Annotated in this window: 111 protein-coding genes, 1 tRNA gene, 14 pseudogenes and 5 riboswitches (1 of these 131 running past the window's edge); of the genes and pseudogenes, 85 read left to right on the forward strand and 41 right to left on the reverse strand. The window is 51.5% G+C overall.

What is annotated here, in order from left to right; translation table 11 throughout:
• Position 1 precedes the first annotated feature (1 nt).
• On the forward strand, positions 2-1,180 hold the full coding sequence (locus tag NSQ51_RS04215) for an RNA-guided endonuclease TnpB family protein (RefSeq protein WP_011231306.1): 1,179 nt from the start codon (positions 2-4) through the stop codon (positions 1,178-1,180).
• Positions 1,181-1,685: 505 nt separating this feature from the next.
• Entirely contained in the window at positions 1,686-2,036 is a 351-nt protein-coding gene (locus NSQ51_RS04220; RefSeq protein WP_033015715.1) for a DUF1360 domain-containing protein, read from the forward strand.
• A gap of 473 nt (positions 2,037-2,509) precedes the next feature.
• On the opposite strand, the gene NSQ51_RS04225 is transcribed toward NSQ51_RS04220, so the two are convergent.
• Both NSQ51_RS04225 and NSQ51_RS04230 read right to left on the reverse strand, forming a co-directional pair.
• A complete protein-coding gene (locus NSQ51_RS04225; protein ID WP_033015674.1) occupies positions 2,510-3,277 on the reverse strand; it encodes a hypothetical protein in 768 nt (255 codons plus the stop codon).
• A gap of 102 nt (positions 3,278-3,379) precedes the next feature.
• Positions 3,380-4,096, reverse strand: coding sequence for a hypothetical protein (locus NSQ51_RS04230; protein ID WP_033015676.1), 717 nt, complete (start codon positions 4,094-4,096; stop codon positions 3,380-3,382).
• A gap of 154 nt (positions 4,097-4,250) precedes the next feature.
• Between NSQ51_RS04230 and NSQ51_RS04235 the strand changes: the two genes are divergently transcribed.
• The 11 genes and pseudogenes from NSQ51_RS04235 to NSQ51_RS04285 all read left to right on the forward strand — a co-directional run bounded on the left by NSQ51_RS04235 (position 4,251) and on the right by NSQ51_RS04285 (position 9,399).
• A complete protein-coding gene (locus NSQ51_RS04235; RefSeq protein ID WP_033015677.1) occupies positions 4,251-4,580 on the forward strand; it encodes a spore coat protein regulator YlbO in 330 nt (109 codons plus the stop codon).
• A gap of 273 nt (positions 4,581-4,853) precedes the next feature.
• Positions 4,854-5,084: a hypothetical protein gene (locus tag NSQ51_RS04240; RefSeq protein WP_049624147.1), complete on the forward strand. Its 231-nt coding sequence runs from the start codon at positions 4,854-4,856 to the stop codon at positions 5,082-5,084.
• A gap of 27 nt (positions 5,085-5,111) precedes the next feature.
• Positions 5,112-5,314 (forward strand): annotated as a pseudogene (locus tag NSQ51_RS04245) (holin).
• 159 nt (positions 5,315-5,473) lie between these two features.
• Positions 5,474-5,680, forward strand: a complete 207-nt coding sequence (locus tag NSQ51_RS04250; protein ID WP_033015681.1) for a DUF1657 domain-containing protein — start codon at positions 5,474-5,476, stop codon at positions 5,678-5,680.
• 97 nt (positions 5,681-5,777) lie between these two features.
• On the forward strand, positions 5,778-6,254 hold the full coding sequence (locus tag NSQ51_RS04255; protein ID WP_049624146.1) for a YhcN/YlaJ family sporulation lipoprotein: 477 nt from the start codon (positions 5,778-5,780) through the stop codon (positions 6,252-6,254).
• An 11-nt stretch (positions 6,255-6,265) separates the two neighbouring features.
• On the forward strand, positions 6,266-6,745 hold the full coding sequence (gene spoVAC, locus NSQ51_RS04260; RefSeq protein ID WP_049624145.1) for a stage V sporulation protein AC: 480 nt from the start codon (positions 6,266-6,268) through the stop codon (positions 6,743-6,745).
• On the forward strand, positions 6,745-7,758 hold the full coding sequence (spoVAD, locus tag NSQ51_RS04265; protein ID WP_049624144.1) for a stage V sporulation protein AD: 1,014 nt from the start codon (positions 6,745-6,747) through the stop codon (positions 7,756-7,758). The genes spoVAC and spoVAD overlap by 1 nt, the downstream gene beginning before the upstream one ends.
• A 1-nt stretch (position 7,759) precedes the next feature.
• Entirely contained in the window at positions 7,760-8,116 is a 357-nt protein-coding gene (spoVAE, locus tag NSQ51_RS04270; RefSeq protein ID WP_053532180.1) for a stage V sporulation protein AE, read from the forward strand.
• A gap of 12 nt (positions 8,117-8,128) precedes the next feature.
• Entirely contained in the window at positions 8,129-8,335 is a 207-nt protein-coding gene (locus NSQ51_RS04275) for a DUF1657 domain-containing protein (RefSeq protein ID WP_011230357.1), read from the forward strand.
• A gap of 12 nt (positions 8,336-8,347) precedes the next feature.
• Positions 8,348-9,208 (forward strand): DUF421 domain-containing protein, encoded by an 861-nt coding sequence (locus NSQ51_RS04280; protein ID WP_049626174.1) that lies wholly within the window; start codon positions 8,348-8,350, stop codon positions 9,206-9,208.
• Positions 9,209-9,228: 20 nt separating this feature from the next.
• Positions 9,229-9,399, forward strand: coding sequence for a hypothetical protein (locus tag NSQ51_RS04285; protein WP_183084369.1), 171 nt, complete (start codon positions 9,229-9,231; stop codon positions 9,397-9,399).
• 139 nt (positions 9,400-9,538) lie between these two features.
• On the opposite strand, the gene NSQ51_RS04290 is transcribed toward NSQ51_RS04285, so the two are convergent.
• Positions 9,539-9,859, reverse strand: a complete 321-nt coding sequence (locus tag NSQ51_RS04290; protein WP_049624141.1) for a thioredoxin family protein — start codon at positions 9,857-9,859, stop codon at positions 9,539-9,541.
• Between the two features lie 128 nt (positions 9,860-9,987).
• Here NSQ51_RS04290 and NSQ51_RS04295 point away from each other — a divergent pair, with 128 nt between their 5' ends.
• The 3 genes from NSQ51_RS04295 (at position 9,988) to NSQ51_RS04305 (ending at position 10,825) form a co-directional block, all read left to right on the forward strand.
• Positions 9,988-10,224 (forward strand): hypothetical protein, encoded by a 237-nt coding sequence (locus tag NSQ51_RS04295; protein WP_015374185.1) that lies wholly within the window; start codon positions 9,988-9,990, stop codon positions 10,222-10,224.
• A 79-nt stretch (positions 10,225-10,303) separates the two neighbouring features.
• On the forward strand, positions 10,304-10,441 hold the full coding sequence (locus tag NSQ51_RS04300) for a YjcZ family sporulation protein (protein WP_080985672.1): 138 nt from the start codon (positions 10,304-10,306) through the stop codon (positions 10,439-10,441).
• Positions 10,442-10,567: 126 nt separating this feature from the next.
• Positions 10,568-10,825, forward strand: coding sequence for a stage VI sporulation protein F (locus tag NSQ51_RS04305; RefSeq protein ID WP_033015693.1), 258 nt, complete (start codon positions 10,568-10,570; stop codon positions 10,823-10,825).
• A gap of 117 nt (positions 10,826-10,942) precedes the next feature.
• On the opposite strand, the gene NSQ51_RS04310 is transcribed toward NSQ51_RS04305, so the two are convergent.
• From NSQ51_RS04310 to NSQ51_RS04320, 3 genes are read right to left on the reverse strand one after another with little or no spacing between them, the layout of a single operon-like run.
• Positions 10,943-11,377, reverse strand: a complete 435-nt coding sequence (locus tag NSQ51_RS04310) for a GNAT family N-acetyltransferase (RefSeq protein WP_033015695.1) — start codon at positions 11,375-11,377, stop codon at positions 10,943-10,945.
• Positions 11,374-11,898 (reverse strand): YjcG family protein, encoded by a 525-nt coding sequence (locus NSQ51_RS04315; protein WP_049624140.1) that lies wholly within the window; start codon positions 11,896-11,898, stop codon positions 11,374-11,376. The genes NSQ51_RS04310 and NSQ51_RS04315 overlap by 4 nt, the downstream gene beginning before the upstream one ends.
• A 38-nt stretch (positions 11,899-11,936) precedes the next feature.
• Positions 11,937-12,665: an alpha/beta hydrolase-fold protein gene (locus NSQ51_RS04320; RefSeq protein WP_049624139.1), complete on the reverse strand. Its 729-nt coding sequence runs from the start codon at positions 12,663-12,665 to the stop codon at positions 11,937-11,939.
• A gap of 193 nt (positions 12,666-12,858) precedes the next feature.
• Positions 12,859-12,969, forward strand: a riboswitch (SAM riboswitch).
• A gap of 199 nt (positions 12,970-13,168) precedes the next feature.
• Between NSQ51_RS04320 and NSQ51_RS04325 the strand changes: the two genes are divergently transcribed.
• Positions 13,169-14,272: a methionine biosynthesis PLP-dependent protein gene (locus NSQ51_RS04325; RefSeq protein ID WP_049624138.1), complete on the forward strand. Its 1,104-nt coding sequence runs from the start codon at positions 13,169-13,171 to the stop codon at positions 14,270-14,272.
• A gap of 3 nt (positions 14,273-14,275) precedes the next feature.
• Positions 14,276-15,454: a cystathionine beta-lyase gene (gene metC / locus NSQ51_RS04330; RefSeq protein ID WP_121650154.1), complete on the forward strand. Its 1,179-nt coding sequence runs from the start codon at positions 14,276-14,278 to the stop codon at positions 15,452-15,454.
• 251 nt (positions 15,455-15,705) lie between these two features.
• On the opposite strand, the gene NSQ51_RS04335 is transcribed toward metC, so the two are convergent.
• Complete coding sequence (locus NSQ51_RS04335; RefSeq protein ID WP_233434087.1) at positions 15,706-16,329, reverse strand: HD domain-containing protein; 624 nt, start codon at positions 16,327-16,329, stop codon at positions 15,706-15,708.
• A 252-nt stretch (positions 16,330-16,581) separates the two neighbouring features.
• On the opposite strand from NSQ51_RS04335, the gene NSQ51_RS04340 reads away from it, so the two are divergent.
• Positions 16,582-16,654 (forward strand) — tRNA-Val (locus tag NSQ51_RS04340).
• Between the two features lie 130 nt (positions 16,655-16,784).
• Here the strand turns inward: NSQ51_RS04340 and NSQ51_RS04345 are convergent.
• Positions 16,785-17,096: a site-specific integrase gene (locus tag NSQ51_RS04345; protein WP_233434086.1), complete on the reverse strand. Its 312-nt coding sequence runs from the start codon at positions 17,094-17,096 to the stop codon at positions 16,785-16,787.
• A gap of 61 nt (positions 17,097-17,157) precedes the next feature.
• On the opposite strand from NSQ51_RS04345, the gene NSQ51_RS04350 reads away from it, so the two are divergent.
• The 3 genes from NSQ51_RS04350 to NSQ51_RS04360 all read left to right on the forward strand — a co-directional run bounded on the left by NSQ51_RS04350 (position 17,158) and on the right by NSQ51_RS04360 (position 19,564).
• Positions 17,158-17,895 (forward strand): IS3 family transposase, encoded by a 738-nt coding sequence (locus NSQ51_RS04350; protein ID WP_121650199.1) that lies wholly within the window; start codon positions 17,158-17,160, stop codon positions 17,893-17,895.
• Positions 17,896-18,533: 638 nt separating this feature from the next.
• Positions 18,534-18,767: a cation transporter gene (locus NSQ51_RS04355; protein WP_055357891.1), complete on the forward strand. Its 234-nt coding sequence runs from the start codon at positions 18,534-18,536 to the stop codon at positions 18,765-18,767.
• A gap of 110 nt (positions 18,768-18,877) precedes the next feature.
• Complete coding sequence (locus tag NSQ51_RS04360) at positions 18,878-19,564, forward strand: Crp/Fnr family transcriptional regulator (RefSeq protein ID WP_082432183.1); 687 nt, start codon at positions 18,878-18,880, stop codon at positions 19,562-19,564.
• A 352-nt stretch (positions 19,565-19,916) separates the two neighbouring features.
• On the opposite strand, the gene NSQ51_RS04365 is transcribed toward NSQ51_RS04360, so the two are convergent.
• Complete coding sequence (locus NSQ51_RS04365; RefSeq protein WP_342462736.1) at positions 19,917-21,365, reverse strand: IS66-like element ISBst12 family transposase; 1,449 nt, start codon at positions 21,363-21,365, stop codon at positions 19,917-19,919.
• A 249-nt stretch (positions 21,366-21,614) separates the two neighbouring features.
• Between NSQ51_RS04365 and NSQ51_RS04370 the strand changes: the two genes are divergently transcribed.
• The 4 genes from NSQ51_RS04370 to copZ all read left to right on the forward strand — a co-directional run bounded on the left by NSQ51_RS04370 (position 21,615) and on the right by copZ (position 25,670).
• On the forward strand, positions 21,615-22,343 hold the full coding sequence (locus NSQ51_RS04370) for a sulfite exporter TauE/SafE family protein (protein ID WP_021321436.1): 729 nt from the start codon (positions 21,615-21,617) through the stop codon (positions 22,341-22,343).
• 378 nt (positions 22,344-22,721) lie between these two features.
• Positions 22,722-23,033 (forward strand): metal-sensing transcriptional repressor, encoded by a 312-nt coding sequence (locus NSQ51_RS04375; protein ID WP_013523213.1) that lies wholly within the window; start codon positions 22,722-22,724, stop codon positions 23,031-23,033.
• Positions 23,034-23,048: 15 nt separating this feature from the next.
• Positions 23,049-25,445 carry a heavy metal translocating P-type ATPase gene (locus NSQ51_RS04380; RefSeq protein WP_064213583.1) on the forward strand — a complete coding sequence of 799 codons (2,397 nt, stop codon included), beginning with the start codon at positions 23,049-23,051 and terminating at the stop codon, positions 25,443-25,445.
• A 21-nt stretch (positions 25,446-25,466) separates the two neighbouring features.
• Positions 25,467-25,670: a copper chaperone CopZ gene (copZ, locus tag NSQ51_RS04385; RefSeq protein WP_033015735.1), complete on the forward strand. Its 204-nt coding sequence runs from the start codon at positions 25,467-25,469 to the stop codon at positions 25,668-25,670.
• Positions 25,671-25,865: 195 nt separating this feature from the next.
• On the opposite strand, the gene NSQ51_RS04390 is transcribed toward copZ, so the two are convergent.
• On the reverse strand, positions 25,866-27,452 hold the full coding sequence (locus tag NSQ51_RS04390) for a multicopper oxidase family protein (protein WP_121650123.1): 1,587 nt from the start codon (positions 27,450-27,452) through the stop codon (positions 25,866-25,868).
• Positions 27,453-27,580: 128 nt separating this feature from the next.
• On the reverse strand, positions 27,581-28,471 hold the full coding sequence (locus NSQ51_RS04395) for a C39 family peptidase (RefSeq protein ID WP_049625051.1): 891 nt from the start codon (positions 28,469-28,471) through the stop codon (positions 27,581-27,583).
• Between the two features lie 286 nt (positions 28,472-28,757).
• Here NSQ51_RS04395 and asnB point away from each other — a divergent pair, with 286 nt between their 5' ends.
• The 6 genes and pseudogenes from asnB to NSQ51_RS04425 all read left to right on the forward strand — a co-directional run bounded on the left by asnB (position 28,758) and on the right by NSQ51_RS04425 (position 35,637).
• Positions 28,758-30,665, forward strand: a complete 1,908-nt coding sequence (asnB, locus tag NSQ51_RS04400; protein WP_049625525.1) for an asparagine synthase (glutamine-hydrolyzing) — start codon at positions 28,758-28,760, stop codon at positions 30,663-30,665.
• A gap of 202 nt (positions 30,666-30,867) precedes the next feature.
• Positions 30,868-31,063, forward strand: a riboswitch (cobalamin riboswitch).
• A 129-nt stretch (positions 31,064-31,192) separates the two neighbouring features.
• Entirely contained in the window at positions 31,193-33,475 is a 2,283-nt protein-coding gene (locus NSQ51_RS04405; protein WP_049625526.1) for a ribonucleoside-diphosphate reductase subunit alpha, read from the forward strand.
• A 74-nt stretch (positions 33,476-33,549) separates the two neighbouring features.
• Complete coding sequence (locus tag NSQ51_RS04410; protein WP_049625527.1) at positions 33,550-34,590, forward strand: ribonucleotide-diphosphate reductase subunit beta; 1,041 nt, start codon at positions 33,550-33,552, stop codon at positions 34,588-34,590.
• A 200-nt stretch (positions 34,591-34,790) separates the two neighbouring features.
• On the forward strand, positions 34,791-34,943 hold the full coding sequence (locus NSQ51_RS04415) for a hypothetical protein (RefSeq protein WP_231107640.1): 153 nt from the start codon (positions 34,791-34,793) through the stop codon (positions 34,941-34,943).
• Between the two features lie 31 nt (positions 34,944-34,974).
• A pseudogene (locus NSQ51_RS04420) lies at positions 34,975-35,091 on the forward strand (gamma-glutamylcyclotransferase family protein); the annotation flags it as partial.
• Positions 35,092-35,151: 60 nt separating this feature from the next.
• Positions 35,152-35,637, forward strand: coding sequence for a gamma-glutamylcyclotransferase family protein (locus NSQ51_RS04425; RefSeq protein ID WP_223813623.1), 486 nt, complete (start codon positions 35,152-35,154; stop codon positions 35,635-35,637).
• 282 nt (positions 35,638-35,919) lie between these two features.
• Here the strand turns inward: NSQ51_RS04425 and NSQ51_RS04430 are convergent, their stop codons facing one another.
• A complete protein-coding gene (locus NSQ51_RS04430; protein ID WP_013146000.1) occupies positions 35,920-36,456 on the reverse strand; it encodes an HD domain-containing protein in 537 nt (178 codons plus the stop codon).
• Between the two features lie 129 nt (positions 36,457-36,585).
• Positions 36,586-36,840, reverse strand: coding sequence for a 2Fe-2S iron-sulfur cluster-binding protein (locus NSQ51_RS04435; protein WP_020279516.1), 255 nt, complete (start codon positions 36,838-36,840; stop codon positions 36,586-36,588).
• Between the two features lie 234 nt (positions 36,841-37,074).
• Between NSQ51_RS04435 and NSQ51_RS04440 the strand changes: the two genes are divergently transcribed.
• On the forward strand, positions 37,075-37,539 hold the full coding sequence (locus tag NSQ51_RS04440; RefSeq protein WP_049625529.1) for a hypothetical protein: 465 nt from the start codon (positions 37,075-37,077) through the stop codon (positions 37,537-37,539).
• A 155-nt stretch (positions 37,540-37,694) separates the two neighbouring features.
• On the opposite strand, the gene NSQ51_RS04445 is transcribed toward NSQ51_RS04440, so the two are convergent.
• Both NSQ51_RS04445 and NSQ51_RS04450 read right to left on the reverse strand, forming a co-directional pair.
• Positions 37,695-38,549, reverse strand: a complete 855-nt coding sequence (locus tag NSQ51_RS04445; RefSeq protein WP_033015758.1) for a family 1 encapsulin nanocompartment shell protein — start codon at positions 38,547-38,549, stop codon at positions 37,695-37,697.
• Positions 38,550-38,564: 15 nt separating this feature from the next.
• A complete protein-coding gene (locus NSQ51_RS04450) occupies positions 38,565-39,167 on the reverse strand; it encodes an IMEF encapsulin system ferritin-like cargo protein (protein ID WP_230581350.1) in 603 nt (200 codons plus the stop codon).
• A 228-nt stretch (positions 39,168-39,395) separates the two neighbouring features.
• Here NSQ51_RS04450 and NSQ51_RS04455 point away from each other — a divergent pair.
• The 7 genes and pseudogenes from NSQ51_RS04455 to NSQ51_RS04485 form a co-directional block, all read left to right on the forward strand.
• Positions 39,396-39,712 (forward strand): annotated as a pseudogene (locus NSQ51_RS04455) (zinc ribbon domain-containing protein); the annotation flags it as partial.
• Positions 39,672-39,932 (forward strand): annotated as a pseudogene (locus tag NSQ51_RS04460) (MFS transporter); the annotation flags it as partial. The pseudogenes NSQ51_RS04455 and NSQ51_RS04460, both read left to right, overlap by 41 nt.
• A gap of 135 nt (positions 39,933-40,067) precedes the next feature.
• Complete coding sequence (locus tag NSQ51_RS04465) at positions 40,068-41,348, forward strand: IS110 family transposase (RefSeq protein ID WP_033013870.1); 1,281 nt, start codon at positions 40,068-40,070, stop codon at positions 41,346-41,348.
• A gap of 394 nt (positions 41,349-41,742) precedes the next feature.
• Positions 41,743-42,725 (forward strand): annotated as a pseudogene (locus NSQ51_RS04470) (ornithine cyclodeaminase family protein).
• 251 nt (positions 42,726-42,976) lie between these two features.
• The gene (gene murB, locus NSQ51_RS04475; RefSeq protein WP_015374224.1) at positions 42,977-43,891 is read left to right on the forward strand and encodes a UDP-N-acetylmuramate dehydrogenase; all 915 of its coding nucleotides are present in this window, start codon (positions 42,977-42,979) and stop codon (positions 43,889-43,891) included.
• A gap of 97 nt (positions 43,892-43,988) precedes the next feature.
• Positions 43,989-44,096 (forward strand): annotated as a pseudogene (locus NSQ51_RS04480) (diacylglycerol kinase family lipid kinase); the annotation flags it as partial.
• 26 nt (positions 44,097-44,122) lie between these two features.
• Positions 44,123-44,359: a hypothetical protein gene (locus tag NSQ51_RS04485; RefSeq protein ID WP_230581351.1), complete on the forward strand. Its 237-nt coding sequence runs from the start codon at positions 44,123-44,125 to the stop codon at positions 44,357-44,359.
• A 397-nt stretch (positions 44,360-44,756) separates the two neighbouring features.
• Here the strand turns inward: NSQ51_RS04485 and NSQ51_RS04490 are convergent, their stop codons facing one another.
• Positions 44,757-45,008: a zinc ribbon domain-containing protein gene (locus NSQ51_RS04490; RefSeq protein WP_328064917.1), complete on the reverse strand. Its 252-nt coding sequence runs from the start codon at positions 45,006-45,008 to the stop codon at positions 44,757-44,759.
• Between NSQ51_RS04490 and NSQ51_RS04495 the strand changes: the two genes are divergently transcribed.
• The 6 genes from NSQ51_RS04495 to NSQ51_RS04520 all read left to right on the forward strand — a co-directional run bounded on the left by NSQ51_RS04495 (position 44,988) and on the right by NSQ51_RS04520 (position 49,907).
• On the forward strand, positions 44,988-45,731 hold the full coding sequence (locus tag NSQ51_RS04495; RefSeq protein ID WP_033005157.1) for a threonine/serine exporter family protein: 744 nt from the start codon (positions 44,988-44,990) through the stop codon (positions 45,729-45,731). The two genes, NSQ51_RS04490 and NSQ51_RS04495, sit on opposite strands and share 21 nt — an antisense overlap.
• Before the next feature lie 15 nt (positions 45,732-45,746).
• Positions 45,747-46,172: a threonine/serine exporter family protein gene (locus NSQ51_RS04500; protein WP_020754483.1), complete on the forward strand. Its 426-nt coding sequence runs from the start codon at positions 45,747-45,749 to the stop codon at positions 46,170-46,172.
• A gap of 116 nt (positions 46,173-46,288) precedes the next feature.
• On the forward strand, positions 46,289-47,449 hold the full coding sequence (locus NSQ51_RS04505) for a M20 peptidase aminoacylase family protein (protein WP_033015763.1): 1,161 nt from the start codon (positions 46,289-46,291) through the stop codon (positions 47,447-47,449).
• Positions 47,424-48,263, forward strand: a complete 840-nt coding sequence (locus NSQ51_RS04510) for a GNAT family N-acetyltransferase (protein ID WP_033015765.1) — start codon at positions 47,424-47,426, stop codon at positions 48,261-48,263. The genes NSQ51_RS04505 and NSQ51_RS04510 overlap by 26 nt, the downstream gene beginning before the upstream one ends.
• Positions 48,260-49,387, forward strand: coding sequence for an o-succinylbenzoate synthase (menC, locus tag NSQ51_RS04515; protein ID WP_033015768.1), 1,128 nt, complete (start codon positions 48,260-48,262; stop codon positions 49,385-49,387). Before NSQ51_RS04510 ends, menC begins: the two co-directional genes overlap by 4 nt.
• A 25-nt stretch (positions 49,388-49,412) precedes the next feature.
• Positions 49,413-49,907, forward strand: a complete 495-nt coding sequence (locus tag NSQ51_RS04520; RefSeq protein WP_015374232.1) for a GNAT family N-acetyltransferase — start codon at positions 49,413-49,415, stop codon at positions 49,905-49,907.
• Between the two features lie 59 nt (positions 49,908-49,966).
• Here NSQ51_RS04520 and NSQ51_RS04525 read toward each other — a convergent pair.
• Positions 49,967-50,711: pseudogene (locus tag NSQ51_RS04525) on the reverse strand (hypothetical protein); the annotation flags it as partial.
• A pseudogene (locus tag NSQ51_RS04530) lies at positions 50,698-50,902 on the reverse strand (DUF485 domain-containing protein); the annotation flags it as partial. The pseudogenes NSQ51_RS04525 and NSQ51_RS04530, both read right to left, overlap by 14 nt.
• Positions 50,903-51,222: 320 nt before the next feature.
• Between NSQ51_RS04530 and NSQ51_RS04535 the strand changes: the two are divergent.
• Complete coding sequence (locus NSQ51_RS04535) at positions 51,223-52,638, forward strand: amino acid permease (protein WP_049625387.1); 1,416 nt, start codon at positions 51,223-51,225, stop codon at positions 52,636-52,638.
• A 332-nt stretch (positions 52,639-52,970) separates the two neighbouring features.
• Here NSQ51_RS04535 and NSQ51_RS04540 read toward each other — a convergent pair whose 3' ends face one another.
• Complete coding sequence (locus NSQ51_RS04540; protein ID WP_025948410.1) at positions 52,971-53,171, reverse strand: alpha/beta-type small acid-soluble spore protein; 201 nt, start codon at positions 53,169-53,171, stop codon at positions 52,971-52,973.
• A gap of 229 nt (positions 53,172-53,400) precedes the next feature.
• On the opposite strand from NSQ51_RS04540, the gene NSQ51_RS04545 reads away from it, so the two are divergent.
• The 5 genes and pseudogenes from NSQ51_RS04545 (at position 53,401) to NSQ51_RS04565 (ending at position 55,692) form a co-directional block, all read left to right on the forward strand.
• Positions 53,401-54,645, forward strand: coding sequence for an MFS transporter (locus NSQ51_RS04545; protein WP_049625736.1), 1,245 nt, complete (start codon positions 53,401-53,403; stop codon positions 54,643-54,645).
• An 88-nt stretch (positions 54,646-54,733) separates the two neighbouring features.
• A pseudogene (locus NSQ51_RS04550) lies at positions 54,734-54,982 on the forward strand (hypothetical protein); the annotation flags it as partial.
• A 248-nt stretch (positions 54,983-55,230) separates the two neighbouring features.
• Positions 55,231-55,386: a hypothetical protein gene (locus NSQ51_RS04555; protein ID WP_162839643.1), complete on the forward strand. Its 156-nt coding sequence runs from the start codon at positions 55,231-55,233 to the stop codon at positions 55,384-55,386.
• Positions 55,383-55,550: a hypothetical protein gene (locus NSQ51_RS04560; RefSeq protein ID WP_011230441.1), complete on the forward strand. Its 168-nt coding sequence runs from the start codon at positions 55,383-55,385 to the stop codon at positions 55,548-55,550. The genes NSQ51_RS04555 and NSQ51_RS04560 overlap by 4 nt, the downstream gene beginning before the upstream one ends.
• Complete coding sequence (locus NSQ51_RS04565) at positions 55,543-55,692, forward strand: hypothetical protein (RefSeq protein WP_162839644.1); 150 nt, start codon at positions 55,543-55,545, stop codon at positions 55,690-55,692. Before NSQ51_RS04560 ends, NSQ51_RS04565 begins: the two co-directional genes overlap by 8 nt.
• 56 nt (positions 55,693-55,748) lie before the next feature.
• Here the strand turns inward: NSQ51_RS04565 and NSQ51_RS04570 are convergent, their stop codons facing one another.
• Positions 55,749-57,518, reverse strand: a complete 1,770-nt coding sequence (locus NSQ51_RS04570) for a B12-binding domain-containing radical SAM protein (RefSeq protein ID WP_049624197.1) — start codon at positions 57,516-57,518, stop codon at positions 55,749-55,751.
• 221 nt (positions 57,519-57,739) lie between these two features.
• Between NSQ51_RS04570 and NSQ51_RS04575 the strand changes: the two genes are divergently transcribed.
• Positions 57,740-59,956 carry a PAS domain-containing sensor histidine kinase gene (locus NSQ51_RS04575; protein WP_049624196.1) on the forward strand — a complete coding sequence of 739 codons (2,217 nt, stop codon included), beginning with the start codon at positions 57,740-57,742 and terminating at the stop codon, positions 59,954-59,956.
• Positions 59,946-60,449 carry a methylated-DNA--[protein]-cysteine S-methyltransferase gene (locus NSQ51_RS04580; protein WP_033015805.1) on the forward strand — a complete coding sequence of 168 codons (504 nt, stop codon included), beginning with the start codon at positions 59,946-59,948 and terminating at the stop codon, positions 60,447-60,449. Before NSQ51_RS04575 ends, NSQ51_RS04580 begins: the two co-directional genes overlap by 11 nt.
• Positions 60,450-60,523: 74 nt before the next feature.
• Here NSQ51_RS04580 and NSQ51_RS04585 read toward each other — a convergent pair whose 3' ends face one another.
• The 7 genes from NSQ51_RS04585 to NSQ51_RS04615 form a co-directional block, all read right to left on the reverse strand.
• Positions 60,524-61,537, reverse strand: a complete 1,014-nt coding sequence (locus NSQ51_RS04585; protein ID WP_033015807.1) for an ABC transporter permease — start codon at positions 61,535-61,537, stop codon at positions 60,524-60,526.
• Positions 61,479-63,029, reverse strand: a complete 1,551-nt coding sequence (locus NSQ51_RS04590) for a sugar ABC transporter ATP-binding protein (RefSeq protein WP_033015808.1) — start codon at positions 63,027-63,029, stop codon at positions 61,479-61,481. Before NSQ51_RS04590 ends, NSQ51_RS04585 begins: the two co-directional genes overlap by 59 nt.
• Positions 63,026-64,189 (reverse strand): sugar ABC transporter substrate-binding protein, encoded by a 1,164-nt coding sequence (locus NSQ51_RS04595; RefSeq protein WP_033015810.1) that lies wholly within the window; start codon positions 64,187-64,189, stop codon positions 63,026-63,028. Before NSQ51_RS04595 ends, NSQ51_RS04590 begins: the two co-directional genes overlap by 4 nt.
• On the reverse strand, positions 64,176-65,243 hold the full coding sequence (gene mtnA, locus NSQ51_RS04600) for an S-methyl-5-thioribose-1-phosphate isomerase (protein WP_033015812.1): 1,068 nt from the start codon (positions 65,241-65,243) through the stop codon (positions 64,176-64,178). Before mtnA ends, NSQ51_RS04595 begins: the two co-directional genes overlap by 14 nt.
• A 69-nt stretch (positions 65,244-65,312) precedes the next feature.
• Entirely contained in the window at positions 65,313-66,500 is a 1,188-nt protein-coding gene (mtnK, locus tag NSQ51_RS04605) for an S-methyl-5-thioribose kinase (RefSeq protein WP_049624195.1), read from the reverse strand.
• 146 nt (positions 66,501-66,646) lie between these two features.
• A complete protein-coding gene (locus NSQ51_RS04610) occupies positions 66,647-68,197 on the reverse strand; it encodes an IS1182 family transposase (RefSeq protein WP_183084396.1) in 1,551 nt (516 codons plus the stop codon).
• Between the two features lie 184 nt (positions 68,198-68,381).
• Positions 68,382-68,550: riboswitch (SAM riboswitch) on the reverse strand.
• Between the two features lie 93 nt (positions 68,551-68,643).
• Positions 68,644-69,459, reverse strand: a complete 816-nt coding sequence (locus tag NSQ51_RS04615; RefSeq protein ID WP_033015815.1) for a carbon-nitrogen family hydrolase — start codon at positions 69,457-69,459, stop codon at positions 68,644-68,646.
• A 96-nt stretch (positions 69,460-69,555) separates the two neighbouring features.
• Here NSQ51_RS04615 and NSQ51_RS04620 point away from each other — a divergent pair, with 96 nt between their 5' ends.
• The 5 genes from NSQ51_RS04620 to NSQ51_RS04640 all read left to right on the forward strand — a co-directional run bounded on the left by NSQ51_RS04620 (position 69,556) and on the right by NSQ51_RS04640 (position 74,158).
• Positions 69,556-70,731: a pyridoxal phosphate-dependent aminotransferase gene (locus NSQ51_RS04620; RefSeq protein WP_033015817.1), complete on the forward strand. Its 1,176-nt coding sequence runs from the start codon at positions 69,556-69,558 to the stop codon at positions 70,729-70,731.
• Between the two features lie 139 nt (positions 70,732-70,870).
• A riboswitch (SAM riboswitch) is annotated at positions 70,871-70,979 on the forward strand.
• A 77-nt stretch (positions 70,980-71,056) separates the two neighbouring features.
• Positions 71,057-72,298: a 2,3-diketo-5-methylthiopentyl-1-phosphate enolase gene (mtnW, locus tag NSQ51_RS04625; RefSeq protein ID WP_033015834.1), complete on the forward strand. Its 1,242-nt coding sequence runs from the start codon at positions 71,057-71,059 to the stop codon at positions 72,296-72,298.
• Positions 72,295-72,957, forward strand: a complete 663-nt coding sequence (gene mtnX / locus NSQ51_RS04630) for a 2-hydroxy-3-keto-5-methylthiopentenyl-1-phosphate phosphatase (protein ID WP_049625077.1) — start codon at positions 72,295-72,297, stop codon at positions 72,955-72,957. The genes mtnW and mtnX overlap by 4 nt, the downstream gene beginning before the upstream one ends.
• Positions 72,954-73,586 (forward strand): methylthioribulose 1-phosphate dehydratase, encoded by a 633-nt coding sequence (locus NSQ51_RS04635; protein WP_015374252.1) that lies wholly within the window; start codon positions 72,954-72,956, stop codon positions 73,584-73,586. Before mtnX ends, NSQ51_RS04635 begins: the two co-directional genes overlap by 4 nt.
• A gap of 29 nt (positions 73,587-73,615) precedes the next feature.
• On the forward strand, positions 73,616-74,158 hold the full coding sequence (locus tag NSQ51_RS04640) for a cupin domain-containing protein (protein ID WP_033015827.1): 543 nt from the start codon (positions 73,616-73,618) through the stop codon (positions 74,156-74,158).
• Positions 74,159-74,246: 88 nt separating this feature from the next.
• On the opposite strand, the pseudogene NSQ51_RS04645 reads toward NSQ51_RS04640, so the two are convergent.
• Positions 74,247-74,980: pseudogene (locus NSQ51_RS04645) on the reverse strand (ZIP family metal transporter).
• A gap of 216 nt (positions 74,981-75,196) precedes the next feature.
• Here NSQ51_RS04645 and NSQ51_RS04650 point away from each other — a divergent pair.
• The 3 genes from NSQ51_RS04650 (at position 75,197) to NSQ51_RS04660 (ending at position 78,073) form a co-directional block, all read left to right on the forward strand.
• Positions 75,197-75,646 (forward strand): MarR family transcriptional regulator, encoded by a 450-nt coding sequence (locus tag NSQ51_RS04650; protein WP_049625078.1) that lies wholly within the window; start codon positions 75,197-75,199, stop codon positions 75,644-75,646.
• 180 nt (positions 75,647-75,826) lie between these two features.
• On the forward strand, positions 75,827-77,107 hold the full coding sequence (locus NSQ51_RS04655) for an IS110 family transposase (RefSeq protein WP_033013870.1): 1,281 nt from the start codon (positions 75,827-75,829) through the stop codon (positions 77,105-77,107).
• 399 nt (positions 77,108-77,506) lie between these two features.
• The gene (locus NSQ51_RS04660) at positions 77,507-78,073 is read left to right on the forward strand and encodes a phosphate propanoyltransferase (protein ID WP_033006192.1); all 567 of its coding nucleotides are present in this window, start codon (positions 77,507-77,509) and stop codon (positions 78,071-78,073) included.
• A gap of 61 nt (positions 78,074-78,134) precedes the next feature.
• On the opposite strand, the gene NSQ51_RS04665 is transcribed toward NSQ51_RS04660, so the two are convergent.
• The 4 genes from NSQ51_RS04665 to NSQ51_RS04680 form a co-directional block, all read right to left on the reverse strand.
• Positions 78,135-78,527: a short-chain dehydrogenase gene (locus NSQ51_RS04665; protein WP_259463352.1), complete on the reverse strand. Its 393-nt coding sequence runs from the start codon at positions 78,525-78,527 to the stop codon at positions 78,135-78,137.
• A gap of 15 nt (positions 78,528-78,542) precedes the next feature.
• Positions 78,543-78,683 (reverse strand): hypothetical protein, encoded by a 141-nt coding sequence (locus tag NSQ51_RS04670; protein ID WP_230847097.1) that lies wholly within the window; start codon positions 78,681-78,683, stop codon positions 78,543-78,545.
• An 18-nt stretch (positions 78,684-78,701) separates the two neighbouring features.
• Positions 78,702-80,723 (reverse strand): S9 family peptidase, encoded by a 2,022-nt coding sequence (locus tag NSQ51_RS04675; protein ID WP_049625504.1) that lies wholly within the window; start codon positions 80,721-80,723, stop codon positions 78,702-78,704.
• Between the two features lie 123 nt (positions 80,724-80,846).
• Positions 80,847-82,271, reverse strand: a complete 1,425-nt coding sequence (locus NSQ51_RS04680) for an amino acid permease (protein WP_049625503.1) — start codon at positions 82,269-82,271, stop codon at positions 80,847-80,849.
• Positions 82,272-82,346: 75 nt separating this feature from the next.
• Positions 82,347-82,527: riboswitch (Lysine riboswitch) on the reverse strand.
• A gap of 248 nt (positions 82,528-82,775) precedes the next feature.
• Here NSQ51_RS04680 and NSQ51_RS04685 point away from each other — a divergent pair.
• The 6 genes from NSQ51_RS04685 to NSQ51_RS04710 all read left to right on the forward strand — a co-directional run bounded on the left by NSQ51_RS04685 (position 82,776) and on the right by NSQ51_RS04710 (position 89,033).
• Positions 82,776-83,909 carry an IS4 family transposase gene (locus NSQ51_RS04685; protein ID WP_121678437.1) on the forward strand — a complete coding sequence of 378 codons (1,134 nt, stop codon included), beginning with the start codon at positions 82,776-82,778 and terminating at the stop codon, positions 83,907-83,909.
• A gap of 145 nt (positions 83,910-84,054) precedes the next feature.
• Positions 84,055-85,749 carry a M3 family oligoendopeptidase gene (locus NSQ51_RS04690; RefSeq protein ID WP_049625073.1) on the forward strand — a complete coding sequence of 565 codons (1,695 nt, stop codon included), beginning with the start codon at positions 84,055-84,057 and terminating at the stop codon, positions 85,747-85,749.
• Between the two features lie 220 nt (positions 85,750-85,969).
• Positions 85,970-86,488, forward strand: a complete 519-nt coding sequence (locus NSQ51_RS04695) for a GNAT family N-acetyltransferase (RefSeq protein WP_033015854.1) — start codon at positions 85,970-85,972, stop codon at positions 86,486-86,488.
• Positions 86,489-86,617: 129 nt separating this feature from the next.
• Complete coding sequence (locus tag NSQ51_RS04700; RefSeq protein WP_049625072.1) at positions 86,618-87,346, forward strand: ABC transporter ATP-binding protein; 729 nt, start codon at positions 86,618-86,620, stop codon at positions 87,344-87,346.
• Positions 87,343-88,368 carry an ABC transporter permease gene (locus NSQ51_RS04705; protein ID WP_033015858.1) on the forward strand — a complete coding sequence of 342 codons (1,026 nt, stop codon included), beginning with the start codon at positions 87,343-87,345 and terminating at the stop codon, positions 88,366-88,368. Before NSQ51_RS04700 ends, NSQ51_RS04705 begins: the two co-directional genes overlap by 4 nt.
• 11 nt (positions 88,369-88,379) lie before the next feature.
• Positions 88,380-89,033 (forward strand): TetR/AcrR family transcriptional regulator, encoded by a 654-nt coding sequence (locus tag NSQ51_RS04710; protein ID WP_033015860.1) that lies wholly within the window; start codon positions 88,380-88,382, stop codon positions 89,031-89,033.
• A gap of 27 nt (positions 89,034-89,060) precedes the next feature.
• On the opposite strand, the gene NSQ51_RS04715 is transcribed toward NSQ51_RS04710, so the two are convergent.
• From NSQ51_RS04715 to NSQ51_RS04725, 3 genes are all read right to left on the reverse strand, one after another.
• Positions 89,061-89,480 (reverse strand): DUF86 domain-containing protein, encoded by a 420-nt coding sequence (locus NSQ51_RS04715; RefSeq protein ID WP_014195290.1) that lies wholly within the window; start codon positions 89,478-89,480, stop codon positions 89,061-89,063.
• Entirely contained in the window at positions 89,470-89,865 is a 396-nt protein-coding gene (locus NSQ51_RS04720) for a nucleotidyltransferase domain-containing protein (RefSeq protein WP_031212949.1), read from the reverse strand. Before NSQ51_RS04720 ends, NSQ51_RS04715 begins: the two co-directional genes overlap by 11 nt.
• Positions 89,866-90,171: 306 nt before the next feature.
• On the reverse strand, positions 90,172-92,304 hold the full coding sequence (locus tag NSQ51_RS04725) for an ATP-dependent Clp protease ATP-binding subunit (protein WP_121650091.1): 2,133 nt from the start codon (positions 92,302-92,304) through the stop codon (positions 90,172-90,174).
• A gap of 267 nt (positions 92,305-92,571) precedes the next feature.
• On the opposite strand from NSQ51_RS04725, the gene NSQ51_RS04730 reads away from it, so the two are divergent.
• Positions 92,572-93,318 (forward strand): FixH family protein, encoded by a 747-nt coding sequence (locus tag NSQ51_RS04730; RefSeq protein ID WP_033015863.1) that lies wholly within the window; start codon positions 92,572-92,574, stop codon positions 93,316-93,318.
• Between the two features lie 168 nt (positions 93,319-93,486).
• Positions 93,487-94,524: a hypothetical protein gene (locus NSQ51_RS04735; RefSeq protein WP_183084019.1), complete on the forward strand. Its 1,038-nt coding sequence runs from the start codon at positions 93,487-93,489 to the stop codon at positions 94,522-94,524.
• A 173-nt stretch (positions 94,525-94,697) separates the two neighbouring features.
• On the opposite strand, the gene NSQ51_RS04740 is transcribed toward NSQ51_RS04735, so the two are convergent.
• A complete protein-coding gene (locus NSQ51_RS04740; protein WP_033015868.1) occupies positions 94,698-94,901 on the reverse strand; it encodes a hypothetical protein in 204 nt (67 codons plus the stop codon).
• A 139-nt stretch (positions 94,902-95,040) separates the two neighbouring features.
• Here NSQ51_RS04740 and NSQ51_RS04745 point away from each other — a divergent pair.
• From NSQ51_RS04745 to NSQ51_RS04780, 8 genes and pseudogenes are all read left to right on the forward strand, one after another.
• Positions 95,041-96,555: pseudogene (locus NSQ51_RS04745) on the forward strand (spore germination protein).
• Between the two features lie 11 nt (positions 96,556-96,566).
• Positions 96,567-97,652, forward strand: coding sequence for a Ger(x)C family spore germination protein (locus tag NSQ51_RS04750; RefSeq protein WP_049625070.1), 1,086 nt, complete (start codon positions 96,567-96,569; stop codon positions 97,650-97,652).
• Between the two features lie 26 nt (positions 97,653-97,678).
• Positions 97,679-98,791, forward strand: a complete 1,113-nt coding sequence (locus NSQ51_RS04755; protein ID WP_049625069.1) for a GerAB/ArcD/ProY family transporter — start codon at positions 97,679-97,681, stop codon at positions 98,789-98,791.
• 171 nt (positions 98,792-98,962) lie between these two features.
• On the forward strand, positions 98,963-99,634 hold the full coding sequence (queC, locus tag NSQ51_RS04760; protein ID WP_033015873.1) for a 7-cyano-7-deazaguanine synthase QueC: 672 nt from the start codon (positions 98,963-98,965) through the stop codon (positions 99,632-99,634).
• On the forward strand, positions 99,631-100,068 hold the full coding sequence (gene queD / locus NSQ51_RS04765) for a 6-carboxytetrahydropterin synthase QueD (RefSeq protein WP_033015875.1): 438 nt from the start codon (positions 99,631-99,633) through the stop codon (positions 100,066-100,068). Before queC ends, queD begins: the two co-directional genes overlap by 4 nt.
• A complete protein-coding gene (gene queE / locus NSQ51_RS04770; RefSeq protein ID WP_033015876.1) occupies positions 100,068-100,802 on the forward strand; it encodes a 7-carboxy-7-deazaguanine synthase QueE in 735 nt (244 codons plus the stop codon). The genes queD and queE overlap by 1 nt, the downstream gene beginning before the upstream one ends.
• Before the next feature lie 52 nt (positions 100,803-100,854).
• A complete protein-coding gene (gene queF, locus NSQ51_RS04775) occupies positions 100,855-101,352 on the forward strand; it encodes a preQ(1) synthase (protein ID WP_025948364.1) in 498 nt (165 codons plus the stop codon).
• A 51-nt stretch (positions 101,353-101,403) separates the two neighbouring features.
• Complete coding sequence (locus NSQ51_RS04780; protein ID WP_033015878.1) at positions 101,404-102,087, forward strand: NAD(P)H-binding protein; 684 nt, start codon at positions 101,404-101,406, stop codon at positions 102,085-102,087.
• Positions 102,088-102,119: 32 nt separating this feature from the next.
• Here the strand turns inward: NSQ51_RS04780 and NSQ51_RS04785 are convergent, their stop codons facing one another.
• The 3 genes from NSQ51_RS04785 to NSQ51_RS04795 form a co-directional block, all read right to left on the reverse strand.
• The gene (locus NSQ51_RS04785; RefSeq protein ID WP_033005507.1) at positions 102,120-102,299 is read right to left on the reverse strand and encodes a DUF2187 family protein; all 180 of its coding nucleotides are present in this window, start codon (positions 102,297-102,299) and stop codon (positions 102,120-102,122) included.
• Positions 102,300-102,530: 231 nt separating this feature from the next.
• Entirely contained in the window at positions 102,531-103,115 is a 585-nt protein-coding gene (locus tag NSQ51_RS04790) for a cell wall hydrolase (RefSeq protein WP_033015879.1), read from the reverse strand.
• A 194-nt stretch (positions 103,116-103,309) separates the two neighbouring features.
• Positions 103,310-103,504 (reverse strand): hypothetical protein, encoded by a 195-nt coding sequence (locus tag NSQ51_RS04795; protein ID WP_033015881.1) that lies wholly within the window; start codon positions 103,502-103,504, stop codon positions 103,310-103,312.
• Positions 103,505-103,675: 171 nt separating this feature from the next.
• Between NSQ51_RS04795 and NSQ51_RS04800 the strand changes: the two genes are divergently transcribed.
• From NSQ51_RS04800 to NSQ51_RS04815, 4 genes and pseudogenes are all read left to right on the forward strand, one after another.
• The gene (locus tag NSQ51_RS04800; RefSeq protein WP_033015882.1) at positions 103,676-104,338 is read left to right on the forward strand and encodes a hypothetical protein; all 663 of its coding nucleotides are present in this window, start codon (positions 103,676-103,678) and stop codon (positions 104,336-104,338) included.
• Between the two features lie 253 nt (positions 104,339-104,591).
• Positions 104,592-104,729 (forward strand): annotated as a pseudogene (locus NSQ51_RS04805) (SDR family NAD(P)-dependent oxidoreductase); the annotation flags it as partial.
• Between the two features lie 50 nt (positions 104,730-104,779).
• Positions 104,780-105,025, forward strand: a complete 246-nt coding sequence (locus tag NSQ51_RS04810) for a YueH family protein (protein ID WP_033010762.1) — start codon at positions 104,780-104,782, stop codon at positions 105,023-105,025.
• Between the two features lie 50 nt (positions 105,026-105,075).
• Positions 105,076-105,390 (forward strand): annotated as a pseudogene (locus NSQ51_RS04815) (ATP-binding protein); the annotation flags it as partial.
• Between the two features lie 57 nt (positions 105,391-105,447).
• Here NSQ51_RS04815 and NSQ51_RS04820 read toward each other — a convergent pair.
• A complete protein-coding gene (locus NSQ51_RS04820) occupies positions 105,448-105,576 on the reverse strand; it encodes a hypothetical protein (protein WP_255350130.1) in 129 nt (42 codons plus the stop codon).
• Positions 105,577-105,815: 239 nt separating this feature from the next.
• Between NSQ51_RS04820 and NSQ51_RS04825 the strand changes: the two are divergent.
• A pseudogene (locus NSQ51_RS04825) lies at positions 105,816-107,006 on the forward strand (ISL3 family transposase).
• Between the two features lie 265 nt (positions 107,007-107,271).
• On the opposite strand, the gene NSQ51_RS04830 reads toward NSQ51_RS04825, so the two are convergent.
• The gene (locus NSQ51_RS04830; RefSeq protein ID WP_342462739.1) at positions 107,272-108,405 is read right to left on the reverse strand and encodes an IS4-like element IS5377 family transposase; all 1,134 of its coding nucleotides are present in this window, start codon (positions 108,403-108,405) and stop codon (positions 107,272-107,274) included.
• 153 nt (positions 108,406-108,558) lie between these two features.
• Between NSQ51_RS04830 and NSQ51_RS04835 the strand changes: the two genes are divergently transcribed.
• Both NSQ51_RS04835 and NSQ51_RS04840 read left to right on the forward strand, forming a co-directional pair.
• Entirely contained in the window at positions 108,559-109,743 is a 1,185-nt protein-coding gene (locus NSQ51_RS04835; RefSeq protein WP_033017188.1) for an RNA-guided endonuclease TnpB family protein, read from the forward strand.
• A gap of 360 nt (positions 109,744-110,103) precedes the next feature.
• Positions 110,104-110,949 (forward strand): IS630-like element ISBs2 family transposase gene (locus NSQ51_RS04840; RefSeq protein WP_015374552.1). Its coding sequence is split into 2 segments (ribosomal slippage): positions 110,104-110,607 and positions 110,609-110,949, totalling 1,044 coding nucleotides (it continues 199 nt past the right edge of the window); the frame shifts between segments, so codons are not numbered across the junction.

Raw genomic sequence — 110,949 nt, forward strand, 5'->3', positions numbered from 1 at the left:
CATGTATCGAACGCTGAAAACCCGTTTTCGGGCAAAGAAAGAAGTTATCCAAAAACTATTTGAATGCAATCGTATCTCCGCAGAAGTTTGGAACGAATGCCTTCGTTTGGCAAAAGAACATCATTTGGAAACAGGAAAATGGATAACCAAAACGGAACTGCAAAAAGCAACAAAAGGTCGTTTTTCTATCCACAGCCAAAGCATCCAGGCGGTTGTGCATAAATATATCTTTGCCCGTGATGGGGCAAAAGAAGCACGGAAAAAAGGAGAAAAAATCAAATATCCATACAAAAAGAAAAAACATTTCAACACGAAATGGGCAAAAGATGGGTTTGTTTTGCATGAAGACGGAACGTTGGAACTGTCGCTAGGAATTTGGAATCGAAAACGACAATCTCCTTTGGTGGTGAAAATCGACAAAGAGAAACTTCCAAACGGAAAAGTCAAAGAAATCGAGTTGGTCTATGACCGTGGTTTGTGGCTTTGTTTATCGTATGAAGATGGGAAAAAACCAAAAGAAAATCCATGTAAAAACCGTGTTGCTATTGACCCAGGGGAAATTCACACCATCGCAGCCATTTGTGAAAATGGGGAAAGCCTCATTATCACGGGAAGAAAAATAAGAAGCATTCATCGGTTGAGAAACAAGAAATTAAAAGAACTGCAAAAACTCATGAGCAGATGCAAAAAAGGCTCCAAACAATGGAAAAAGTACAATCGGGCGAAACAATATGTACTTTCGAAATCAGAGGCACAACTAAAGGATGCACTGCACAAAACCACGAGACAATTTGTTCGTTGGTGTTTGGAAAACCAAGTGAAAGAAGTCGTCATTGGAGATATCGAAGGAATCCAACGGAATACGAAAAAGAAACGAAACAAAAAGACCAATCAGAAATTATCCAATTGGTCGTTTGGAAAATTATTTGATTATCTCAAATACAAATTGAATGCCGAAGGAATTCAAATCGAGAAAAAAGATGAAAGTTATACCTCGCAAACATGCCCTGTTTGCGGGAAGAAAAATAAATCTTCTTCTAGAAATTATACATGTCAATGCGGGTACAAACGACACCGTGATATCCATGGGGCAATGAATTTATTTGCCAAAGTATATTATGGTGAAATCCGCCCATTGGAATTTACGGTCAAACCGTTTACGTATCGACGGATTGCTTAGGTATGAAGTCGTAGATGGCGAGTTCCCGCCCTTGAGTATCATGGATACTCATGTTGCCTGTGGCTCCCAACGGGACGGGTGCCAGGTGTTGCCTGCAGATAGGCTGCCAACCAGCCTATCATGCATCCACCTCCGAAGGGGAAACAGGAAACCCCCACTTCGATAAGTGGGGGAGGTTCATAACCGAGAAAAACTGCATTGTAGTATGTTTCCTTGACCGTGTGCACGTTCACTTCTGTGTTGGGCGGGAGCGCCGTCAGCTGGTCGTACAGGGCGCGGGAAAGGCGGGGGCGGGTCGGCCGCCGCTCAAAAAAGACACGGTACATTGTGTCGCCTCCTTTCTTGTCTCTTGTGTTAAAAACCTATACTCCATCATATGATTGGCGTAGGAGAGCGTTTGGGTAAACGTCCGCACCGGAGCAGGTTCGCCTGCTGCCGGGCCGAGGAGGCGGAAAAAGCGCACGCCTCCTTTTGCGGCCGCAGCGAGCGGAAAGGGGAGAGGAACGTGGATGACCCGTTTTCCTTTATTCTTCTTTGTTTAGCCAGCTTTCGTCTGACGAGGCTCATCGTATACGATACGATCACCGCCTGGCTTCGCCGGCCTTTCCATGAATGGGTGGAGGAGGAGCTTCCGGACGGAAGAAAAGAAGTATTTCTCATTTTGAAGGGCAGCGGATTGCGGCGCTGGATCGGCGAACTGCTAAGTTGCTACTGGTGCACCGGGATATGGTGTGCAGCGTTTTGTTATATTGGGGTTGTTGCTTGGCCGGCCGTTTTCCAGCCACTGATCGTGCTGCTCGCAGTCGCCGGCGGGGCGGCGCTGATTGAAACGGTTGTCAGCAAGTGGCTCTCGTAAGGGGAGAGATGCTATATAGATGCAACAAAGAAGTTTAACATATCCTTGACAGAAAAGTGGTTTGCCCATTTTCGACTGTCGAAGGCAAGCGTGCGGCTTGCCTCCGTCACGCCTTAGCGTGACGGAAGACCGAACAACGACTCGCTTCACAGACCCATTCATGGGTCTTTAAGCGGCGTTGTTCGGTCACTCGACAGTCGGATGCAATGACCGGCAAAGACGAAAAATGTTAAAGCTTTAAATTGCATCTATATAGCTTGCGTCATCCGGACCGGCTGTAGCGGAAAGCTGCCGCCTGGATGGCTGGCCGACGGCTTCCGCCGGTGGGAGATTGTGTTTCGGTTGGTCTTGGACACTTGAAGCATCATGCCCCCGCTGCTGCTGTCAAGCAAAGATCGTTGCTGCCGACAAGACGAGGCCGGCTGAAGCCGGCCGGGAAAAGCAGCCGCTCCATTGGATGGGGCGGGCTCCGTTTACCATTGGACGGCGATGCGGTTGGCCGCGGCGGCTCCTTTGGGCAGTTCAGCGCCATATACGAAGCCGTCGACTGTCAGGGAGCGGACGTTGCCGGACGGTCGAACCGCAATCTCAAACTGGGAAAAGCGCCGTTCTTCACCTGGTTCAATGGGGACGCCATGGAGCGGGGCAATCCAATATTCGCCGTTTTGCCGCACTTTTTCCCGCCAGTTTTCTTGGATGAACGTCCAACCTTCGGCGCCGCTGTCAGCCAGCCCCTCCTGTGCGGCGCGCCCGCTTTGGGGGAGCGCAATTTTTCCGCTCAGCACCGCTGCTTTCGGCGGCGAGATGCGGAGGCAGACGACCGGATGGTGAAGCGGCGCGGTTCCGCTGTTGCGGATGATGAAGTCGCCAATCACGACAATTTCTTCTTCATCAAGGTGCGTCGGGATCATAACCGAGTAATGAAACAGCGCCAGCACGGAAGCGGCTGGATCGGCGCCGGTGGTTTGTTGCGGTCCGGAGACGCGATGCTCTGCCTCTTCGAGCGCGATTTCATACAACAAAAGCTGGCGCTCCAAGGCCGCGATCTTTTTCTTGTACATTTCGGCGTTGACTGTTTCGGCTTCACGCAATTTTTCTTTTAGATAGGCGCTGCGCATTTTTTCTTTTTCCAGTTCGGCCTCAAGCTGCTTGATCTGTTGCCTGCACGAGGCGGCTTCAGACCGGTAGTGAATAATTTGTTGCTGCAGGCGGAGGTGCCGGTCATCATTCGCATTTTTCACTCGTTTTCCACTCCTTCCATTTTTATCTTATGTATACGCGGAAGGCAAGTGCCATATAAAAAAGGCTGTTGTTGAGAACAACAGCCTAAGTGGTGCGGGACGTTACATTGCTGGGAATACGTCCGGGCATTGTGGCGGAAATTTGGTTGTCGGGCACAGCGTAGCTTCGGCAAGTTCTTCGCGCGGTTGGCAGAAGCAGGCTTCAACTTCGATTTTGACGTCAGCTTCCACTTGGACTTCAAGGCATAAGGTGATGGAAACGTCGAGTTGAGTGAAGTTGTCCGTGCAAACTAAGCTTGTATCGCATTCAAAGAAGGAAATATGGCAATTGAGCTGCGTGCCTTCCGGAGCGCATAAGATGAATGTTTGCGCCGTGGCAAACGGAATCGGCGCCGATTGGCAAATCACCGTGCCGGTCGGGCTGACAATTTGCACAACGACGTGTCCTTTGACGAGCGCTTTGACTTTTTGCAATGTCACGGTCTCCCCGGAAGGAAGGGTGACGTTGACGGGCTGCCGGCCGTTTGGCTGCATGATTTCTTGGCAAATCAGCGCATCCTGGTCAACAACCGGATCGATTGGATTTCCGGCAGCGTCTGTCAAGAAACAACGAATGGCAAAGTTTTGCGGGTCCATGTTTTGCGCTGCCAAAAAGTCGCAAATCGTCCCGTCTCCCGGACAAGTGTCCGATGGGAAAATCGTTTCCAAATCATCGCCGCTGAAGCTTTTTAATGGCACGTCGATTTGCCGCGTCACCCAGTCATAAATTTTGCGTGTTCTGATGCATACCCTTTCCGTATCGCGATGGTAATGGCCCATTTTCTCGTTCCTCCTATCGTTCATTTGTTCCCCAACGCCTAATGGTTTGGGACTACTGTATACTATGAATGATATAGGTAAATGTGTTGGGACAGATGCGGATTTTTTATCGGCAGGCGTCTGCCGGACGATGAAATAAAGGGGGAGATGACGAATGAGAGAACAACGGGGAGCGGCGAAGGCAGGAACAAAAGGGATAGATGAACGGCGGCTGGCTGAGCGGATTGCTGAGCTGGAGCGCCGGCTCGAAGAAGCAGAGGCAGAAAATGTAGTGTTAAGGGAACTGGCTTACCAAAGCAAGCAACGTTATGAGCAAATAAAGCAGCTGATGAAACAAAACGACGAACTTCGCCGCCAGCTGCAGCAGCTGCAAGGAGAGACGGGAGGAGTACGTGACGAAGAACGGCCGGACAGCTGGTTTTTCCGTACGCTGCGCCAAGAAAACGCGATTGTGCCCCACCCGGACGAGCACAAGGAAAAATGAGGCGCACCCTTGGCCGATAGGGCCATACAATAGCAGTAGCCATACATTTTTTTCATCTGGAGGGATGAGGCCATGACGAAACCAATCTCGCCCAAACCGACGGCTTGGGCGCTCACCTCAACAACCCAGCCAGTGCGGCGCCCGAGAGGCTGCGGCTGCGGCCGGCCGCCGGTCGTAAAGAAATAGCACAAATCCGTGAGAAGCGCCTATACTCCGCTTCCTCTCCTTGCATAGTCTAACAGTGCAACTAGGCGAAAGGAAGGGGGGAAGGGCATGTCGGATCGGAAAAAAGCGAAAGTGATTCATGTCGATAAATTGATCATTCATGCCGATGACATCGTCATTATGCCGCGCGGCCGCATCCGCGATCCATGGTTGTTCCCGCACCGCGATGATACGGAAATGGAAGCCGTTGAAGATGCGCGGGACCGGGATAAGGAAGAACATGGTGAAGGAGGCTATGATCGAAACGAAGGAGAACAGAGACCGTTCTCGTGGATCTAGCCATAAAGCAAATGGGGGACGCCAACGGTGGAGCGTTTTAAAAATTACGGGCTTTGGCTGGCAATCGGATCGTTTGCCGTGATTGCGCTTGAGACATTCGGCGTCGACATTGATCTTGGCAAATATGAACAACTGTACCATGCCTTCTTAAGCATTTTGGTGATGGCCGGTATTTTAAACAACCGTCGCTCGGCCGCGGTTATTCCGATAAAGTTGATGACAAGTCGTAACCCGCATGGGCGCCTGCAGAAGGCGCCCTTTTTGTGCCCGGAAAGGCTGGAAAGGCGACAGAACGTTTTGCAGAAAATGACAATTATAATTTGGCGGCGAAAAAACCATTCTAAACATTGTCACCACCAATCTTACACCATATAAGGAGGACATGAATCATGACGGTTGCAACACAAGTGAAACAAACATTGGCGGGGTTAAAATCGGCTCAAGCGAGCTTCGAAACGTTTGCTTTGCAAACCGAAAACCAAGCCGCGAAACAGCTTTACCAACAAGCTGCCCAACAAACGCAGGCGGTCGTTGATTTGGTGAACTCGCGCATGCAAGAAATTCAAAACGAAGAGCCACAATATAAACAACAATAACCTTCGCTGAAGCGAATGGGATGGTTCAGGCGGAAAGGTTGGCACAGCACGCCAACCTTTCCCGACTTGGCGGAAATACATAAAAACGAATGGGTTGATGAAGATGAAAAAATGGTGGTTGGCGGCCGTCGTTGCGATGATCGCGGTCGGCGGCTGCGCCAAAGAAGAAACGGAACAAAAACAATCGCTGCAAGGGGCAAACCTACTGAGAACCCAAACGTCCGGGACGGCGAAACATGCGGAGCTGAACCAAGGTCCGGCCGAGCGGGCGGCCAGCTATTTGCGCGGGCGCGACGATGTTCGGGACGTGGTGGCGGTCAACAGCGTGGATCGGTTGCTCATTGCTTATCAAATTCCCCATATGAAGCGGTGGAGTCGAAAACAAATTGAGAAAGACATTGACCAAAAACTGCGCGACCTGTTTCCTGGCTATGATGTTGTTTCCTCGAGCGATTTGAAAATTTTTTGGAAGACGAAGGAATTAAAAGCCAACATGGACAATCGACGCTGGGATGAACGAAAAGTCAATCGGGAAATCAAGCGCATTGAAAAGCTAAGCAAAGAGCAAACATAAGAGGTGTCATTATGGCGAATGAAAAACGGAAAAAGCTGACCCCGGTTCAGCAGGAATATCATTTATTCGAAAAAGAGCGGGAAACGAAGCGTCCTATTGTTCGAAACTGTGTTTGCGCGTTTCTCGTTGGCGGAATCATTTGCACGATCGGGCAGGCGATCTCTTATTTCTATATGTACTTCTTTGATTTCACCGAGCAAACGGCAGGCAATCCGACGGTGGCGACGATGGTCTTTTTGTCGATGATTTTAACTGGGTTTGGCGTTTATGACCGGATCGCCCAATTCGCTGGGGCGGGAAGCGCCGTGCCGGTGACAGGGTTTGGCAACGCCGTCATCTCGGCGGCGATTGAGCACCGGACGGAAGGATTTGTGTTAGGCGTCGGATCGAACATGTTCAAGCTCGCCGGATCGGTCATCTTGTTCGGTACGTTTTCCGCCTTTGTTATCGCTCTTGTCAAAACGATTGCGACCCAGTGGGGGGGATTGTAATGCTGAAAGGGCACCGCACATGGGTGTTTGCGAACAAGCCGGCAATCATCGCAACAGCGGCGGTCGGCGGGCCGTTTGAGGCGAACGGCCGCCTCGCGGAAGACTTTGATCTTCTTCACGAAGATTTATGGCTCGGAGAGGAGTCGTACGAGAAGGCGCACCGCGTGCTCATGGAAGAAGCAGCGTTTCAGGCGATGGAAAAGGCCGGATTAGAGAAGGAAAACGTGCAGTTTCTCATCGCCGGCGATTTGATCAACCAGATGACGCCGACAAGTTTTGCCGCCCGAACGCTCGGCATGCCGTACCTTGGCATTTTTGGCGCCTGCTCAACCTCCATGGAAGGGCTTGCGCTCAGCGCTTTTATTACCAACTATGGCGGGGCAGACTATATCTTAACCGGTGCGTCAAGCCATAACACCGCTGTCGAAAAGCAGTTCCGCTATCCAACCGAATACGGCGGGCAAAAGCCGCCGACAGCGCAGTGGACGGTAACGGGAGCTGGCGTGGCGATCGTCAGCCCGAAAGGGGACGGGCCGCGCGTGACGGCAGCGACGATCGGCCGCGTTGTGGATATGGGGCTTGCCGACCCGTTCAACATGGGTGGAGCGATGGCGCCGGCGGCGGTCGATACGATTGAGGCGCATTTGCGCGACATGCAAATCGATGCATCGTATTACGATTTGATCGTCACCGGCGATCTAGGGCGAATCGGACGCCAAGTCTCCCTTGACTTGCTGCGTCAGCACGGCATTGACATCGATGAAGAGCGCTACCAAGATTGCGGACTTCTCATTTACCGTGACGGACAGCCGGTTTTATCCGGAGCGAGCGGGGCGGCTTGTTCCGCTGTCGTCGTTTACGGGCATCTCATCAAACGGATGCGCCGCGGCGAACTGAAGCGCATTTTGGCGGTGGCGACAGGGGCGCTGTTATCGCCATTGTCGTTTCAGCAAAACGAAACGATCCCGTGCATTGCCCATGCGGTGGCGATCGAGTACGGAGGTGAGGCGTAGCGTGTTGGCCATGTTTTTTTGGGCGTTTGTCGTCGGCGGGCTGATTTGCGTGATCGGGCAAATTTTGATGGATGTGTTTAAACTGACACCTGCGCATACGTTGACGATTCTCGTCGTCGTCGGGGCGATTTTGGATGGATTCGGTTTGTATGAGCCGCTCATTAATTTTGCCGGCGCCGGGGCGACGATTCCGATTACGAGCTTTGGAAACGCGCTCGTTCACGGCGCGATGCAAGAGGCGGAAAAACACGGCATTATCGGCGTATTGACCGGCATGTTTGAAGTGACGAGCGCCGGCATCTCCGCGGCGATCGTCTTTGGGTTTATCGGGGCGCTCTTGTTCCGCCCGAAAGGATAGGAGGGATCTTCCATGACCGTTGCTTCGCAGGTGAAACAAACGTTGGCGAGCTTAAAAGGCATTCACGCTGGGCTGCAACAGCTGGCGCTCACTTCCCAGGATGAAACGGCGCAGCGGACGTTTCATGAAGCGATGCTTGCGACAGAGGAGATCATCGCGGACATCAAAGACCGGATCGGCCGGCTCGAGTTCGAGGAGCCGCAATATCACGGAAAGTAAGGAGCATGATCGATGCCTATATGGTTAGAAACCGCCATTCGTTCGATTTGCATTTTAATCGGGTTGTTTGTGATCACCCGCATTCTCGGCAAAAAGCAATTATCAAAATTGTCGTTTTTTGAATACATCGTCGGCATTACCGTCGGCGATATTGCTGGAACGATGTCGGTCGATTTAGGAATTTCGTTGCAAGAAGGCATCACCAGCATTTTGATTTGGTCGCTGTTTCCAGTGGCTGTCGCTCGTCTCTCGCTGCGCAACAAGAAATTTCGCGATTTTGTCGAGGGCAATTCCACGGTTTTTATTAAAAACGGCAAAATTTTAGAGGAAAACTTGAAACGGGAGAAATATACGGTTGACGAGCTGCTCGAACAGCTGCGCAAAAAAGATGTGTTCCGCGTCGCCGACGTCGAGTTTGCGGTGCTTGAGCCAAACGGCGACTTGAACGTGTTGCTGAAGCGGGAAAAGCAGCCCCTCACCGTCGGAGATGTGTTCCCAAACCCACCGCGGGAAAAAGAGCCGCAAACGGTCATTATGGACGGCATGATTTTGGATGAGCCACTCGCTACGATGGGGCTTAGCCGCGGCTGGCTGAAGGAACAGCTTGACAAACAAGGAGTGGCGATTGAAAATGTGTTTCACGCCCAAGTCGATTCATACGGACAGCTGACGATCGATTTGTACGATGATAAGATCCAAATTGCCGAGCCGCAGGAGAAAAAGCTGCTCTTGGCCGCGATGAAAAAAATGCAGGCTGATCTGGAGCTGTATGCGTTGCAGACGAATTCCGAAGAGGCGAAGGCGCTGTATGAACGAAACGCCGCAAAAATGGCAGAGCTTGTGCAAAAAGTCGAACCGCTCTTACGAAACTGATGACACAGGAGTAAAAGACGATGGAAGACAAACGGATAAAAACGACGGATGAGGAAATTCAAGTCCAATTGAAACCAAACGACCGCTCCGAGCGGACGCGGACGACCGATGAGGAAATTTCGATTGAATTCATGTTTGACAGCCCGCAGCTGATGCGCCAGCCGAAAGACTACGACGAAACTGAATATTGACGGCTTCCGTTTCCACAATCAGCGATCCATAAGGAGCTGTCTGTTCATTCGCATGGCTGTCCGAGAAGGAAAGCTTCCTTCTCGGACAGCCTCTTTTTGTTGCCCTTCTTCTCTGGCGAGGCAAGGATGCCGCCCCGTCTTACTCCGGCAGGGACTGCAAAAAGGCGCGCACTTCTTCCGGCGTTTTCGCATCAGCGCTATGCAGATGGGCGATTTTTTCCCCGTTTCGGAACACAAGAAGACTTGGAATGCCAAGCACTTGGTACTTATCACTAATATCTGGAAACTGATCTCGGTCGATTTCGAACCAGTCGTACTGCCCGTAATCGCGGATGATGTCATCGATGAACATGTTCAGGCGCACGCAGTCTGGACACCAAGTTGTGTAAAACTTCATAATCGCTGGCTTATCGCCGGAAATGGCCGCCTCGAATTGCTCAACTGTTTCAATTTGTCTCACATTCGTTCCCTCCCTTTCATGTTGCCGTTCATCTTTACTTTACCATATGGCAAGGCAAAAAAAGAACGGGGACGCCTTCACCTCGGGCAGTCGTTTTTGCATACAACAGTAAGAAAGGAGGGGAAAGTGTGAGCAAAGAGTTGGAAAAAGCGCTCGAAAATTGGGTTGCGTCGCGCAAAGAAGGGCATGAAACGTTCATCCGCCTGTTTGAACAATGGGGAAAGGACTTTAACAAACAGCTGCAAGAAATCGAAAAATTGAACAATGGATTTTTAAAAAGTGTACAAGGCAACTTGGACTACATCGAGCAATGGTTTGCGAAGAAGGAGCGGGAATTTGCCGAGCTGTTCCGCCGATTTGGATGACAAAATGGCCTTTGCGCCCATACGCTCCGCTAAGCCGGTGAATACGATACAGTAAACGGAGAAGGAGGTGAACATTATAATGGGCTTCTGCGGTTATGGTTATCCTTACGGCTACGGCTATGGCGGTGGCTATGGCGGTGGCTATGGCGGTGGCTTTGTGCTGATTGTCGTGTTGTTCATTTTGTTGATTATTGTCGGCGCGGCATTTGTCGCCTAACGGAAAAAGCGAATGGGATACGGGCCGTTTCGGCGCCACGGAGCGGCTCGTATTTTTCTTTCCCTAATTTGATGCACGCCGAGGCGGGAGCATCATACGATATAGCAGGGAGAAGGAGGCAGAACGATGGATCAGCAATTTTTTAAAAACATCGAACAGAAAACAGGTGTCAATATGAAAGACGTTTTTGAGCTCGCCAACTCGCTGCAAAACGCCAATTTCAGCGATGAAAAAACGGTGCGCCAAGTGGTGAAGCGGGTGGCGCAAATTGCCAACCGGAAAGTGCCAAAAGAACTTGAGGACCAAATCGTCAAGGCGATCGTCCATAACGGCAAACAAATTGATTTGAACACGATCGCCAATATGTTGAACAACAAAAAGTAAGCAAAAGGGAGCTTGCGTGCGCACAGCTCCCTTTTGCTCTGCTTGGCTCAGGAGAGCGAAACGATGTTCGATGATCCCAAGCCTTGGATCAGTGTAGACGAGGCTGTTCTATGGCCATCATTCGAGTGATTTCACCATCGTGACATGTGGGATGCCGGCGTCCATAAAGACGCCGGAGACGGTCGTATAGCCGAGCTTTTGGTAAAACGGTTCTGCGTGCGTCTGGGCGTTCAGTTTCGCCGTTTTCGCCCCTTTTGTTTTCGCAAGCTGCTCCAACGCCTCCATCACCATCCGGCCGACGCCGCGGCCGCGGTAAGCCGGCAAAACGCAGATGCGCTCCGCTTTGCCAACCCCTTCATCGACCAGGCGAAACCGGCCGGCTGCGACTGCTTGTTCGCCATCGTATAGGACGAGATGGAACGATTCATGTTCAAATGCATCGATTTCTTCTTCTTCCGGCACGTTTTGCTCTTCGATGAATACAATCCGACGGACGCGCAACGCGTCTTCATACAACGCGCGGTCTTCCGTTGTTCCAATGGCGACGTTCATTCTCCCGTTTCCTTTCCTCCAACGATAAAGGTTTCATAGACAGTCCATGATCCGTTCTCGAGCTGGTAAAGAAGGTGGAACCGGTCGACCGTCTCTTCAAAATGGACGTTTTGCAGCCGCAGTTGGCTGTAGACGTCAGCGTATTCCGCATTCGGCAAATCGCGGCCAATTGTAATGTGCGGCACGAACACGAATTCCGGCTCCCCGGCAAACAAGCCGCTGTGCAGCTGCTCGTGCAACCGTTCCAGCACTTCGTTTGGCTCGACTTTCAAATAAATGATGTGGCTTGTCGGGTAAAACGAGCTGAATTTCGTCACTTTGATCGGAATTGGCTCCGTTTCCGCTGCGATGCGGCGCAGCTCTTTCGTCATTTCTTTGATTTGCTCCTCATCCGCCTCAAACGGGTATTTTAATGTAATGTGCGGCGGGATGAGGGCGTAATGGCTGTCGTACCGCTTCCGGTACGAGTTGGCGAAGTCTTGAATCCGCTTTGGCGGAAAAATGACAATGACGTACTTCATTCCGCTTTCCCTCCTTCAGATGGTTCGTTTGCCGTTATTTACAGCGACAAAATGGCCGATACCGCCCGGGGCACATCCGGCTGCCAATACGTCCATGCATGCCCGCCGGCAAATTCATGGTACGTGTAGGGAAACCGCTTTTCGATCAATAAGTCCCGTGCGGCCCGGTTCGGGGTGATAAAATCGCGTACATGGCCGTCCGTCGTTTTGACCGCCGTTTCTTCTGCGCCGACGGAATGGTAAAGGGAAAGAAGCGACGGGGCGCGGAACGCGCGGATGCGTTCGAGCACTGAGTCGTCAATGTAAGGAGACTGCATGGCGATTTTTCCAAATGTATGCGGATACAACAGACCGGCTAGAAGCGACACGGTTCCTCCCAGCGAATCGCCAATCAGCGCTCGTCCTTTGCCCATTTGATATGTCGGCAGCTCGCGATCCAAAAACGGCGCGAGCTCATGGGCCAAAAAGCGGATATAGGCTTCGTTTTTTCGACCGGCCGGGTGGTATTTCTCGTAGCGGTCGCTGACGTTCCGGTACGGGATGCCGACAACGATCGTTCGGTCGATCGTTCCTTCGTCCATGAGTGTCTCGATCACGGTTTTGATTTTTCCGTACATAAAATAATCCTTGCCGTCTTGCGCGATTAATAAAGAATATTTATGCAACGGAGAAAAATCGCTTGGCAAGTAGACAAGCAACCCGATTTCTTCTTGCAGCTCCCTGCTGTAAAGCGTATAATCGCGCATCGTTCCTGATGCTGTCGCCATGATCATCCTCCATGAAAGCGCAAGTTCACTTGTTATTGTAACATATTTAGGCAAAAAGATGTTAACGAAGGGCTCGAATTTTTCGTGAACTTGCCGAACATTGGTGCCGGCAAAAAAAATGACTTGCAAAAATGACCGGAATGCGTTACATTTTTTAATAAATTAACAATTAACAAAATTAAATACGCAGCGGTTCTTATCAAGAGAAGCGGAGGGAACTGGCCCAATGAAGCTTCAGCAACCAGCCGCCCGACGGCCAGGTGCTAAATCCAGCGAATTGAGCATTCAATTCGGCAGATAAGAAGAAGCATGACCATGTTCGTATGGAAAAGTCTTCTTCTTAGAAGACTTTTTTTATTTACTCAAGCGGCCGCTCCCTCAACCGAGAGGCGTCGAGGATCAAGGCCCTCGGCTGCTGCTTGACCAACAGCGGCGCTTCGTTGGGCGTTAAGTGGTTGGCCGTTGATCCATGATGGAATTTTCAACAGAAGGAGAGAGATGAGGTGGATAAACTAGAAACGTTGTTAGCGCAAATTGGCAACCGGAGCGAAACGGTGACGGGGACGGTCAACCCGCCAGTTTATTTTTCCACCGCCTACCGTCATGCCGGCATCGGGGAGTCGACCGGGTTTGACTATATCCGCACCGGCAACCCGACGCGCAAAATCGTCGAAGAAGCGATCGCGAGACTGGAAGGCGGCGACCAAGGCTATGCGTTCAGCTCCGGCATGGCCGCCATTCAGACAGTGCTCGCCTTGTTTGAGAGCGGAGACGAGTTTCTCGTATCGGCCGACCTTTACGGCGGGACGTACCGCCTGTTTGAGCGCGGCTGGCGCAAGTACGGTCTCGGCTTTCATTACGTCGATTTTGCTGATCTCGCTGCGGTGGAAGCGTGTATCACCGAAAAAACGAAAGCGATTTTCCTGGAAACACCGACGAACCCGCTTATGCATGAGACCGATATCCGCGCCGTCTCCGAATTCGCCAAACGGCATGGGCTGCTGCTGATCGTCGATAACACGTTTTACACGCCGGTGCTCCAACGCCCAATCGAACAAGGCGCCGATATTGTCATCCACAGCGCCACGAAATATTTAGGCGGCCATAACGACGTGTTGGCTGGCCTTGTCGTCGCCAAGGGCGAGGAGCTCTGTCAACGCCTGACCGAGTATCAGAACGCCATCGGCGCGGTGTTGTCGCCGTTTGATTCGTGGCTGTTGATTCGCGGGATGAAAACGCTGGCGCTAAGGATGCGCCAGCATGAAGAAAACGCCAAGCGCATCAGCGCCTTTTTGCGCGAACATGAAGATGTCACTGATGTGCTGTATCCGGGGAGAGGCGGGATGCTGTCGTTCCGGATTGCCGATGAAAAGTGGGTGAACGGGTTTTTAAAAAGCTTGCGCCTCATTACATTCGCGGAAAGCCTGGGCGGAGTCGAAAGCTTTATTACGTACCCAGCGACGCAGACGCATGCGGACATTCCTGAGGAAATCCGCATCCAAAACGGTATTTGCAACCGGCTGCTCCGCTTCTCGGTCGGCATCGAACATGCGGATGATTTAATCGCCGACTTGGCGCAAGCGTTCAAACACATGAAAGAGGTGTAAGCGATGGAACGGGAATGGTCGTTTTCAACGAAACTGCTCCATAATGAATGGAAAGTCGATCGCCACACGGGAGCGATGAGCGTGCCGATCCAGCACGCCTCCACGTTCCATCAGTTCGATTTCGCCACGTTCGGCAAATACGACTACAGCCGCTCCGGCAACCCGACGCGCGAGGCGCTTGAGGAAACGATCGCGGCGTTAGAAGGCGGAACGCGCGGATTCGCCTTCGCTTCTGGCATGGCGGCCATTTCGACGGCGTTTTTGCTCTTGTCCCGAGGCGACCACGTCCTCGTGACCGAAGACGTCTACGGCGGCACGTACCGGATGATCACGGAAGTGTTGACCCGCTTTGGCATCGAGCATACGTTTGTCGATATGACAGATTTAAACACAGTAGCGGAAAACATTCGTCCGAACACGAAAGTCATTTATATGGAAACGCCGTCCAATCCGCTGTTAAAAGTGACCGATATTCAAGGCGTCGTCAAGTTGGCGAAGGCGCATGGCTGTTTGACATTCTTGGATAATACGTTCATGACGCCGGCGTTGCAGCGGCCGCTTGACCTTGGCGTCGATATTGTCCTTCACAGCGCCACGAAATTTTTAGCCGGCCATAGCGACGTCGTCGCCGGATTGGCCGTGGTGAAAGATGAAGAGTTGGGAAAAGAGCTGTACAAACTGCAAAACGCGTTTGGTGCCGTTCTTGGCGTCCAAGATGCGTGGCTTGTGCTGCGGGGATTAAAAACGCTCCACGTTCGGCTGAAGCAGTCGTCCGAATCCGCCCTGGCCATCGCTGAGTATTTGGCGCGCCATCCGAAAGTGGAAGATGTGTATTATCCAGGGCTTTCGCACCACCCAGGCCATGACATCCAGCGCCATCAGGCGGCCGGGTTTGGCGCTGTGCTGTCGTTCCGTTTAGCCGATGAAGAAGCGGCTCGGACGTTCGTCCGAAACGTCCGCTTGCCGGTGTTTGCTGTCAGCCTTGGGGCGGTCGAGTCAATTTTATCGCACCCAGCGAAAATGTCGCATGCGGCGATGCCAAAAGAAGAGAGGCTCCGGCGCGGCATTACCGACGGCTTGTTGCGGCTGAGCGTCGGGCTTGAGGATGTCAACGATTTGATCGCCGATTTTGAGCAGGCGTTGTCGTTTGTTCAGGAGCGGCCGTCAGTTTCAACGCCATAGCCATCAGCCCGCCAAGCCTTCACAGCTCGGCGGGCGGGTCAAGATGCCGCTGAGGTTGACAACAGCCGCTCCTCTTTTAACTTCCCTCCGAAAGAAGTCTCCTACTTCTAAACGTGAAGGTGCGCCAGCACCAGTGAAAGTGGGAGATGAATGTCGGTTGGCGTTAGCCAACGAATAGGATAGAATATGGCTAGAACGGACACCTTCGGAACGAAGGGAAGCGTAAAGGGTTCTTGTGTGTGGCTTACCGTTCAGCGAACACACACAAGTCGCTTGAAGCCCCCACCTCTAAGCGAAGCGTAGGTGGTGGGTAGTTCACGCAAAATGGCATCGGGAACGCCGATCTTTCCGATATCATGCAGTAGAGCGGAACGATACAAGGCATCAAGCTGTTCATTCGGAAGGGAAAGCTTTTCCCCAATCGCGAGTGCGTAACGGGCCACGCGCAGCGAGTGCCCAGCTGTATAAGGATCGCGGGCGTCAAGCGCCGCTGTCAGGACAGTGATGAAACGGTTGAGCAGTTCTTTGTTCGTTCGGTCGCGTCGATGCACAGCGTCGATCATATGATTAAATCCGCGAAGTAAATAGGCAAATTCATCGGTATACACATTGTGGGCGACGGGTTTATACGTTTCGTTTTCTGCCCGTTTCATATGACTTAACAGCACACTGACCGGCTCATGGATCTCATCGACCAACAAGCGAGTCAAGAAAACGGAAAACGCGATCGAAAACAGCAAAATCACGGCTGCCCAGGGCCAATACGACCAATGGGATGCACTCGGTCCGGCGAGCGACCATTTGATTTCCGTCGCTAAGCTGAACAATGAGACAGGAAATGTGCTGCTGAACAAGACCGTCAGCTGCAGTTTCATTTTGAGCGACACCGGAAGCGGCGGGCGTTTTTCATCAATTCCCCCAGCCTTTGCAAGCAAATTCTCGTTTGATAGAACAATCAGAATGTAGAAAAAATACGATGTCGAACCGTTCCAACACGCATTATTCCTTTCGGGGAAGGCACCTTTCCTTTTTTCATCATGAATAGCGATTTTTTTAAAAAAGTTGTTGACAACCAACTTGCCCGTCTATATAATTAAAAATGTGTTCGATAGCGAACAACAAAATATGATTCCGTAGCTCAGCTGGGAGAGCGCCACCTTGACAGGGTGGAGGTCGCTGGTTCGAGCCCAGTCGGAATCACTAAAGTGAAAAGCTTGAAATCCTTGCGTATCAAGGGTTTCAAGCTTTTTCGTTTTATTAGCAATTGTGTTACAATCTCCGTAATTTAAAAATTTGCACAAAACTTGCACCTTTAGTCAACTAAAGGATTTTAACTCTGTTTTAACAGGGCATTTTCAAATTTCTCTGCCGCTTGCTCTTGTAAATCATCGCTGACATGTGAGTATAAATCTAAAGTTATACCAACGCGAGAATGTCCCAACCGCTCGCTAACCACTTTTGGATTTTCGCCTTGCTGCATTAAGATGGTTGCATGTGTATGCCGCAAATCATGGAAGCTTATACGTGGTACATTTGCTTCTTTGATCAAGCGATAAAATTGGCGTAACAAGTTTCGTGGATTAAGAGGTTTTCCGTCATCAGTGCAGACAATTAAATTGTTATCTTGGTATTGAACACCCAAATTCTCCTTCTGAAATTCTTGTTTTTGTTTATGTTTTTTTAATACATCTACAACATGAGGAATTAGCGATCCTAAAAAAGGCGCTAGGCATCTTCACCAGAAACCAGAAGTAATTTACGCGTTCATTTTTCAACACCGAAACGAATTTCTTGTTGTGAAGATGTGTCAAGTGCTCGGTGTTTCCAAAAGTGGGTATTACGATTGGCTCAAGCGCGCGAAAAGTAAACAGAAAGAACGAAAAGAACAACTAACTCAACAGATTCGAAATGAGCATCTAAAGTCCCGTAAGATTTACGGAAGCCCGAAAATTACGCAAGAACTGCGCAAACAAGGGATTCGTGTGTCTCAAAAGACGGTTGCTCGCATCATGAGCGAAGAAGGATTGAGATCCATTACCGTCCGTAAATTCAAAGCCGCTACGAACAGCAACCATCCTTACAACGTATATGACAATCTATTGAAACAAAACTTCCAAGCAACGGCTCCGAATGAAGTATGGATGGCGGATATCACGTACATTCCTACCGATGAAGGTTGGTTGTATTTAGCGGGCATCATGGATTTATATACTCGCAAGATTGTAGGATGGCATATCGATACACGAATGACGAAAGAGTTAGTCATCAAAGCGTTACAACGAGCGTTAAACAACGAGAAACCAACAGGGAGAGTCCTTCATCACTCGGATCGTGGGAGCCAATATGCTTCGAATGACTATCAACAGCTCTTACAGGAACATCATTTTCAAGTGAGCATGTCGAGACGTGGAAACTGTTACGACAATGCTTGTATCGAGTGATTTCATAGCCTCATCAAGAAAGAGTGTATTTATGAATCGATTCCGCACGCGAAAAGAAGCGAAACAAGCCATTTTTGAGTACATCGAATGTTTCTACAACCGTAAAAGAAGTCATTCCGCCCTTGGCTATGTATCGCCATGTGAATTGGAGGCTGCTTACTACGCTAGTCAGAGAAAAGCAGCTGCCTAAGTTCAGCTATTTCTCTCTGTTTAATGTGTCCGTTTTCTTGACATAACACCATTTTTCTTGTTTTAATGCATACCTTTCACCTTGAAATAAGTATGCATGGAAAAGTTCCATGAGCAATTTTTGCTCTCCACCCGGGCATGAAAATGACCGCTGAAGGCGCATGTATTTTCACGGAAAAGATCCATGGGCAATGGTTTGCCCTCCACCCAGGGATGAAAATCCCCCTTTTCTTCCCATAATGAAGAATAGGCGCAAACAGTTCAACAGGACGTTATGCTTAATGGTGGCTTAGACCCTGTACGGAAAAGTGTTTGAATCCACTGGGTGCACCACCCATTGTCCGCCCTTTCCCGATGCGGAGGAAAGGTGACGACGAACGGAAAACTGCCGCATTTCTCCCGTGGATTCGCTGTTTGCGCACTCGATCATCGAAAAGGAGAGATAAACTATGCAAAAAGCAACGATTCAATTAGAAACATTAACTTGTCCATCATGTATACAAAAAATTGAGAACGCAGTAAAATCTTTAGAGGGTGTAGATAAGGAAAGTGTTAATGTTTTATTTAACTCAAGCAAAGTAAAATTAGACTTTGACGAAGAAAAACTTTCTATAGAAACGATCGAAAACGCCATCGTTGCACTGGGATATGAAGTTAAAAAATCTCAAGTAAGGACCAAATAAGACTTAAGGCACCCTACGTGAAATATCGTAGAGTGCCTTCTCCTTGGATGGTATAATAATCCTAGTTGATGTCGAAAATCAAAGAGATCTAGATAATGGAGGGATACTCAATGGATTGCCACTGCCATTCAAAGGATCAATCAAATTGCATAGAGCTAGTTCCGATCTTCAGTAGTTTAACCAAAGAAGAAATGCTAGAAGTTGCCGCCATAACAAGGAGCAAAACTTTTCAGAAGAATGAAATGATTTACAGTGCTGGCGATAAAGGGGGCAAGCTTTATGTTATCCGTTCTGGGAGAGTAAGGATCTCCAGGCTTAACGCCAATGGTAAAGAGCAGGTCATTCGAGTGATTGGCCCCGGTGAATTTATGGGGGAACTTTCCCTTTTTAGCCCTTTGTCTTTGACAGAGAATGCAGTGGCTTTGGAACCTACAACGATGTGCATCATTGAAGGGGAAAAGCTAAAAAAGCTTATGAAGAAGTACACATCCATTGCCTTTAAAGTATTGGAAGAGTTGAGCCAACGGTTGGAAAGAGCAGAAAGTCTTATTGAAACAATCAACCTTAATACAGTAGAACAAAGATTGGCCCGTGTACTATTAGATATGTCCGCGGGTAATAAAGTGGTACACCTGAATATGACCAAAGGGGATTTCGCTTCTCTATTGGGTATGAGCCAAGAAACTTTAAGCAGAAAGCTGACGGCATTTCAAGAGGAAGGACTTATTGAGGTTAAAGGTCATCGGAAAATCATTGTTTTAGATAGAGAAGGATTAGAACGAATTACCTTAAACTGATCGATATACATTGTTCTATCATGGTATTTGAGCAATATTTTTCCGCGACGCCAAAATTAGAATAAATGTTTATCATGTTTCCGGGAACGGAATATTTATCCTATCCACTTCATCCATGTGGAATTAGTAAACAAAAATAGCACTGGAAATAAAAATATCAGTGCTATCTTTTGCATCTTAAATCACTAAGGTGAATCACATACTACACACCGAAGAAAAATCTGCACAAAACTTGCACAAAATCTGCACAAGAGGCACTTTAACAAAATTAATTTATTTGTAACTATTCACCCCAGTGCTAGTGTATAAAAAAGCCCAGCACAAATAGGGCATTTCGGTCATAGAAAATGCCCTAAGTGGTAGAAAGAACACGATCGAGCGTTTCACCTGTCAACAGAAGACATAACGAATCCCACACGTTTTTTTCGTGTTTCGTCAGTGTGGAAACGATGCTTCTTGCGATGCAAAACGACTGCGCGAATGTTTCTTCGCGAAACGTACCCGAAATGTTCTCTTTGACTTTGACCATGCGAAGATCGCGTTCGGCTTGGTTGTTGTCAAAGGGAACATGTACTTCACGTAAGAAACGCAGCGCTTCTTCCTTTCGTTTTTGAAGGCGTCGAACAAAAGCGAGTGCTTTTTTCGGAAGAGGCGTCATCGTTTCTAATCGGTGTTGTGCTCTTTCTAGGATGCGATCATACACTCGTTCCCACCGTCTCGCTTCTTCTTCGGAAAGTGCACCGTGATGGGCTTCGACGGCTTGCTTGGCGGCTAACAGAAACGTGGTCATGCGCATCGCCCACGTATGCCCCTGTTCGATGAATCCTTTTAACTCACGCAAATGGTGGGCATGACAAAGGGCATGGGTGGCATGTGTGTATTTCGGATACGTACCGAACGCATCGTGCATCATCGTCCCTTCATATCGGGGAAGAATCCCGATCTCATCGGTCGCTTTTTTTCCACGAGAAGCGTGAGGAGCCAAGTATGTATATCTCGATGTACACGCGACATGCACCCATGCGAGTTTCCCATTGATGCGCAAACTCGTTTCATCGACATGCAGGATGTTGGATTCAAGTAAGGCGTCTTCGATGATGTCCATATTTGATTCCAGCGCTTCGCGTCCTCGTTTCACCATATTGGCAAGGGTTCCTGTACTAATCGAGTGTTGATATAACGCTTCGATTGTATCACTTAAACGCTTGTACGGGATCAATTGGATATGATGTAAATAAACAACGAGTGCCGTGAGCCGTGGACCGTATTGCACATGATTCGTGACATGGGATGGGAATTCGGCTTGTTGCACGCATCGACAATGTGGACACGATTTCACTTCACGTTCATGTTGTGTCACCTCGATCGCCACAGGAGGGACATCAAACACTTGACGGATATCGACTTTGAACGGTTTGACTTCACGCAAAGAAGCTCCACATCCTTGACACGTATGCACACGGTGGACGATGCGATGATGTGGATGTTCCACTTGACGGAGCGTCTTCCCCTCATGTCCCTCTTGCCCACCAGGCTTTTTGCCAGACGGCTCGCGGGAGGAACGCTTTTTCTCAAAACGGTCAGAAGATGGGGGCAAATGGCTATTGGAGCTGTTTTTTTTCGTGCGTGCTTCCAGCTCTTGAACACGGTACTTCAGTTGTTCATTTTCTTTGCGTAGCTGTTTGTTTTCGTGACGCAAATGTTCATTTTCTTGAATGAGTTGATGAATGAGCTGTTTTTGTTGTTGAACTTTGCCGATTAAGCCCTCAACTGTAAATACAGCTTGTTGTACCGTCAACATGCGATTCACCTCCTTGTCTATCAATATTCACATCATAGACAAGGAAAGAAGAAAATATTCAGCTCACTTTATGATGTGGCTGAATAGTTACAAATAACGGTGGAAGTTGGACAAAACTAGCATCAGAAGGGGAAATATAGGGACATGCGGGCGCATGTCTTTTTGTTTGCCTAAAAATATATCGCTCCATAATTTTTGCAAAATTCACTGCTACAATATAAGTAACGGATGGAGAGGGTGAGAAGAAGAGTGTATTCATTCCTAAGCCAAATCAGCAACCTGCTGAGCCAGCCGTTTCTGAATATGGCCAACAGCACAACAGCGCTTCCTGTTTTGTCAGCGTTTCTTCTTGGCATCGTCGGAGCGATGGCTCCGTGCCAGCTGACTAGCAACTTAGGAGCAATCACGTTGTACAGCAACCAATCTCTGCAAAAGGGGATCGCTTGGAAAGAACTGCTTTTATTTATTTTCGGAAAGGTCATCGCTTTTTCCGGGTTAGGCTTGATCGTCTGGTTGATGGGGAAGGAGATTCAAAGTACACTGACACTATACTTTCCATGGTTAAGAAAGCTGATTGGCCCGATTCTTGTTCTCGTAGGCTTGTATTTGTTAGGGCTTTTTAAAATGTATTGGAATGTCACTTTGTTCAGAGTGCCGAAGGGATGGGCAAAAGGAAAAATCGGTTCGTTTTTCATGGGATTTGGCTTTTCGTTGGCTTTTTGTCCAACGATGTTTGTTCTATTTTTTGTTACTCTAATGCCTCTCGTATACTCAACGTCTTATGGAGTGTTGTTGCCGAGCGTCTTTGCCGTCGGCACTTCTGTACCGGTTATTTTCTTCATCCTCATCCTTTGGTACTTAGGATTGAGCGGTGCTGTCATGAAAAAAGGAAGACGGGTAGGGAAGCTCATTCAGCAAACCGCTGGAATTGTGATGGTATTGCTTGGCGTGTTCGATACCATCACTTATTGGTTTTAAAGAAGATGATGCAGTAACAATGTTTGGAAGAACGTTTCAAGATGGTTAGGGTGATGTAGTTATAGTTGTATTTTTTCGTCGCAACGAAGAATCCTTTCTAATACCGATAGAAATATGAATTTTGGGGGAATGGATATTGCAATTCGGCAATATAGTCGTTCAGGGCGAAAATCTTTTGCTGATCAGCGGCTTATTGATCAGTTATGTCATGTTTTATTATGGTATTAAAGTATTAAAATTGTGAATTTTTTGTGGAAAGCAGTTTTTTCCTGCACAGGTATTGATTACGGTTTTGTGGTGAACATGATTTGTAGAGGGGATCTCTGTTGCGTTTTATACCCATTACCGGTATAATGTAATGAAAAGAGGTGATGTTTGATGAACCATTATGAAGATCATCATGTGGATAAAAAAATGGTTCCACGAACGGAACAGGAAATCGAACGCATTATCAAGCGCTTGAAGCGCATCGAAGGACAAGTGCGCGGGGTGCAAAAAATGGTGGAGGACAATCGGTATTGCATCGATATTTTAGTGCAAATTTCTGCGATCAGAGCGGCGTTGAACCAAGTCGGGCTGCAGCTGCTTGAACGCCACGTGAGCCATTGCGTGGCGAAAGCGATCCGTGAAGGGAGCGGAGACGAATCGATTCGCGAATTGATGGATGTGATGAAACAATTTTCAAAGTAAGGGGGGAAACGGGAAATGGGGGAGCCGAAAACCGTGACGCTGAAGGTGACCGGCATGACATGTGCCGCGTGCGCCAATCGGATTGAGAAAGTATTAAATAAGATGGATGGCGTCAAAGCCCATGTCAATTTGGCCACGGAAAAAGCCACGATTCAATACGATCCATCAAAACAAACGATCGCCGATATCGAAACGAAAATTGAGAATTTGGGGTATGGCGTTGCGACGGAAAAAGTGACGCTTGATATTGAAGGAATGACATGTGCGGCCTGTGCGACGCGGATTGAAAAAGGGTTAAATCGGATGGAAGGTGTGACAAGCGCTGCTGTCAACTTGGCGACAAACAGCGCGGTGGTCGAATACAAGGAGGGTGTTGCATCTGTCGAAGACATTTTAGAGAAAATCAAAAAGCTTGGGTATAAGGGGCAAATTCGAAACGAAGAACAAGACGATGCTGGCCGGAAAGAAGAGCGGTTGAAACAAAAACAACGGCAACTTGCCATTTCCATCATCTTATCGTTGCCGCTGCTCTATACGATGTTTGCCCATATGCCGTTTGATATCGGCTTGCCGATGCCGCATCTGTTGATGAACCCGTGGTTCCAGCTTCTTTTCGCTACACCGGTTCAGTTCTACATCGGCGGTCCTTTCTATGTCGGGGCGTACCGGGCGTTGCGAAACAAGAGCGCGAACATGGACGTCCTAGTGGCGCTTGGAACATCGGCCGCGTACGTTTACAGCTTGTATGAAGCGTTGCGAACGCTTGGGAATCCTCAATATATGCCAAGGTTGTATTTTGAAACAAGCGCCGTCTTGATTACGCTTGTGCTTGTCGGCAAATACGTTGAGGCTCTTGCGAAAGGGCGGACAACGGAAGCGATTTCAAAGCTCCTTAGCTTGCAGGCAAAGGAAGCTACTGTCATCCGTCATGGGGAAGAAAGAAAAGTTCCGCTCGAGGAAGTGGTGATCGGCGATACGATTGTTGTCAAGCCAGGAGAAAAAATCCCGGTGGACGGTACGGTCATCGCCGGAGCATCCTCCGTAGACGAATCGATGATTACCGGTGAATCGATTCCGGTTGATAAAAAGGAAGGCGACTATGTGATCGGAGCGACCATGAATACAAATGGGGTGCTGACCATTCGAGCAGAAAAAGTAGGAAAAGATACAGCACTTGCCAATATCATTAAAATCGTCGAAGAGGCACAAGGTTCGAAAGCTCCGATTCAGCGGATGGCGGATGTCATTTCGGGTATTTTCGTACCAATTGTTGTCGGAATTGCGGTTGTTGCATTTATGATCTGGTACTTCTTTGCTGCGCCGGGTGATTTGGCGAAAGCGCTTGAGGCGGCCATCGCCGTTCTTGTCATCGCGTGCCCTTGTGCGCTCGGTTTGGCCACACCGACATCGATTATGGTCGGCACCGGCAAAGGGGCAGAACAGGGAATTCTCTTTAAAGGAGGTGAGTACCTAGAGAGAACGCATCAAATCAATGCCGTATTACTCGATAAAACAGGAACCGTGACAAAAGGAAAACCGGAAGTCACCGATGTGCTGGCCTTCCGCGAGGACATGCTCGATTATGCGGTTTCCGCCGAGAGCGCTTCGGAGCATCCGCTGGCTCATGCGATTGTGGAATACGGGAAGAAACAAGCGATTTCGCTGAAGCCATTGGAGCACTTCTCCGCCATTACCGGCCACGGAATTGAAGCGGTCATTGACGGAAAAAGCATCCTTATTGGGACGCGAAAATTGATGAAGGAACGCTCTGTAGCGATTTCTGTGCATGAAGATAAAATGGTAGAGCTTGAAAAACAAGGGAAAACAGTGATGCTCGTTGCCATCGATGGACAGCTTGCCGGCATCATTGCGGTCGCGGATACGGTAAAAGAAAGCTCCAAAGAAGCCATTCAAACATTAAAACAAATGGGCATCGATGTCTATATGGCAACAGGGGACAATCAACGGACAGCGGAAGCGATCGCCAATGAAGTCGGCATTGAGCATGTGTACGCCGAGGTGCTCCCGGAAGACAAAGCGAACATCGTCGAGGAATTGCAAAAGCAAGGAAAACGTGTGGCGATGGTCGGTGATGGCATTAATGACGCTCCAGCTCTTGCGAAAGCGGATATTGGGATGGCGATTGGCACGGGAGCTGATGTCGCCATCGAGACCGCGGACGTGACCTTGGTCGGCGGCGATTTGCGCCATATCCCGAAAGCCATTGAGTTGAGCCGCAAAACGATGAAAAACATTCGGCAAAATCTGTTCTGGGCGTTGTTTTATAATACGATTGGCATTCCGGTCGCCGCTTTCGGATTATTGGAGCCATGGATCGCGGGAGCGGCGATGGCATTCAGCTCTGTATCGGTTGTGACAAACGCGCTTCGTTTGAAACGCGTGAAACTATAAACATTCAAGGAGGAATGGACGATGACCATTACATTACAAGTACAAGGAATGACATGCGGACATTGCAAAGCAGCGGTGACCAATGCCCTTCAAGCGTTGGATGGCGTCGGCCGTGTAGAAGTGCATTTGCAAGAAGGAACTGTCGATGTGGAGTATGATGAAACAAAGGTCAGCGTAGAAAAACTGAAAGAAGCGATTGAAGAGCAAGGATATGATGTGAAATAACATACGGAAGGTGCCTCGAAGTGATGACGGGGCACTTTTTTATCTAGAACGTAGCGGGTCTCGGCTGGGGAAAGTTTTTTCTCTTCTTGAAGAATATCGAGAAAGCGAGATGTTATAATGAAAGTAACAAGCGCGGAAAAAAAGAGGGACTGACCCAAAACGCATTTGTGTTTTGGGTCAGCCCCTTCAGCTTTTTTATTCACCTTTATTCGTTGTGTCATTCGGATCTGGGGTATAGTCCGATTTGTAATCGGTATATTTTACTTGTGTGACCATTCCGGCTGAAGCATGGTGCAAGTCATGGCAATGGAACATCCAATTTCCCGGATTATCCGCTTTAAACGCGACGACATATTCTTCACCAGGGTTTACATTTAAGGAATCCTTTATCAATGGAGAGCCTGTGACCGGCTTGCCGTTTTTGCTTAACACTTGGAAGAAATGGCCGTGTAAATGCATCGGATGTACATCCGTAGGTGAATTGTTCACGATTTTTACTTTTACGAAATCTCCTGTCTTCACATGAATAGGCGCTGTGTCAGGATACGTTTTCCCATTAATCGTGAAAATCATGCCATTTTTGCCCATGGCCGTTCCTAAATCCATTGTATACTCTACATCATATTTTTGGTCTAACGTAAATGGACCTGTCTCATATTTTCCGTATTTTGTAATATCTACCACAGGGAGATTTTCTTTTGCGTTCGCTTTGTCCGTATTGTTTGCTTGTCCTTCGTATTGAATTTTCACTTTCATGCCATCGGTACCTTTCATATTTCCGTGACATTCTAGTAACCATTCACCCGGGTTATTGGCGATAAACTCAATGTCGTAGCGCTCACCCGGAGCAATACTTAAAAGTTCATCTTTGATTGGTTGCGGATCTTTTAACGGCTGCCCGTCAGTTGCGACAATTTTAAACTCATGACCATGCAGGTGAAGTTTGTGGGCCATGTACCCTGCATTGATCAGACGAAGCCGTACTTTTTCGCCTTTTTTCACTTTTAACGGTTGGACAGCAGCCCCGCTTTTTCCGTTAATCGTGAAAATATCGTACATATTCATATTATGTCCCATGCTGTTCATATCCATTTGTTGATTATCAGAGCTATTTCCATTATTCATATTACTATGATCCATGCCGCTCATATTCATGTCCATATGGCTTTCGGCGTCCGGGTCGCTCATCCATTCATCTAATACAAGCGTGTAATCTCGATCGACTTTTTCTTCATTTTTCGGTTCTACGATTAATGTACCGTATAATCCCTTGTCCACTTGCTCGGCGCTTTTTTGATGGGAATGATAAAAATACGTTCCCGGCACGGTTGCTGTAAATTCATACGTAAACGTTTCACCCGGTTTAATGGCGTCCATCGTGACACCCGGTACTCCATCTTGGTTATTTGGAACAGGGTAGCCGTGCCAGTGAATCGTGATCGGTTCTGGCAATTCATTTTTTAAAACAATTTTCACATTATCCCCTTGCTTTACGCGGATTTGCGCACCGGGTACCGATCCATTGTACGTGTAGACCGGGAGTTTGACTTGATCGTTGATTTGTAATAACGCTTCCTTCGCAGTAAGGTGAATTTCTTTCCCGGATAATACTTCTGTATTGGTTGCCAAAGGTAATTGCTGCTTGCTCGTTTCAGCGGAAGTATTTTCTTTTTCCATATTCATGCCGGACATGTCGTGTCCCTGCATGGAAGATGGATTTGAGCAAGCTGCGCCAATCGCTGCTACTCCTGCGAAAATGGCGCCAAGCAGCCATTTTTTCATGTCGTTTTCCCTCCTTAAGTTTGTAGTGGGAGATGCAATGATATGATAAAAAATAGATGTGCAAAATGTATGGAGAAAATCGTTCAACTGAAATGTAAAAAAGGCAAGCGATTCGGATTCACCGATGTCTAACGGTGGTAGGTAATCGCCTGCCGTCCCATTTGAACCCAAGCGTCGATAAAGTCTTGTTTCGGCGCTTTTTGGTTTTTGACAGCGGTCAATGGATCATTGAAATAAATGTACTGCTCATCGTATCCCGTAATGAGCACCGCGTGTTCCCGGTACGTGATTTTGATCGGGCCTTGCGGGGTTTGCCATTCCCGAAAGGCAGAGGGAGGAAGAGGACGAAAGGTGGTGTTGGTGATCACCCAAACCGGTGTGCCTTTGGCCAAGTATGTATAGATGTTCTCAAACGATTGCCCTGTTAAGTCGATGATTTGGTTCGGCAAGTACCGCTCAGCCAACTGCTTGATCGGCTTATGGTACACGCCGTATCCAGGCTTCGATAACGTATACATATCGCCGACAAACCCTTCATTTGGGTGGCCGTAAAACACTTGGCCATTTCGCACTTGATACGGAGTAGGATTTTTCTTGATTTGTTTCGCCAACGTCATCTTATCGACGCGAATGCCGGCATGATTCAAGAGCATGGCCAAGCTGGTTACTTCGCATCCTCTTGGCAGTTCCGGAAGCTGAGACAAAAGGGGGGCGTCAATCAGGACGGATGTCCTTAGCGCTTGTTTCTTTGAAGAGGCAACTGATCGATTCGCCTCCTTTGCTTGATTGCTCGGGGACGGGTCGGTTTCTCTGCTGTTTCTGTTCTGTATGAAGGCTTTGATGGCATCGCCTATCTGGGCCGAACTTGCATAATAGGATAATGAGGCGGCCAATAGCAAGAAACAGGAAATAAACAATCCGAGCGACAGTTGATCCATCCTCCCGTTTAGAGGTCTTCTCAAGAGAACAAAACAAAGGGAAACGATGAGAAAAGTCAAAAAAAGGATAAACGCTAACAAGCCATTCTCAACTCCTTTATAACACGTGTGTGTTTTTATAGTAACAGATCGATGTGCAAAAATGGTGAAATTCACACTTTCTCCATATTTTATCGTTAATATTATGAGAAACTGAAAATCTTGCAAGCAGTTTTCCTGAAAAAATGGAAACAGATTGTTTTTGAAACTTGATGTTGTGTATGATAGAATGAAAGTGTCTTTGTATAAATCATTTTAGTTTTAAACAAAAAGGTTTTTGGTGTTGTTTTTGAATTCTTCTTAGCAAAGTGGAGGGACAATCATCGCCATGTGCGGTTTTATTGGCTGTATTCATGATCGCCCGAGAGCGATTGAGCAAACATGGAAAACAACGTTGGTGGAGATGAACCGCCTGATTACCCATCGCGGCCCCGACGATGAGGGGTATTTTTTTGATGACTACGTGAGTTTTGGCTTTCGGCGGCTGAGCATCATCGATCTGGAGGCGGGACATCAGCCGCTGTCTTATGAAAACGATCGATATTGGATCATTTTTAACGGGGAAATTTACAACTATCTTGAATTGCGGGAAGAGCTGGCGGCGAAAGGATATTCGTTTGCGACGCATTCGGATACCGAGGTGATTGTCGCCCTTTACAGCGCGGAAAAAGAAAAAGCGGTCGAAAAGCTGCGCGGGATGTTTGCGTTTGTCATTTGGGACAAGCAAGAGAAAACGGTGTTTGCGGCGCGGGATCCGTTCGGCATTAAGCCGTTTTTTTATGCGGAGCAAGGAGACTGCACGTTTTTCGCTTCGGAAAAGAAAAGCATCTTGCTCGCTCTGGGACAGGAGTCGCTAAACGGCGATTCCCTGCAGCATTATTTAACATTCCAATATGTCCCTGAGCCGCTGACGATGTCGGCCGGCATTTACAAGCTGGAGCCGGGGCATTATCTCAAGAAACAAGTCGGAAAACCGCTCACGATTCATCGTTATTGGAAGGCATCCTTCGACCCCATTCGCCAATCGGAAGAGGAGCTTGTAAAGAAAATCCGCGATGCGCTGTTTGATTCGGTCAACGTCCATATGCGCAGCGATGTGCCGGTCGGTGCGTTTTTGTCGGGAGGCATTGATTCATCGTTCATCGTCGCCATCGCGAAACAATTCCATCCGCACCTGAAGACCTTTTCCGTCGGATTTGAGCGGGAAGGGTTCAGTGAAATCGATGTCGCAAAAGAAACGGCAGAGAAGCTTGGGGTAGACAACATTAGCTATGTCATCTCACCGCAGGAGTATATGGAAGAGCTGCCGAAAATTATGTGGCATATGGACGATCCGCTTGCCGATCCTGCGGCGGTGCCGCTTTATTTTGTCGCTCGTGAGGCGAGAAAGCATGTCACGGTTGTGCTTTCTGGCGAAGGGGCGGACGAGCTGTTCGGCGGTTACAACATTTACCGCGAACCAGAGTCGCTGCGGCTGTTTGTGCGTATGCCAAACATCGTAAAAGCGGTGTTGCGGATGATCGCGAAGCTGCTTCCGGACGGAATGAAAGGAAAAAGCTTTTTGGAGCGCGGCACGACGCCGCTTGAAGAGCGGTATGTCGGCAATGCCAAAATCTATAGCGAAAAGGAAAAAGCGGCGCTGCTCAAAACGTACCGAGGAGGGTGCGAATATACGGCGGTGACGGCTCCGTTTTACCGCGAAACGCTTCATGACCCGCCCGTCAACCGGATGCAGTATATTGATCTTCATACATGGCTAAGGGGCGATATTTTAGTCAAAGCGGACAAAATGACGATGGCCCATTCGCTTGAGCTGCGCGTTCCCTTTTTAGACAAAAAGGTATTTGAGGTTGCTAGGCAAATCGCCCCTGATATGAAGATAGCCAACGGTACGACGAAATATATTTTACGTAAAGCCGCCGAAGGCATCGTGCCGGATCATGTGTTAAACCGGAAAAAATTAGGGTTCCCCGTGCCGATTCGCCACTGGCTGAAAAACGAAATGTATGACTGGGCGAGACAGCTCATCAACGAAAGCGAAACTGATCATCTGTTCCATAAGGACGTGCTCTATCGGCTGCTGGATGAACATGCCCGCCACAAGGCGGACCACAGCCGCAAGCTGTGGACGGTGTTGGCGTTTATGGTTTGGCATCAAGTGTATGTGGAAAAGAAGTACGATTTTGCTTCATCCGCACAAAGCGAGGAGCGGCCAGCGTCTGTTTTGGAGGCGTAGCAGGGAAACGACAGGGCGTTCTAAGGGCGACACCTAGAACGCCTTTTTCGATGGTGCGGACAGTTTCCTTGCCTTTGGCGAAGCGAAAGAGAAAATTTGCTTTCTCCCGCTCTTGCAATTTTCCCGGTTTTGGTATATGCTTGTTCCATCAGGATGCTAAACTACTATATATTGGTTTTGAGGTCTTTTTTTACAACTACATATTGTTCTGCCAAGCAACGGTGTCCATCAGGACTTAATAGGGAATCCGGTGCGAATCCGGAACTGCCCCCGCAACTGTATGTGCGGACGAAATGGGATGGCCACTGGCGGCAAGAGCTGTTCGGCGCGCCGCTGGGAAGGCCACAAAGTAGGACGATGCACGAGTCAGGAGACCTGCCTTGCTTGGAACGTTTCATGTTCTTCGGGGTGTGAGAAGATGAAACGATAGGGGAAAAGAACAAAGGGTTCGTCTGCCTTTTTTCGTCTGTCGTTTCATCCGCTCGCCTGCCCGAGCGGATTTTTTTATGGAAGGAGAGAAGAAACGAATGACCACATTGACGAAAACGGTCATCCTCGATGATCAAGGGAAGTCGGTTTCGTTTTCACGTGAAGAGTTTGTGTCGCTGATTGGGCAAGCCGCCGCTGGATTCGGCCGTCTGTCGCTTGATGAATACGTCGAGCGTGTTTGGCAGCTTCTTAGCCGAAAGGAGTCCGTCACGGTAGAACAGCTGCACCAAACGGCTATTTTGGAAGGACTTTCTTACATTGATGAAGAGGAGCCGGACTGGACGTTTGTGTGCGCCCGGCTGTATTTGCGGCAATTGTACCGTGAAGCGGCGCGGCAGCGCGGGTACGATGAACGCGAGCGGTATGGCGATTTCTACTCGCTGCTTGTTGCGCTGACGGAACAAGGGGTGTACAGTCCGTTCTTGCTTGAACGTTATACGAAAGAAGAAGTCGACGCCATCGGTGCGTTTCTTGATCCGGAGAAGGACAAGCTGTTTACGTACATTGGGCTGCGCACGCTCGCGGACCGGTATTTGGCGCGCGATTATGAGCGGCGGTTGTATGAATTGCCGCAGGAGCGGTTTTTGGTCATTGCCATGACGCTCATGGCGAATGAACCGCAAAAGCGGCGCCTTGCGCTCGTGAAGGAAGCGTATTGGGCGTTAAGCAACTTATACATGACCGTGGCGACGCCGACGCTTGCCAACGCTGGGAAGTCGTACGGCCAGCTGTCGAGCTGCTTTGTCGATACGGTCGATGACAGCTTGCAAGGAATTTATGACAGCAACACCGACATCGCCAATTTGTCGAAATCGGGCGGCGGCATCGGCGTCTATTTAGGCAAAATCCGGTCGCGCGGCAGCGACATCAAAGGATTCAAAGGGGTCTCCTCCGGCGTCATCCCGTGGATGAAGCAGTTGAACAATACAGCGGTGAGCGTCGATCAGTTGGGACAGCGAAAAGGAGCCATTTCCGTCTATTTAGATGTATGGCATAAAGACATTTTTGCGTTTCTCGATGCGCGGCTCAACAACGGCGACGAACGGCTGCGGACGCATGATTTGTTCACCGGCGTGTGCATCCCTGATTTGTTCATGGAGCAAGTCGAACAGCGCGGCGACTGGTACTTGTTTGATCCGCATGAAGTGCGGAAGGTGATGGGGTTTAGCTTGGAAGATTTTTATGATGAGGAAAAAGGGCGCGGGAGTTTCCGCGAGAAATATTGGCAATGCGTCAACGAACCAAGGCTGTCGAAAGAAAAAGTGCCGGCGATCGACGTGATGAAAAGCATTATGCGCAGCCAGCTCGAGTCGGGGACGCCGTTTATGTTTTACCGCGATGAAGTGAACCGGCAAAACCCGAACCGCCATCTCGGGATGATCTACTGCAGCAACCTTTGCACGGAAATCGCGCAAAACCAAAGCCCGACAGTGACGAAGCGGCAATATGTGAAAGACGGGACGATCATCATTGAGAAAATCCCAGGCGATTTTGTCGTCTGCAACTTATCGTCGATCAACTTGGCGCGGGCGGTGACCGACGGCGTTTTGGCGCGGCTGATCCCGATTCAAATGCGGATGCTCGATAATGTCATTGATTTAAACAATATCCCTGTGCTGCAAGCCGGCCTGACGAACGAAAAATACCGCGCTGTCGGGCTTGGAACCTTTGGCTGGCATCATTTGTTGGCGTTAAAAGGCATTCGCTGGGAGTCGGACGAAGCGGTCCGCTATGCCGACGAGCTGTATGAAACGATCGCGTATTTGGCGATTCAAGCGAGCATGGAGCTCGCCAAAGAGAAAGGGAGCTACCCGGCGTTTCCGGGGTCGGACTGGCAGACAGGCGCTTATTTTGAGCGGCGCGGCTACGAAAGCCACGGTGAATTGGATTGGGATCGGCTGAAGCAAGACGTGGCCCGCTATGGGATGCGAAACGGCTATGTGATGGCGGTGGCGCCGAACGCCTCGACGTCGATCATCGCCGGCAGTACAGCGAGCATTGACCCGATTTTCTTAAAAGTGTACGCCGAGGAAAAGAAAGATTATAAGATTCCCGTTACGGTGCCGGATTTAAACGAACAGACGACATGGTATTACAAATCGGCGTACCATATCGACCAGCGCTGGAGCATCAAGCAAAACGCCGCCCGCCAGCGCCATGTCGACCAAGCCATCTCCTTTAACTTCTACGTCGTGAACACGATTAAGGCAAAAGAGCTGCTCGATTTGCATTTGACGGCGTGGAAGTCGGGGCTGAAAACGACGTATTACGTGCGTTCGACATCGGGGACGATCGACGAGTGCGATTCTTGCGCGAGCTGACGGTCTTCCCCCAGACGTTGCCGATTCCGGGGAAAGATTCACGCCGAAGCTTAGCTGAAAGGGAGGAATGGATCATGACAATCAGCTTAGTCAAACGGCCGATTATGGATCCAGAGGCGCCGAACCGTTCGACGGGCATTATCAACGGCCGCTGCTCGAATGTGTTGAACTGGGACGATATCGCCTACCCATGGGCGTATGCGAAATATAAGCGAATGCTCGCCAACTTTTGGACGCCGTTTGAAATCAATATGGCCCAAGATGTGAAGCAGTTTCCGCAGCTGACCGCCCGCGAGCAGGATGCGTTTTTGATAATCATTGGACTCTTGGCGCTGCTTGACAGCATCCAAACCGACTACGCCGGACGTGTCGCTGATTACATTACGGACCCGAGCATCAATGCGCTCATGATCATGCTCGCCCAGCAGGAAGTCATTCACAACCATTCCTATTCGTACGTGCTCTCGAGCCTTGTGCCGAAAGCAAAGCAAGATGAAGTATTCGACTTTTGGCGAAACGAACCGACGCTACGCAAGCGGAACGATTTTGTGACGAACGGCTACAAGGCGTTTGCCGAAGAGCCGAACGTGGAGAACTTGCTGCGGTCGATCGTCTTTGACGTTATTTTAGAAGGATTGTTTTTCTACTCGGGGTTCGCCTTTTTCTACAACCTCGCGCGCCAGCAAAAAATGGTGGCGACGAGCACGATGATCAATTACATCAACCGTGACGAGCACATTCATGTTGATTTGTTTACAAAAATTTTCAAGGAAGTGTTGAACGAATACCCGGAGTATCGGACGCCGGAGCTTGCCGATTTCGTCCGGAACACGTTTATGAAAGCGGCAGAGCTGGAAATCGAATGGGCCGGGGAAATCATTGGGAATGACATCGATGGCATCGACTTGGCTGATTTGGAAGCGTACATTAAGTTTTACGCCAACGTCCGCGCCCACCAGCTCGGATTTGACCGCCCGTTTGACGGCTACCGGACGAACCCGCTCCGCTGGATTAAAGCGTATGAAGAAGTTGACCTTGGCAAATCAGACTTCTTCGAGCAAAAACCACGCCAGTATACGAAAGTACAAGTCGATAATGGGTTTGATGAGCTGTAAGGAAACCCGCGTTGGGGCATCGTCCAACGCGGTTTTTTGCCGGAAAACATGATTAACGGAGGGATTCTCGCTGCATTATACAATGGGGAAGAGAAAAGGAAAAGAGATGTTGCGGTTTGTTGTCGGACGGTAGGCTTGGGCGCCTTACCTTGGTATAATGAGAAAAAACTTGCTTTTGAATGCGAAAGGGGACGGGAGAAGTGGGGAAAAAACAGGAAATCGAACGGCTGCGCGAGCAATTGAATCAGTGGCTCGTGGAAGAGGAGCACGACAATGACGAGGTATGGCTGAAGAGGGGGAGAAGCGATTTTTCAACGTTTCGCTCAGCTGGGTTCAAGCGCCATCGCCTATAACCAGCATGGCGACCCGGAAACGTCGCTTGCCATACTTGACCAGCTTGAAGGGTATCACGGCCCGGGACAGCCTAACCATTATGAACGGATCACCGTGACCGCCATAGATGCTGATGGCGAGAAGTACACGTGTTACACGTACGTGTACCCATCAGAACGAAAAGAGTGGCTTGAGCAACACGCCAAACAAGTTTTTGGAGGTGATTGGATGGTGTTTCTCCATTCCAAAGATGAAGTGATGTACTTTGCCTATGGCTCTTGCATGAGCGAACGCGATTTTCGCTGCACTGTCCCGCATTTTGAGGTGATGGGCCGAGCGGTGCTTGACGATCACCGGTTGGCGTTCACCCGGTATTCCCGCGGTCGGCAAGGAGGGGTCGCAGATATCGTCCCTTCTCCGGGCGACCGGGTCGAAGGCGTGCTGTACAAAATTCCGGCGCGCTATGTGACGGAACTTGATTGGCGCGAGGGCGTCCCAGCCGGCGTGTACCGTCGTGAATACGTCGATGTGCAGTGTAAGGGACAGCTTGTTTCCGCCCTCACGTACGTTGTCGTCGAGAAACAGTTGGATGAAATCGCGCCAAGCGAATCGTACGCTTCGATTATTCTTGATGAAGGGGCATCTCTTTTAAGCACGCATTACACCGAGCGGGTGCGGCGTCATATTGAACATTTACGGAGAAGAGAGCGGTAAGTGCAGGAAAACGGTGCGTTGCGGCGGTGCTCCAAGGCTTGCCGTTTTTTTTGGGAAGAACGGCGGCGGGCGTTTTGGCGGGACAGATGGTGCCAAGCAGTCTTAAAGCGTGAGTGGACGATGAGGATATAAGAGGGCATTCGATGGTGTGTATCGTTCTGTGTCGCTGGCGCGCGAGCAGCCCACCTGATGAAAGGGTGAGCTGTTTCCGTTCAGAGCATACATTGTTCGTGGCGATGTTTCGCGTCTGTTCAAGGGGAATGGCGACATCAAGGCAAGCGGTCAAACAATATCCCCGAGTCGCTCTTTTCCGTGCTGACGGCTGACGAGTTCGTCGAGCTGGCGGATTTTTTTCCACGCTAAGTCGTCGCTGATCGTTCGATAATGGTGGCGGCCGCCGGGCTCCTCGTCGGCTTCGTCGGCCCATTTGACGATGGCTTGAAGCGGCGTTCGTTTCCATTCTCCTTCTGGAAGGTAGGAATCGGTATGAAGCAAAATCGCCAGGGCAATTTCCTTAGCGTTTTGCGGATGTTCGCCAAGGCGGATCAGCAGCTTATGGGCGCGCTCGGCCCCTTTGATGGCATGGATGTCGTTTTGTCGGTATTGTTCGTAGTCCCAACGGCCGTTTTTGTACCATGTGTAATGGCCGATATCATGAAGCAGTGCCGCTTTTGTCGCCAAGTCGACGTTCACTCCGTGGCGGAGGGCAAGGTGGTAGGCATGGTACGCCGCGGTGATGGCGTGGGCGAGGCCGGATCGTTTTAAATATTTTTGCGCAATCGGATGGGCAAAGACGTCGGTTAAGGTGACCGTTCTCATAGGCATCCCCTCCGTTTTTTGTATTTCTCACCATCATACCATGGCGTAAAGAGTCAGGCAATGAGAGAAAGTAGGTGGGAGCGGTTGCATGGGAAAAAATAAGCCGATCGTGCTAAAATAGCGCTCGGCTTATTGGATTTGTGCTTGGCAGGCAAGCCGTTTGGCTGGTTGATCCGTTTTTTCGCGCTCGCGCCGCGTTTTCGGAGCGAGAAGGTGAGCGCCGGCCAGAACGGTGACCATGCAACGGCCACACGTTCCTTTTTTGCATTTGTGATCGAGCAGAACACCTTGTCCTAGGGCGGCGTCAAGAAGCGAAACGCCGGGGGCTGGCTGCACGGTGAACGTTTTCCCTTTTTGTTCGATTTGAATGACAGACGGCCGCACGGCGGACGGCCCATCGGGCTTAGGCGGCGCGGCAGAAATGGAGCGCTCCGATGGCCGGACGGCAGGCTTCAGTGAGCCGACCGTGAATGTTTTACCATTTTTTTACACATCTCCTTTAAATTACATGGTTAGTTTGAAAATGAATCTCATTTACATCCGAATGAATGATTGGTATCATAATAGTAAAAGGAATTGCGAAAACGCCATCTTGGCTAGGGACAAGGGGGAGACACCATGGGCATTCCGATGAACGGACTGCGCGATATGAAAGCGATTTTGGCCAACGAGCGAAAAGTCGGCGGCGCCATCGAAGCTGCATTTCTCCGTCTCCGCTCCGGCGAAGAATACCGAAACGCCTGTATCGTTCATATCGATCAGCTGGGCGCTCAATATTACTCTGTCGGCTTTGTGACCGAGCAAGGAGATCGGATGGTTGTCAACGTCCACGACATTAGCGTCATTTCCGCGCCCGAACATAAAAAAATCCGTGAGCTGAACAACGTCGCTTATAAACGGGAAGCCATCCACAACAAGCGGCGCTATTTAAAACGGCTGTTCGATATTTATCAAGGCAGCTATACCGTCCATTTTTGGCAGGAAGCGAAAATGATTATCGATGACATCGGTGTTGAGGCGCCCAGTCCGGAATTGTCGCTGCTCGTTTCGAACGTTCAAGACCAAGCAGCCCGCACGGCTTGATGGCCAACTAGCAAGACGCCCAGCGGTTTGTAAATCCGCTGGGCGTTTCGATTGTTGCAAGCAGCGGATGTGGCTATTGAATCGCCTTCGGACGCTTTGGCCCATGTCTAGCCAGCCTCCCGCTAATGTGTCCCCTCTTTCCCTGAAAAGAGAAATTACGAGGCTCCGGCTGGATCTTCAAGCGTACAGATGGCGCTCGGCCGTTTAATGCGCGGCACAACCGATTCATAGACACGGAACAAGTAGTTCATGTTTTCCGTATCTAAAAACGAGGTTTGCACGTCGACAGCGACAGCAAGATCGATGTTTTGTCGGCCGGCATCGATAACGACGCCGCGTTTGCCTTTAATGACTGGCGTTTGGTAAATGCCGGCGGTCATCAGCTCGCGGATGTGCTCAATTTCAAGCACGTGCGTTCCTTCATGGATGCGGTGGATCAACGCATACAACTCCGGTGACAGGACGAGTGCGTATGGGCCGGTATGGCCGAGCTGAAGCAGCTTGTTGCGCGCTTCAACGACGTCGGCGAAGGCGTTGCCCGATTTCATCCAGTCGCTGCGAATGTGGGCGATTTTTCCTTCCACGTTCATAATGCCCGGTACATCAAATTCAGCCGAACCGTTGAAAATCAAATCGTCCTCGAGCAGCGCGCACTGCTGGGCGGCGTTGGCAGCGGCGGAAAAGTCGATCGGGCTGCCAAGCTGTTTTGCCTGCTCAATGTCGCGCCAGTACAAAATAAAGTCTTTATACAAAAGCGGGATCGTTAAATGCACGCGGCGCGCCGGCTCGGAAAGGCTCAGCTCTTTGCCGTGGAAGCTCATGTCCCCCTGTTCCGGGTTCATATAAATATCGTTGGCGACCGACTGGACACCTTCGCCGAGCGGACCGTACAAATCGATAAACCTACGTCCGACGAGCTGGCGGCGCGCCGTTTCAATGACCAGTTCCTCAAGCTCGCTCCATTGGCTTGCTGTGAGCGGGGCTTCTGGATACAGCTTCGTTTTATCCATGTTTCCTCTCCTTTCTTATCCGTGTTTTAAGCTGCCGACTGTCAGTTGCCGTCTCGTTCCGATCGATGGGCGGACAGGTGCTGGGTCGGAAGGAGGGACAGCGTACTGAGCCAGTTTCAAATGGTCTTTTTGATGCTCTTTTTCGTCCGTCGGCACTGAAGCGTCGAAAGACAATGGCGCATCGAGCGCACGGTTGAGCGTTTCGAGAGCGGCTTTCATCTGTTGGTAGTCCGCCGCGGTCATGTCGCGCAGCGCCGCAATCGCCGGTTCATGTTCCGTCCCTTTATAATGAAACAACGACAAATCGAGATGCTCCAAAAAGTTGTGCAAGCCGAATTTTTCTAGGCTGATGTCTTGCAACAGGCGCAGAAAGTCGCCGTTTTCCCGCGATAAGAACGCTTCGTCCGCCAATGCCTCCTCCAACTTTGGAAGCAGGGCGGCCAAACGGTCAAATCGGTGCTCCTCTTCTTCGTAAATATGATGCCAATACAGCCGTTCATGATCATCAACCGCCTGTTCAATTGTCGGCTCTAAAATCGCTTGAAACTGGCCGAGCGCCTCTTTCGACCGGCCGAGAATGACGCTGACCTCTGCTAATGCGTCGTGTGCGTCGTGCAATGGACTCCCTCCCATGAAATGGTTGTTACCATTTTTTCCATATGTATATGATTGTAAAACTCTTTGCTCTCGTCCGCATTACAGATCAGCGAGCGAGAAAGCCCACTCCTTGAGGGGGGGATGAAAGCGAGCCGTTTTCTTCATAATTGAATGATGATGAAAAAAAACGATATCATGTAATCGTTGCAAGGAGAAAGAAATGGTACTTGGCTGTTGCGGTCACATTTGAAGTGGAACCGCGACACGAAACGCTTCCGATGCCAAAGGTGTGGATACACTCTCCACGCCGACTTGAATGGCGCCATCAACATCGCCAAAGCGATTTCGGGCTTTGCCGTCGAACCTAGCGCACTGGTCACAGGTGCGCCGCCCATTGGGGTACATCCTAACCCGATGGGACGGGGTGATGATACATCCCGAAGCTTTTGCGTTGTCCGAACCAGAAATGGATGAGGACGCAAACGATCCAAGAATCCCACGCCTTTAGGCGTGCGGAGTGTCAACGCTGTGCTTGGTACAATGTTTTCAGAAATTTTCCCATCTAACGTCCGATATACGGGTATTTCGCTTGGCTACCAAATCGGCGCCGCACTAGCGGGAGGAACGGCACCGCTCATCGCTACGGCATTGCTGGCGGCGTATGGGAACTCTTATGTGCCGGTGGCCTTATATATTGTATTAGTCTCGCTTATTTCGCTGGCCGCTGTCTGGTCTGTGCGCGACCGCAAACATGAAGAACTTGATGAGCAAGACGGAATCGCGTAACGCGGTTCCGTTTTTTCAGCGTATTGAAGGAGCATTCCCGTTAGGAGCTTTTCCGGGGACTTGATCAAAAAAAGCCCTCTTGGTATGATGCAGGGGTGTCAACCACATCACTCACCATACCAAGGAGGACTTCAGATGAATTGTACACAAAACTATAAAATTGATCAAGTTACGGAACAAACGCTTGTCGTGGGCATCGATATCGCGAAACGAACCCACTACGCCTGCTTCGTGGATGACCGGGGGCGCGTGCTTCGCAAGTCGTTCCCGATCTTCCAGTCGAAAGAGGGGTTTCAGCAGCTGTATAAAGCGATTCAGGAGGCGATGCAAGCGTTTGGGAAGTCAGAGGTGATCGTCGCGGTGGAGCCGACCGGGCACTACTGGTTGAACCTGGCCTACTTCCTCGAGGAGCACGGGATCCCGTTGGTCATGGTCAACCCGGCGCATGTGTGCCGGTCGAAAGAACTCGATGACAACCTGCCGACGAAACACGACGCCAAAGACGCCCTGGTCATTGCCAGACTGGCAAAAGACGGACGATTCCTCGTTCCCCGGCTGCTGCACGAGATCGAAGCCGATTTGCGCGTGGGAAGCACGCTCAAAGAGAAGCTCCGCAAGGAACAGACGGCGGTGAAAAACGCGATCGTCCGCTGGACGGATCGGTATTTTCCAGAGTTTTGGACCGTGTTTCGTGACTTGGGGAAAACGGCGCTTTCGGTGTTGGAGTGGACGCCGCTTCCGGCTGATATGGCCGGTCGGACCGCCGAGGAGCTCATCGAGGTGTACCGGCAAAGCAAAGGGATGAAATGCCCGCAGAAGGCCAAAATTCAGGCGTTGATCAACACCGCGAAGGACTCGATTGGGGTGACGGAAGGGACAGCGATGGCCCGGTTTGAGATCGCCGCGCTCGTCCGCCGATACCGCCAATTGGAGGCGGAGATCGCTGCACTGGACGCCGAGTTGAAGGCATTGGTTCAAACGACGATGGAGTACCAATGGTTGAAAACGGTCGACGGGTTGGGAGACGCCACGATCATCGATCTGCTGGCGGAGATCGGCAGCTTCGCCCATTATCGGGACCCGCGCCAATTGGTGAAGTTGGCGGGCCTGACGCTCAAGGAGAACTCCTCCGGCCAGCGCAAAGGGCAAAAGCACATCTCCAAACGGGGACGGAAACGGTTGCGCTCGGTGCTGTTTCGGGCGATGATTCCGCTGATTCGGCATAACGAGGCGTTTCGCGAGCTGCATGAGTATTATACGACCCGATCCGTCAATCCGCTGACCGGAAAGCAGTCCATCGTCGCCTTGTGCCGGAAGCTGTTGAATGTGCTGTTTGCGATTTGTACGAAGAAACAAGCGTTTGACGCGGAGCGAATGAAACAGGACGTCTTGTCCCAGGTGCAACGGGCGGCCTAAGGCCTCCCCCTGCGAACGGAAGAATCGTTGGACAACGAGATGACACCGGAGAAGCTGGCGTGATTTCATCCATTCGACCTTGAGTCCCTAAAGGAGCTTGGCCGGCCTCCGCCTGATGACGAGACCGAACGAGGGAATGTTGGCGCGAAGACGCCCGGAGACATGGGAGGGTTCGTCCTCATCAGCGACGCGGAGATCCAAAGGGTGCATCGAATATGCTTCCCCCCACGGCAGGAAAATATCCCCAGCCGTGGCCGCGAAGCGCACCCTAGGTCTGTAAGATATCCACAAAACTGAAAAAGGATGTAAGGGATTTTGTCGAAAAATATTTTTTGGACACCCCTGAGGGGCCGAAAAGCCTTGATACATCAACATTTCTAGAGGGAGGGGGATTATGCTTATTTTGTCAGAACAAGAAATTCAACGCATGTATACGATGAAGGATGCCATTTCCGATGTAAAAGAAATGTTGCGACAAAAACAAGCAGGGAAAGTGATCACCCCTGATCGCACGGTGCTTCCATTTCCGAATCATGATGCTTCGATTTTGTATATGCCATCCGCTGAGGAGGGGGCAGCAGTGGTGAAGGTGGTCAGCATTTTCCCCCATAACCCTGCAGCAGGAAGATCGACCACCTAGGGGATCATGGTGCTTACGGATGCGAAAACGGGGAACATCGGATGGTTTGTAATGCCACGTATTTGACGAGACTGCGCACGGGGGCGTTATCCGCCATTGCAGCTGATTATTTGGCGACACAGGCGGCGTCGCGGCTAGCGGTGATCGGAACAGGGGCGATGGCCAAAGAACAAGTGGTTGGCATATTGGCAGTGAGAGCGATTGAACGTATATTTCTGTACAACCGAACGAGGAAAAAAGCAGAAGACTTGGCGGCGGGACTGCATCAACTGGTTCGGGAATGGACAGGGAAGGTATATGTGGTGGATGAGGCGGACGAAGCCGTTCGCCAGGCCGACATCGTGGTATGCAGCACGCGCTCGGAACAGCCGGTGTTTTCCAGTCAAATGTTGCGGCCAGGCATGCACATTAGCGCCATTGGCTCGTACTTGCCACATATGCGCAAGTTGGATGTGGAGACTATTGTCCAAGCGGACCGCATTGTCGTCGATACACTTGAGGGCGTCAGGCATGAGGCAGGAGAACTCATTCAGGCGGCTGAAAGTGGAAGATGGTCTTTTTCTCAAATTGATGCCGAAATCGGGGAACTCGTCACCGGAGAGAAAGCTGGGCGGCAACACGATCAGGAAATCACCTTATTTAAATCGGTCGGAGCGGCTTTCTATGATTTGGCTGTGGCGATTGGCGTCTATCAAAAAGCGAAGGAGCTCGGAGTAGGACAAGAAATAGAATTATAGGGGATGGGAATGAGGATATGCTGCTTTGTTTCTGCCATTTTGGCGAGAAACAGGAATCCATTTTCCGGACGGTTGCCCGTCCGGTTTTTTGTTCTTTTCCATCCGACGTCACCTTTTGGCCCAGTCCCGAATAAAACAGAATAAGGAACATTGCCCACTTGATATGCGGCGCGATTCCGGCGATAATGGAAACGATGTGGAATGAATGCCGCCAAGCGGCATGGAATGAGAGAAGAAGGTGAGACAGAACGATGAAACGTGCGGAACATATTTATCAAAGACTCGTAGAGATTTGTGGGGAAAGAAACGTCCTGCGCGATGAGCCGATGAAAAACCATACATTAGTGCGGATCGGCGGCAAGGCTGATTTTCTCGTCTGGCCGGAAACGTACGAGCAAGTCATCGAGGTGTTGCGGCTGAAAGAGGAGTACGGCCTGCCGTTTACCCTTCTCGGCAACGGTTCGAACGTCATCATCCGCGACGGCGGGCTGCGCGGCATTGTCATGCAGCTGAAGCATCTCAACCGCATTTGGCGTGAAGGAAACAACGTGATCGCCCAAAGCGGGGCGGATATTAAAGCGGTGTCGCGGTTCGCGCTCGAACAACACCTCACCGGGTTGGAGTTCGCCTGCGGCATTCCGGGGTCGGTCGGCGGGGCGATTATGATGAACGCCGGAGCGTACGGCGGGGAAGTGAAAGATGTGCTTGACCATGTCAAGGTGGCGACGCTCGCCGGCGAGTTGAAAACATTGACAAACGAGGAACTGGAGCTCGGTTATCGAACAAGCATCATCAGCCGGACGCATGATATTGTGCTTGAAGTCGTCTTTTCCCTGCAGCCGGGCGACTATGCACAAATCAAGGCGAAAATGGATGATTTAACATTTCAGCGCGAATCGAAACAGCCGCTTGAGTATCCGTCGGTCGGCAGCGTGTTTAAGCGGCCGCCGGGCTATTTTGCCGGCAAGCTCATCCAAGACAGCGGCCTTCAGGGAAAAGGATTCGGCGGTGCGGAAGTGTCGACGAAACACGCCGGATTCATCATTAACAAAAACAATGCGACGGCTGCCGATTACATCGCGACGATCGACATGGTGCGCAAAACCGTAAAGGAGAAGTTCGGAGTTGATTTAGAGCTGGAAGTGAAAATTATCGGTGAGGAATGATGACTGATCCGAATCCGGTTTGCGGGTTCGGATTTTTCTTATTTCGCCGAGAGGAAAAATGAAACAAACCGCCAATAGGTAAGAAAAGGGATTATCCGTGCCCGACGGCGCGTTTGCCAACAGCGTCGGCTGCGGTTTTGACGCCCATATCGCCCGCATGGCCAACCGTTCGGCATGGAAAGGGCGGTTCAATCGTGTTGGGCTCCGCGCTTGGTCATGAAAAGACGGTTTTTGGAACGTGATGTCTTTTCACTTTTTCAATGGATCACTGTTGGTTTTGCTTTGCGCGATGGGCTGTTGGCGGCGATTAAGGCGTACTTGATCGTTCGCTACGACGTCGAAGCGTTTGACCGTGCGATTGTCATTCGCGAAGGCATTGGTTGGGGGATCACGATTCTCTGTATGTTGGGGTTTGTCCGTATTTCGAAAATCATCTCGGAGCGGGAGAACCGCCATCATTCGACGTGAGCGTAAAGGAGAGAAGCGGTCGAAAGCAAAACGGGCAACTGAAGAAACAGGGAAAAGGGAGCGGCGTTGCACATGGCCAAACGCCAAGAGGGTGTCCCAAAAGGATCAGGACACCCCCTTTCGTCTCTCTATATACGGCATTGACCGCTTCTTCCGCACTATATTTCGTGTCTATCTTGAAGTCAGACAGCCTTTTGGGTCAGCCCCTTTCTCATCATGAACCTCCCCCACTTATCGAAGTGGGGGTTTCCTGTTTCCCCTTCGGAGGTGGATGCATGATAGGCTGGTTGGCAGCCTATCTGCAGGCAACACCTGGCACCCGTCCCGTTGGGAGCCACAGGCAACATGAGTATCCATGATACTCAAGGGCGGGAACTCGCCATCTACGACTTCATACCTAAGCAATCCGTCGATACGTAAACGGTTTGACCGTAAATTCCAATGGGCGGATTTCACCATAATATACTTTGGCAAATAAATTCATTGCCCCATGGATATCACGGTGTCGTTTGTACCCGCATTGACATGTATATGTTTGGTGGGAGTTTGTTTTTGCGATGAGCGCCCGGCAGGGGAAAACGGGATGGCCAATGCCATGCCGGGCGAAAACGAAAGGAGCAAACCGGTTATGACGGAGCGGGTGGATGATATTGTTGAGGTTTGTTTATTAGCGGGAAAATTGATGCTTGAAAGCGGTGGGGAGACGTACCGGGTGGAAGATACAATGACGCGCATCGCTGCTTCGTTTGGCATGCCGCGCTCCCATGGTTATGTCACACCAACGGCCATTATTTTTTCTGTTGAAGGGACAGACTCAACCAGATTGATCCGCATTTCCGAGCGTTCGACTGATTTAGCGAAAGTGGCGGTCGTGAACGATATTTCCCGGCGCATCAGCCGCGGTGAATTGACGCTTGAAAAGGCGCGAAAGGAGCTCGAGGATATCGGGCGCGCCCCGATGGGTTACCCTCTTTGGCAGCAAACCGCCGCCGCAGCGTTAGCGAGTGCTTGTTTTGCGTCATTGATTGGAGGGATGGTTCACTTTTTCCCATCGCTTTTTTCCGGAGGGGTGGCATTTTGGTGTTTTGAGATGGTGCATCGGTTTGTGAAAATCCGGTTTTTCGCGGAATTTTTTGCTTCTTTTGTCGCCGGGGGGCTCGTATTGTTAATGGTGCAGGCCGGATTTGGCGGGGACGTCGGGAACATGATCATCGGCTCGGTGTTGCCGCTCGTGCCGGGGCTGGCGATTACCAATGCGGTGCGCGATTTAATGGCCGGCCATTTGATCGCCGGTTTGTCGCGCGGTGCTGAGGCGTTTTTGACGGCGTTTGCGATCGGCACTGGCATCGCCTTTGTTTTATCTATTCGATGATAGGGAGCACAGGTCATGATTGTTATGCAGTTGCTGCTTAGCTTTGTGGCGTCAACGTTGTTTGGCATGATTTTTAATGTTCCGCCACGGCTGTTGCCGCATAGCGGATTTGTCGGGATGAGCGGATGGGCGGCCTATACGTTTGCTGTACGTTCGAGCGTAGACAGTGTGATTGCGACGTTTATAGCCGCGTTTTTCGTCGCCTTTTTAAGCAATGCGTTTGCTCGGCGCTATCGGGCGCCGGCAACCATTTTTATTGTTCCTGGCATTCTCCCGCTCGTTCCAGGTGGGACGGCATTTGAAGCGATGCGTCATGTCGTCATGAACGACTACAATGCAGCGATTCCGTTGGCGGCAAAAGCGTTCATGATTTCTGGGGCGATTGCGATGGGGCTCATTTTTTCTGAGGTCGTCAACCAGCTGGTAAAGCGCCGCCCGTAATGGCACGTGTCTGTTTTTTTCAATCATTTGCCTATCGTTGTATTTGTTTGTCTGAATATTATAATGAATATAACGATGTTTTTTCTATTGATTTTGAAACAGCGGGGGAGAGCGGAATGAAAGACATTATCGAGCAGATGAAAGCGGAGCTATGGGAGGTTTTCGATCACCTTCACCGCCATCCAGAAATCAGCTGGGAAGAGTGGCAAACGACTGAATTTCTCCGCCGAGAGTTGGAGCGCGAAGGATATCGGGTGCGGACGTTTGCCGATTGCCCGGGTGTGGTGGCGGAAATCGGCGCCGGGCCGTTTACGGTTGGGGTGCGCAGCGATATGGATGCGCTTTGGCAAGAAGTGAACGGCGTTTGGCAGCCGAACCATGCGTGCGGGCATGATGCCCACATGACGATCGTGCTCGGGGTGGCGAAGCTGCTTCGCCGCATCGGCTATGAGCCGCCGGGGACGCTCCGGTTTTTGTTCCAGCCGGCCGAGGAGAAAGGAACAGGGGCGTTAAAGCTGATCGAAAAAGGAGCGGTCGACGGCGTGTCGTTTTTATACGGCGTTCACCTGCGGCCGATTCAAGAAGTGAAAGGCGGATATGCGGCGCCGGCGATTATCCATGGGGCGGCGCAATGCATCGAAGGGCGGATCCGCGGTGTGGCGGCGCACGCGGCGCGGCCGCATTTAGGCGTCAATGTCATTGAAGTCGGCAGCGCCATTGTGCAAGAGCTCGGCAAAATTCATATTGATCCGCAAGTGCCGGCGTCGATCAAAATGACGAAGTTTCACGCCGGTGAAAAAGATGCGAACACGATCCCGGGCTACGCGGAATTCGCCCTTGATTTGCGGGCGCAAACGAACGAGGCGATGGAGCGGCTCGTTGAAGGGCTACGTCATGTGATCAACGGGGTCGCTGCCATTTATGGGGCGGAGATTGAACTAGTGGAACGGACGCGCATCGTCGCCGCTCATCCTGATCCAGATGCGGTGCGGCTGATGGAGGAGGCGATTATCGCGGCCTTGGGGACGGAAAAATGCGTTCCGCCGGTTGTGACATCGGGAGGAGAGGATTTCCATTTTTATTCCTTTCAAAAACCGGAGCTGAAGACAACGATGCTCGGGTTAGGCTGTGACTTGCGTCCGGGGCTCCATCACCCGAACATGACGTTCCGGCGCGATGATTTGCTTTCCGGTGTGGAAATTTTGGCGCGAACGGTCATCAATACGTTTGCGCTGCAGGGGGAGAACGAGCGTGTCTCTGTCACTGCAAATCCTTGAGACGATCGAACAGTTGAAAGAGATGGCCAAGCTTGAGGAGGAGATTTGGAAAACAGCGCCGGTTCCGCTCCATCAAACGTTGACGGCGGCAAAAAACGGCGGCATTGTGATCGGCGCGTATATGGACGGGAAACTCGTCGGCTTTGTGTATAGCTTCCCTGGGTTTCGAAACGGGGAAGTGTATCTTTGTTCCCATATGATGGGGATTGATGCTTCCTTTCGCGACCGAGGAATCGGCTACCGTCTGAAAAGGAAGCAGGCGGAAGAAGCGCGGCGGCGCGGCTACCGAGTCATCCGCTGGACGTATGATCCGCTGCAAAGTCGCAACGGCTATTTGAACTTGGCGAAGCTTGGGGCTGTTGGCGTCGAGTATGTGGAAAACTGCTACGGCGAAATGAATGACGCGTTGAACGGTCAACTGCCGTCTGACCGCTTCATCGTCGAATGGCGGCTTGATGAGCGTCCGACCGGGGAGCGGAGCTTGGCTAAAGCTGATCTTCTCAAGGCCAGAAGTCTGACGGTGCTCGAGGCAGGGCAAAGGGCTGACGGCCTATTGCAGCCGGTGCCGAGAGACATCGATGAAACAGCGGCGCCGTTGTTGTTGACAGCCATCCCGCTTGACTTTCCGCAGCTGAAAGAGCGGGATTTCGCGCTGGCGCTTGAGTGGCGGCTGGCGACGCGCGCCTTGTTTCAGCGGCTGCTTGTGGAAGGATGGATTGCCGCCGGCGCTTGGCGCTGCCTGGAGGAAGGGGTGCTTTATTACATATGGAAGCGGCGGAGTGAACGATGGCAGCAGAAAGGGGAAGAAGAATGACGATCAACATCGAGTACGTCATATTGCGCCATTTACAAATGGAGTTGAAGGCGCCGTTTACGACGAGCTTCGGCACGTTTCAAAGGAAAGAGTTGATTTTAGTGGAAGTTGTCGATCGCGACGGCGTTTCCGGCTGGGGCGAATCGGTCGCATTTTCCGCCCCGTGGTACAGCGAGGAAACGGTGAAAACGAACTGGCATATGCTCGAAGATTTCCTTGTGCCGCTTGCGTTGGCTGAGCCGATTCACCACCCGGAGGAGCTGTCAAAGCGCTTTTCTGCCATCCGCCAAAACAACATGGCGAAAGCGGCGCTTGAGGGGGCGGTATGGGATTTGTACGCCAAGCGGCTCGGCGTTCCGCTTTCTCAAGCTCTCGGAGGAGCGAAAAAGGACATTGAAGTCGGCGTCAGCATCGGCATCCAGCCGACGGTTGCCGATCTGCTTCAGGTGATTGAGCGGTATGTGGCGCAAGGGTACCGGCGGATCAAGGTGAAAATCAAGCCAAGCTGGGATGTGGACGTCATTCGTGAGGTGCGGCGCGTGTTTCCTGACGTGCCGCTTATGGCCGATGCCAATTCGGCGTATACGCTTGTCGATGCGGATCGGCTGAAAGCGCTCGATGAATTCGGGTTGCTGATGATCGAGCAGCCGCTCGCCGCTGACGATCTTGTCGATCACGCTCGGCTGCAGCCGCTTCTTCAGACGCCGATTTGCCTTGATGAAAGCATTCGTTCCTATGACGATGCGCGCAAGGCGCTTGACCTTGGCAGCTGTCGCATCATCAACATCAAAATCGGGCGCGTTGGCGGGCTTGGCGAGGCGAAGCGCATCCACGATCTTTGCGCTGAGCGCGGTGCGCCGGTCTGGTGCGGGGGGATGCTGGAAGCAGGCGTCGGGCGCGCCCACAACATCGCGATCACGACGTTGGAAAACTTCACCCTTCCCGGCGACACCGCCGCGTCGTCGCATTATTGGGAGCGGGATATCATCACGCCGGAAGTTGAGGTGCACGGCGGCTTGATCCGCGTGCCGGACGCTCCCGGCATCGGCTATGACGTCGACCGCCGCCAAGTGGAGCGGTATACGCAGTTTGCGAAGGTGTTTCACCGTACGGCGACGGCATAAAGGATGATAAAGGGAGAAAGAAAAAATGATGATTAGACCGATTGAAGTTCGCGATGCGGAACATTTCTTGGAGTTGTGCAAAAAAATTGATGAATCTGGTTTTATGTTATTTGAGCCTGGCGAACGGCAAACAACGGTTGAGCAACAAAGTAAATCGATTGAAAGAATGTTGTCTGAGCCGAATAAAATGATCTTTGTTGCTGAAACGGAAAACAAGCTTGTCGGGTTCCTTGCTGTCATAGGAGGCGATGTAAAACGAAATCGACATTCTGCCAATGTTGTTTTGGGAGTTCTTGAAGACTATCAAGGACAGGGCATTGCCACGAAACTATTCAACAAAGCGTTTGAGTGGGCAAAGGAAGTTGGAATTTTGAGATTAGGACTTACGGTCATGAAAGGGAACGATAAGGCGTTCAACTTATATAGGAAGATGGGGTTCGTATTAGAAGGCGAGAGAGTTCAATCGTTAAGAGTGAATGGGGAATTTGTAAATGAATATTACCTATACAAACTGTTATAATGCTAATTGGGGCTGGCCCAAACGCAAGCACGTTTTGGGCCAGCCCCTTCTTTGCTGTGTTACACGCGTCCTATCCCAGTATTTGCTTTGACGACAATTTCCGTATATTTCTTTTCATCCGATTTTTTCGACGAGACGAGCGTGCCAACGATCGCACCGATAAAGCCGAGCGGAATCGAGATGATGCCCGGGTTGGCGGCGACGATTTTGTCATAGCCGACAAACGCGGCGGCGCCAAAGCCTAAAAAGATCGTCATGACGTAGAAAAGCCCAATGATCCATGTTGCATAAACGACCGATTTGCGCGCAGTCGGGGCGTCTTTGACCGTAAAGAAGCGGATTAAAATGTGCGGCAGCCCGGCCGTCCCCAACGCGAGCGCCAAGTTGAGTGAAATCGTATCGAGCGGGTCTTTAAACTTGTTGCCCGGGTTTAAAAACGCTTCGCCAAGCGGTGTCGCGGTTTTGACTTCATGGAACATTTTGGCGATGCTGAAATCGAATTTAGCAAAGACGATGATGGAAATGATAAACGTACCGACCATCAGCAAGACGGCTTTGACGATTTGCACCCAGCTCGTTGCCGTCATGCCGCCGAAGACGACGTACACCGTCATCAAAACGCCGACAATCAAGACGGAATAAATGTAGTCTAGACCCAACAGAAGCTTGATGAGGCCGCCGGCGCCGACAAGCTGGGCGATCATATAGAAAATCGAGATGGCGATCGTATTTAACGCCGCGCACTTTCTTATCATCAAAACGGGCGGCGATCATATCGGCCATCGTGTATGCTGACCGGCCCAATCGCTGGTGCATTGAGCGCTTTCGAATACGACGTCAACACCGGAAGGGCGAAGTAAAAGACGAAGAAAAAGACGGTGGCTGGGATGATAAACTGCTTCTTCGCCTGAATGAGTCCGCGGAACGAAGCGGATTGGGCAATGGTTTCATAGTTCGCTCCCTTGATTGACCCATGATTCCTTTTTCACTGCCATCGTGATCCCTCCTTGTTTGTATTAAAGCGTTTTCAAAATGAGTAATGGAATGTTCTTCCGCAAGCGGCGGATGTGAATCCCCCTTTCTTGACACAAATTTGTCACACATTCATTATACATTTATCTGAAAAATTTTTAAATTTATTTTTTTGTTATTTTTAAAAATTATTTTTTTGCTTTGCCGCACAAAACGGAAAAAGTTTTTTGTTGTTTTTCTTATTTTCGCACTTTACAAAAAAACAAGGATCATGTAGAATGACAACTGTATTCGACAATAAAATTCAACAATTTTCTACAAAAAACGACAAGGGGAGACATCTATGAATTTGTTTCGTAAAAAACCGATTCAGTTGCTTATGAAAGAATCGGGGGCAAAAGGAGCTTCGCTACGAAAAGAGTTAGGCGCATTTGATTTGACGATGCTCGGCATCGGCGCCATTATCGGGACAGGCATTTTCGTCCTGACTGGGGTGGCGGCGGCGGAACATGCTGGTCCGGCTCTCGTTCTTTCGTTCGTTTTGTCTGGGTTGGCGTGCGTGTTTGCGGCGCTTTGCTACGCCGAGTTCGCCTCGACGGTGCCAGTGGCGGGGAGTGCTTACACTTACAGCTATGCCACGTTTGGTGAGCTCATCGCTTGGATTTTAGGCTGGGATTTGATTTTGGAATATGGGGTTGCTTCGTCGGCGGTTGCCGTCGGTTGGTCCGGTTATTTCCAAGGGTTGCTTGCCGGTTTTGGCATCGAACTCCCGAAAGCATTGACGAGCGCATATGATCCGGAGAAAGGGACGTTCATCGATTTGCCAGCGATTTTAATTATTCTGTTCATTACGTTTTTATTGAATTTAGGGGCGAAAAAATCGGCCCGTTTCAATACGATTGTCGTTTTTATTAAAGTGGCTGTCATCTTGCTTTTCTTGGCGGTCGGTGTTTGGTATGTCAAACCGGAAAACTGGACGCCGTTTATGCCGTATGGCTTCTCTGGGGTGGCAGCCGGCGCGGCGACGGTGTTTTTCGCTTACATCGGCTTTGATGCGGTGTCGACGGCGGCAGAAGAAGTGCGCAATCCGCAGCGCGATATGCCGATTGGCATCATCGTCTCGTTGCTTGTGTGCACATTGTTGTATATTGTGGTTTCGCTCGTATTGACAGGCATCGTTCCGTACGAGCAGCTCAACGTGAAAAACCCAGTGGCGTTTGCGTTAAACTATATCCACCAAGACTGGGTGGCAGGCTTTATTTCGCTCGGGGCGATCGCCGGCATTACGACCGTGCTCCTTGTGATGATGTATGGGCAGACGCGTCTCTTCTACGCCATCAGCCGCGACGGTTTGTTGCCGAAAGTGTTTGCCCGCATCAGCCCGACGCGCCAAGTGCCGTATGTCAATACGTGGCTGACGGGAGCGGCTGTAGCGGTATTTGCCGGCATCATTCCGCTCAATAAATTGGCGGAACTGACGAACATCGGCACGCTCTTTGCCTTTATCACCGTCTCGATCGGCGTGTTGGTGCTGCGTAAAACACAGCCGGACTTAAAGCGGGCATTCCGCGTTCCGTTTGTCCCAGTCATCCCGATTTTGGCCGTGTTGTTCTGCGGCTACCTCGTTCTTCAGCTTCCGGCGATGACATGGATCGGTTTTGTCTCGTGGCTGCTGATCGGTTTAGTGATTTACTTTATCTACGGCCGCAAGCATAGTGAGCTGAATAAAATGGCACGGACGGAAGAAAATGCCGGATGAACGGCCAAACAATGAAAAAGGGGTTGACCCAAATGGGGAAACAGCCCCTTTTTCCATTATGTCAAATTTTTCGGCAACACCGCGTTTCACTCTTTTTTCATGCGGAAAAACCCCGATTCAAATAAAGAAAGTTCCCCTTCAGGCAGGGAAATTCCCCCTAAAAAAGGGAGTCATGGAAGCGCCCGTCCATCGCGGTTGGGGGGCATTATGCAACCAAAAAGACAGCAGATGACGACCGCAACAACAAGAAAGATCGCCGCCAAGCCGACGTCCACCGCCATTTGAAAGCGATGGATGCCAAAATGAAAAAAGCCGAGTGATTCCGCTCGGCTTTATTCCGTTTTTCGGCCTGCCAATTCGCTTTGTGCTTGAGCAATGAGCCGTTTCGTCATTTCTCCGCCGACGGAGCCGTTGGCGCGCGAAACCGTGCCAGCCCCGAGCTGTACGCCAAACTCTTGGGCGATTTCGTACTTAATTTGTTCCAACGCTTGTTCGATGCCTGGAACAAGCAGTTTGTTGCTTGAACGAGCCATATGAAATTCCTCCTTGATGGTTTTTTGATGAGGTATGATTAGTATGGACGATCGAACAAAGAGATATGGTTGGGAATTACAGGATTAATTTTCCATTAAAAACATCCATGAGTAAGCTTTTACTCGCCACCCAAGCATGAAAATAACCGCTCATGGATTCATTATTTTCACAGAAAAACGCACATCATATAAGTGGAAATATCGACTTCATAAGAAAGGGACCGAAGCGATGGAATGGACGGTGCAACTGTCAAAAGCGGCAGGGAGGAAGGCTGGTCGGGGGCGGGCGGTCGCTGCGCTTGCCTCGATTCCGCTTGTCATGACGCTGGGCAATTCGATGCTCATCCCGGTGCTGCCGGCGATGGAACGGCATCTCGACATCACGCCGCTGCAGTCGAGCCTGCTGATCACGATGTATTCCGTTGTGGCGATTTTGTTCATTCCGCTGGCCGGATATATAAGCGACCGCATCGGGAGAAAAATGGTCATCGTTCCAAGCCTGTTGCTGGCGGCGGTGGGAGGGGGGCTGGCGGGATGGGCTGCTTGGCGGGTGAGCGACCCGTACGGCTGGATGATCGCCGGGCGCATGTTGCAAGGGCTGGGGGCGGCCGGGGCGTTTCCGATCGTTTTGCCGCTTGTCGGGGATTTGTTTCCGGATGAGGAGGAGGCAAGCCGCTGTTTAGGGACGGTTGAAACGGCGAACACGTTCGGCAAAGTGCTAAGCCCGATTCTCGGGGCGATGCTGGCTGGCATCATTTGGTTTTTTCCGTTTTTTTCGTTCCCTGTCTTTTGCCTGCTATCGGCAGCAATGATGGTTTGGTTCATCCAGGTGCCGGCGCGTCGGGAGCGGCCGTTGCCGTTTCGGGATTTTATTGCGGTGGTGGCGGAGATTTTCCGCCGCGAAGGGCGTTGGCTGATCGGGGTGTTTGTCATCGGCGGTTTGTTGATGCTTGTGTTGTTTGCGTTTTTATTTTTCCTTTCAAGCCGTCTTGAAGATGTGTATGGCATTGATGGAATGAGGAAAGGATGGGTGCTCGCCATCCCGCTCGGGGCGCTCTGCCTTGCTTCATTTGCGGCCGGGAAAGCGATTGGCGACCGGAAACAGCGGATGAAATGGGGCGCTGCGGCCGGCTCCGTTCTATTGGCGGCTGCGTTGGCCCTCGTTCCCCTTCATTCATCCCTTTCCGTTTGGCTGGCGTTGTTCTCGGTAGCCGGCATCGGCATCGGCGCTGCGCTGCCGTGTTTAGATGCGCTTATCACGGAAGGAATTGAGAAAAGCGAGCGCGGGACGGTGACATCGTTTTACAGTTCGCTTCGTTTTATCGGCGTGGCTGCCGGACCGCCGTTGGCAGCCTGGCTGATGAAAGGCGGCGCCGGTCCGCTTTTGTTCTTGCTCAGCGGGCTGGCGTTGCTTGGCGGAGCTCTTGTCGTTTGGCTGATCCGTCCGGAAGGAGAGAAAGGAGGAAGAGGATGAGAGCCGTCACATACCAAGGCATAACTTTGGCTATTCTGAAACGTTTGGCGGCTACCCGGGCGGGCAAGCTGAATATTTGCGCGTGCTTTCGCGCAACATTACGCTGAAAATGGGGCAGGCGCCGGTCATTCATTACATTCCGACGCTGTACGAATGGATCGTCGAAGGAAAATTCGACCCGACTGATATCATCACGAACCGTCTTCCTCTTGACGAGGCGCAATATGCATACGAGATTTTCGATGAAAAAAAGACGGCTTCAGTGAACTACCCACCACCTACGCTTCGCTTAGAGGTGGGGGCTTCAAGCGACTTGTGTGTGTTCGCTGAACGGTAAGCCACACACAAGAACCCTTTACGCTTCCCTTCGTTCCGAAGGTGTCCGTTCTAGCCATATTCTATCATATTCGTTGGCTAACGCCAACCGAAATTCATCTCCCACTTTCACTGATGCTGGCGCACCTTCACGTTTAGAAGTAGGAGACTTCTTTCGGAGGGAAGTTAAAGTGGTACTCAAACCATAGCGGCGCATAAAGTTGGCGCAGCGGAGACACGATAAGAAAAAATGCGGGAAGGAGGATCGATGTGACTGACATTGCATTCCCGGTTGCCCGCCTGCAAGAGGGGACGCTTCGCCAGCTCCAGCAACTCGAACAGCGGCTGCGTGAAGAAACAGGAGAAGAAATTGTGCTTGTCGCTTATGAGCGGAAAACGGTTGATGAGGAGGAGACGAAACGATGATGAAGCGAAAAGTGAAATTTGACGCAGCGAAAAACAACAATAAAACGCCAACGGAAAGCTTGCCGGATACCGAATTTGCGGCACAATATGCCGGCGAGGAGGACATGATCCGCGGCGCGAACCGCAATTCGAAAAAAGGGCGGCAAGGAGGCGGGGATGGGTAAAGAGCATAAGAAGCGGCCCGCTCGAACGAATGAAGAAACGGCGTTTGAATGGGGCGATTTCGCTGCCCACGAGCCGCTTTGGATCATGGAGGAACAAAAACGGGCGAAAGAAAATGAAAAGGAACGAAAAAAGCAGGGATAACGCTCCCTGCTTTTTCACGTGGTGCACAAAAAAGCCGTGCCTCCGGCGTTTGGCCGTTAGGCGGATGCCGAAGCGGACAAGGCGGACAGCGGCGCGGAAAACAGCGTTGCGCCGGTTCCGGACGGATCAAAATAGGCGACGATGACGGTTGGCGCAAACGAGAGCTGCTTCGCGGCGATATAGCGGCCGACATCAACCGGCACGATTTCCACGACCGTATGTTTAAACAGCTCCTTTTCCCCGATCCCGAGGGCGGCAAAGTCCTCCCCAAGCACCTCGGGGCGCTCAAGCAGCGCACGGTAGACGGCCGTGCGCGCCGTTTTGTCCGTTTTCTCATTCCACCACGGCTTGCGTGGTTTGTATTTTTGGTTGCGCAAATAGTCGTATTTCATAAGCGACTCGGCGACCGGCAGCGCGTCCGGGACGGCTGTGCGCAAAAATTCATGCAGGCGGCGGAACAAGTCTTCCAGTTGGTGGCCGATGCGCGCCCAGCCGCGCTCATCCCAATACGTGCCAAACTGCTGGAAAAAGTCAAACGGCGACGGGAACACATCGGTCACCAAGTACTCGATCGTTTCGTCCATTCGATGGGCGTTCCAATATTTTTCAAGCACGTCTTCCACTTGCTTGATGCGGATGACGTCATCAAACGACAAGACGTTGTTGGAGAGCACTTCATACGGCGCATGATCCATATAGACGTAGCCGTATTCATGGGCGCGCAGGCGCAACCCAGTGCCGCGCAGCAGCTTCAAAAACCCAAGCTGCAATTCTTCCGGGCGGAGGGCGAATACGTCGTTAAACGTCTTTCGGAACGAGTTGTAGTCTTCTTCGGGAAGACCGGCGATCAAATCCAAATGTTGGGCGATTTTCCCGCCCTCTTTAATCATCGTTACCGTTCGCGAAAGTTTGGCGAAGTTTTGTTTGCGCATAATGAGCCGATTCACTTCGTCGTTCGTCGACTGGACGCCGATTTCAAAGCGGAACAGGCCGGGCGGCGCTTCGCGGTTTAAAAACTCGATCACCTCGGGACGCATGATGTCGGCGGTAATTTCAAATTGAAATACTGTTCCGGGCACATGTTCATCAATTAAAAAGCGAAACATGTCCATCGCATAGCTGCGGCTGATGTTGAACGTCCGGTCGACGAACTTGATCGTCCGCGCCCCGTGCCGCATTAAGTAGCGCAAGTCGTCTTTGATTTTTTCGCGGTCAAAGTAGCGGACGCCGACTTCGATCGAGGACAGGCAAAATTGGCAGCTGAACGGGCAGCCGCGGCTCGTTTCAACATACACGACCCGGTTCGGAAGATGGGGAATGTCTTCCAGAAAGCGAAACGGCGACGGCATGTCGGCAAGGCGAATTTTGTTTCGCTGTGGGTTGATGACAATGCGGCCCCCGTCGCGAAACGCGAGCCCGGCGACATCACGGACGTCTCCATGGCCGTCTAAAGCGAAAAGCAGCTGTTTAAACGTTTCCTCTCCTTCGCTGACGACGATAAAGTCAAACTCCGGCACCCGCTCCATCCATTCACGCACATCGTACGACACTTCCGGTCCACCGGCGACGATGACCATATTCGGCGCTGCTTTTTTCAACAGCTTGACGACTTTGATCGTTTCTTCAATGTTCCAAATGTAGCAGCTGAAGCCGATGACATCCGGACGGCGTTGGTACAAATCAGTCACAATGTTCAGCACCGGGTCTTTGATCGTATACTCAACAAGCTTGACGTCAAATTCGGGCTGAGCGTACGCTTTTAAATAGCGGATGGCGAGGTTCATATGAATGTATTTGGCGTTCAATGTCGTGCAGACAATATTCATAGAAGCAAAACCCCTTTGATTAGCGTACTAACCTCTCATTATAACGCAGTTTAACCAAACGAAAAAGAAGAGAAACTTGTCGAACGGTGAAAAAAGAATTCGCAAAATCTTCATGAGCGAAGGGAGGAGTAAATTTTTCTACATCGAATATACATTTCGTTGAACGGTTTGAATAGACAAGGAGCCTTGATACATCAACATTTCTAGAGGGAGAGATGGATATGGCCCAAAACCTTTCTCCTCGGGAAGAACAAAATGCGACGCCGGATGTGCGGCTGCTTGAAGAGGAAAATCGTCGCCTAAAGGAGCGGCTCAACAGTTATTCCGTCATTTTCGAGCGATCGCTCGACGCCATTGTCATTTTAAATAAAAACGGCGAGTTTGTCGATGTGAACGAAGCGGCGTGCAAGCTGTTTGAGATGGATAAGTTTGACTTGATCGGCCGTTCACTTTTCTCGTTTTTGGAGCTCGTGCCGCTGGATATTTTGCTGTTTCAGCAGTCGATGCTGCAAAAGTTCGGCTCGTTCAGCGACGAGCTGCTCATTAAGCTGCCGGACGGCAAGGTGAAGCATATCGAATTTTCGATAAAAAAAGACGTGTTTCATGAATTTGACCTCGTGATGATGCGCAACGTTTCGGCTCATAAGGCGCTTGAGCGCGAACGAATCATTCATGAGTTTTTGTTTCGCGACGTATTCAACCGCGCCGTCGACGGCATCGTCATTTTCGATGAATTTGGGCGTTTTATCGATGTCAATCCGGCGTTTTCGATGAGCTTGAACTTGGAAAAAGGAAAACTGCTCAATTTGTCGTTTCAGCAGTTCGTCGCCTGCGAATGCGTCAATGAGTTCGCACAGCTGCTCGCGGAAGTGAAAGAAAAGGGAACGGCCAAAGGCGAGTTGTCGCTTGTCCGCCCGGACGGAACGGTGAAAATGTTTGAACTGACGGTGACGTCGAACGTCTACAGCGGCTTTTACATGGCCATTATGCGCGACGTGACCGATCGGAAAAATATGGAAATCAAACTACAAAAAAGCGAAGAGCGGTTTCGGGCCATTTTCGAGCAGGCGCATGAGGCGATTCTCATTTGGGATGATTTTGGCTACATATTGAACGCCAATCCGGCCGCGAGCCGAACGTTTGAGCTGCCTTTGAATTTGCTTGTGCGCCGCAATTTGCTCGATTTTGTGGAATATGGGGATGAAAAGGTGAAGCGGATTTTCAGCGAGTTCCGCCAAAAAGGGGAAATTCGCGATGAGCTGACGTTCCATATGCCAAACGGCGAACAGAAACAGCTTGAGTTTACGATGAAAAAAGGGGCGATTAACGGCTACCATTTGACAATTTTCCGCAACGTGAGCGAGCGGCGGAAAATCGAGCGCGAACTGCGGGAAAGCGAACAAAAATTCCGCAGTATTTTCGATCACTCGATGGACGGCATTTTGCTTTGGGATGAGCAGCATCGCATCATTGACGCCAATCCAATCGCCTGTGGCATTTTTTCTGCTGAAAAGGAGGCGCTTCTTGGCCGGAAAGTCGGCGAACTTCTTCCGGACCGGGCGCGCCGCCAGTTGAACAAGCTGATGGCTGAGTGTCAGCGCGCTGGCGAGGCGAGCGGCGAAGTCGAGTTTTCCGATGAGACAAAGGAGCGAATCATCGAGTTTTCGTTGAAAAAAGAAGTCATTTCCGGCGTTGGAATGATGACGTTTCGCGATATGACCGAGCGGAAGGAGATGGAGCTGCAGCTGCGCAAATCGGATACGCTCAATGTCGTCGGCGAGCTCGCTGCCGGCATCGCCCACGAAATCCGCAACCCGATGACGGCGTTAAAAGGGTTCATCCAGTTGCTGCAAGGAAGCATTGACGGCGATTATTCGATGTATTTTAATGTCATTATGTCGGAATTGGAGCGGATCGAATCGATCATCACCGAGTTTCTCGTTTTGGCCAAACCGCAGGCGGTGCAATACAAGCAAAACGACATTTGCAAAATCATGCAGGATACGATCGATTTGATCAGCGCCCAGGCGATAATGAATAACGTGCAAATCATTGCCGATTTCGACCGCGGGCTGCCGCCGGTGTATTGCGAGCTGAATCAGCTGAAGCAGGTGTTTATCAACATTTTGAAAAACGCCATTGAAGTGATGCCCAAAGGCGGGGACATCACGGTGCGGATCGCCCGCATGGGCAAAAATGTTCGCATTTCCATCACTGACCAAGGCGTCGGCATTCCGAAAGATAAAATCAAAAAACTCGGCGAGCCGTTTTATACGACGAAAGAGCGCGGCACCGGACTCGGCTTGATGGTCAGCTATAAGATCATTGAAGAACATCAAGGGAAAATTGACGTGGAAAGCGAAGTCGGGGTCGGCACGACGTTCCATATTACGTTGCCGATTGAGCGGACAGAGAGGGAAGACGACGATGGCGATTGAATATGCCGTATACCGGTCGGAGCTGCTTGGCGATCTATACATCGCTTCCGACGGCGAAGCGATCATGAAAGTTGAACTGTTTCCGGAAGAATGGCGCGCGTTTGCGGGCGGGCATCCGGTTGTCCAAAGCCGGTCGCCGTTGCTTGAACGCGCGCTTCGACAGTTGGATGAGTACTTTCACGGCCGCCGCCGGACGTTTGATTTGCCGCTGAAATGGAAAGGGACGCCCTTCCAAGAAGAAGTGTGGGCGGCGCTTTGCCGCATCCCATACGGCGAGACGGCGACATACGCTGACATCGCTGCGCAAATCGGCCGCCCGAAGGCGGTTCGCGCCGTCGGCCAGGCGAACCGGGCGAATGAGCTCGCCATCATCGTCCCGTGCCATCGCATTGTCGGCAAAAACGGCGCCCTCGTCGGCTACGCCGGAAGCCGGACCGATGTAAAAGCAAAGCTGCTGGAGCTGGAGCGGCGCTATCAATCGCGCTTCAGCTGATCGGCGGGTGTGTATGCCTCCCAAAATGACGCCCGCCCCCATGACGCGAATCCATGGGGGCAGGGAACGGGACATTATTTTTTTTGCCAATGCGACAAGGCGAGGGCGCCGACTAAAATGGCGCCTTTTATAATGTCTTGAGCGTAATACGGGACGTTTGCCATCGTCAAGCCGTTCAACAACACGCCCATCAAAATCGAACCGAACAGGGTGCCGATGACGTTCGGCTTGCCGGCGCCGAAGACAGAAAAGCCGATGTAGGCGGCGGCGACGCCGTCCATCAAAAACGAAGCGCCGGCCGACACTTGCCCGGTGCCGATGCGCGAGGCGAGCACGATGCCCCCCAAGGCGGCGAAAAAGCCGCTGATGACGTACGCATACGTCCGGTAACGGTTGACTGGGATGCCAGAGAGCCGTGCCGCTTCCCGGTTTTCACCCGTTAAATAAAAGAGACGGCCAGGTTTGGTGTATGTTAAAAACAAGTGGGCGGCCATGACGACAACGAGCATGAGCAAGACCGAAAACGGCACGCCAAACAGCTCCCCTTGGCCGATAAATAAAAAGGAAGGAATAAATTTGCCCGGCGCCGTGCCGCCATCAGGCAGCGGCATGTCGTTATAAATCGAAAATCCTTTTGTATACGTAAGCTGCACGCCGTTGATCGCGTACATCGTCGCCAACGTGGCGAGCAAATCGGGCAGTTTGAATTTGACGATCAACAACGAATTAAGCAACCCGACGGCGACGCCGAGCAACAGCGGCACGAGCAAGGTGACGAAAATTTCTTGGCGATGCAAGACAAGCGCCGCCGCACTGGCAATCGTCGCCAAGCTCACTGTCGAACCGACCGACAAATCGAGGCCGTCGACGATGAGCGAAAATGTAATGCCAATGGCCACCAAGGTGACGATGGAAATGGAACGCAAAATGTCGCTGAAGTTTTCATAGGTAAAAAACCGGTCTTGTGTCAGGCCAAAATAGGCGATTACAGCCAAAATGGCAAGCAGTGTGCCATGTTTATACAAAAATTCAAGAATGAACGGCGCCGCTTTTTTCGACGGCGCTGTGGAAACGGCTGGCTGGCTCATCGATCTCACCTCCGCTGCAATAGTACACAAGCTGTTCATAGGTTAGTTCTGCGGCCGGCAGGCGGGTGAGCAGCCGGCCGTCAGCCATGATGTAGATGGTGTCGCACACCTCAAGAAGCTCGTGAAATTCACTCGAAAAATATAGTACTGTTTTTCCTTCATCGGCGAGAGCACGGATGATGGAAAACACCTCTTGTTTGGCGTGGACATCGATTCCTTTCGTAGGCTCGTCGAATAGAAAAACACGCGCGTTTGTGTTCAGCCATTTGCCGATGACGACTTTCTGCTGGTTGCCGCCGCTTAAGTGGCGGACAGCGGTCGAAGGCAACGGCGGATGGATGCCGAGCGAGCGGACAAGTTCGTCGGCGGCGTCCGTTTCCTTCCTTCGGCTGATCCATTGCCAGCGCGACAGCCGGGAAAGGAGGCGGACGGTGATGTTGGTTTTCACTGACTCGGGCAAGAACAGCCCTTGTTTGCGCCGTTCTTCCGGGATGAGGCAAAGGCCGGCGTCGATGGCTTCATAAGGCGATGAGAACACATAGCGTCTGCCATCAATTTCCCACTCGCCGGATGTGTTCCGGTGGGCGATGAGGCTTTCGGCAAGCTCCGTCTTGCCGGCGCCGACCAAGCCGGCGATGCCGACGATTTCGCCGCGGTGGGCGTATAGGTCGACTGTTGTCCCGGTTTTGTCGATCAAAATTCCGCGGGCGGCAAACGCGATGTCGCTTCCATGCGCGCGCGTTTGTTTCATGGCGGCGGCTCGCCTTGTTCCGGTCATATGAAGGACGATGTCTTCAAGCGGCAAACCGCGGGCGGAACCATGGTAGACGACGCGGCCGTCGCGCAAAATCGTCAACCGGTCGGCGATTTCCTGCACTTCTTTCAGTTTATGAGAGATGTAAATAAAGCCGACGCCTTGCTGTTTCAGTTCCGTGATGATGGCAAACAGCCGCTTCGTTTCGGCTTCGCTCAAGGCGGCGGTCGGTTCGTCCAAAATGATGTAGCGCGCATTCGATGACAACACTTTGGCGAGCACGATCAGCTGTTTTTCATGGAGCGAGCAGTCGCGCACGAGCTTTGCCGGCGAAATGGCAAGGCCGACGCGGCGAAGCAGAGCAGCGGCCCGTTCTTTTTCCCGGCGCAGCGAGCGGATCGGCTGTTTCTTCACATCAGCGAGCTCATCAGCCGCCAAGTTTTCGTAAACGGGCAATCCTGGGAAAAGCGCCGTGTCGACCTCTTGGACGACGAAGCCGATGCCGGCTCGTTTCGCGTCAAGCGGCGACGAAAAGGTGCAGTTGACGCCATCGATCGTGATCGTGCCGGCGTCGGGAGGAATGGCGCCGGCCAAAATGTTCATGAGCGTGCTTTTGCCGGCGCCGTTCATGCCCAAAAGGGCGTGGACTTCGCCTGGACGGACGGAAAAGTCCACGCCGTCAAGCACGCGCACCGCGCCAAACGATTTTTCAATGCCTCGCATTGACAGCCTGTTCATTTTTTGTTCACCTGAGCTTCCAACGTTTTCATCCATGGCGAGATGGCGACGTTCGATTGCCCCCAGCCCGGGATGTATTGCGAAAGCTCGTTCATCGATACTTGCTTATCGGGCAAGTCGGTCCGTTTTACTAAATGCGGCTCGAGCGAGTAAATGTTCGGCGTTTTCTCGCCAGCGATTTTTTGATAGGCGAACCGCACCTGAACGCGGCCGACTTCCGCCGGATCCGTCGCTGTTGTCGCCACCCACGGACTGTTCGGTTTTTGGATCATTTGCAAGTCTTCGTCACTCAAATCGATGCTGTATACTTTGATTTCCGTACGCCCGGCTTGCTCGATGGCGCGCGTCGCTCCTTTGGCGAACTCGTCCCAAGTTGCGAAGACGGCGTCAATGTCGCCTTTGTTCGGATATTTTTTCAAAATGGCCTCCATTTGCGTTTGCGTGTCCAAAGCCGTGTTGGCGCTCGCCGTACCGAACTTGGCGACTTCTTTTATGTTCGGATAGCGTTTTTTGAACGCCTCATAAATGACGTGGCGCCGCTCCATTGGAGTAAAACCGCCGACCCAAATCGTGACGATGTTGCCCTCTCCATTTAAATCTTCGGCGAGTGTTTTTAACGTTTTCCAGGCGAGGCTGTAGTCGTCTTGGTCGATGACGGTGACGCCGGGAATGTTCAAATCGTTGTCAAAGGCGACGACCGGGATGCCTTTTTCAACCGCTTTTTTCACCGGGCCTTCGAGTGCATCAGCGCGGCCGTGATCAAGCAGAATGGCATCAACGTTTTGCGTGATGGCCGTTTCTACGTATGAGGCCATTTTCGTCAAGTCGTTGTCGGCGTTGTAAATTTGCACTTCGCCGCCGAACTTTTGCACTTGTTCTTTGACGCCGGCGATGTATTGCGACGAGAACGTGCCGATGGACATTTGCATAATGGCGGCGATCTTCACCGGTTTTTTCAGCTTCTCCGGGATGGCCGCCTGTTCGCTGCTCGATGCGGTTTGGCTGTTGGATGAGACGGTGTCGCCTTGGATGGCCGTTTGCTTCGTTTCGTTGGCCGGCTTAGAGCTCACGGCGTCTTGCTCGTTCGTGCAGCCGGCCAAGACGGAGAACACGGCAAAGAAAAGAAGAGAAAGGAACGATAAGGCCTTAAATCGTTTCATGCTGCTCCTCCTTTGCAAATAACGCTGGCAGTGCCGCGCTGTAGCTGCCGCGGACGATGCCTTTTTCGGTAATGATCGCGGTAATCAGTTCGTTTGGCGTCACGTCAAACGCCGGGTTATACACGTTGACGCCTTCCGGGGCGACGCGCACGCCGGCCAGATGGGTCACTTCATCCGGATGGCGCTCTTCAATCGGGATGTCTGCCCCTGTCTTTGTCGCCAAATCGATGGTGGACAACGGTGCGGCGACGTAAAACGGAATGCCAAACGATTTGGCGAGCAAGGCGAGGCCGAACGTGCCGATTTTGTTCGCCGTATCGCCGTTTTGTGCGATCCGGTCGGCTCCGACGATAATGGCGCGAATCCCTTTCGCTTTGATCGTTTGCGCCGCCATGTTGTCCGTAATAAGCGTGACGTCGACGCCTGCTTGCATCAGCTCCCAGGCGGTCAGACGCGCTCCTTGCAAAACGGGGCGCGTCTCAAGGGCGTACACGGATAACTCGATCCCTTTCTCTTTCGCCAAATAAAACGGGGCGAGCGCCGTGCCGTAGCGGGCGGTGGCGATCGAGCCGGCGTTGCAAATCGTCATCACCCGCTCGCCTGGGCGAAAAAGCGATAACGCATGTTCGCCGATGCGGCGGCAGACATCTTCGTCCTCGATTTGGATGCGTATTGCCTCGTGAATAAGCACCGTTTTCGCTTCGTTGACTGAGGCGGCGTCTTTGGCGGCGGCAGTGAGCCGGTCAAGCGCCCAAACCAAATTGACGGCCGTCGGGCGGGCGCTTGCCAAATAATCGCGGTCTTGCTTTAGGCGGCTATGGAACTCGTGGACCGTTTCCGCTTTATAATGCGAGGCGGCGAGCGCCAGACCATAAGCGGCGGTGATGCCGATCGCCGGCGCTCCGCGCACTTTCAGCGAGGCGATCGCATCGTACACGTCTTCAAGCGTATGCAGGTCGATATATTCTGTTGCCAATGGCAATTTTTGTTGGTTTAAAATCGTGATATGCGTCTCGCGCCACTCGACAGAGCGCGGGATGGCAAAGGTGTCCATCGTCGTCTTCCTTTCTTTTCACATTTTCCGTTGATCCGGGCCGGCACTGGGCCGGTCGTCGCCGTGTTACTATTCGGTTTCTGCAAACACTCGGCGGAAGCCGTCCGTTCCGGTCAGCTCGTTGCGCTCGACAATTAGGCGGCGGCCGAGGCGGAGCGCGTGTCGTTTGGCGGCAAGGCGGGCTTTTTTCTGCTCGATGCCGTCAAGGTCGGCCACATGGGCGAGGCCGATCGTCCGGCGGATGACTTCGCAGCCGGCAAAGCCGACAGCATCGATGAACGCATGCCGGAGCACTTCGTCAAGCAAGCCCGGTGTTGCGGCGTACGTCTCGATGCTTTTGGTGCGCCAAAGCTCCGAGAATATGGACGCAAAGACGTCCCAGGTCCGGTCGATGTGATCAAAGAGCGGTTGGCGCTCAACGTCAGGGCGGGACAACGCATTTAACAGCAAGTTGGCGAAAAACTGTCCAAGGTCAAAGCCGATCGGGCCGTAAAAAGCGAATTCCGGGTCGATTACTTTCGTTTCGTCGGTGCTTGCGAAAATGCTGCCGGTATGCAAATCGCCATGCAGAAGCACATCGGCTTCGGTTAAAAACTTGCGCTTCAACTTCGCCGCTTCCAAACGGAGGCGGTCGTCATTCCAAAGCGTTTCGACGTCCGGCCGCAGCTCGTCTTCGAAGTTGTTCGTGTCATGGTCGAAAAATGGATCGGTGAAGACGAGATCTTCGGTGATTTTGCACAGCTCCGGATTGACGAAGCTTTGCGCCAATTTCTTTTTCTCTTGCTGGTTCATGCCGAAATCGGATGTGTAAAACGCTGTTTTGGCGATAAATTCGCCGATATGCCGGGACAAAAGCGGAAATGTTTTCCCTTCGATCAACCCTTTGCGGGCGATTTGCAGACGGGACAAGTCTTCCATCACGGTAATGGCAAGCGATTCGTCAGAATAGTAGACGTTCGGCACGTATTGCGGTACATAGCTGGCAAACGTGCGCAACGCGTTGCTTTCAATAACCGCGCGCTTTAACGTGAGCGGCCAGCTTTCGCCGACGACTTTCGCGTACGGGAGCGCCTGTTTGATGATGACGCCTTGCTTCGTTTCCTGATCGACGATATGAAAGACTAAGTTTAAGTTTCCGTCGCCGATTTCGCGGCACACAAGCGGCGCCCCGTCTCGGAATAGGCCGAGGCGGACGGCGAGGGCGGTCGCTTTTTGTTCGGTGAGCGGTTCGTAAACAGTGGATTGGACAATCGTCATTTTCACGTTCCCCCTTTAGGTTTTGGCAAATGAAAAAGGGGCTGACCCAAAAGTCCGCCAAAAAGCGGACTTTTGGAGTCAGCCCTCTCTGGTTTTTGTATATTTTACCAAACGGAACAAAATTCCGACTCTGTTCTCCCCCTCATTTACGCCACCAAGGACAATTGCTTGTCCCTAGCGGCTTTTTTGAGAAGATTGTGGGCAGCACAAACCAGCCCCCATTCGATGGAAACTTTTTGGAGGCCTCGCAGGACAAAGCGACGAAACCCGCGATTTTGTTTGATTTGCCCAAATACACTCTCAATGTCGGTTTGGCGTTGGCGGTATCGGGCTTGCCCTTCTTCACTCTCCAACCGTTCGCGGGCTTTCTGTTTTTGTTCATGATAGATGGGGTTCCATTGCGTGGTTCGTCCATACTTGGAAGTCGTGCAGGCCGAACGGAACGGACATCCTTCGCATTCATGGCATTGGTAGTGTCGGGTGACCGAGGTGTATCCTGATTCCGTGGTCTGTTTCGAAGTTCCGGTGCGAACCAGCTTTTTCCCATTGGCGCAAATCCAAACGTCTTCTTCTTCCACATAGGTCCAATTCTGCTGATGATGCGGATTTTTCTTGACCTTGCGCGTGTTCTCCTTCTCATACGTATGGTACTTGATCAAGGCCGATATGTGCTTCTCTTCCAGCTTCACGTAGTTCTCTTCCGAGCCATAAGCCGCGTCAGCGATCAAACGTTCGGGTTCCACGCCGTACTTCTCTCGAACGGTCTCCAAATGCGGGAGAAGACAACGAGTGTCGCCCGGCCTCTGATGAAGGGAATACCCCAAAATAAATTGGCCGGAAGAACCCACCTGTACGTTATAGGCCGGCTTGAGCTGGCCGTTTCGCATGTGATCCTCCTTCAACCGCATGAAGGTGGCATCCACATCGGTCTTGGAATAGCTGTTGCGATCCCCGCATACATGGAGTTGGTGTTCATACTTTTCACTGCGGGGCAAGTAGTCCTCCTTCATCTTCTTGATGGCCTTCTTCAACGGTTGGTTGTCCGGCTCGGCCTCCAACCGTTTTTCCCACTCCTCGGTTTTCTTTCGGATTTCTTCTGACGTAAAGGCCGGCGAAGGGTCGATGTCTTCCGCCTTTTCTTCTTCCACGATCGCCTCGATCTGGGCAATCAGCCGATCGACATTGGCTTGGAGTTTCTCCTGGTACTTCTCAGCCGATTTGCGCCAAACGAAGGTGTACCGGTTGGCATTCGCTTCAATTTTCGTTCCATCCACAAAATAATCTTCCATCTTGACATAGCCGTCGGCCACGAGCAGCGTGATCATTTCCCGGAACAGGTCGTCAATCAGGTCTTTCATCCGCTCCGAACGAAACCGATTGATGGAGCGGAAGTCCGGCTTTTGAAATCCACTTAGCCACATGAGGGGAAGGTGGACTTCGAGCTGCCGTGCAATCTCACGGCCATGATACATTTTTTGGGTGTAAGCGTAAAGGAGAATTTTGGTCATCATTTTCGGATGATAGGCGGAGGCGCCCCCTCCTTTGTAGTAAGCAAGAAACGTCTCCATCGGGATGCGTTCAACCATCTCATGAACCACGTGGGCCATGTTATCCCGTGGAATGAGATCGGCGATGTTGCTTGGCAAAGAGAGGTTGTCCATGGTATACTCTTTAAAGGAAATATGATCATGTTTCATAAAAGAATCGCCCTTCTTTCGGTGGTAGTGGTTTTGGTGACTCTATTCTACCAGAAAAAAGGGCGATTCTTCTATATTTGAGGCAAAAAAGTGGGGGCTGATCCCAAAACGCATTCGCGTTTTGGGTCAGCCCCTTGCCTCTTTCGCATACGGAAAGAGGCTTGAAGATGCATCGTCTTCGCGCCTCTTATCTTTCAGAAAGACATCGGTCTTTCTGTTGGACTTAGCACCGTGCCCTGCGGAAGCGGTTCGCTTCCGGCGCCGCCTTTGGCGTGCGCCCTATCTCACGATAGCATTACGGTCGGTTGCTGGGCTTCATTGGGCCAATTCCCTCAGCCAACTCTTGATAAGAGTACCGATCTAGCTATTAAGTTTTTGCAATTTTCACGATGTTAACAATCGTTTGGTTGCTTGATTCGAATGATACAGGTTGGGCTGGCGGATTGTCAATACGTTTTGAAAAATTTTTTTGCCGCCTCTTCATAATCGTGCGGCCGGCGGTCGGCAAACACCGGGATGCGTGCGCGGACGTCCGCAACGAGCGAGGGATCGATGTCGGCCGAGAGAATGCCCGGCTTCTCGTCCGCCTCGGCGATAATTTCGCCCCACGGGTCGATGATGAGCGAATGGCCGGCGAACACGTTGTTCGGGTCTCGTCCGGCCCGATTGCAAGCGACGACATAGCATTGGTTTTCAATCGCCCGCGCCATCAGGAGCGTCCGCCAATGGTGAAGGCGGGGAAGCGGCCATTCGGCGACGACAAACAGCACTTCCGCTCCGGCCAACGCATGGGCGCGAATCCACTCCGGAAATCGGATGTCATAGCAAATGACCCCAGCGCACGGCAGCCCGTCAAGCGAGAACAAGCCTGGCTCGTTTCCCGGCTGCAAATACAAATGTTCATCCATCAATTGGAACAGGTGAAGCTTGCTGTATTCGCCGACGATTTGGCCATGGCGGTTGGCCACGATCATCGTGTTTGTCACGCCGGCGGCTGTTTTTTTGGCGACCGAACCGGCGACGAAATGGACGCCGTACGTTTGCGCCAATCGGGAAGCGAGCGCCTTCGCCCGTTCGGCGCCTTCGTCGGCAATTTCATCCAGGCGCGTCAAATCGTAGCCGGTCGTCCATAACTCTGGCAGCACGATGATGTCAGCGCCGTCTTTGGCAGCGGATTCCACGGCCTGTTCGGCTTGCTGTTCGTTTTTTGCTGGATCGCCAAATGCAATGTCAAGCTGCAGGCAGGCGATGCGGATCGTCATGAGCGTTCACCTCGGAAAAAATTTTCTTTACATTTTGCTTTTAACGATATATGATGTTGCACTAGAATTTCAAGAATGTTTGAGAAGGTGTGGACGATGACGATCGAATTTCCCTTTTCCGAACTGCTTGAACAGCTGCCGAAGCAGTTTTTCGCCTCGCTCGTGGCGAAAGTCGGTGCGAAGATCAAGGCGGGTTATGATGTGATCAACTTAGGGCAGGGCAATCCGGATCAGCCGACGCCAAAGCATATCGTCGAGGCGATGCAGCGGGCGGCGGCCAATCCGAAATACCATAAATATTCGCCGTTTCAAGGCTACTCGTTTTTGAAAAAAGCCGTAGCGGCGTTTTACGCGCGCGAGTACGGGGTGACGATCGACCCGGCCCGCGAGGTCGCCATCTTGTTCGGCGGCAAAGCCGGGCTTGTCGAGCTGCCGCTTTGCCTCGTCAACCCGGGCGATGTCGTGCTCGTCCCGGACCCGGGTTATCCGGACTATTGGTCGGGAATCGCGCTCGCCCGCGCGCGGATGGAAATGATGCCGCTTGTCGCGGAGAATGAGTTTCTGCCGGATTATTCGGCCATTCCCAGGGCGGCGGCCGACCGGGCGAAACTGATGTTTTTAAACTATCCGAACAACCCGACCGGCGCGACGGCGACGAAGGAGTTTTTTGCTGAAACGGTGGCATTTGCGGAAAAGTACGGCATAGCCGTTGTGCATGATTTTGCCTATGGCGCGATCGGCTTTGACGGCCAAAAGCCGGTCAGCTTTCTAGAAGTGGACGGGGCGAAAGACATTGGCGTTGAAATCTACACGTTCTCGAAAACGTACAATATGGCCGGCTGGCGCGTGGCGTTCGCTGTCGGCAATGAGCGGATCATCCGTGCCATTGAGTTGTTGCAAGATCATTTGTACGTCAGCTTGTTCGGCGCCGTCCAAGAAGCGGCGGCAGCTGCGCTCCTCGGCCCGCAAGACTGCGTCGCGGAGCTCGTTGCCTTGTACGAGGCGCGCCGCAATACGTTTATTCATGCTTTGCGCGCGATCGGATGGGAAGCGCCGGCGCCGTCTGGATCATTTTTCGCCTGGCTTCCGTTGCCAAAAGGCGCATCATCCGCCGAATTTGCCGATCTGTTGCTTGAGCGGGCGCACGTCGCCGTCGCCCCAGGCATCGGTTTTGGAAAACACGGCGAAGGGTATGTGCGCGTTGGATTGTTGACCGATGAAGCGCGGCTTCGCGAAGCGGCGGAGCGGATCGGCCGGCTCGGATTGTTTTGAAAAAAAGAGCGGCAATGAACCGTTGACGGGACAACGTTGACCAGGCTATTTTAAAAAAATGATTGACAACGGTGGCAAAGGCTGTCATAATTCAAAGTAAATTTGCCAATCGTTTGACAAGTGCATAAACGAGCAGGCTTTCTTATCAAGAGCAGGCGGAGGGACGAGCCCAATGAAGCCCGGCAACCGGCTTGGCGCACGCTAAGCACGGTGCTAATTCTTGCAGCGGAAACGCTGGGAGATAAGAAGAGCGCCATGAATGAATGACGCCTCTTCTTAGGAAGGGGCTTTTTTATTTCGCCATATATTGAAAGAGGGATGGACGATGAGTGCAGTCATTGCGACGTATTTGCTTCATGATGAACACGATATTCGCCAAAAAGCGGAAGGAATCGCGCTCGGCTTGACAGTCGGCACATGGACCGACTTGCCGCAGCTAGAGCAAGACCAGCTTCGCAAGCATAAAGGGGAAGTCGTTGCGATCGAAGAGCTTGGCGAGAGCGAGCGGGTAAACGCCTATTTCGGCAAGCGGTTGAAGCGGGCAATCGTCAAAATCGCTTACCCGACCGTCAACTTCAGCGCCGATTTGCCAGCATTGTTGGTGACGACGTTCGGCAAGCTGTCGCTTGACGGGGAAGTGCGGTTGCTTGATTTGGAATTTCCGGAAGAATGGAAGCGGCAGTTTCCGGGGCCGCGCTTTGGCATCGCCGGCATTCGCGAAAAGGTCGGAGTGTACGACCGCCCGCTGTTGATGAGCATTTTCAAGGGCATCGTTGGCCGCGATTTGGCGTATTTGACATCAGAGTTGAAAAAGCAAGCGCTTGGCGGCGTTGACTTGGTCAAAGATGACGAAATTTTGTTTGACAGCGATCGTCTGCCATTTGCGAAGCGCATTACAGAAGGCAAAGCGGCGCTCGAAGAGGTGTACGAACAAACAGGCAAGCGGACGCTGTATGCCGTCAACTTGACCGGCAAAACGTTTGAACTGAAAGAAAAAGCGAAACGGGCGGCTGAGCTTGGCGCCGATGTGCTGTTGTTCAACGTGTTCGCCTATGGATTGGACGTCCTACAAGGGTTGCGGGAAGATGAAGAGATTTCCGTTCCGATCATGGCCCACCCGGCGTTCAGCGGCGCGATCACGCCGTCGGAGTTTTACGGCGTCGCCCCGTCGCTCTTGCTTGGAAAGCTTTTGCGGCTTGCCGGCGCCGACTTTGTTCTGTTCCCGTCGCCGTACGGCAGCGTCGCCTTGGAGCGCGAGCAGGCGCTTGGCATCGCCCGGGCGCTGACCGATGAACAAGAGCCGTTTGCCCGGGCGTTTCCAGTGCCATCGGCCGGCATCCATCCGGGCTTGGTGCCGCTCCTTGTCCGCGATTTTGGCCTTGACAGCGTCGTCAACGCCGGCGGCGGCATCCACGGCCACCCGGACGGGGCGATCGGCGGCGGAAAGGCGTTTCGCGCCGCCATCGACGCAGCGCTGGTCGGCCGTCCGCTTCGTGAAGCGGCGAAAGACAACGAGGCGCTGCAAAAGGCGATCGACCGCTGGGGCGCTATTGAGGTGGAAGCATGACGAAACAACTCGTTCTTTTTTGCGATTTTGACGGCACGATCACGGAAAACGACAACATCATCGCGATTATGAAACAGTTCGCCCCGCCGGAGTGGGAGGCACTAAAGGACGACATTCTCGCCCAGCGCATCTCCGTTCAGGAAGGCGTCGGAAAAATGTTTTCGCTTCTTCCGTCAGCGCTGAAAGGGGAGATTGTTGACTTTTTGCTTAGCACCGCCCGCTTGCGCGAAGGGTTCCGCGAGTTTGTCGCATGGACAAAAGAGCAAAGCATCCCGCTCTATATCGTGAGCGGCGGCATCGACTTTTTCGTCTATCCGCTGCTTGAAGGGCTCATTGAACCAGAGCGGATTTTTTGCAACGGCTCCGATTTCAGCGGTGAGACGATCTGCATCACATGGCCGCATGCATGTGACAGCCGGTGCCAAAACGGCTGCGGCTGCTGCAAGCCGTCGCTATTGCGCAGGCTTGCCCGCCCGGACGGGTATCACGTCGTCATCGGCGATTCGATCACCGACTTGGCGGTGGCCAGGCAAGCCGACTATGTGCTGGCGCGCGATTTTCTGCTTGAAAAATGTCAAGAGCTTGACCTGCCGCACGCGCCATTTGCGACGTTTTTTGACGTGATGGATGCGTTGCAGCGAATGGAGGTGATCGTATGAGCATCGTCGTGAAAAAGTGGAACGAGCTTGCGGAAGTGAAAGCCGAGCTCGCCGCCCGCGATTGGTTTTTCGCAACAAGCGGCAATTTGTCGATCAAAGTGACGGACGACCCGTTGACGTTTTTGGTGACAGCGAGCGGCAAGGATAAGCGGAAGCAAACGGATGAGGACTTCTTGCTCGTTGACGCTGCTGGCCGACCAGCGGAGAAAACACATTTAAAGCCATCAGCGGAGACGCTGCTGCATGTGGAAATTTACAACCGCACAAACGCCGGTTGCGTCTTGCACGTTCATACCGTGGACAACAATTTGATTTCTGAACTGTATGCGTCAAACGGGGAAGCAGTCTTTTCCGGCCAGGAAATCATCAAGGCGTTTGGCATTTGGGAAGAAAACGCCGCAGTGCGCATCCCGATCATTAACAATGACGCCGACATCCCGACGCTGGCTCGGGAGTTTGCGAACCATGTTCATGGCGACGCCGGCGCCGTGTTGATCCACAACCACGGCATTACCGTCTGGGGACGAACGGCGTTTGAAGCGAAAAAACATTTGGAAGCGTGGGAGTTTTTGTTCAGCTGGCAGGTGAAGCGGCTGCTTTTGCAACGAGCCGGCCTGCCGGTTGGTTAATATACATCTTTTAGAAGGGGGATTTTGACATGGCCGTCATCAAAGTGAGAAAAACAGGTGAAGTGATTACAGGAGAGGAGAATGTGCGCGCCTTTTTAAACAGCCAAGGCGTCCTGTACGAGCATTGGGACATTGCCAAACTGCCGGAGCATTTGCGCGACAAATACGTGCTCACCGATGAAGAGAAAAATGAAATTTTGGCGGCGTTCAAAGATGAAATTGAAGACTTGGCGGCGCGCCGCGGCTACAAAACATGGGATATCGTCGCTCTGTCCGATGCGACGCCGAACTTGGATGAACTGCTGAAAAAATTTGAACAAGTGCACATCCATACGGAAGACGAAGTGCGCGCCATTACGGCCGGCCATGGCATTTTCATTATCAAAGGCGACAAAGAGACCGGCTATTTTGACGTCGAGCTGGAAGCCGGCGATGTCATTTCCGTGCCGGAAGGGAATCCGCACTACTTTACGCTCATGGACGACCGCCAAGTCGTAGCCGTCCGCCTGTTCATCAACCCGTCCGGTTGGGTCGCCCATCCGTATGAAGAGAAAGAAGAGGCTGTCCAATAATGAGAACACCCCGTTGCCAGGCAAGGCAGCGGGGTGTTTCGTTCTGTATGGAGAGGAGCGCTTGCCTCGATGACGTAAGGAGAGACCGCTAAAACGATTCGGTTAACAAAATCATAAACAAAATGCCGATAATAAAGGCGTACGTCGAGATCCGTTCGTTGCCGTCGCCATGGCTTTCGGGAATGAGCTCTTTGTAAATGATGAACAGCATCGCCCCGGCGGCAAACGCTAACCCGTATGGAACGAGGCCGCGGAAGAGAGAGGTTAAATAAAAGCCGAGCAAAGACGTCACAATTTCGACCGCGCCGGTTAACGTGGCAATGACAAACGCTTTAAAGCGGCCAATCTGCTGATTGACTAAAAACAAGGCGACCAAAAATCCTTCCGGCGCGTTTTGCAAGCCGATGGCCAATGCGATCAAATTGCCGATTTGCGAAGCGCCGTCTGAGGCGTAGCTCACCCGACTGACAGCCCTTCGGGGAGATTGTGCATCGCAATGGCGGCGATGATGAGCATCGCCTTTTCGTCGAATTGCAAGCCGCTTTTCGTATGCTCCAAGTCGATATGGGGGACGGTCATCTCAAGCAACGTTAACACGAGCACCCCCGCCGCCAATCCGATGGCGAGCGCCTCAAAACCGCCGGACCGCAGGGTCTCGGGAATAAGACTTGTCATCGAGGCCGCCATCATAATGCCGGCTGAAAACGCGAGGAGTACATCGCGCCAGCGGTGGGTGAGCGATTTGGCCATAAACAAAATCGGCACAGCGCCAAGTCCGGTCGATAAGGCGGACAGCACACTGCCGGTCAATACCCCGTTCATCCAATTCCCCCTTCATCAGCCTTTATTTTTTCATATACGCTGTTTCCACAAATGTGACAATCGCCCAAGCGCTGCCCTATAACAAAATTATCATAGCGAAAGGAACGGCCGCTGGCGAGAAAAATGGACCAGCGCCTGGCAAAAACGGTTGCCTGCCTGTTTGCTGTTCAAGTATAATGCAAGTAAGAAATGGTTAAATGCAAAGGGTTGGATGGCATGGAACAAAAAAAGCAAGAACTCGAGCAATCGCTAAAGTTGTTTATCGTATTGTCGCGGGCTTACCGCGCCGTAAGCGACCAAGTGAACAAATCAATCCACTCATTCGGGGTCAATCCGACCGAATTTGCCGTGTTAGAATTGTTATACCATAAAGGGGATCAGCCGCTCCAGCAAATTGGCGAAAAAATTTTGCTGGCGAGCGGGAGCATCACCTACGTCATTGACAAACTGGAAAACAAAGGATTGATCGTCCGCCGCGCCTGCGAAAAGGACCGGCGCGTCACGTACGCGTCCATTACAGAAGAGGGGCGGCGGTTTATTGAGCGCGTATTTCCCGAGTATGCGGAAAAAATTCACGAAACGGTTTCGGCGCTGACGGCGGCAGAAAAAGAGCAGGCGATTGCGCTGCTGAAAAAATTAGGATATGGGGCAAAAACAAGGGGCTGACGCGAGGTCGGCCTCTTTAATTTTGCCGGAAATGGATACGTTATATAAAGAACATACCATAGCCAGCAAAAAAGGAGCATTCCCGTTAGGAGCTTTTCCGGGGACTTGATCAAAAAAAGCCCTCTTGGTATGATGCAGGGGTGTCAACCACATCACTCACCATACCAAGGAGGACTTCAGATGAATTGTACACAAAACTATAAAATTGATCAAGTTACGGAACAAACGCTTGTCGTGGGCATCGATATCGCGAAACGAACCCACTACGCCTGCTTCGTGGATGACCGGGGGCGCGTGCTTCGCAAGTCGTTCCCGATCTTCCAGTCGAAAGAGGGGTTTCAGCAGCTGTATAAAGCGATTCAGGAGGCGATGCAAGCGTTTGGGAAGTCAGAGGTGATCGTCGCGGTGGAGCCGACCGGGCACTACTGGTTGAACCTGGCCTACTTCCTCGAGGAGCACGGGATCCCGTTGGTCATGGTCAACCCGGCGCATGTGTGCCGGTCGAAAGAACTCGATGACAACCTGCCGACGAAACACGACGCCAAAGACGCCCTGGTCATTGCCAGACTGGCAAAAGACGGACGATTCCTCGTTCCCCGGCTGCTGCACGAGATCGAAGCCGATTTGCGCGTGGGAAGCACGCTCAAAGAGAAGCTCCGCAAGGAACAGACGGCGGTGAAAAACGCGATCGTCCGCTGGACGGATCGGTATTTTCCAGAGTTTTGGACCGTGTTTCGTGACTTGGGGAAAACGGCGCTTTCGGTGTTGGAGTGGACGCCGCTTCCGGCTGATATGGCCGGTCGGACCGCCGAGGAGCTCATCGAGGTGTACCGGCAAAGCAAAGGGATGAAATGCCCGCAGAAGGCCAAAATTCAGGCGTTGATCAACACCGCGAAGGACTCGATTGGGGTGACGGAAGGGACAGCGATGGCCCGGTTTGAGATCGCCGCGCTCGTCCGCCGATACCGCCAATTGGAGGCGGAGATCGCTGCACTGGACGCCGAGTTGAAGGCATTGGTTCAAACGACGATGGAGTACCAATGGTTGAAAACGGTCGACGGGTTGGGAGACGCCACGATCATCGATCTGCTGGCGGAGATCGGCAGCTTCGCCCATTATCGGGACCCGCGCCAATTGGTGAAGTTGGCGGGCCTGACGCTCAAGGAGAACTCCTCCGGCCAGCGCAAAGGGCAAAAGCACATCTCCAAACGGGGACGGAAACGGTTGCGCTCGGTGCTGTTTCGGGCGATGATTCCGCTGATTCGGCATAACGAGGCGTTTCGCGAGCTGCATGAGTATTATACGACCCGATCCGTCAATCCGCTGACCGGAAAGCAGTCCATCGTCGCCTTGTGCCGGAAGCTGTTGAATGTGCTGTTTGCGATTTGTACGAAGAAACAAGCGTTTGACGCGGAGCGAATGAAACAGGACGTCTTGTCCCAGGTGCAACGGGCGGCCTAAGGCCTCCCCCTGCGAACGGAAGAATCGTTGGACAACGAGATGACACCGGAGAAGCTGGCGTGATTTCATCCATTCGACCTTGAGTCCCTAAAGGAGCTTGGCCGGCCTCCGCCTGATGACGAGACCGAACGAGGGAATGTTGGCGCGAAGACGCCCGGAGACATGGGAGGGTTCGTCCTCATCAGCGACGCGGAGATCCAAAGGGTGCATCGAATATGCTTCCCCCCACGGCAGGAAAATATCCCCAGCCGTGGCCGCGAAGCGCACCCTAGGTCTGTAAGATATCCACAAAACTGAAAAAGGATGTAAGGGATTTTGTCGAAAAATATTTTTTGGACACCCCTGAGGGGCCGAAAAGCCTTGATACATCAACATTTCTAGAGGGAGAGATCACCATTGATGGTTCCAGTAGGGGTATCGAATCGCCACATTCATTTATCAAAAGAACACATGGCGGCGCTGTTTGGCGAAGGCGCCGAGCTGACGGTGCTCAAGCCGTTGTCGCAGCCTGGCCAGTTCGCCGCCAAGGAAACGGTGACGGTCGAAGGGCCGAAAGGGAAAATTGAAAACGTCCGCGTCCTCGGACCGGTCCGTTCGCTCACCCAGCTTGAAATTTCGAAAACCGACAGCTTCAAGCTCGGCGTCGCGCCCCCGGTCCGCTTATCCGGCGATATTGACGGAACGCCGGGCATTACGATTCACGGGCCGAAGGGGACGGTGACCGTCGACAAAGGGGTGATCATTGCCAAGCGTCACATTCATATGACGCCGAAAGATGCCGAGACGTTTGGCGTCCGCGATAAACAAGTTGTGAAAGTGAAAACGCAAGGGGAGCGGGCGCTCATTTTTGACGAAGTGATCGTCCGCGTCAGCGAAGATTTTGCGTTAGATATGCACATTGACACCGATGAAGCGAACGCGGCCGGCTTGAAAACGGGCGATTATGTCGAACTGCTTCCATCGTGAAACCATCCGCGCCAAAGGCGGACAAAGCACCCTCTCGGTACAAACGAGAGGGCGCTTCCCATTAATGCGGCCGCTTCTTCTCTGATGCTAGTGTGCCGACAAGATGAAACGGCGCATCACGCTGAATGGCGTCAATGACGCCGCTGCTGATTTCTTGATGGGTGAGCCAACGCGTGCTGTGCTCTTCGATCACGAAGCCAAGCTGAATTTGCCGGTACAGGCAAGCGGAAGACAAATGGAGTTCCCGCTTTGCCTCGGCCGGATGGGCCCGGCTGCCGGGCACGTGGAACAGACGCCAAGGACCGGGATGTCTGCTATTTTCCCGGATGATGGTCGGAAACGCCTGTTTCCCGTCGCTGTGCACCCATGCGACAACAAGGTCGAAGGCTCTGTTTTCATTGATTGTTTGGTGAATCAAGGAACATAGTACATCATGATCGCGATAATCGACCAAAAGCGGGGTAATGGCCTAAAGATGTGCGGCGCGGGCGATGAGCCGTTCCATCCGTTCCCTGTTCCGGGCGACGATGGATATATGGTACCCTTCTCGCACGAGCCAAAGCGACACGTCGGTTAACATGCCTGTCCCACCGATGACGAGTGCGTACATGGTGGTTCTCCTTTCGGATTAATGCGATGCTCCTTTCAAATAGCGGTCAAACCAGTCGACGATATGGCGAAGACGCTCAAGCCGAAGAGCAGGGTTGCCGGTGCGCGACAAATCGTGGTTGGCGTCCGGAAAGCGGACGAGCTTTGTTTCCCGCCCGAGCTGCTTTAAGGCGACAAACAGCTGTTCGGCCTGCTCAATTGGGCAGCGGTAATCGCGTTCGCTGTGCAAAATCAAAAGCGGTGTGCGCATGTGTTTGACGTATTTGAGCGGCGAATGATGCCAAAGCCGCTCAGCGTCTTCCCAAACGTCGCAGCCGACTTCCCATTTCGTGAAAAAGTAGCCGATGTCGCTCACGCCAGAGAAGCTGAGCCAGTTGGAAATCGAACGTTGAGTGACAGCCGCTTTGAATCGGTCGGTATGCCCAACGATCCAGTTCGTCATAAATCCGCCGTAGCTGCCGCCGGTGACGCCAAGCCGTTCTTTGTCAATAAAGTCGAACTTGCTGATGGCGGCGTCGACGCCAGCCATAATGTCTTCATAATCCATGCCGCCATAGTCGCCGCGCACCGCATTGACAAACGACTGGCCGTATCCGTGGCTGCCGCGCGGGTTCGTAAACAGCACGGCATAACCGGATGAAGCGAGCAGCTGCAATTCATGGAAAAACGTAAATCCATACATCGCATGCGGCCCGCCGTGAATTTCGACGACAAGCGGCGCCTTTTCCCCTTCGTCAAGCTCAGGCGGTTTCATGATCCAGCCTTGAATCTCCAAACCGTCCGCCGATCGATACGTAAACGGTTCGGCATCGGCGAACACCACTTCGTTTTCGAGCGCTTCATTGGCACGCGTAAGCCGCGTTTTCGTTCCATCGGCAAGCGAGACCGCATATAAATCGCCAACGGACGTAGGCGAGCTGATGGCGGCGATGGCTTGCTGTTCACTTGGGTGGATGGCTAAACCGTATAAATGGAAGTTGCCTTCGATCACCGGAACGATCGGGCCGGCGAGCGAGACGAAATACAAGTTGACGCGTCCGCGCTCCAAGGCGGTGACATACAGGCCGCTTCCGTCGCTCGCCCAAATTGGTCCCGGCCCTTTCGCATCAGCGTGTGTGTCGCCGACCATGGCATCGCCGAGATGGACATCCCAATCGGCGGTCAACACCCGCTTCGTTCCACGCTCCGGCTCAAAGACGTAAAGCCGGTGAAGCGTAGCCCCGAGATAAGCAAGATCATGGCCGATGGCGGCGAGCTTCGTTCCGTCCGGCGACCAGGCGAGCGAAGCGAATGTGCCGCATCCGTTCGTCAAGTTCGTTTCCGCTTTCGATTCGAGATCAAGCAAAACAATGTCGCGCGTAAAGGTTGTGTCCGGATCCTCGTTTCGGTTGGCGACAAAGGCGAGCGTCCGTCCGTTTGGCGAAATCGCAAACGAACCGATTTCCTCCTCGCGGCCCGTCAACGCTTCGCTTTTTCCTGACAGCACATCGATGCGCGTGAGCACCGCCCGTTTGCCGTCAAGAAAACCCGACGCGTCTGATTTGTAATACAGCCGCTCGACCACGCGCGGTTTCAGGTCGGCTCGCTTCACTTCTACCTTTTCCGGTTCTTCGCGGTCTTCAATCGTTTCATCATCGCCAAGCGTCGTTAGGGTGATGAGAAACGTCCCGTCCGGCGACCAAACGTAATCGCGCACACCGTTTTTGAAAAACGTCAGTTGGCGAGCCTCACCGCCATTGGCGGGCAAAAGCCAAAGCTGTGTGCGTCCGGAGCGGTCAGATAAAAAGGCGATTATTTCACCTCTTGGGGAAAAACGCGGCTTCATGTCGCGCCAGCGGCCGAACGTCCATTGACGGACGGAGCCGTCTGCCGCCCATATCCATAAATGGGAGCGGTATTGTTTTTCCTCATCAATCGATTTTTCCACAAACACGGCGCGCGTCCCGTCCGGCGCGTAGTGCGGGTCGCGCACCGAGCGGAGGCGAAGCAAATCTTCCGCCGTTATGCCGCGGCGTTTTGTCGGTTGTTCGTTGTTGTTCATCAGTTGGCCCCCTCTTTCTTTTAAGTAAAATGGAACTACATTGTATATTTCGTCTTCCGAAAGACAAGATCCTGCCTAAAACAGAAAAAACGAACGCCCCCATAATGGACGTTCGCTTTTTGGCTATGCCGATAATTTTTGTTTTTCTTTCGCCTGCTGTGCCGCTTTTTTTACTTGCGGATAGAAGATTAGGCCGCTAGCGAGCAGGACAACACCGAGTAGGAAGGTTTTGATGTCTGCCGTGCCAGCGATAACGACCCAGATCGAATACACCGTCGCTAAGGCCGCAATGATTCCGTCAACCATCCGCTCGCGCGCCTCCATGTACGTTTCGCCGGTGAGCGTGAGTTTCAACTGAAAGACGGAAGAGATCAAATACGGGATGAGGTAGGCGAGCGTAGCGATGTAAATGACAAAATCGAACGCTACCGCCATCGAATGGGAAATGGTCGAGAAAATGAACAGCTGGGCTAATGCATTCGATAGCGTCAACGAGAAGCTTGGCACGTTTTTCTTGTTTTCTCTCAAAAAGGCCGGCAGAAACAGCCCTTGTTTCGCCGCCTGGTACGGCACCTCAGCGCTCAGCAAGATCCAGCCGAGCGTCGAGCCGAGCAGGCTAATGAGCCCAAGACCAGCCAACACGTAGCCGCCCGCCGGTCCGACGATGGCAATGATGGCATCAACGAGCGGTTTTTCCGATTGAATCAGTTCGCGTTGCGGCAAGACGCCCATCACCAAAAAGCTGATGCCGATGTAAATGGCTAAGGCGATGAGCAGGCCGGCGATCGTCGCCCGTTTTACGTCCGCTTGTTTGCGCGCGCGGGAAGCGAACACCATCGCCGATTCAACGCCGACAAACGCCCAGAGTGTCGATAACGCGGCGTTGTTGATTTGTCCAAGCAAACCGATCGGCTGTCCGTCTCCGTCATAACGCGGGGCATCAAGCGGGCCGATGACCGCTTTGTCAAAGGCAAACAAGGCGATGACGATAAATAGGAAAAAGCCAAGCACTTTGGCCGCGGTGGCGACAAAATTCAGCTTGCCAGCGCCTTCTACACCGCGCAAAATGATGATATGCATCCCCCAAAGAAGCGCCGTGCAGACGAGAAAGGTAAGCAAATTCCCAAGCTTTAGCGTAAACGAGCCCATCGTGAGAACGGTTTTGTCGCTCGTTAATACAGGGAAAAATGTCGACAAGTAGCTCGCAAACGTCGTGATGATGGCGACGTTGCCGGCAAAGTTGCCGACCCAGTAGCCCCACGATGACATAAATCCCGATAAAATCGAGAGATTGGAGCCTTTCGGAAACAGCTCCTTCGCGTAAATTTGCGGTCCGCCGCCTAAGTCGGGCTTGCGGATTGCCAAGTTGCCGAAAACAAGCGCCGTCATGAGAACGCCGGCTCCGGTCAGCAGCCAGGCGAGCATCACGCCGATGGGGCTCGAAGCCTCCGCCAACGAGCGCGGCAGCATGAAAATGCCGGAACCAACCATATTGCCCACGACAAGCGCGGTTAACACCCAAATGCCAAGTTTTCGTTGCTGATCCAAGGTCAAAACGCTCCTTTCAAAAAAAAAAGAAAGCACCCGCGCCTCTTCAGCGGGTGCATGATTCGCATCCAACTGAATGGCGATAGCGCTCCATCGCCCAAGGGCGATGGCAGTCCTGCGCCTGTTCGGACGCAGGCCCAGCTTGCGCCGCCGGAGCGCGCCGCAAACTTCGGCGGTGAACCCTTTCCCGCTGCATCATCGACCGCTCCGAGCCTCGACAGCGCTACTTTTGTTCACCGCAACCTCTATCCCATTGAAGTGGAGAGGGGGTATATCGTTGTCGACATTATATTACTCAATTCAACAAAAAACGTCAATTCAATTCAACAAAAAACGTCAATATGTTTTTGGAAAATGTATATGATGCAAAGGTTGCGAAATATGAGTGAAATGATTAGTATCAGGCGTGTTGATTATCCAATAAAATCCAAAGGGTATAGAAAAAAGAGCACCTTTCCTGTAGAATGTGAGTAGCAACACAAACAAACCCAGGAGGTGCTCTCTATGAACAAGCATACCACACTCCCGAATTTGATGCAAAAACTTGTTTCGGATGAAGAGATTCAACTGATTGCCGAAGCGGTTGGGTATCGTGATTCGTCTCGAACCTTTACGTTGCGCGAGTTGATTCACTTCTTCCTGCTGGCCGCCATGCATCAATGGAAAAGCTTTCGCCACGGAGCCGATGTGGGGCCTCTGTATGGATTGCCGCGATTCCATTATTCAACTGTATCCAAGAAAGCGAAAGAAGTTCCCTATGACATCATGAAACGCTTGTTGGCGTTGATCATTTCCAAGTGCAACCGCCAAACCCGCCGTTCGCTTCGGTTTCCCAAACCGCTTCGGGTGGTGGATTCGACGACCGTCACGGTCGGGAAAAACCGCCTCCCATGGGCTCCGTATCACGGCGAACGCGCCGGAGTGAAGCTGCACGTCGCGTATTCGCCGGAATCCTCGTTGCCGGCAGACGTGGTGGAAACCATCGGACTGCGTCATGATGGCCCGGTGGGAGAACAGTTGACGAACGCTCAACAAGTGCTGGTGGAAGACCGGGCGTATTTCAAAATCGAACGCCTCGATCGATTTGTGGAGCAGCATCAGCTCTTTGTCATTCGGATGAAGGACAACATCGAACTTCATCAGAAAAAAAGCTTGAACCGCCTTCCGAGCGCATCTTCATCGGTTCAAGCCGACTTCACGTGCCAGTTGGGAACGAAACAATACCGCTCCACCAAGCGTCACCGGGTAGTGATCTTTCGAGATGCGAATGGCCGCGACATTCGGGTCGTGACGAACCTCTTCCATGCGTCTGCGGAAACCATTGCCGACATGTACCAACAACGTTGGACTGTTGAGATCTTTTTCCGTTGGGTGAAGCAATATCTGAATGTCCCGACCTTGTTTGGCACGACGGAAAATGCGGTATACAACCAACTGTTTGCGGCGTTCATCGCGTATGTGTTGCTGCGATGGCTGTATGATCAAACCAAAAAACGGACGAACGTCTCTCTTTCCTTCATTTCGTTTGTTCGCCGTTTTTTCTCTGGGCAGCTTCCTCTCGATTGGAAATCCGGGATGGCCGCTGCTTTGTTTGAGTATGCCCAAATTTATGGAAGGCGTATGTCTAATTTTGGATAATCAACACTCGTGGATTAGTATAATTTGTGGTGATGAACCCAGAGAATGGGAAATCGAGAAGGATTTTGAGGATTCATGGCGAATAAACAGTAGATCGGCTGAGTGATGAAAAAATATAAAAATGAAAGGAAAGAAGGGACAGAGCATGAAGTTTTCCGAATTTCGTTACGAGCGGCCGGACATCGCTCAATTGCAAGCATCGTTTCAAGAAGCGCTTGATTCGTTCCGCCGCGCCGGGAGCGCCGCCTTGCAACACGAGGCGATGAAGCGGATCAATGAGCTGCGCCGCCGCTACAGCACGATGGCGAACCTTTGCCATATTCGCCATACGATCGATACAAACGATGAGTTCTATAAGAAAGAACAAGACTTTTTCGATGAAACGGAGCCGATCGTCAAGGGGCTTGTCAACGATTATTACCGCGCGCTTGTTTCCTCGCCGTTCCGCGCTGAATTGGAACAAGTATGGGGGAAACAGCTGTTTGCGTTGGCGGAAACGCAACTGAAAACATACGCGCCGGCGATTGTAGAGGACTTGCAAAAAGAAAACAAGCTGGCCAGCGAATATACGAAGCTCATCGCATCGGCGAAAATCATGTTTGAAGGAGAGGAGCGGACGCTCGCCCAGCTGCAGCCGTTTGTCGGGTCGCCGGACCGCACGATGCGCCAACGGGCGAGCGAAGCGCGGTTTTCGTTTTTCACGGACCACGAAAAAGAGCTCGATGAGCTGTATGATGAGCTCGTCCACGTCCGCACAGCGATCGCCCGGAAGCTTGGGTTCAAAAACTTTGTTGAGCTCGGCTATGCCCGTTTAGGCCGGACCGATTACAATGCCGATATGGTCGCAGGCTACCGCCGGCAAGTGAAAACGCACATCGTCCCACTCGCAGCAAAGCTGCGCGAGCGCCAGCGGCAGCGGATTCAGGTCGACCGGCTTACATATTATGATGAGCCGTTCATGTTTCCGAGCGGCAACCCGGCGCCAAAAGGGGACGCCGCTTGGATTGTTGACAACGGCCGGCGCATGTATGAAGAGCTGTCGCCGGAAACCGGCGAGTTTTTCCGCTATATGGTCGAACACGAATTGATGGACCTCGTCGCCAAAAAAGGGAAGGCGGGCGGCGGCTATTGCACGTATATCGATGATTACAAGGCGCCGTTTATTTTCTCGAACTTTACCGGCACATCCGGCGACATTGACGTATTGACCCATGAAGCCGGACATGCGTTCCAAGTGTATGAAAGCCGTCATTACGACATTCCGGAATACAACTGGCCGACGCTTGAGGCGTGTGAAATCCATTCGATGAGCATGGAATTTTTCACATGGCCGTGGATGGAGCTCTTTTTCGGCGAAGACGCCGACAAATACCGGTTCGCCCATTTGAGCGACGCACTTTTGTTTTTGCCGTACGGCGTTGCGGTCGATGAATTTCAGCACGCTGTCTACGAGAACCCGGATATGACGCCGGCTGAGCGGAAGAGTGTCTGGCGCAACATCGAAAAAGCGTATTTGCCGACAAGAGACTACGCCGGCCATGACTACCTTGAGCGCGGCGGGTTTTGGCAGCGGCAAGGGCATATTTACACCGATCCGTTTTATTACATCGATTACACCCTTGCGCAAGTGTGCGCGTTCCAGTTTTGGAAGCGGGCGCAGGAAGACCGGGAATCAGCCTGGCGCGACTATGTGGCGCTTTGCCGATTGGGCGGCAGCCGGCCGTTTACTGAGCTCGTCAAAAGCGCCAACCTAAAGTCGCCGTTTGCTGACGGGGCGGTCGCTTCGGTCGTCGGCCATATCGAGCGGTGGTTGGACAGCGTCGATGACAAAGCCTTGTAAAAAGAAGCAAAGAAGGCGGGCGGGAACAGCACCGCCCTGCTTTTCTTTATCATCTCGCGCCGAGAAGACCCCCACTTCCACGTGTTGGGCGGGGATGGCTTGGTTGACAGCCTGCTGTGGGGCGGGTGTTTCCAACAATCTCTCACCTCAAAGCTCAAGCGTAGGTGGGAGAGCGTTCAATTTGAAAACTTCTATCAAACTGGGGAAAAGGGGGAAAACGATGATCCGTAAAGCCACATGGGTCGACGCACTGGCCATCGCTTCGGTCCACGTCGAAAGTTGGAAGACGACGTACAGCGGCATCGTGCCGGACGCGTACTTGGAGACGTTGGCAGTGGGAGAAAAACAAACGTTATGGGAGAAGGTGCTCCGCCAATCGGACCATTCCGTGTTTGTCGCCGAGGAAAACGGACGCGTCGTTGGATTCGTCTCCGGCGGACCAAATCGGGCAGCCGACGGTCTGATAGCGAAGTATGACGGGGAGCTGTATGCGATTTATTTGCTTAAAGAGGTGCAAGGAAAAGGGCTCGGCCGGCAGCTCGTGCAAGCGCTCGTCGGCGATTTGACGCAAAAAGGCATTCATTCGCTGGTCGTCTGGGTGCTTGCCGACAATCCGTCACGCGGTTTTTACGAACGGCTTGGCGGTGAAAAACTGGCCGAGGAAAGGGTGGAAATCGGTGGAAAAGCATTATGGGAGTGGTGCTACGGCTGGCAAGACATGCAAACGATGAACGAGTAGAGGGGCTGCCGACAGTTCGGCAGCTCAAAAAATTTGTTTTGTGAGTGATTACTCACTTTACAAAAAGGTTTATCTTTTTTATACTATATATGAGTGATTACTCACTACTATGCAAAAGGGAGAAAAGCAATGACCGCCAATCCATGTATTCAAGTCGAGCGTGTCTCCAAGCGGTTTGGAAAAAAAGTAGTCATCGACGATGTGTCGTTGGAAGTCCAGACGGGGGAAATATTCGGCCTGCTCGGCCCGTCGGGGGCGGGCAAGACGACGTTGGTGCGCATGATCGCCGGCATTGATGCGGCGAGCGAAGGGACGATTCGCGTGCTCGGCGTGAATATGCCCAATCTTGGCGCCATGAAGCGGATCGGCTTTATGGCCCAGTCGGATGCCCTGTACGGAGAATTGACTGCGCTGGAGAACATGCAATTTTTTGCTTCCATCTACGGGTTGCGAGGGAAAAAACAAAAGGAGCGGATCGATGACATGTTGGCGCTTGTCAACTTAACGAATGATCGAAAAAAGCTGGTGCACCAATATTCAGGAGGGATGAAACGTCGGTTGTCGCTGGCGATCGCCTTGCTTCATGAACCGGACGTGCTTATTTTGGATGAGCCGACGGTCGGCATCGATCCGTTGCTGCGCCAATCGATTTGGGCGGAGCTTGAGCGGATTCGCCAGCGCGGCACAACCATTGTCGTCACGACCCATGTGATGGATGAAGCGGAAAAGTGCGGGCGGCTTGGCATGATTCGCGAAGGCCGTCTGATCGCCGTCGGCCGCCCGGATGAATTGAAACAGGAAGCAGGCGCGGAAACGATTGAGCAAGCGTTTTTGACGTTTGGAGGTGTCCGTCGATGAGAGTGTTGGCCATTGTCGTCCGCATCATCCGCCAGTTTTTCCGCGACAAGCGCACGCTGGCGCTCATGATTGTCGCGCCGATGTTCGTCTTGTTGTTAATGGATTTGGTGTTTAATGGCGAAGAATACAAACCAGCCATTGCCGTCAGCGAACACGTGCCTGAGGTGGTTGTTGACAAGTTGAAAGAAGCAGGAGCGAACGTGAAAGAGCTGTCAGCAAAACAAGCGCGAAAGCAGCTGGACGATCAAGACATTGACGCGTGGCTTGACATGAGCGGAAGCGCTCCGCACCTTACGCTGGAAGGAAGCGACCCGACGGCCAATCAGGCGGTGATGGTCGCGGTGCAAAAGGCGTTTCAGTCCATGGCGCCCAAGCCCCCGTTTCAGCTGAAAACAACGTATTGGCACGGATCAAGCGACATGGCGTCATTTGATTATTTCGGCCCCGTGCTGATCGGCTTTTTCGTCTTCTTTTTTGTCTTTTTGATTGCTGGAGTGTCATTTTTGCGCGAGCGGACGAACGGGACGCTCGAGCGGCTGATGGCGACGCCGCTCAGGCGCTGGGAAATGGTCGCCGGCTACATGATCGGGTTCGGATTGTTTACGACGATTCAGGCAAGCTTAATTTCATGGTTTGCCATTGATGTGCTCGACATGATGATGGAAGGTTCGTTCGGGTATGTGCTGCTCATTACGTTTTTGTTGGCGATGACGGCGCTTGCGCTTGGGATGCTGCTGTCGGCGTTCGCCAACAACGAGCTGCAAATGGTGCAGTTTATCCCGCTTGTCGTCGTGCCGCAAGTGTTTTTCTCGGGTTTGTTCAATCTCGACACGATGGAACAATGGCTTCGTTCCTTAAGCGTCATCATGCCGCTCACCTACGGGGCGGATGCGCTGCGCGATATTATGGTGCGCGGAGAAGGTTTTAGCGCCATCGCCGTGGATGTGTACGTGCTGCTTGGCTTTACGATGCTGTTTATGCTATTAAATGTAGTAGCATTGAAAAAATACCGCAAGCTGTAAGGAGTAGAGTCATGAGCGAGCATTCATGGATTCAGGAATTGCTGCAAATCGGCGGCAAGGAAGGGCAGTTCAGTGAAAAGCAGCTGAAAATTTTGGAAGCCGCAGTGGAAATGTTTGCCGAAAAAGGCTATGCGGCGACTTCCACGAGTGAAATCGCCAAAAAGGCCGGGGTGGCGGAAGGGACGATCTTCCGCCATTATAAGACGAAAAAAGATTTATTGCTGGCCATCGTCACGCCGACGTTGTTTCATTCCGTCGCCCCGTTTTTGGCGAAAGAATTCGTCCGCGAAGTGTTTGACAACGAATATGAGACGTACGAACAGTTTTTGCGCGCGGTGCTCGCCAACCGCTACACCTTTGTGAAAACGTATTTGCCGGCGATTCGCGTGCTTTGGCAGGAGGTTGCCTTTCATTCCGAGATTAAACAGTGCTTTCAACGCGTGTTTACCGAGCACGTGTATCCAAAATTCGCCCGCATTGTCCGCCATTTTCAAGAAAAAGGTGAGTTGGCCGAGCTGCCGGTCGATTCGGTCATCCGCTTGACGATCACATCGCTCGCCGGCTTTTTGGCCGCCCGCTTTCTCCTTTTGCCTGACCACAACTGGGACGATGAGGCGGAAATGGAACGGACGATTCACGTGTTGATGAACGGTCTGCGGCGCTAACCGGCCGGCTTCCGCGTGGGAGCCGGCCTAGCTGTTTTTCTTAGCATAATCGAGGATGGCTTTCGTAAATTGTTTGAAATCATCAAGATGGTGTTCGACGATGGCTTGCAAGATGCCAAGGTTCAGTTGTTGATAGTCGTGAACGGCGATGTTGCGGAATCCGACCATCGCCTTCATCTTTTTGCTTATGGAAGGGGAGATGACCCCATGTTCTTCGAGGAGAGCGAATGCATCGCGGCTATGCTGCGGCAATCCGAATTTCTGCTCGGCCACAATATGCATGGCCAAATCGATGCATGCCTCGCACGCCCGCTGTAAATTCAGAACGATCGAATCTTGTTTTGTGTAATTTTGTAAATTTTTTGGATCGCCGTTATATTCTTCACGAATTCGTTTCAGGCAGCGTTCGATCACGCTGATCTTGTTTAAAATGACATCACTTTTCATATATGCTCCCGCTTTCCGTAATTTGTTTTAACACCGGTGCTCTCTCTTCGTTTAGTTTCACATACATTTTCAATGTTTTCATTTCGAACTCAGCCCGTTTCCGCTCGTCGCGGCAATCAATGGCTTTTCCCGTCGAGACGACTTGCGCTTGAAACACCGTGCTGGCTTGGCGCAAATCGACAAGATCGACATCTCGCCCTAACTTGTCAGCCAAATGCCCCGCGAGCCGAAACAGCTCATACGGATCATGCGGTTCGCCGTCGCTGACAAAGGCGATATCGACATCACTGTCCGGGCGCATCGCCCCACGGGCGGCTGAACCGAACAGGTAGATGACGAACGGGTGAAGAGCCGGGCGGAGCGTCTGAATGATGATCGTCTCCATTTCGTTTGGCAATCGCGATGCCCCCTTGCGTTTTTCTTCATTATAGCAAAATCTTAATAGCAAAATCTTATTGTTCTTGGCGAAAAGATGGAAAAAGAAAAAGGGATGGCGATGATGCGCCAATCCCTCTGAGCGAAAGAAGCAGGGGATGATTGATTCATTTCCTCCTTACATACAAACTTCGGGGCGGCTCTTTTTGCTGCTCTTCCCTAAAACACTTCCTCACCCCGAAAACGGGATGGGGCGATGTTCGAGTCATTCGGGTGATGGATGATATAGGTGTGCGCGTTGGGCGTTAAGCTACAATTAGGCGATTTCCGCCACAATGGCATTGTCCTTGACATCGATACGGATCGCACGCACCGATTGATCCGCGTCAAGCAGGCAGTCGGCGATGTTGTCTTCGACATGCTCTTGGATGACGCGGCGGAGCGGGCGGGCGCCGAAGGCCGGATGGTAGCCAAGTTCGGCCAGTTTTTCTTTCGCCGCTTCGGTCACTTCGAGTTCGATGCCTTGTTCGCGCATCGCTGCTTTGACGTCAGCGAGCATTAAGTCGACGATCTCAAGCAAGTGTGCTTTTTCGAGCGGCTTGAACTCGATGATGGCGTCGAAGCGGTTCAAAAATTCCGGCTTGAAGTAGGCGCTCAAAGAGTCAAGGACGCTTGTTTGCCCGTTGCCCTCTTTTTCAAAGCCGACGGTGATTTTTTTGTCGGTCACCCCAGCGTTGCTTGTCGCGATGATGACCGTGTCTTTGAAGCTGACGGTGCGGCCTTGGCTGTCGGTTAAGCGGCCGTCTTCCAAAATTTGCAAGAAGATGTGCTGTACATCCGGGTGCGCCTTTTCAATCTCGTCAAGCAAGATGATGCTGTACGGGTTGCGGCGCACTTTTTCCGTCAGCTGGCCGGCTTCTTCAAAGCCGACATAGCCCGGCGGCGAACCGATCAGCTTCGAGACGGAATGTTTCTCCATGTATTCGCTCATATCGAGGCGAATCATGGCGTCTTTTGTGCCAAACAGCTCTTCAGCGAGCGTTTTGGCGAGCTCCGTTTTCCCGACGCCGGTCGGGCCGACGAACAAGAACGAACCGATCGGGCGGTGTTTCGCTTTCAAGCCGGCGCGGCTGCGGCGAATGGCTTTGGCGACTTTTTTCACCGCTTCCGCTTGGCCGATCACTTTTTTCGCCAAGTGTTCTTCAAGATGTTTCATTTTTTCTTTTTCATCGGCTTGCAGCTTGCCGACCGGGATGCCGGTTTTCTCGGCGATGATTTGTTCGATGTCGGCGGCATCGACGACAGGGCGTTCTTGGTTGACGCCTTGCTCGAGTTGTTTTTCGAGCTTCAGCTCTTCATCGCGCAGTTTCGCCGCCAATTCGTAGTTTTCTTCTTTCGCCGCTTGTTCTTTTTCTTTCGCGATTTGCATCAACCGCTCTTGCAGTTGTTTTTCATCGGTCGGACCGAGGCGCAAGTTCGCTTTCGAGCCGGCCTCGTCAAGCAAGTCGATCGCCTTGTCCGGGAGGAAGCGGTCTTGAATGTAGCGGTGCGACAGTTTCACGCACGCTTCGATCGCTTCATCCGTATAGCGGACATGGTGGAATTGTTCGTATTTCGGCTGGATGCCTTTTAAGATGACGATCGCTTCCTCAACGGTCGGCTCGTGGACGATGACCGGTTGGAAGCGGCGCTCAAGAGCCGTGTCTTTTTCAATTTGCCGGTATTCTTTGAGCGTCGTCGCCCCAACGACTTGCAGTTCCCCGCGGGCGAGCGCCGGTTTTAAAATATTGCCGGCGTCCATCGAGCCTTCAGCGGCGCCAGCGCCGACGAGCAGGTGGATTTCGTCAATGAACAAGATGATGTTTTTCCGCTCTTGCAATTCGGCGATGAGCCGTTTCATCCGCTCTTCAAATTGACCGCGGATGCCGGTGTTGGCGACAAGCGACGCCACATCAAGCAAGTACACGTCTTTGTTCAATAGTTTTTCCGGCACTTGCCCTTCGGCGATTTTCAGCGCGAGCCCTTCAACGATGGCTGTTTTCCCGACACCCGGCTCCCCGATCAACACCGGGTTGTTTTTGTTGCGGCGGTTTAAAATTTCGATCACGCGGGCGATTTCTTTGTCGCGGCCGATGACCGGATCGATCAAGCCCGCTTTGGCCATTTGCGTCAAGTTGCGGCCGAATTGATCCAAAAATCCACCGCCATGGCTTTGCGGGCGTTTCGCCATCGTTTTCGGCGCGCTCATTCCGGCGTTGGCGGCTGTGAACGGGCTAGTAAAGAAGTCATCAAAGGAAAACGGCGAAAAGCCGAAGTTCATTGGAATGGACAGTTGTTGTTTTTGCTTTTCATAGCATTCATGGCACAGGTGAAGTTGTTGTTTTTCCCCGTTCCATTGCAAGTTGACAAACACTGTTGCTTCACGTTGTTGGCATGCTTGGCAGCGCATGAGGCATACCCCCTTTTCTCTTATTCGGGATTTGACTTTGACTTTCTTTGACCTTCCGACTTTATTATACTTTGACCTTTTTTGACTTTCAAGTGTTTTGTACAAAAAAATTGTGATAACGATGAAATGTTTTTGAAAAAATGGTGAATACTAATGTAGTTGCGGCAAAACTATGATAGAGTGAAAAACAGAAAAAGAGGCGGAAAAGACTCCGTCTTTGGTGCTCATGATGATCATGAATTTGAAGGAAAAAGGAGAAAGGTGAAGATGAGAAGACAGGTTGGTTTCGCGTTTGCTGTTGTACTTTTGGGGATGATGATCATGGTTGCTTGTACAAATCACAACAAGAAAGCCGAGACGCCGGCCGTGCTTGACGTGAAAATCGATGCGCCGGATCATATCGATTTGAACAAGCCGACCAAGCTCGCCTGCGTCGTGACGTACGGCGGTGAAAAAGTGGACGATGCGAGCGAAGTCAAGTTTGAAGTATGGAAACACGGAAGCAGCGAGCGGGAAATGCTTGAAGCGAAGCATGACGGCGATGGCCGCTACTCGGTGGAAAAAACGTTTACCCAAGCGGGAACATATTCGGTCGTCGCCCATGTGACGGCGCGCGATATGCATAACATGCCGAAAAAAGATATTGTCGCCGGCAACCCGGAACAGGCGGCGACGGCCGACGGTGCGAGCGAAAATTCCCAAGGCAGTGCTGAAGAACACCATCATGGCACCGTCGCCATTTCGCTGTCGTCCCGTTCGTTCGAAGCCGGAAAACCGGCGGCGTTGACCGTCCGCCTCTCCAAAGATGGGAGGCCGTTGACAGGTGCGACCGTTCGTTTTGAGATTTGGCAGGCGGACAATAAGCATGAATTTGTCGATGCAAAGGAAAAAGGAAACGGCGAGTACGAAGCCATGGCCATGTTTGCCAACAAAGGAACGTATTCGGTGAAAGTGCACGTCGAAGGAAGCGGCGGGCTGCACGAACATCAAGTCGAACACGTGACAGTTCATTGATGGAAACGCGATTTCACATCGCATGCCATATTAATGAAGAGAGTTTGCGGTGTGTGAGAAGGCATCTTGTCTCGGATGCCTTCTTTTTTCGTTCTGTCGTCTTTCTTGTCCATGCCGGACATATACATATATATGGAAAAGCAACGGACAAGGAGGGAGATGGAGGATTTGGGCAAGAGACACGATTGGTCGGAGGCGTGGCAAATCGCTGCTGTTTACGTTGGAACGGTGATTGGGGCAGGATTTGCGACCGGAAGAGAGATTATGGAATTTTTCACTCGTTATGGGACGGCTGGAACGGTTGGCATCATCATCAGCGGTTGTTTGTTTATATGGGGGGGCGCGCGGCTCATGGTGATGGCGCGCCGCATTGGAGCCGCGTCCTATGATGAATTGAATCGCTATTTGTTCGGAAGAATGTTGAGTCCGTTTGTGACGCTTGTGATGACGGCGATGATCGCGGGGGTGACGGCGGTGATGATCGCCGGGGCGGGTGCCGTGTTTGAAGAGCAGATCGGCTGGCCGAGACAGGCGGGCGTCACACTGACGCTCGGTTTGGCGCTTCTTGTCATGTTGTTTGACCGCAAAGGGCTGTTTGGCGTCAACGTGTTCGTCGTGCCGATGATGATGATCTTGAGCGTTGCCGTATGGATCAAAATGATGATGGCTGGAGACTTATGCCGGCCGGATATAGCGGCATCGGATTATTCACTGAAGGCAATGTTGTCCCCGTTTTCGTATGCGGCGTTTAACTTGGCGATGGCGCAAGCGGTGTTGGTGCCCGTTGCCCGCGAAGCGGCCAGTGAGCGGGCGGTGAGGCGCGGAGCGATGTTGGGTGGGGGGATCCTAACAGGGTTGTTGCTTCTCAACCATATTGTGTTGCTGTCGTTTCCGCAAAAGGATGGTTACGATATTCCGATGGCCGAAGTAGTTCGTGCGTTTTTTGCCATGCTATATTGGTTGTATGTCGTCGTCATTTACGGAGAAATTTTTACCTCGGTCATCGGCGGCTTGTTTGGGCTTGCCCGTCAAGCGCGCATTTGGGTGCCGATCAGTGGAAAAGGGATCGGCGTGCTGCTCGTGTTGGTGTTTGTCGCGGTCAGCCCGTTTCGCTATGGGGAGTTGTTGTCGTTTCTTTATCCGCTGTTTGGCTACATGAGCCTGATGTTATTGTGGCTCCTTTGGCGCCGCAAGCTGCCGCGTTAGCAAACAGGCCCTTTCGCTTTCCCTGCCTCTTCTGTTCTGGTGCGGGGGTGAAAGGGCTTATTGTTTTTCCGTACACCGCCCACCCAATAGGCATTCCCTCGCTTTCATTGCATTTCGCAAAACGGGGGCTTTTTTCGAGATGGTCCTCCCGCATGCGGATGTTGAAAGCATGATTACGAGCGAAAACGGGCGATCATCGCTTCCAAATTGCGGGCTGCGTCGGCCAGGGCGTCAGCTTCTCCCGCCAGTTCATGAAGAGCGAGTGTTTGCCGCTCGAGCCCCGCCTCCGTCTCTTGCACCATATCGGAAAAGTCGGCCGTTTCTGTCATTTTTTTCAACGCTCGTTTCGACCGACGCTGTTTCGTCAGTTCGCTCATAGACGATTCTCTTTTTTTATTTATCTATTTTCAATAATATATAGAATATTTTGTCTAATCAATAAGATGAAAGGGGGATGCATAAAAATATCGATCGATTGGAAGACTATGCCGTAAACGGAAAGGCGAGGGGATGTTCGTGGGTTTATTCTCATTTTGGAAAAAAAAGAAAAAACGCCCCCCTCAGCGGCCCATTTCGCAGCTTTGGGAAACGCTGCGGCAATCGAGCGATTTTGTCGAAGTGTCGTTTGTTGTGGGAGGCAAGGAGCTGTCGATTTATTATTTTGATTCACTCGTCGATCCGCAAGTGCTGCAAGAGCGGATTCTTTGCCATTTGCAAAACGACATTCCAAACCATCCGACGGTCCGCTTGGAAGACTTGTAGCAAATCGTGCCGATTCTGCGCATTGAAGTGAGCGAAGACACGGCGCTGATTGAAGAGAAGGTGCTGAAAGGGTTTGTCGCGGTCACCTTCCGCGAGCAACCGAACAAAGCGGCGCTCATGGGCGCCGCCGCCGAAAATTTAGGGCTTCGGGAAAACAATGATTCGGAAAACGAATTCAGCGTCGTTGGGCCCAAAGTCGGATTTGTGGAAAATGTCGGCGTCAACTTGCATCTCATCCGCCGGCAAGTGGTGACGCCGAATCTTGTCTTTCGGGAAATGTCGATTGGTTCGGTGTCGAAAACGAAAGTGGTCATCGCCTACATCGATGGCGTCGCCAATCCGGAAGTCGTTCAAACGGTGACGCAGCGGCTTGAGTCCATTCATTTTGACGTCGTGTTTGACAACGCCATTTTGGATCAGCTGCTCGCGGACAATTCACGGACGCCGTTTCCTCTTTTTATCTCGACCGAGCGGATCGACCGGACCATCTATGCGCTTGTGTCGGGTCAGGTGGCCATTTTTTGCGACGGCTCCCCGTATGCCGTGATTGGCCCCGCCGCTCTTTTCGATTTTTTTACGTCGCCGGAAGACTATTATTTGCCATGGGTGCTCGGCACGTTTTTGCGGCTCATTCGGTTTTTCGGCGTTGCGTTCTCGGTGTTAGCGTCGCCGATTTATGTGGCGGTGCTGACGTATCATTATGAAATGATTCCCGAAGACTTGCTCGGTCCGATCATTTATTCCCGCTCGAACGTGCCGTTTCCGCCGATGCTCGAGGTGCTGTTTTTGGAAATTACGATCGAGCTGTTGCGCGAGGCCGGGGCGCGGCTGCCGACGAAAGTCGCACAAACGCTCGGGATTGTCGGCGGGATTGTCATCGGGCAAGCAACCGTTGATGCCGGGCTGACGAGTACGTTTTTGTTGATTGTCGTCGCGTTGGCGGCGCTCGCTACGTTTACAACGCCGATTTTCAAAATGTCCAACACGATCCGGTTCATTCGGTTTCCGTTTATTTTGTTTGCTGCATGTTGGGGCGGGATCGGCATTATCTTTGCCGTCTGCGGGCTGCTCATTCATTTAGGGCGGCTGCAGTCGTTTGGCTATCCGTATTTGCTGCCGTTTTATCCATTTCGTGTGCGCAGCTTCCGCGATACATTCGTTCGTTCGCCATACAGTGAAACGGCGGAGCGGCCGATGTTTCTTCGTCCGCGGTCGCGGTTTCGTTACGATCCGAATGCGGCGAAGCAAAAACGCGATATTGATGAGTAAGGGGGATCGTGATGAGGCGTGGGCTTCTATGGCTCGGTGCGCTGCTGTTGCTTGGCGGCTGCGCCAGTTTGCGGCCGATTGATGAAATTCAAATTATCCAACAGATGGGGTATGATTTCGAGAACGGCCGCTACACGGGCACCGCGGTGTACCCGACGTTCAAGCAAGGGCCGATGACAAAGCCGAATATGCTGACGACGACGTCGCCGACGGTCTACGACTTGATTCCGCGCCTGTCATCGAAATCCGCGCTGTCGGTTGAGGAAGGGCAGCTGCGCTTGATTTTGTTCGGCAAGGAGTTTGCCAGGCGGGGGGTGACGCAATTTACGCACAGCCTCGCGCGCAACAACAAAGTTGGCAGTCATTTGCTGCTTGGCGTGGCGGAAGAAAGCGCGAAGGAGCTGCTGAAAATCGAGGTGAACAAGACGCTTAGCGATACGTTGTATTTGCCGAATCTGGTGGAGCAGAATGAGCAGTCGATGAACTTGCCGAAAACGAATTTGCACTTGTTTTTGTATCGCTATTTTTCCCCAGGAAGCGATCCGTTTTTGCCGTATTTTGAGAAAAAAGGAGATTTCGCCAAGCTTGAAGGGGTCGCGTTGTTTCGCGACGACCGATACGTGGGGCATGTGAGTTTGCGTGATTCGTTTTTAATGAAAATTTTGCTTGGAGAAACGAAAAACGGCGTCTACCAGCTGAAGGTTGGGAATCGCGGGAAACAGGGCGAGGATCGGGTGATGCTGCAAAACTTATGGGCGAAGCCGAAATATGAATGGAAGCGTGATGGAGGCCGCCATGTGCTTGATGTGTTCGTCCATATCCATGCGTCGGTGAGGGATTACCCGTCATGGCTCGATCAGCCGGGTCAAGATTTGTTTGCTGATGTGAAGAAAAAAATGCAAAACGAATTGGAGCATAATATGCGTCGGTTATTCCGTTATTTTCAGAAAAAACGGATTGACCCGCTCGGCATCGGCGATTTTGTTCGCAGTGTGACAAGACATTGGGATTCCGACGCGTTTTACCGTGAATACCCGGAACTAGACATCCGCCCGCACGTCACGGTGGATATCGTCCATACCGGCATTGGCGAATAAGACGGGGAACATGAGGAGGGATTAGGATGAAGCAGGCCATTCAGGAACGGTTTCTCATCTCCCCGTTTCTTGTGTTTTTTGTCATTCATGCTACGCAAGTTGGGGTCGGGGCACTCAATTTTCAGCGTCCACTGATGAAAGAGGCGGGGCAGGATGCCTGGATGGCAGTCTTAATGGCCGGGCTGTCGGCGCACGTGTTGATTTGGCTCATGTATCGGCTGCTGTCGCATTTGCCATCAGGCGGAGACCTCGTGTCGCTTCATGAACAGTACTTCGGGCGGTGGATCGGCGGGGTGCTGAGCCTTGGACTTCTTTTTTACTACGCGTTGGCGGCGTTTATGGTGCTTCAATCATACATTGAAGTCATTAAAGTATGGGTGTTCCCGTTGATGGGGGCGTGGCAGTTCAGCCTTATGTTTTTGCTGATGACGTATTATGTCGTCTCCGGCGGGTTTCGCGTCGTTGTCGGCTTATGCGTTTGGGGGGTGGTGATTCCGCTGTTGACGATTTTTCCGATGGTTTTCTTTCCGCTTGAGTATGCTCAATACCGGAATTTATTGCCGGTGTTCGACCATTCGTTTGGGCAATTGGCAAAAGCATCGAAAGAGATGGTGCTGCAATATTTAGGGTTTGAAATGCTGCTGATGTATTACCCGTTTTTAAAACAGGCTCCGTCCTCGCAAAAGTGGGCGCATGCGGCCAACGCATTTACGATGTTCATTTATTTTGTTTTGATCCTTATCTCCATCGTGTTTTATAACAAAGAGCAAATTCAGCATATTACATGGCCGACGCTGACGATGGCCAAAATTCCGGAAGTGCCGTTTATCGAGCGGATGGAGTATATTGTCATCTCGATTTATGTGCTTGTTGTGTTCCCGATCATCGCGGTCTCTATTTGGGCGGTGACGCGCGTGATCAAACAGCTGTTTGCTGTTCAGCAGCGCCGTTCGCTTCCGGTGCTGCTCGCTTGCTTGTTTGTCGGGGGAATGTTTTTTCAGGAGAAGATACATATTGAGCAGTTGACGGAATGGACAGCGAAGGCGGGATTTTATCTTGTCGCGGTGTATGTTCCGCTCCTGTATGTGTACGTATGGGTGGCGGAAAAAGTGAAAAAGGCGCTACAACAAAAGCCATAAGTATGGTATAGTAAAGAAGAAAAACAGAAGAATCGCAATTCCGTACGCTTGTACGGGAGAGGTTTCTAGCAAAACCCTCTATAAAAAACTAGGGACGGCTGTATCCTAGGGGTATGGCCTTTTTGTTTTGGAAACCTCTTCTTCTGCTGATTCAGAAGGAGGTTGATTGTGATGAAGATGAAGGAAGAAAAGGCGGTTGTCGTCTTCAGCGGCGGCCAAGACAGCACGACGTGTTTGGTTTGGGCGAAAGAGCAGTTTGGGGAAGTGGAAGCGGTGACGTTTGACTATGGGCAGCGTCATCGCCGCGAAATTGAAGTCGCTCAGGCAATTGCCGCTGAGCTTGGCGTTCGCCATACGGTGCTCGATATGTCGCTGCTTGGGCAATTGGCGCCGAACGCCTTGACGCGTGATGATATCGCCATCGAACAAAAGGAAGGCGAGCTGCCGACGACGTTTGTGGACGGGCGCAATTTGTTGTTTTTATCATTCGCCGCGGTGTTTGCCAAACAACGGGGCGCGCGCCATCTCGTCACCGGAGTGTGCGAAACAGATTTCAGCGGCTATCCGGACTGCCGCGATGTGTTTATCAAATCATTGAACGTCACGCTGAATTTAGCGATGGATTACGAATTTGTCATTCATACGCCGCTCATGTGGCTGACGAAAGCGGAGACGTGGAAGCTCGCGGATGAGCTCGGGGCGCTCGAGTTCATTCGCACGAAGACGCTGACGTGCTATAACGGCATCATCGCCGACGGCTGCGGCGAATGTCCAGCATGCGTGCTGCGCAAGCGCGGATTGGATGACTATTTGCGGGAAAAAGCGGGGGTGGAAGCACAATGATGCATCAGCTCTATCCTCAAGTTTGGCACGATTACCGTTATGAGTTGAACAAAGATATGCACATCGCCGCCGCCCATTTCATCCCGCACGAAGCGGCCGGAAGCTGCGCAAACGTGCACGGCCACACGTACATCGTCAATGTGACGGTCGCCGGCGATGAGCTTGATGAGAGCGGTTTTTTAGTCAACTTTCAAACGTTAAAACAGCTCGTTCATCGCAAGCTGGACCATACGCTGCTCAACGACCATAGCGATTGGTTTGACGGTCATGACCCGAATCGGTTTCCGACGTCGGAAGTGGTGGCGCGCACGATTTATGAAACGATTCAGCGCTATTTGGATACGCTGCCGCACAAGCCGAAATGTTTGCAAGTGTTTGTCCGCGAAACGTCGACAAGTTATGTCGTCTACCGGCCGAAAGCGGGGGACCGGTAATGGCGCGCACGATTCCGGTGTTGGAGATTTTTGGTCCGACCATCCAAGGAGAGGGAATGGTGATCGGCCAAAAGACGATGTTCGTCCGCACAGCCGGCTGCGATTATCGCTGCCGCTGGTGCGATTCGGCGTTTACGTGGGACGGATCAGCGAAAGACGAGATCGAGCAGTTGACGGCAGACGACATTTGGCGGCGGCTTGAAGCCATGGGCGGCCGCCGCTTCCGCCACGTGACGATTTCAGGCGGCAACCCGCTTCTCATTGCCGCTCTTGGAGAGCTTGTCGCCCTTCTTCACGAAAAAGGGGTGCGCGTTGCGGTTGAAACGCAAGGGAGCCGCTGGCAAGACTGGCTGCTCGATGTAGACGATGTCACCATTTCCCCAAAACCGCCAAGTTCGGGGATGGACACCGACTGGTCGGCGCTCGATCAAATCATGGAACGGCTGCAGGCTGACCAAAGCCGGGTGCGGCGCATCAGCTTGAAAGTCGTCGTCTTTGATGACACCGATTTGGCGTATGCGAAAGAGGTGCACTGCCGCTACCCAGGTGTTCCGTTTTATTTGCAGACAGGAAACGCCGATGTGGCCGATTCAGATGTGGATGCACTCCGCGCGAAGCTTCTCCATCGGTTGGAATGGCTGGTGGAACGAGCCGCCGATTCGGAGGAGCTGGCCGACGTCCACATCCTGCCGCAGCTGCACACGCTTCTTTGGGGAAACAAGCGCGGCGTGTAAAGCGGGGTGCGGCGATTCGCCCGGCAATGAATAATGAGGGAGGAATGAAGGAATGGCAGGAAGAAAAGAGGAAGAATTGAAAGACTTGACGCTGCTTGGCCATCAAGGGACAACGTATTCGTTTACGTACAACCCCAATCTGCTTGAAGTGTTTGACAACAAACATCCTGACCGGGATTATTTCGTGAAGTTCAATTGTCCGGAGTTCACCTCGCTATGTCCCAAAACCGGCCAGCCGGACTTCGCGACGATTTACATCAGCTACATCCCGGACAAAAAATGCGTCGAAAGCAAATCGTTGAAGCTGTATTTGTTCAGCTTCCGCAATCATGGCGACTTTCACGAAGACTGCGTCAACATCATTATGAACGATTTGATTAAAGTCATGGAACCGCGCTATATCGAAGTGTGGGGCAAATTCACCCCGCGCGGCGGCATTTCCATCGATCCGTACTGCAACTGGGGGCGCCCGGGGACGAAATACGAAAAAATGGCGGAATATCGGCTGCTCAACCACGACTTGTATCCAGAAAAAGTCGACAACCGCTAGAGATGAAAAAAGAGGTAGTTTTTTCGCGCCAACTCATATAATGGACAATGAATGTTTGCCTTGGAGGTTTTGGCGTTGGAGCGAAGAACAGCTCTTTTGCTTGGGGCGAGCGGCTTGGTCGGCGGGGAACTGCTCAAGTTGCTGCTTGAGTCGGATTTGTACCGGCAAGTGACCATTTTTGTCCGCACCCCGCTGCCGATTAAACATGAAAAACTGCAGCAAGTCGTCGTCGATTTTGCGCGGCTTGAATCGTATGAGCGGCATTTTTATGTCGATGATGTGTTTTGCTGCCTCGGAACGACGCGGAAAAAGGCGAAAACGAAGCAGCAGTTCATTCAAGTTGACTATGAATATACGCTGCGCGCGGCGGCGTTGGCGGAAAAGTGCCGCGTGAAAAGCTTTTTGACCGTCTCTTCGGTTGGCGCCAACCCGTGTTCGCCGTTTTTTTACCAGCGCGTCAAAGGAGAGGTGGAAGAGGCGTTGCAGCGGCTTTCCATCCCATCGCTTCATATTTTCCGTCCATCGTTGCTCGTCGGCAAGCGTCGGGAGTTCCGCCTTGGCGAGATGCTCGCCGGGTGGCTGTTATGCCGGCTGCCGTTTTTGTTCGTCGGCAAATGGAAAAAATATAAGCCGGTTGACGCCCATCAGCTTGCATTGGCGATGTTTTACCGGGCGGCGTCCGCAGCGAACGGCGTCCACATCTATGAATGTGATGAACTCGCCTGCATTTCGTAAACAAAAAAGAGGCTCTTGACGGCCTCTTTTTTCTATTCAATAATCTTATAATTTTTATGGTTGACCACCGTCCGCTCTTGCAAATCAAGCTCGCGGTAGTTTTTCATATATGTCAAATCGACGATGACCGAGTTTTCGTTCACTTTTTCCACGATGCCGCGCAATCCATTTTTAAATTCAATAATGTCCCCGACTTTTGCTTTTTTCACCATTCTATCATTCCCCTTTTTAAACCGAATATAGTCGTCGGCGGCTAAAACGGGCGTGATCGGCCGAAAAGGCGGCCGGCTGGTGCGCCCTGGCCGTTGTGCCCGCTCTTTATAAAAAGGAGCAGGCGCTTTTTTACTAGTTTGCCTTATTTTTATGCACAAGTAAAGGGGTTTCTTTCCTAAAATCTGATATTTAAAAAAAAACAAGGGGCGAAGCCGTCCCCTTGTTTTCGTCTACTTGGCAAACACATGGTTGCCGATGACGACCGTCACCGGACGGGAGCGCAGCCATTTGCTTTTCGCCGTTTTCGGATTGTAGAAATAGAGCGAGCCGTTTCCTAAACCGCGAAAAGCAAGTGCTTCTTCAACGGCGCGATATGATTCACGGTCAGCGGGTTCATTGATCGTTCCGTTTGCGACCGGCGTGAATGCATAACGGCCGCCAGAGCGCTCATAAATAACAGCGCGGATCGTATCCGGAAAATCCGGATGGTCGACGCGGTTGAGTACGACCGTTGCCACGGCTACTTTCCCGGCGTACGGCTCCCCTTTCGCCTCGGCATGGACGAGGCGAGCGAGCAAGTCTTTTTCCGCCGCTGTAATGCCTGCGTTCGGGATGATCAGTTTTTCGCCAGGATACAGCCGATCGTCTTTTCTATTTTTTTGCATCAGCTGTTTGAGCGGCACGCCGTATTGCTTCGCGATTTTCCAAAGCGTGTCGCCGCGCTTGACAGTGTGGATGGTTGCCGCATCGGCATGGCCGGCACAGAAAAACATTCCGCACAACACCGCCATCACCCATGCTTTTCCTTTTTTCATCCTGATCCCTCCTCTCGTAAACTCGCTACTAGAGTAACAAGGATGGGAAGATGATTCATTATCGAAATAATGGAAAAAGTGCGCGAAGCATTGAAATGACTAGTTTCATAGGAGGAATGGAAATTTCTCCGCAAGCCAAAACATCCGGCTTTCGGGGCGGAAAGCCGGATGTGAAGCCGCAAAGACGGGAACGTTCAGCTGCGCGGAACATCTGTATAGTGATAAATAATGTGACCGCCGCGCTGGGCGATGCCGCGAAATCGTTTAAAATCGGGCTGTTTGACAAGCACGGCGCGAAAAACAGGGAAGTCTTCTTTTTTCACCAGCAGTTCGGAGATGATTCCGTTGCGCAAATCATGGATTTGTTTGGCCGCCAACGTTTCATCCATCTGATTCCCTCCCAACGTCCATGTGAGGTTGCTGCTGTTATTTATCATAGCGCAACCGGCGTTTAGGATAAATACCTATATTTTGGCCGGGCAAACACCCTTTGCTTGTGCCGACATACAATATGGATGGGTACGCGCCCCGACAACTATGAGCGAGAAAGGGAGAGGACAATGAATCATTGGGACCCTCATATGAATGATCCGTTTCTGAACGCCTCAAACCAAGGCGATAAGGCCGAGCGAATGGACAATAATGCACCGCCCGTGGCGCCGCTGCCGACCGCACCAGCGGCAATGCCGACAGCGTATTATTCGCCGGTGACTCCTTATGGCTACTGGTGTCCGCCGGCTGTGCCGATGGCTCCTTTGGTCAGTCCGGCCCACCTTGACAGTCCGGACGAATTTGACAGCCCGGACAGCTCTGATATGATGCCCCCGGCGCCGCCGCTGGGCTTGGGAGCAGTGCCGAATGTGGCTCCGACCTTCGCCTGGCCGGTAGGAGGGGAAGAAAATGCACCGCCGCTGCCCGATGACGGTGGCGTTGCTCCATACGATATGGCAGCTCCGTATGAAGGGGTGGGAGCTCCTGTTGCCGGTATGACGCCCGGCGTCGTTCCTAGTGCGATGCCGATCATGGGTGTCACGCTCGGTGTTGCCCCTAGCATCGCCCCCGGCGCTGTTCCGTATCCTCCGATGTACTATCCGCCGGCTGCGCCGCTGCCATACGCCCCGGCGGCACCGTACGGTTATCCTGCTGCACCGCTGCCGCCGTATTACGGTGGGGTAGCTCCATATGCGCCCGGCCTTCCGGCGCCGTACGGCCCATATCGGTAAACCGTCAAAAAGACCGCTTCCACGCGGTCTTTTTTTATGTTCCACGGGGGACGGGCCCAGCATAGAGGCTCACCGGCTTGCCAGACGGCCGCTTCCCGTACAGGCGCCAGCATCAACCGCATTGTTCCAAACGCTCCCTTATGGCGGCATATATGTGTTCCCATTGCTGTCAATGGTATAATAAGGAACATAGTTTTTCCCTCAAGAGAGGGAGGAAAAGACGAGGTTGGAGAAAAGAAAGGAGAAGAGGCAAATGGGCATGGAGCGGAAAACAGTGATTGTCACCGGCGGAGCGAACGGCATCGGCAAGGCGGTCTCCGCGATGTTTGCCAAACAAGGTGCGAATGTGGCCATCGTGGATCGGGATGTCAAAAAAGGGGAGGCGTTTGCTAAAATAAATGAATATGGAGAACGGCTTTGCAGCAAAGGTGGGAGGCAATGATGAAAATCCGCAAAACGCCGATCATGGACGGGCAAGCCCCGGTCAACGTATATATTTATGAAAACCGGAAAGAGGAATACATCGTTCTAGCCATTCCGGCGCTTGAATGGTCGTTTTCGTTTTCCTATGGGGAAGAGGCCGGAGCGGTAACCGAGCGGCTCGAGGCGTCGCTGCAAAAGCGGCTTGACCATGAACGTGCTGCCGCGTTGACCGCTCAGTTGCTTGCATGGGCGCGAGAAATGTAACTGGGCGGCCGCTTGTGACTTTGCATGTTAGGAGCTCGATGGTGAAGTGTTTAAACGTAATGAAAAACGCCATTGAAGCAATGCCTAGCGGCGGGAGTTTATACGTCCGCGTTTCCGAAGCGGGAGGAACGGTTTATTTGGATATTGCCGACACAGGCATTGGCATTTCCAAAGAGCGCCTGCAAAAAATCGGCGAACCGTTTTTTACGTTGAAAGAAAAAGGGATGGGGCTCGGGATGACAACAAGCATGAAAATTATCCAGGAACATAAAGGGACAATGCAGATCGAGAGCGAAGTCGGAAAAGGGACGATTGTCCATTTGACGCTGCCGTCCGGCTATGCGGCCGACGCCGCAAGCGGCTGACAAAAGAGGCTGCTCCGACCAAACGTGTCCGCGCCCAAGGCGCGGACACGTTCTTGGTTATGAGCGGTTTTTTTTCGCTTGCTTGGCGGTGTCAACGCTGTCTTTGGCCATTTCCGCCTCTGTTTTCGAGACGGTCGGGTTGGCCACTTCTTGGCTTACTTTGTTTTGTCTCCCTTTTTTCGACATGCTTCCCCCTCTTTTCTTCCCATCGGTCACCGCCGGCCGTACATGCGCAAAATGCCATTTAACAACCCATACGCCGCAAGTCCCCCGCCTCTAAGCGAAGCGTAGGCGGGGGATACGCGGCGTCCTTTTTTTACTGGTTCATCACCAAATTTTGTGATTTAGTGACAAAAAAGAGAAAGCACTGACGAGATCCTGGCCATAATGTTAGCGGTGAAATAAACATTAGGGAGGTCTCGTAAGTGCTTTCTATATCACTAGGATTGCCAGAATTTAAAGTGATTAAACACGAACTTCTTTCCTATGGTTATGCGATTCATGTAGAGAAAACAGAGACACAGGAACGTTGCCCTCATTGTGGGTTTGCCACTTCCTCTGTCCACGACAGACGGACAAGAAAAGTACGGGATTTGGCGATTTTCCATCAACCGGTGTACTTGTTCGTAAAGGTAAAGCGCTATCGGTGTTGGAATTGTTCCCAAGTGTTTTCTGCCTCTTTGGAATCGATTCCACCCAATCAACACTACACCAATCGATTTTGTGAGTACTTGTATGAACTTTGCGAAGGCTCCACCATTCAAGAAGTCAGCCGAAAGCACCGTATCCCATATACGACATTGGAACGCATTTATTACTCCATCGCATCGAAAAAAGCAAAAGAGCGCTAAGCAGCGATGGAGGCCTCTTCTCCAAAAGGGATGGTGCTTAGCTTAGATGAAATCGCGGTAAAAAAGGGACATCAGTATGAAACTGTATTGATGGATGCCAGAGCCGGATCGGTCATGGGAATGCATGCCGATCGCCAATGTAACTCCGCCGTTAACTTGTTGAGCCAAAATGGACTGTCGAAAGAAATGGTCCAAACGGTGATTCTTGACATGTGGGAACCTTATCATAAGGCGGTTCGCGCCCTGTTTCCATCTGCTTCGATTGTCATCGATAAGTACCATGTGGTTCAAAAAGTGACACAAGCCTTGGATCAAGCAAGAAAGGAATTTTCTCCATTGAAAAAGGCTCGATATCTTCTCTTAAAAGGCTGTGAAAAGCTTCGTAAGGACCAACGGCTTCGATTAGACGATATCTTGGAGGAGTATCCGGTACTTTCCATTGCTTATTATCTGAAAGAGTTGTTTCGGGATTTTTACCGAACCGATGGATATAACGAAGCAAAGGAACGCTTAGAAGAATGGATTGGGTTAGCCAAACAGAGCCCTTTTGCTTCTTTTCAGGAAGCAGCCAACACGCTTGAAAGGTGGAAGGAGCCTATTCTTTCCTACTTTTTGTGCCCATATACGAATGCCCGAATCTAGGGGACGAATCACAAGATCAAAAACATCAAACGCCGGGCATATGGCTATCGAAATCTAGAACGGTTTCGTTTGCGTGTATTTCTGGAGTGTACAGGGAACACTACAGGTAGTCAGGCTGCCTAAGCGCTCCCTTCTTCCGCTATCGGTATGATAGTTGGTAGAATGGAACCCGTCAAGGAAAGCACTTGACTGTTTCCATTCTACCAACTTCGTGGTCTGTATGCGGAAGAAGGATCCTGACTGATGAACCTATTTCATCCAGCTAACATGTTTCTGGGATTGAGTGAAAATCACAGAAAATGGTGAAGACCCTTTTTACTTTTGATCAAAAAAAGTAAAAAAATGGGAGAATCGATGAAAAAAGAATATAGATTTTCACGAGTGTTGATTATCCAAAATTATACATACGCCTTCCATAAATTTGGGCATACTCAAACAAAGCAGCGGCCATCCCGGATTTCCAATCGAGAGGAAGCTGCCCAGAGAAAAAACGGCGAACGAACGAAATGAAGGAAAGAGAGACGTTCGTCTGTTTTTTGGTTTGATCATACAGCCATCGCAGCAACACATACGCGATGAACGCCGCAAACAGTTGGTTGTATACCGCATTTTCCGTCGTGCCAAACAAGGTCGGGACATTCAGATATTGCTTCACCCAACGGAAAAAGACCTCAACAGCCCAACGTTGTTGGTACATGTCGGCAATGGTTTCCGCAGACGCATGGAAGAGGTTCGTCACGACCCGAATGTCGCGGCCATTCGCATCTCGAAAGATCACCACCCGGTGACGCTTGGTGGAGCGGCATTGTTTCGTCCCCAACTGGCACGTGAAGTCGGTTTGAACCGATGAGGATGTGCTGGAAAGGCGGTTCAAGCTTTTTTTCTGATGAAGTTCGATGTTGTCCTTCATCCGAATGACAAAGAGCTGATGCTGCTCCACAAATCGATCGAGGCGTTCGATTTTGAAATACGCCCGGTCTTCCACGAGCACTTGTTGAGCGTTCGTCAACTGTTCTCCCACCGGGCCATCATGACGCAGTCCGATGGTTTCCACCACGTCTGCCGGCAACGAGGATTCCGGCGAATACGCGACGTGCAGCTTCACTCCGGCGCGTTCGCCGTGATACGGCGCCCATGGGAGGCGGTTTTTCCCGACCGTGACGGTCGTCGAATCCACCACCCGAAGCGGTTTGGGAAACCGAAGCGAACGGCGGGTTTGGCGGTTGCACTTGGAAATGATCAACGCCAACAAGCGTTTCATGATGTCATAGGGAACTTCTTTCGCTTTCTTGGATACAGTTGAATAATGGAATCGCGGCAATCCATACAGAGGCCCCACATCGGCTCCGTGGCGAAAGCTTTTCCATTGATGCATGGCGGCCAGCAGGAAGAAGTGAATCAACTCGCGCAACGTAAAGGTTCGAGACGAATCACGATACCCAACCGCTTCGGCAATCAGTTGAATCTCTTCATCCGAAACAAGTTTTTGCATCAAATTCGGGAGTGTGGTATGCTTGTTCATAGAGAGCACCTCCTGGGTTTGTTTGTGTTGCTACTCACATTCTACAGGAAAGGTGCTCTTTTTTCTATACCCTTTGGATTTTATTGGATAATCAACACGCCTGATAGATTTTCGATTATTCATATTTTATATTATAAGTAAGGAGGTGAAAGGATGTATCGAACGGTCAAAATACCTTTTCAAACATCAAAAAAAGATATCGATCGATTATTCGAATGCAACCGAATATCGGCTCAAATTTGGAATGACTGTTTAGTCATTGCCAAAAACTATGCATTAAAGAATAATGGAAAATGGATCAACCAAACCGAACTTCAAAAACAAACGAAGGGCAAATACCCGATCCATAGCCAAAGCATTCAAGCCGTATGCCATAAATATTTGAACGCCAGAGACAGCGCCAAAAAAGCCAAACAAAAAGGGCTAGATAACAAATATCCGTACAAACAGAAAAAATATTTCAACACGAAATGGGCAAATAACGGATTTATCATTCACCCAAATGGGACCATTGAACTGAAAATGGGTCGCTGGGAAAGAAAAAACCAACCTCCTATTGTAGTGAAAATCGATAAAGAACAAATTCCAAACGGCACTGTCAAAGAAATCGAACTCATTTTTGATGCGAAACATTGGAAACTCATGCTTTGCCTCAGTTATGAAAACGGTGAACAACCAACTACTAAAAAAGAAGGAACTATCGCTGCCGGTGATCCTGGCGAAATTCACGCCATTAGTGCCGTCAGCGAAAACGGAAGCAGCATCATCATCACCGGTAGGAAAATAAGAAGCATTCATCGCCTTCGAAATAAAAAAATAGCAGAACTGCAAAAAAAGATGTCCAAATGTAAAAAAGGTTCGCGTAAATGGAAAAAATATAACCGCGCGAAGCAATATATTTTATCGAAAAGCGAAGCGCAATTAAAAGACTGCTTGCATAAAACGACCAAACAATTGGTCGATTGGTGTTTGGAACAAAACGTCAAACATTTCATGATAGGCGATGTCGAAGGCGTCCAGCGCAACAAAAAGAAAAAGCGATCCAAATTGGTGAACCAAAAATTATCGAACTGGTGTTTTGGCAAACTCTACGACTATTTGAAATACAAACTAGAAGCTAAAGGCATCACTTTTGAAAAAGTGGATGAATCGTATACCACGCAAACATGTCCTGTTTGCGGGAAGAAGAAAAAACCTTCTTCTAGAAATTTTATTTGTGCTTGTGGTTATTCTCAGCATCGGGATGTCCATTCGGCATGCAATATTCTTACAAAACACTTATATGGAGAATTCCGACCGATGAAAATAACGAACCACAAGTATCTACGGATCGCGTAAGCGAGAAGTAGTAGATGGTGAGTTCCCACCCTTCATGCTTTGGCATGATGTTGCTTGCTATTTCTTTCTGTTGTGTTTCCGTGCTTGGTCACGAGATACACGGGAAACCCGGTGTATCGTGAAACACCCGGAAAGAAAAAGGCAAGAAACCCCCACTTCAACGCCTACAGGCGTAAGTGGGGGAGGTTCATCTCCTCGCTATGTTTGGTCGGAATTTGATGGCGGGCCTGGTCGATCAACACAACACCAGCATGCGGCACATAGCGGCGAAATATGGTGATATATATAAATTGAAATAAAGGTTTTCTCCCGTTCCACGGCGAATAAATAAAAGAGAAAATAGGGGAACGGAGAGAAAATATGATGCCAAATCACAAAGACGAGATCGAAAAGTTGTCCACTGCCATGAAAGAAGCAAAAAGTAAACGAGCATATGAACGCTACCAAGCGATTTATCTTCATTTGCAGGGATATACCAAAGGAGAAATCGCAACGATTATTGGTCGATCCAAGAAAACTATTTATAACTATATTCATGCCTACGCCCAGCGCGGTCTTGATGGACTGGAGATGAAATACTCACCTGGCGCCCCACGTCGATTGACCCCTGAGCAGGAAAAAGAGCTGGCTTTGATCATTGAACATCAGCTCCCCGTAGATGTGGGATTCGAAGCAAAATATAATTGGACGCTTGCGATAATCGCTGAACTCATTCAACAAAAGTGGGGGCCAACATACACGCTTCGCGGAACAAGTGACATTCTGCATCGGTTAGGGCTAAGCTATACGAAACCGACCTATACACTAGCCAATGCCGATGAAGAGAAACAAAAAGAATTCGTCGAAATCACCTTCCCTGAAGTAAAAAAAACTGGTAGATGGAAACATCGCCCATGTCCTCTTTCAAGATGAGTCGATGATTCGTGATTACCAAGCGATTCAAAAAACATGGTTTGTCAAAGGAAAACAACGAATCATTCCGACGTTTGGAAAACATCAAGGGCTGAAGCTGATTGGCACGTTGAACTACGAAACAGGGGAAGTGTTTTGCATCGAAGAAGAACGCTATGACGCGGAAACATTTCTTCGATTTCTTCAACTTGTGTTAGAACGCTATCCCACAGGCAAAATAGTGATGATTTTAGATAACGCTCGAATTCACCATGCCAAACTCATTCAGCCATTTTTAAAAGAACACGAAGATCG

The sequence above is a fragment of the Geobacillus sp. FSL K6-0789 genome, from assembly GCF_038593135.1.
Lineage (GTDB): Bacteria > Bacillota > Bacilli > Bacillales > Anoxybacillaceae > Geobacillus > Geobacillus stearothermophilus.

What these genes read in the sequence shown, in the direction of transcription:
- NSQ51_RS04215 (WP_011231306.1), top strand. Translation starts at nt 2, where the DNA reads ATGTATCGAACGCTGAAAACCCGTTTTCGGGCAAAGAAAGAAGTTATC.
- NSQ51_RS04230 (WP_033015676.1), bottom strand. Translation starts at nt 4,096, where the DNA reads ATGGGCCATTACCATCGCGATACGGAAAGGGTATGCATCAGAACACGC.
- NSQ51_RS04235 (WP_033015677.1), top strand. Translation starts at nt 4,251, where the DNA reads ATGAGAGAACAACGGGGAGCGGCGAAGGCAGGAACAAAAGGGATAGAT.
- NSQ51_RS04240 (WP_049624147.1), top strand. Translation starts at nt 4,854, where the DNA reads ATGTCGGATCGGAAAAAAGCGAAAGTGATTCATGTCGATAAATTGATC.
- NSQ51_RS04250 (WP_033015681.1), top strand. Translation starts at nt 5,474, where the DNA reads ATGACGGTTGCAACACAAGTGAAACAAACATTGGCGGGGTTAAAATCG.
- NSQ51_RS04255 (WP_049624146.1), top strand. Translation starts at nt 5,778, where the DNA reads ATGAAGATGAAAAAATGGTGGTTGGCGGCCGTCGTTGCGATGATCGCG.
- spoVAC (WP_049624145.1), top strand. Translation starts at nt 6,266, where the DNA reads ATGGCGAATGAAAAACGGAAAAAGCTGACCCCGGTTCAGCAGGAATAT.
- spoVAD (WP_049624144.1), top strand. Translation starts at nt 6,745, where the DNA reads ATGCTGAAAGGGCACCGCACATGGGTGTTTGCGAACAAGCCGGCAATC.
- NSQ51_RS04275 (WP_011230357.1), top strand. Translation starts at nt 8,129, where the DNA reads ATGACCGTTGCTTCGCAGGTGAAACAAACGTTGGCGAGCTTAAAAGGC.
- NSQ51_RS04280 (WP_049626174.1), top strand. Translation starts at nt 8,348, where the DNA reads ATGCCTATATGGTTAGAAACCGCCATTCGTTCGATTTGCATTTTAATC.
- NSQ51_RS04285 (WP_183084369.1), top strand. Translation starts at nt 9,229, where the DNA reads ATGGAAGACAAACGGATAAAAACGACGGATGAGGAAATTCAAGTCCAA.
- NSQ51_RS04300 (WP_080985672.1), top strand. Translation starts at nt 10,304, where the DNA reads ATGGGCTTCTGCGGTTATGGTTATCCTTACGGCTACGGCTATGGCGGT.
- NSQ51_RS04305 (WP_033015693.1), top strand. Translation starts at nt 10,568, where the DNA reads ATGGATCAGCAATTTTTTAAAAACATCGAACAGAAAACAGGTGTCAAT.
- NSQ51_RS04310 (WP_033015695.1), bottom strand. Translation starts at nt 11,377, where the DNA reads ATGAACGTCGCCATTGGAACAACGGAAGACCGCGCGTTGTATGAAGAC.
- NSQ51_RS04315 (WP_049624140.1), bottom strand. Translation starts at nt 11,898, where the DNA reads ATGAAGTACGTCATTGTCATTTTTCCGCCAAAGCGGATTCAAGACTTC.
- NSQ51_RS04320 (WP_049624139.1), bottom strand. Translation starts at nt 12,665, where the DNA reads ATGGCGACAGCATCAGGAACGATGCGCGATTATACGCTTTACAGCAGG.
- metC (WP_121650154.1), top strand. Translation starts at nt 14,276, where the DNA reads ATGGAACGGGAATGGTCGTTTTCAACGAAACTGCTCCATAATGAATGG.
- NSQ51_RS04335 (WP_233434087.1), bottom strand. Translation starts at nt 16,329, where the DNA reads ATGAAACTGCAGCTGACGGTCTTGTTCAGCAGCACATTTCCTGTCTCA.
- NSQ51_RS04355 (WP_055357891.1), top strand. Translation starts at nt 18,534, where the DNA reads ATGCAAAAAGCAACGATTCAATTAGAAACATTAACTTGTCCATCATGT.
- NSQ51_RS04360 (WP_082432183.1), top strand. Translation starts at nt 18,878, where the DNA reads ATGGATTGCCACTGCCATTCAAAGGATCAATCAAATTGCATAGAGCTA.
- NSQ51_RS04365 (WP_342462736.1), bottom strand. Translation starts at nt 21,365, where the DNA reads ATGTTGACGGTACAACAAGCTGTATTTACAGTTGAGGGCTTAATCGGC.
- NSQ51_RS04375 (WP_013523213.1), top strand. Translation starts at nt 22,722, where the DNA reads ATGAACCATTATGAAGATCATCATGTGGATAAAAAAATGGTTCCACGA.
- NSQ51_RS04380 (WP_064213583.1), top strand. Translation starts at nt 23,049, where the DNA reads ATGGGGGAGCCGAAAACCGTGACGCTGAAGGTGACCGGCATGACATGT.
- copZ (WP_033015735.1), top strand. Translation starts at nt 25,467, where the DNA reads ATGACCATTACATTACAAGTACAAGGAATGACATGCGGACATTGCAAA.
- NSQ51_RS04390 (WP_121650123.1), bottom strand. Translation starts at nt 27,452, where the DNA reads ATGAAAAAATGGCTGCTTGGCGCCATTTTCGCAGGAGTAGCAGCGATT.
- asnB (WP_049625525.1), top strand. Translation starts at nt 28,758, where the DNA reads ATGTGCGGTTTTATTGGCTGTATTCATGATCGCCCGAGAGCGATTGAG.
- NSQ51_RS04405 (WP_049625526.1), top strand. Translation starts at nt 31,193, where the DNA reads ATGACCACATTGACGAAAACGGTCATCCTCGATGATCAAGGGAAGTCG.
- NSQ51_RS04410 (WP_049625527.1), top strand. Translation starts at nt 33,550, where the DNA reads ATGACAATCAGCTTAGTCAAACGGCCGATTATGGATCCAGAGGCGCCG.
- NSQ51_RS04425 (WP_223813623.1), top strand. Translation starts at nt 35,152, where the DNA reads ATGGTGTTTCTCCATTCCAAAGATGAAGTGATGTACTTTGCCTATGGC.
- NSQ51_RS04430 (WP_013146000.1), bottom strand. Translation starts at nt 36,456, where the DNA reads ATGAGAACGGTCACCTTAACCGACGTCTTTGCCCATCCGATTGCGCAA.
- NSQ51_RS04440 (WP_049625529.1), top strand. Translation starts at nt 37,075, where the DNA reads ATGGGCATTCCGATGAACGGACTGCGCGATATGAAAGCGATTTTGGCC.
- NSQ51_RS04445 (WP_033015758.1), bottom strand. Translation starts at nt 38,549, where the DNA reads ATGGATAAAACGAAGCTGTATCCAGAAGCCCCGCTCACAGCAAGCCAA.
- NSQ51_RS04465 (WP_033013870.1), top strand. Translation starts at nt 40,068, where the DNA reads ATGAATTGTACACAAAACTATAAAATTGATCAAGTTACGGAACAAACG.
- murB (WP_015374224.1), top strand. Translation starts at nt 42,977, where the DNA reads ATGAAACGTGCGGAACATATTTATCAAAGACTCGTAGAGATTTGTGGG.
- NSQ51_RS04495 (WP_033005157.1), top strand. Translation starts at nt 44,988, where the DNA reads ATGACGGAGCGGGTGGATGATATTGTTGAGGTTTGTTTATTAGCGGGA.
- NSQ51_RS04500 (WP_020754483.1), top strand. Translation starts at nt 45,747, where the DNA reads ATGATTGTTATGCAGTTGCTGCTTAGCTTTGTGGCGTCAACGTTGTTT.
- NSQ51_RS04505 (WP_033015763.1), top strand. Translation starts at nt 46,289, where the DNA reads ATGAAAGACATTATCGAGCAGATGAAAGCGGAGCTATGGGAGGTTTTC.
- menC (WP_033015768.1), top strand. Translation starts at nt 48,260, where the DNA reads ATGACGATCAACATCGAGTACGTCATATTGCGCCATTTACAAATGGAG.
- NSQ51_RS04520 (WP_015374232.1), top strand. Translation starts at nt 49,413, where the DNA reads ATGATGATTAGACCGATTGAAGTTCGCGATGCGGAACATTTCTTGGAG.
- NSQ51_RS04535 (WP_049625387.1), top strand. Translation starts at nt 51,223, where the DNA reads ATGAATTTGTTTCGTAAAAAACCGATTCAGTTGCTTATGAAAGAATCG.
- NSQ51_RS04540 (WP_025948410.1), bottom strand. Translation starts at nt 53,171, where the DNA reads ATGGCTCGTTCAAGCAACAAACTGCTTGTTCCAGGCATCGAACAAGCG.
- NSQ51_RS04545 (WP_049625736.1), top strand. Translation starts at nt 53,401, where the DNA reads ATGGAATGGACGGTGCAACTGTCAAAAGCGGCAGGGAGGAAGGCTGGT.
- NSQ51_RS04560 (WP_011230441.1), top strand. Translation starts at nt 55,383, where the DNA reads ATGATGAAGCGAAAAGTGAAATTTGACGCAGCGAAAAACAACAATAAA.
- NSQ51_RS04565 (WP_162839644.1), top strand. Translation starts at nt 55,543, where the DNA reads ATGGGTAAAGAGCATAAGAAGCGGCCCGCTCGAACGAATGAAGAAACG.
- NSQ51_RS04570 (WP_049624197.1), bottom strand. Translation starts at nt 57,518, where the DNA reads ATGAATATTGTCTGCACGACATTGAACGCCAAATACATTCATATGAAC.
- NSQ51_RS04575 (WP_049624196.1), top strand. Translation starts at nt 57,740, where the DNA reads ATGGCCCAAAACCTTTCTCCTCGGGAAGAACAAAATGCGACGCCGGAT.
- NSQ51_RS04580 (WP_033015805.1), top strand. Translation starts at nt 59,946, where the DNA reads ATGGCGATTGAATATGCCGTATACCGGTCGGAGCTGCTTGGCGATCTA.
- NSQ51_RS04585 (WP_033015807.1), bottom strand. Translation starts at nt 61,537, where the DNA reads ATGAGCCAGCCAGCCGTTTCCACAGCGCCGTCGAAAAAAGCGGCGCCG.
- NSQ51_RS04590 (WP_033015808.1), bottom strand. Translation starts at nt 63,029, where the DNA reads ATGAACAGGCTGTCAATGCGAGGCATTGAAAAATCGTTTGGCGCGGTG.
- NSQ51_RS04595 (WP_033015810.1), bottom strand. Translation starts at nt 64,189, where the DNA reads ATGAAACGATTTAAGGCCTTATCGTTCCTTTCTCTTCTTTTCTTTGCC.
- mtnA (WP_033015812.1), bottom strand. Translation starts at nt 65,243, where the DNA reads ATGGACACCTTTGCCATCCCGCGCTCTGTCGAGTGGCGCGAGACGCAT.
- mtnK (WP_049624195.1), bottom strand. Translation starts at nt 66,500, where the DNA reads ATGACGATTGTCCAATCCACTGTTTACGAACCGCTCACCGAACAAAAA.
- NSQ51_RS04610 (WP_183084396.1), bottom strand. Translation starts at nt 68,197, where the DNA reads ATGAAACATGATCATATTTCCTTTAAAGAGTATACCATGGACAACCTC.
- NSQ51_RS04615 (WP_033015815.1), bottom strand. Translation starts at nt 69,459, where the DNA reads ATGACGATCCGCATCGCCTGCCTGCAGCTTGACATTGCATTTGGCGAT.
- NSQ51_RS04620 (WP_033015817.1), top strand. Translation starts at nt 69,556, where the DNA reads ATGACGATCGAATTTCCCTTTTCCGAACTGCTTGAACAGCTGCCGAAG.
- mtnW (WP_033015834.1), top strand. Translation starts at nt 71,057, where the DNA reads ATGAGTGCAGTCATTGCGACGTATTTGCTTCATGATGAACACGATATT.
- mtnX (WP_049625077.1), top strand. Translation starts at nt 72,295, where the DNA reads ATGACGAAACAACTCGTTCTTTTTTGCGATTTTGACGGCACGATCACG.
- NSQ51_RS04635 (WP_015374252.1), top strand. Translation starts at nt 72,954, where the DNA reads ATGAGCATCGTCGTGAAAAAGTGGAACGAGCTTGCGGAAGTGAAAGCC.
- NSQ51_RS04640 (WP_033015827.1), top strand. Translation starts at nt 73,616, where the DNA reads ATGGCCGTCATCAAAGTGAGAAAAACAGGTGAAGTGATTACAGGAGAG.
- NSQ51_RS04650 (WP_049625078.1), top strand. Translation starts at nt 75,197, where the DNA reads ATGGAACAAAAAAAGCAAGAACTCGAGCAATCGCTAAAGTTGTTTATC.
- NSQ51_RS04655 (WP_033013870.1), top strand. Translation starts at nt 75,827, where the DNA reads ATGAATTGTACACAAAACTATAAAATTGATCAAGTTACGGAACAAACG.
- NSQ51_RS04660 (WP_033006192.1), top strand. Translation starts at nt 77,507, where the DNA reads ATGGTTCCAGTAGGGGTATCGAATCGCCACATTCATTTATCAAAAGAA.
- NSQ51_RS04670 (WP_230847097.1), bottom strand. Translation starts at nt 78,683, where the DNA reads ATGTACGCACTCGTCATCGGTGGGACAGGCATGTTAACCGACGTGTCG.
- NSQ51_RS04675 (WP_049625504.1), bottom strand. Translation starts at nt 80,723, where the DNA reads ATGAACAACAACGAACAACCGACAAAACGCCGCGGCATAACGGCGGAA.
- NSQ51_RS04685 (WP_121678437.1), top strand. Translation starts at nt 82,776, where the DNA reads ATGAACAAGCATACCACACTCCCGAATTTGATGCAAAAACTTGTTTCG.
- NSQ51_RS04690 (WP_049625073.1), top strand. Translation starts at nt 84,055, where the DNA reads ATGAAGTTTTCCGAATTTCGTTACGAGCGGCCGGACATCGCTCAATTG.
- NSQ51_RS04695 (WP_033015854.1), top strand. Translation starts at nt 85,970, where the DNA reads ATGATCCGTAAAGCCACATGGGTCGACGCACTGGCCATCGCTTCGGTC.
- NSQ51_RS04700 (WP_049625072.1), top strand. Translation starts at nt 86,618, where the DNA reads ATGACCGCCAATCCATGTATTCAAGTCGAGCGTGTCTCCAAGCGGTTT.
- NSQ51_RS04705 (WP_033015858.1), top strand. Translation starts at nt 87,343, where the DNA reads ATGAGAGTGTTGGCCATTGTCGTCCGCATCATCCGCCAGTTTTTCCGC.
- NSQ51_RS04710 (WP_033015860.1), top strand. Translation starts at nt 88,380, where the DNA reads ATGAGCGAGCATTCATGGATTCAGGAATTGCTGCAAATCGGCGGCAAG.
- NSQ51_RS04715 (WP_014195290.1), bottom strand. Translation starts at nt 89,480, where the DNA reads ATGAAAAGTGATGTCATTTTAAACAAGATCAGCGTGATCGAACGCTGC.
- NSQ51_RS04720 (WP_031212949.1), bottom strand. Translation starts at nt 89,865, where the DNA reads ATGGAGACGATCATCATTCAGACGCTCCGCCCGGCTCTTCACCCGTTC.
- NSQ51_RS04725 (WP_121650091.1), bottom strand. Translation starts at nt 92,304, where the DNA reads ATGCGCTGCCAAGCATGCCAACAACGTGAAGCAACAGTGTTTGTCAAC.
- NSQ51_RS04730 (WP_033015863.1), top strand. Translation starts at nt 92,572, where the DNA reads ATGAGAAGACAGGTTGGTTTCGCGTTTGCTGTTGTACTTTTGGGGATG.
- NSQ51_RS04740 (WP_033015868.1), bottom strand. Translation starts at nt 94,901, where the DNA reads ATGAGCGAACTGACGAAACAGCGTCGGTCGAAACGAGCGTTGAAAAAA.
- NSQ51_RS04750 (WP_049625070.1), top strand. Translation starts at nt 96,567, where the DNA reads ATGAGGCGTGGGCTTCTATGGCTCGGTGCGCTGCTGTTGCTTGGCGGC.
- NSQ51_RS04755 (WP_049625069.1), top strand. Translation starts at nt 97,679, where the DNA reads ATGAAGCAGGCCATTCAGGAACGGTTTCTCATCTCCCCGTTTCTTGTG.
- queC (WP_033015873.1), top strand. Translation starts at nt 98,963, where the DNA reads ATGAAGATGAAGGAAGAAAAGGCGGTTGTCGTCTTCAGCGGCGGCCAA.
- queD (WP_033015875.1), top strand. Translation starts at nt 99,631, where the DNA reads ATGATGCATCAGCTCTATCCTCAAGTTTGGCACGATTACCGTTATGAG.
- queE (WP_033015876.1), top strand. Translation starts at nt 100,068, where the DNA reads ATGGCGCGCACGATTCCGGTGTTGGAGATTTTTGGTCCGACCATCCAA.
- queF (WP_025948364.1), top strand. Translation starts at nt 100,855, where the DNA reads ATGGCAGGAAGAAAAGAGGAAGAATTGAAAGACTTGACGCTGCTTGGC.
- NSQ51_RS04780 (WP_033015878.1), top strand. Translation starts at nt 101,404, where the DNA reads ATGTTTGCCTTGGAGGTTTTGGCGTTGGAGCGAAGAACAGCTCTTTTG.
- NSQ51_RS04785 (WP_033005507.1), bottom strand. Translation starts at nt 102,299, where the DNA reads ATGGTGAAAAAAGCAAAAGTCGGGGACATTATTGAATTTAAAAATGGA.
- NSQ51_RS04790 (WP_033015879.1), bottom strand. Translation starts at nt 103,115, where the DNA reads ATGAAAAAAGGAAAAGCATGGGTGATGGCGGTGTTGTGCGGAATGTTT.
- NSQ51_RS04795 (WP_033015881.1), bottom strand. Translation starts at nt 103,504, where the DNA reads ATGGATGAAACGTTGGCGGCCAAACAAATCCATGATTTGCGCAACGGA.
- NSQ51_RS04800 (WP_033015882.1), top strand. Translation starts at nt 103,676, where the DNA reads ATGAATCATTGGGACCCTCATATGAATGATCCGTTTCTGAACGCCTCA.
- NSQ51_RS04810 (WP_033010762.1), top strand. Translation starts at nt 104,780, where the DNA reads ATGAAAATCCGCAAAACGCCGATCATGGACGGGCAAGCCCCGGTCAAC.
- NSQ51_RS04820 (WP_255350130.1), bottom strand. Translation starts at nt 105,576, where the DNA reads ATGTCGAAAAAAGGGAGACAAAACAAAGTAAGCCAAGAAGTGGCCAAC.
- NSQ51_RS04830 (WP_342462739.1), bottom strand. Translation starts at nt 108,405, where the DNA reads ATGAACAAGCATACCACACTCCCGAATTTGATGCAAAAACTTGTTTCG.
- NSQ51_RS04835 (WP_033017188.1), top strand. Translation starts at nt 108,559, where the DNA reads ATGTATCGAACGGTCAAAATACCTTTTCAAACATCAAAAAAAGATATC.